Raw genomic sequence first — 115,343 nt, 5'->3', positions numbered from 1 at the left:
TTTCACCACATAAATTTTTAGGAGGACCAGGTACTTCGGGTGTTTTAATTTTCAACAAAAAATTATATAAAAATTTAGTGCCAGATAATCCAGGAGGAGGCACAGTAAGTTATACCAACCCTTGGGGAAATCACGATTATATTGATGATATAGAAACTCGAGAAGACGGAGGAACTCCAGGATTTTTACAAGCTATTAGAATTGCACTTTCCATTAAGTTAAAAGAAAAAATGGGCGTGCAAAATATATTAGATAGAGAGCATGAAATGAATTCTATAATTTTCAAAAGGCTTTCTGAAATTGAAAATTTGCATATTCTAGCTAAAAATCACAAAGACCGATTGGGGGTGTTTTCATTCTTTATTGATAATGTTCATTATAATTTAGTAGTAAAACTTTTGAATGATCGTTTCGGGATACAAACACGAGGCGGCTGTTCTTGTGCAGGTACTTATGGTCATTATCTCTTACATGTAGATCAATTAACATCCAAAGCCATCGAGAAAAAGATATTGGAGGGCTGTATGATAGAACGACCGGGTTGGGTTAGAATGTCCATGCATCCTACCATGACAAATGCTGAAATTGAATTTATTTGTGATGCCATTGAAAGTATCTCCCAAAATTATAATGAATGGAAAAAAGATTACATCTATGATGGCGTAAAAAATGAGTTTATCCATATCAGTAGTTTAAATAATGAACAAAATATAATTGGAGATTGGTTTAATTTATAAATGCTTTAAAGGCAATTTATGTATGGAATTAATTGAAGCAATTATAAAAACAGATAAATTTATAGAAATTGTGATGAAAATAGGATGGGACTTTATGTGTTGAATAAATTATAAAATTAACTTTGTTTTAAATTAAAATTACAAATAATGAATAGAAGAAATTTTTTTAGAAACGGATCTCTTTTTGCACTTGGAACCTCTTTGTTAGCTCCTTTTGACCTAAGCGCAACTAGCTTAGATATTGATACAATAAATAAAAATAAAAAAGCAAAAAACATAATTATACTAGTAAGTGATGGTATGAGTACTGGAACATTAAACATGGCAGATTTATACCTTTCAAGAAAAACAGGGAAAGGTAGTAACTGGCTTCAATTATATAAGGATAATAAAGTAAGTAGAGCCTTAATGGATATGGCTTCTGCAAGTTCTATTGTTACAGATTCTGCAGCTGCTAGCTCTTCTTGGGGAAGTGGTTTTAGAATAAATAACGGAGGTTTAAATATTGGAACTAAAGGCGAAGCATACATTCCAATTTGGCAAAAATTTAAAAATGCTGGTAAAATGGCAGGTTGTGTAACTACCGTGCCAATAACCCATGCTACACCTGCGGGCTTTTGTGTAAATAGCAAAAGTAGAAACGACCAAGAAGGAATCGCTGAAAAATATCTAACTCAAAAATTTGATATTATGATGGGTGGTGGAAATAATTATTTTTCTGCCGATTATAGAAAAGATAAGGTAGATATGTACCAAAAATTTGAAGCTGAAGGTTATCAAGTTGTGAAAACTAGAGACGAAATGTTAACAGCAACGAACACCAAACCAATTTTAGGTGTTTTTTATAATGATGGATTACCTTATACTGCCGATAGAAATAGCAGTAAAGAACTTACTCAAAAAATTCCAACCTTGGCTGAAATGACCCAAAAAGCCATTGACAGAATGAAAAATAATAAAAATGGTTTTGTGTTACAAGTAGAAGCAGGAAAAGTAGATTGGGCAGCACATGGTAATGATATTGCTGGTTTAATATACGATCAAACCGCGCATGACGAAGCAGTTAAAGTGGCCATAGATTTTGCTGAAAAAGACGAAAACACACTTGTAATAATCACTACAGATCACGGAAATGCCAACCCGGGCGTAATTTATGGTAAAGATGCTAACAACCAATTTGATAGTATTCAAAACTACAAACACACCAACGAATGGATTTTAAATGGTTTTGGAAAAGAAACATCAGTCTCCCAAATAGTACAAAGAATTGAATACGCCAACAATATGGCAATTACTACAGATGAAGCAAATATACTTTTAAGTTATTATACAAAACTAAATGTTGAAGATGGACTATATAATCCAAAACATTTACCTTTTAATGAATTAGCTCAAATTCAAAAACAACACAACTCAGTTGGCTGGATTAGTATGAACCACTCTGCAGATTATGTAGAATTAGCAATGTATGGACCCGGAAGTGATTTATTAAAACCTTTTATTAAAAATACCGATTTGCACTATTTAATGCTGGAAGCAGCTGAAGTTGAAAACAACTATTAACCTGAGTAGGTATACTATGTTGTACTGAATCAAAATATCTTGCTGCTAAGGGATAGTGCGGAATTTCGAATCGAATTCTTATCAGTTTTATTAATTTTTTTATAAGCCACAAACTCCCAAAATCACTTATATCCTCATGTACAATGCTATGTGTTGTATCCTCAATTTATTATTATTTAATTGTCAATTTTTACAATCACTAACCCACAATCAAAACACTTCTATTTCCAAAATAAATTAGTTTTTAATGTCTGTAAAAGTGTTTGATTGTGTGATGTGATAATTTTATTTTGGTTATTCGGGCAAACCATAAGTATCTACAATAAAGTCGATATCTTTATCGCCCCTACCACTTAAATTTAATAATATGGATTTTTGAGGCTGCTCTTTAGCTAGCTTTAATGCATAAGCAACTGCATGAGCGCTTTCCAGAGCAGGGATAATACCTTCTAAACGACTTAGTTCGTAAAAAGCATCAATTGCTTCCTTGTCGTTTATACTATCGTAATTAACCGATTTTTTATCTTTAAGCATACTATGCTCGGGTCCAACACCTGGATAATCAAGGCCACTAGCAACAGAATAAACGGGTGCAGGTTCTCCTTTTTCGTCTTTTAACATATAACATTTAAAACCATGAATTATACCTGGAGTTCCGAATTTCATGGTTGCTGCATGGTCGCCCAAATTTAAAGATCGGCCAGCAGGCTCAACTCCATAAAGCTGACATTCTTCATCATTAAGAAAAGCTGAAAATATTCCCATGGCATTGCTTCCTCCGCCTACACAAGCAACCACATTATCAGGTAATTCACCGGTCATTTCTAGAAACTGTTCACGCGCTTCAATTCCAACTACACGCTGAAAATCACGAACCATCATAGGAAATGGATGAGGGCCAACCACAGACCCAATGCAATAAATCGTGTTTTCAGGATCTTTAAGGTAGGATTCAAATGCCGAATCAACAGCCTCTTTCAAGGTTTTTAAGCCGTGTGAAACAGGAACAACTTCTGCTCCTAATATTTTCATACGTACCACATTTGGATGCTCTTTTTTAATATCGACCTCGCCCATATGTATTTCGCACTCTAAGCCAAAATAAGCAGCTGCGGTAGCCAACGCTACACCATGTTGGCCTGCACCAGTTTCTGCAATAAGCCTCTTTTTACCTAAGTGTTTAGCAAGCAGTGCCTCGCCCATACAGTGATTAAGTTTATGTGCACCTGTATGGTTTAGGTCTTCACGTTTTAAATAAATACGCCCACCGTATTTTTCCGATAAACGAGCACAATAATAAACAGGTGTTGGGCGACCCTGATAATGTTTACGAATACTACGCAGTTCTTGTATAAAATTGTGAGATTTACTTATGGTATGGTAAGCATCTGTTATTTTTTTCATTTCAACTTCTAATGTGGGCGGAATAAAAGCACCGCCATAAGTTTCGAAAAAACCCTCACTATTCGGGTATTCTTTAAAATAATTACTCATAAAATATTTTTTAAATTAATATATAAATACTGAAAAAATTAATGAATTTTTTGCTGTTTTTAAGGTTTTAGATGATGGATGTAAAACTTTTTTTCTTCCATGAATCTTCAATTAATAAATCAATAATGCCATTTCACTTATTCAAATTTTAAGTTGATTAATTTCGGGCTACTTAAGTCTTACTTATTGACAATGTTAGCAGCTTATTAATTACTATCAACTCTTATTAAGTCTAAATCATGGAAATCAAAACTAAAATCTATATTAGGAGATATTCCTTTCATTTTTATGCTTTGAGCTTTTCCATTTTCATCTAAAGAAAACATGGCAAAAGCATCAGCATTCATGTCTTGGTACTCCCATTTAACTGTAAATGTATTTCCTTTATAAAAATACATTGGTCCATTAAGTTTTGGTGATTTATGAGATTTTACCCATAATGTATTCCCTTTCATAAAAACCTCCACATTGCCAAACCAAGCATCTTTGTAAATACCTATATAGTCCTCGTATTTTAAATGAGAGTCATCAACACTTTCAACAACTTCCCACACTTTTTTAGTAATAGCATCTCCTTCTTCCTTTCTGTTTTTAAAATACGTAGCATATTTGTCTATCCATCCAAAATTATCTAAACTCAAATAACTATCAACAATGGTATTTGATACGGCTCCAAATATGCCTGCACCATCATCACTAGTATTTGTTAAAATGACTATACCTAAATTAATATCTGGAATCATAATTGTTTTTGATAACATGCCTGGAAGCCCGCCAGTGTGAGAAACACTCATATTTCCTTTGATATCAGACAAATCCCAACCCAAACCATAACCAGCAAAATGTGAGTTGTAACGCGGATTTCTATTTACTTCGGTTACGGTATGTATTTTCCACATTTCATGTTGTGATTCTTGAGTAAATAGTTGATTTTTTAGACTATCACCATACTTTCCATTATTTAAATGCATCAGCATCCATTTAGAAATATCATCAACATTTGAATAAATACCACCTGCTGCACCATTAATCATTTCTTGATAATCTGGTAACACTTTTAATGTGCCAGAATTTGAATCATGAGGCTTTGCCAAGTTACTTTTATCTTTTATCTTGTCTAATGCGGCGTATGAATTATCCATATTAAGAGGTTGGAAAATCCGTTTTGAAATAAAATCTTCCCATGACATGCCTGAAACTCGCTTAATAACTTCACCCGCTACTATATATAATAAATTATCGTAATCGAACTGAGTTCTAAAAGCAGATACAGGCTTAAAGTGCTGAAAACTAGGTAATAAATCGTCCATTGTAAAATCTGAACCATCCGGAAAAATCATGAGGTCACCAATCCCTAAACCTAAACCACTGCGATGGGTTAATAAATCTTGAATATTGAAGTTTTCAGTTACATACGGATTATACATTTTAAATTCAGGAATATAATCTTTAACCTTGTCATGCCATGATAATTTGCCTTCCTCAACTAAAATAGCCAACGCAGCTGTGGTGAAAGCTTTACTATTAGATGCAATTGCAAAATTGGTATGTTCATTTACGGAATTTTTGCTGACAGATGATTTAACACCATAGCCTTTTGAATGGATTATTTTTCCATCTTTTACTATAGCCATTGCTACTCCTGCTACATTAAATGTGTCCATAGCATATGCCATGATAGAATCAACTTGTTTAGTAGAATATTGACTATAACAAACATTAGTTATGGATAAAGTGAAAAGAAGACTTGTAAATAGTTTAAAAATTATTTGTCTCATAAATGGTTGGTTTTTATTGTCTTGTCCTGAAATATGGTAACAGATTAAAATTGTCCCGATATTTATCGGGATTACGCTGTTAATTTATATACCATATTTGGTGTTTTGAAGTCTAAAGATAAATGTAATCTTATTGTGTTGTATAAATTAATTGCATTTTTTGTTGGTCTTTTCGCATGGGCTGTATTTAAGCGACGGGTAATCTGTTGATAAGGTTATTAATTTTAGTTTAAAACCAATAAAAGTTATTCTTCATGAAAGTGTCGAGTTTAAAACCAACCAATTAAATAACCATTTTTTAAAGAATGAAATTGAGTTTATTTTTATCTGTAACCAAATATAAATATGTTAATTACAATTTTATTAAGTTTGTATTTCATCTACAGTTATAATTGAAATTTGAAAAATTAAAAATAGGAATGAAATTAAAATGGTATTGTTTAATTGTTTTCTGTCTTATAGAATTTTCAGTTACAGCCCAACTAAATAATTTAAAATTCGAAAATATTGATGCTGCCGACGGACTTTCAAGCAGTACCTGTATAGATATTTTTCAAGATGACGATGGTTATTTGTGGTTTGGAACCATAGATGGTTTAAACAAGTACAACGGTTACAATATTGAGGTTTTTAGACCAAATTCAAATATTGAAGGTTCTATTAGTAATGCACGAATCAATTCAATTGTTGATGATAAATATGGTAACCTTTGGATAGGAACAAATGGAGGATTGGATTTTCTCAATAAAAAAACCAATAAATTTTCTCGAGTTAACATTTTTAAAAAAGCCAATACAAGCTCCGAAGTTGTAGTTATAAATAAATTGCTATACAATAATGGCACAAATACCATTTGGGCAGGTACAAATAACGGTGTTGTAAAAATTATTTTAAACGATGAATTTATTGATTTAGAAAATTTAAAAACCTCTCATTATGTAAATAATAAGCTTAATGAAAAATCTTTAGATAACAATAATGTGAATGTTATTCTGAAGGATAAAAATAATGATATTTGGATAAGCACAAACGGGCCATATCTTAACAAATATAACCGCAGGAAAGATGATTTTGATAAAATTTTAATTGAAAACAAGAAAGATTATGAATTAAATCATCTATCTAAAAGAGTATATATAGATAGTAAAGAGAATTTTTGGATTGGAAACGATCTTTCAAATTTAGTGCTGTGGAATAGAAAAACTAACACGTTTAACCATGTTTCAGTAATAGATAAACAAGCACCTATTCAAGATATTTACGAAGATAAAGAAGGATTAATTTGGGTGTCTATAGATGGTTTTGGATTGTATTTATTTGATGAAAATTTCGAAAAATTAGTACAACATTTTGAAAATAATCCATCCGATCCTTTTTCCTTGCCTAATAATTTACCAACTAAAATATTTCAAGACACCGATGGTATTTTTTGGATTGGTAGTTACAATAAAGGCGTTAGCAAATTAAATACATCTAAAAACTCCTTTGGGCATTATTATTACCAGCCAAACAATCCAAACGGGTTAAATGGAGAAATAGTCCAATCTATTTTGGAAGATTCAAAGCAACGAATTTGGTTAGGGGTATATGATAATGGGTTAGATCTATTTGATGAAAACAAACAGTTGTTTAAACATTTTGTCCATAACCCCAAAGACAATAACTCTTTAAGTTCCAATAAAATATTATATATATTTAGGAGTAAAGATGGGTTTATATGGATTTGTACTTTTGATGGAGGCCTAAATAGGTTTAACCCAGAAACCAATCAATTTAATAGTTTTTTGCATAGTGAAAGAGATACAACCACCATTGCACAAAATTCAGTTTGGACGGGTGTTGAAGACTCTGGAAATAGAGTTTGGTTAGGTTTAAAAACTGAAGGATTAAGTCTTTACAATCCTAATACAGGTAAATTTCACAATTATAAAAATCAATTTAACAATAAAAATAATTTAGCCAGTAACTTTATTTTCTCATTGTTTGTAGATTCTAAAAACCGATTATTTATAGGTACTACACAGGGCTTAAACTTTGTAGATTTAAATAAATTAAAGGAATTTATACCAAAGGAGATTCATTTTCAAGAAATAGAAGAAAAAGGAATTAAAGGGTTGCGTATAAATTATATAACAGAAGATTATTTAGGCAATATTTGGTTAGGTGCAGATAGTGGTTTGCATAAACTAGATGCTCGTTTAAATTTAATAAAAAGCTATACTACAAAGGATGGGCTTCCTAATGATTTAGTGCTTGGTTTAAAAGAAGATGATGATAAAAATTTCTGGATAACAACAAAAAGTGGTATGTCTCTTTTAGATCCAGTCACACATCATTTTAAAAATTTCAACATTATAGACGGCTTACAGGGTGCGGAATACCAAAGTAAATCTATAGAAAAAACAAAAGATGGTCGTATTATCGCTGGAGGATTGAATGGCTTTAATATTTTTAACCCAAGAAATATTGTTTTAGATTCTATAATCCTTCTTACCCCAAAAATTTCAAGTTTTAGATTAAACAATAGGAAAATTGAATCGGGCGATTCTATAAATGGACGTGTTCTTCTCAATAAAGCTATTTCTGAAACCCAAAATGTAACGTTAAAGTATGATGAAAATAATATTTCATTTGAATTTGAAGCTATCTTTTTAAGCAATCCAAATCAAGTAAAATATAAATATAAAATGAGAGGTGTTGATGAGGATTTTGTGAGTGCGGGTTTTAACAGAAGCGTTAACTATTCAAATTTACAACCTGGTGATTATGTGTTTGAAGTAAAAGCATCTGTTGATGAAGAATGGAGTGAACAAAGCTCTAGTACAATAGGTATTACGATATTGCCCCCTTTTTGGAAAACATGGTGGGCTTACTTAGGTTATATAATAATTGGTAGTGTTTTAATTTGGGTTTTTATGAGCTTGTATACAGAGAAAATTCAAGAAGCTCAAAAACACAAGTTAGATTTAATGAAGCTCGAATTTTTTATAAACGTATCGCATGAATTTAGAACACCATTAACACTTATTTTAAATCCGCTCGATAAAATTCTTGGAAATTTTAAGGATTCTGAGGTGGTAAAATCATCAGCATTAACAGCCCAAAGGAGCGCAAGACGCTTGTTGCATTTAGTAAATCAACTGTTGGATTATCGAAAAATGGACGCAGGAATGGCGCCGTTGCAGTTGGAGAGAGGTGATATTGTAAATTTCAGCAAAGCCATTTTCTTATTATTTAAAGAACTGGCAGAAAAAAAGGAAATTGACTATAAGTTTATAGCAACAACCAATAAAATTGAATGTGTTTTTGATTATGATAAGGTTGAAAAAATAATTACAAACCTAATATCTAATGCTATAAAATTCACAAACAGTGGTGGTGAAATTACGTTCTCAATAAGTAAAGTTCAATCCCGTTTAGCAAACCAACCAAAAGTTTTGAATTTAAAAATGAATAAGTTTAGCGATTATGTAGAAATTGTTGTTAAGGATTCAGGACGGGGTATGAATAAAGAACAGTTGGAGAAAGTGTTTTCCCGCTTTTACAATCTAGATGCTTCAAAATCGGGTACAGGCGTAGGGCTTAACTTTACCAAAGGATTGGTTGAAATGCACCAAGGTGAAATTTTAGTAAATAGCAAGCATAAAAAAGGAACTGAATTTATAGTAAAAATACCCATAGATATTAAAGGAGCGATAGTAAAGGTTGAAAATGAGAAAAATGAGTTTTTAATAAACTCTATGAAAGCAGTGGAATATGATATGCTGGTTTCTAACGAAGAATTGTCAATTGAAAGTAAAGAAATCAACACTTCAGAGCCTAAGCAATATACAGTGCTCATTGTAGAAGACAATAGAGAACTTCGGGTGCATTTGAAAGACGATTTAGATGATACTTACAATATACTAGAGGCAGAAAATGGTGAAAAAGGGTTGAAAAAGGCCTTAAAACATTTTCCTGATATTATAATTAGCGATGTTATGATGCCAAAACTTGATGGTTATGAAATGTGTAAATTATTAAAAACAAAACTAGAAACCTGCCATATCCCTATTATACTATTAACCGCAAGAAGCAGAGAGGAAGATTTAATTTCCGGATATGAACACGGTGCCGATGCGTATTTACCTAAACCTTTTAAAATAGGATTGCTTAGATCTCGAATTAAAAATCTTCTAGATTCTAAAGAACGATTACGCGAAAAATTCTCGAAATTAGGAGCTATTCTTCCTTCTAGCGAATTTACTACAAACTCGATGGATGAGGCTTTTTTAGAAAAAGTAACAAAAATCATTTTTGATAATATAAGCGATGAAAATTTTCAATTAGGTGATCTATTGAAACAAGTAGGTGTTGGAAGGTCTCATTTTTACAGAAAAATAACAACTCTAACGGGTCAAAACCCAAGCAATTTTATAAGAACAATAAGGTTGAAATATGCATCTGAACTATTAGAGAAAAGCAGTCATTCCATTAAGGAAATAACATATATGACAGGGTTTAATTCTACAACCTATTTTGGGAAAACCTTTAAAGAACTATTTGGGTTAACACCAAGTGAGTATGTTGAAAAGCACAGGAAGTCATAGAGAACTTTATTTCTTTAGTGTTTAAATCCACTGTTATTTTAAATCCAAATTCATCCAGTTATTTTTTTATAAAAAACTAGAAACTTCATTTTTATTATAAAATGGACTATAAGTTTGATGTTTTGAATTATAGTTTCTGTTACTTTTTTGTAGATAGATGTAATTTTATTTTTCAAAACTAAAACTAAATAATTCAATAAAAATGGAAAAAAACATTACTAATTATTTCACAAAAAATATTCACAATAAAAGGAAAATATTTTTATTTGGTTTCTTTTTATTTACTATGATAGGCTCCATACAAGCCCAGTTTGTACATCCAGGAATTCATCATAAGAAGTCAGATTTAGAACGTGCCAAATATGCCATTAAAGCAGGCCTTGAGCCTTGGTCAAGTTCTTTTGCTAGATTACAAGCAGATCCGCCTTCTAGTTATGATTATGTTGTACAAGGAAATTCAAGCCTTACCGAAATAAGTAGAGAGCCAGCAATAAATAAGGGCGTTTACGAGTCGGATATGATTGCGGCCTATCAAAATGCTTTGATGTATTGGTATACAGACGACCAACGTCATGCTGATAAAGCCATTGAAATACTAAATACATGGAGTAATTTAACAAGAGTTGGTGGTACGCCTCTAAACGTAGGTCTGTATATAGCTCCTTTGGTTAACGCTGCCGAGTTAATTAAGCATAGTAATGCAGGATGGGATCAAGCAGATATGCAAAAATTCAGTGATATGTTGGTTTACCCTGGTTATTCCAATACCACCATTCCTCAAACAGATATTGATGCTGGTAACCACACTTTTTACTGGGGGGTTTATAATGGTGATCCTAGTCGAGCAGGAAACCAAGAGTTAGCGGCTTTTAAAGGCATGATAGCAATTGGAATTTTCTTAGATAATGAAATTATCTACGACCGAGCAGTACGTTATGTAAGTGGACAAACCCATAGAACGGATGATTTTCCTTATGAATCAGGACCTAAAACATCAACGACCATAATTTCAGAAAACGATTATAGAATTAACTATAATTGGACACAGCAATTTACGACGCCTGATTATGGTTATGATGGGGTAATTACCAACTACATATACGAAAATGGGCAGAGTCAAGAGAGTGCACGCGATCAAGTTCACGCCTTATATGGTGTTTCGCTAACTGCCCAAATTGCTGAAATAGCTTGGAATCAAGGGGATGATTTATACAGTCTTGCTGATAACCGTATTTTATTAGGGTTAGAATATGGTGCAAGATATAATTTGTCTTATTTACAAACTTACCCAGACCAATCAACGCCTTGGGAACCTGTTAATCCAGATGATTTTTACCAAAGGTATAGCAGAACTGCTCGTACGTTCAATAAACAAATTTGTCCATTTTATGATACCGATAATACTAGACTCAGTAGGGGAGAAAATATAGGTCGTCCATATTGGGAACAACCTTTGCAGCATTATAAATACCGTATGAATTTAGATGCCTCGGAATATGTTTGGACGCAAAGAACAAGAGATTATAATATTACCACTACAGGAGCGTATGAAGTTGAATCTGATAGTCCTACAGATTCTCCAGGCTGGGGAGCATTAAATTATGGAAGAGTTGAAGGTTGTCCTGGAGATCCCATAAATGGTTTTGATAGTAATAGCGTGCCAATCTATGAGATGAACGTCGTGCCTATGAAAATTGAAGTAGAAAACTTTGACTATTTTGTAACAGATGGACAAGACAAAACATATCATGATGTTTCTTCAAATAATCAAGGAGGCGTCTATAGAACAGATGAAAGTGTAGATGTAAAAGTGTGTTCAGAAGGTGGATATTGCATCACAAACATAGAAGATCAGGAATGGTTAAACTATACCGTAAATGTCCCTGCAAATGGAACCTATGATATTTCTATTAGATATGCATCAGCAAATGGGAATGGAAATATTAAATTTAACATGGGAGGTGTAGACGTTACCGCAGATGTAACTGTTCCTTTCGGTTCGCCAAATTCAACAGGATTAACCGATTGGAAAGATTTTACGGTTGCAACTAATGTAACTTTAACAAAAGGCGTACAAGCTTTAAAAGTGATGTTTAGTGGTGCTAGTAATTCATTTGAGCTTAACAATATTTCCTTAAATATTAACACCCTAGCTTGTGTAAGTCCTGTAACAACCATTACTAATTTTAGAGAAGCAGTTAATTATAAATATTATGAAGGTGTATGGACTGCGCTTCCAGATTTTGCTTTGGAAACACCTATAAAAACAGGAGAGATTTCAGCAATAAATTTAACAGAAGCTACAAGTTCCAATAATTATGGATTTGTGTTTGAAGGTTATATACATGCCCCAACAGCTGGTAATTACACATTTTACACCAATTCTGATGATGGTTCGAGGATAACAATAGATGGACTTACTATTCTTGATAACGATGGGTTAAAAACCAATGCACAAGAAGAAAGTGTAACTATCTGTTTAGATGAAGGATATTATGAATTAAAAGTGGAATACTTTACAGCATCTAGTGCTATTAGCCTATTGGAAGTCATGTATGAAGGCCCTGGTATTGCTAAAACCACATTGCCAATGTATTTACAAAAACCATTGGAGCCTGGTGAATTTGAATTTCTTTTTGAAACAGTTGGAGATACAGAGGGCTGGAGTAATGGTAGTGTGGCAGATGGAGTTTTTACCTTCACTTATGGAAGTTCCACAAAAAGGTTTGATCTTATTGACCCGCCTTCATCAGTGAGTCTTAATAAAGCAAATTTTCCATATTTAGCGATACAGTTTACTGCAACACCATCGGTAAGACGGTATATGTTCCTTGAGACCACAAGCTCTGGGGGTACTAAAGTTGGTGCTTGGTACAAAAACAAAGCGAATCCAGAACCAGATCCAGACTTGGATCCTGTCAATGTGTTTTATTATAATATGGCTGGTGCAAATTTTACGACAACTGAGTTAGAGGATGGACAAATAAATCGTTTGCTATTTAATTGTTCTGATGATACAGGAGCAACCACGGTAGGTGTGGCATGGATTAAAACATTTGCCTCCGTTCAAGCAATAAAAGACTATGCTGCTGCTCATCCTTTGAGTGTAGATGCTCTAAAACATGATGTAGTAACCATATATCCAAATCCAGTAAAAGGTAGCTTTACAATAACCAAAAGTTTAGGTGCAGATGTTGAAATTTATAACGTTGTGGGGAAATTATTAGCTAAAACCAAAATTGAAAATAATGAGCAACAAATAGATATTAGCAATTTTGTTAGTGGTATTTATTTTGTTCGCATAAAGAATAATGGTATTATAACAACTAAGAAAATAATTAAAGAATAAGTTTAGTGTTGGTTTTTATACTGCAAAATAAGATTTTATTTGAATGGTTTTAGATGATGTATCATATCCAGAACTACTCTAGAAATTTAAAAAAATTATAATTAAAACCCATCGTCTCAAAACGATGGGTTTTTATTTTTCATTCAAAATGTTAGTTGCAAAAAAAGAATAGAATTACAAATGAATACTTTTTGTCACACTCCATAAATCCTTGCTTTTTTATGGGTTTTGGGCTATAATATTGATGGATTGGATTATAAGTTGGAAGCTCTTAGTCTATTAATTTTTAACATTGTGTAATATAAAATAAGGCTAAATATTTAGTCATTATAAAGTTGAAAAACTTTACATAAAATTAATTATTAACCATTAAACTATTTTATTATGAAAAAAATTACACAAGTATCAATGTTATTTGTAGCATTGTTTTTTATGAATGTCAACTTAAATGCTCAATCTGCAGATTTTGAGTTTTTATTTGATACAGATGGAGACACAGAAGGTTTTATAGGGGGTACAGTTGCCCAAGGGGCATTAAAATTTGATTATGGAAGTAATGTTAAAAGGTTCGATTATGCTCCTACTACTGGCACTTCACCTCTTCGTCTTGATAAAACTAATTTTCCATATTTGGCGATGCAGCTATCAGCTGTACCAAATACAAGGCATTATGTGTTTATTGATGTTGATGGTATTGGCCAAGGTTGGTATCTAGACAAAGGAAACCCTATTACAGATCCAGATTTGATTGCACAAAATATAATTTTCTATGATATGGCTGGCGAAAACTTCGATTTAGATAATAACAATGCCACTCCTTTGGTCGGATTAGATGATTCTGGGGCAAAAGTAATAGATCGTTTATTGTTTAATTTTTATGATGATTCAGGAGTAACATCTGTATATGTAGGTTGGATTAAAACATTTGCTTCAGTTCAAGCTATAAAAGATTACGCTGCGGCTAATCCATTTACATTAGGTGTTAATGATGTTGCAAATAAATCATTAACCAAAGTCATCAGCGGAGAAAACAAAATTGATATCGTAAAATGTGAGTTAAACGCAAAAGTACAAGTGTTCGATCTTTTAGGTAAACAAGTACATAGTTCGGTTGCTAAATCTACCAATCTTTCAATTCCTTTTTTTAATAAAGGTATTTATGTGGTGAAAATATCAGGAGAAGCATCAGTACTTACCAAAAAAATCATACTTAATTAAAACAAGTCAACTAGACAAGATCTTAATAAATATGCTCATGGGTTTTATAATTCATGGGCATGTTTAAAATACTATAAATACATTATGAAATTTTTTAGGAAAACTATATATACATTATTTATTTCGCTGGTGTTCACTGGTTGTTTTTCAATAAAAAAAGACGAATCAACTATAAATGTGGATAAAGTGCTGGATTTAAGTGTAATTAAAACTAAGGAAACTTTAAAACAATTGAAAGATTTTGATAGTTTTCCAAGAAATATACCTACTGGAGAAAAAGAGTGGGAGTGTGTTGGCGTAACAGATTGGTGTAGTGGTTTTTGGCCTGGAGTTTTATGGTATGCGTATGAGTATTCAGGTGATGAAACCATAAAAAAAGCAGCAGAAAAATTCACTTTACCTATTAAACAAATAGGCTACACACCTGCATTAGATCATGATATAGGTTTTCAGGTTTATTGTAGCTATGGTAATGCGTATAGACTTACAGGGAATGAGGAATATAAACAGGTGCTGTTAGCAGCAGCAGATACTTTAGCAACGCTTTATAATCCAGTGGTTGGTTCAATTCACTCATGGCCAATGAAACCTCAATATCCACATAATACCATTATAGATAATATGATGAATTTAGAATTACTTTTTTGGGCAGCTAAAAATGGAGGAGAAAAGCGTTTATATGATATTGCAGAAAGTCATGCAGAGGTTACCATGAAAAACTTAGTACGACCCGATTACACCACCTTTCATTTAGGTTCTTTTGATACTAAAACAGGAGCGTTTATAAAAGGGGTAGCCCATCAAGGTTATGCCGATAATTCTATGTGGGCACGTGGACAAACCTGGGGCATTTATGGATTTTCTTTTGCTTATAGAGAAACCAAAAGAGAAGATTTTTTAAATACAGCCATCCATCTTGCCGATAAGTATTTAGAGCGCTTACCAGAAGATGGTATCCCTTACTGGGATTTTGACGACCCTCGAATACCAAACGCACCAAAAGATGCATCGGCAGCGGCAGTAGCTGCATGCGGTATGCTGGAATTAGCTGGTTTGGTAAAAGACGATGAGTTGAAAGATAAATACTATCGTGCTGCTAAACGATTTATAAATATGTTATCAACCGATGCTTATTTAAGCAATGAAAATAACCAAGCATTACTACTGCACTCAACAGGACACCACCCTAAAAATTCAGAAATCGATGTGCCAATTATTTATGCTGATTATTATTATCTGGAGGCTTTATTAAGGCTAAAAAAATGGAAAGCCTAATTTAAAATTCAAACGACTAAAACTAAACACTAAATATTAAAACTATATATTATGAGAACTAATAAATTATTTACTTGGCTAAGTGCCTTCGTGTTAATTGTTGTCGTCACTTTAGGGTGCGAAGATAAACTAGAAGATAGTACATATTTTACCTCAAATGATATGACGATTATCCAAACATTGGAATCAAATCCAGAAACGTTTTCGTCATATATTGAAATTCTTAAAAAAGCTGAGTTTTATAATGCTTTTAAAAGTTATGGAAAATACACTTGTTTTGTACCAACAAACGAAGCTGTAAAAGCTTATATAAAAGAAAAATTTAATGCTGAATCGGTAAATGAGATTACGAATCCAGAAGATATTGAATTTTTAAAAATACTAGTAAAATTTCATACGATACCTACCTCTAGAGGGACCAGTAGTTTTATAGAAGGAAGACTTCCAGATACAACTTACACGGGCGATTTTATTACCACATCATTTTTAAAAGGGGGTGGTATATCCAATTTGGAAATTAACCGACAAGTTGGATTGGAACAATATGATATAAGTGCTGCTAATGGGCTTATACATACCTTAAATGGTGTTTTAGATCCCTATGTAGATCCGGTGCCTGTTGCAATGGATAAAGCAGGGAAGCATACCATTTTTGTTGAGGCCCTCAAACAAACGGGCTACTATGAGAAGTTTTCAGCTATTTATAACGAGTTCGGTTCAAAAAACAACTTTACCATTCTAGCGGAATCGGATGAAGTTTACGCTCAAGAGGGTATAAATTCTTTTCAAGATTTGGTAAACAGGTTATCTCCCAATGATAGTAATTTTTCCAATCTACAAAATGATTTGAACAGGTACGTGGCCTATCATGCCACACTTAGTTTTTTATATTCTAGGAATTTTCCAGATGATGCGTTTGTAAAAACCATTTTGGAAAGAAATGCATGGAAATCGTTAAAAACAGATAAAGAACTTAAATTAAACGAAACAGAAACTGGGGTGAATGATACTTGGACTTCATTGATAATGGATAATAGTAATTTCCCTGCCAAGAATGGTGTTTACCATACAGTAAATAAGTTATTTACAATATTCACACCAAGACCCAAATACATCATCTTCGATCCTATTACCTCCCAACCCGAATATCAATCAGGATTGGTAAAAAGCGGTAAATACTACCCAAGTACAGCTTATACGGGTATAAGATGGTATCCTGAGGCGAATTTAAGGTTTTTAAAAAGTTCAAAAAACCCATCACACGACTACGTTACGTTTAGCATGGCTAGCCTTCAATATTATGAATTTGATACACCAGTTTTGCCTAAAGGTAAATATGAAGTAACGGTATGTGGCAACGGAGGCAATTCTGCTAGAGGTGTTTATCAAGTGTATTGGGATGGTGAACCTTTAGGAGCCGTTTGGGATGCGAGAAAAAAAGCAAATAGTGTTGGCTATCCTGACGAATCAATTATGGAGGCAAATGGTTGGAGACCCGGGTTGAAAGAGCTAGTGAATAAAGATGGTATTTCTGCATATGAGAGTCAAACTTTTATTAGGTGTATTTTAACTAAAGAGTTGCTTCTTTCTGAACAAAAAAGTCATGTACTTAGGGTAACAGCAATAAAGCAAGGAGCTATTGGTTTAGATTATTTTGAATTTACCCCTATTCAATAATATTAACTCTTAAAAAGTAATAGAAATATATGGCAAAGTAAGTTTCATTCGCTTAAAAGTAGCATCTCACCTTGTGAAGGAGAAAGGAAGGTGAGGTAATTACAAAAATAATTTAAGCATTTTTAGTACTTTATTTTATTCTCCATTGATAAAAAAATAAAAATTATTTTAACCCGAATTAAATTCAAAACTCTTAATTATTATGAAAAATAATAAACTTACTACTTGGATTGGAGGGCTTGCACTAATTATGCTTGGCATGATTGGATGCGATGACAAACTCGATGGAAGCACATTTTTTACTTCAGGCGATTTGACAATTATCCAAACACTAGAGTCAAAACCAGAAACATTTTCGCTATATGTTGAAATTCTTAAAAAAGCAGAATTTTATAATGCTTTTAAAAGTTATGGAAAATATACCTGTTTTGTACCAACAAATGAGGCTGTTAAAGCTTATATAAAAGAAAAGTTTAATGTTGAATCGGTAAGTGAAATTACCAATCAAGAAGATATTGAATTTTTAAAAATATTAGTAAAGTTTAACACAATTCCAACGACTAGAACCACAAGTAGTTTTGTAGAAGGAAGACTTCCTGATACAACTTACACGGGCGATTTCATTACCACCTCTTTTTTAAAAGGTGGTGGGATTTCTAATGTAGAAATTAACCGTACGGTAGGATTGGAGCAGTATGATATAAGTGCCAGTAACGGTATTATACATGCAACAAATGGAGTGTTAGATCCTTATATAGACCCAGTTCCGGTTGTAATGGATAAGGCAGGAAAACATACTATTTTTGTTGAGGCCCTCAAACAAACGGGTTATTATGAGAAGTTTTCGGCTATTTACAATGAGTTTGGTTCAAAAAATAACTTTACTATTTTAGCGGAATCGGATGAGGTTTATGCTCAAGAAGGTATCAATACTTTTCAAGATTTGGTAGAAAGTTTTTCTCCAGTTGATACAGATTTTACCAATACCCAAAATGGACTTAATAGATATGTGGCTTATCATGCAACACTTAGTTTTTTGTACTCTAGGAATTTTCCAGATGATGCATTTGTAAGTACAGTTTTAGAAAGGAATACGTGGAAATCGTTTAAAACAGATAAAGAACTCAAATTAAACGAAACGGAGACTGGTGAAATTGAAACTTGGACATCCTTGATAATTAACGAAAGTAATTACCCTTCCAAAAATGGAGTTTACCATACGGTAAACAAGTTATTTACAATATTTACGCCAAGACCAAAATATGTGATTTTCGATCCTATAACATCACAACCCGAATATCAATCTGGATTGGTTAAGGCTAATACATACTATCCAAGTACAGCTTATACGGGTATAAGATGGTACCCTGAGGCCAATTTAAGGTTTTTACGTAGTACAGCGAATCCATCTCATGACTATATAACATTTAGTATGGCAAGCCTTCAATGGTACGAATTTGATACACCTGTGTTGCCTAAAGGGAAATATGAAGTAACAGTATGTGGAAACGGAGGTAATTCTGCCAGAGGGGTTTATCAAATTTATTGGGACGGAGACCCCATAGGTTCTGTATGGGATGCGAGGAAAAAGGCCAACGATGTTGGTTATCCTGACGAAGCAGTTATGGAAGCAAATGGCTGGCGGCCTGGGTTGAAAGAACTTGTAAGTAGTGCAGGTGTTTCAGCCTATGATAGTCAAACTTTTATTAGGTGTATTATAACTAAAGAGTTGCTTCTTCCTGAACAAAAGAGTCACGTGCTTAGAGTTGCATCGATACAAGCTGGAGCCATTGGTTTAGACTATTTTGAATTTACTCCAATTGAATAATAATTTTAATTTTACAAAAACTTTAATGTTGAGAAAAAAGCTTACATGTTTAATTATAACTATGACTTTTTTTATGTCGTGTAAAGGAAGTAGTGAAATAATTGAAGTTAGTACATTACAAGAACTTTCAAAATATTTAAACCAAGATAATGTAACCGTTAAATTAGCACCTGGTGAATATCATATAACAAATACAGATTTGAGCCATAATGTTATTTTAAAAAAATACACTAATGGAAAACCAGAAACAGATTACCCAATTTCAGCTTTGTTGTATTTTTCAGGTAACAACAGTAAATATATTTTAAACAATGTCATTATACATTTAGATACCAAATTGCATAAGGCGTTTGGTAAAAATCATATTTTCGAAGTTTTTGTGAGTGGAAACAACAATACTATTGAAGGACTTGAGGTTAAGGATATGGGGCATGAACATCCAATTCGCGGAGCTATTATGATGCATGTTATGGGCGACGGTAACACTATTTCAAATGTAAAACTTCACATTCAAGGCTCGTATCCATACGGTTACGGGCACTTGCTTGGTAAAGGTGCCAACCCCATTGTTACGCCCCAAAAGCATTCCTCACTTTTAGTATCGGGAAAAGATACAAAATTGTTAGGTTGCACTGTTATTACTAGGGGTTTTGGTCATGGTATTGTTATGCAAGGTGCTGTTAATACCTTTATTAAAGATTGTTATGTTGAAGGAGAAATGCGCTCAACCGATGCGATGTTGGCAGAAACTTCAGGACCCGCTTTTGAAACAGGTTTTTCTAGTGACTACCCTCCAGGAAAAATACTTCCTAATGAGATTAAAGCACTTTCAGAAGATGGTGTTAGATCTTATCCATACGGATCGTTAGTAGGTAGAAAAACAGAAAATATCACGGTTATTAACACGACCATAAAAAATATGCGTTCTGGCATCGATTTAAATGCACATATAGGTAAAACAGAAATAGAAAACTGCACCGTTATAGGCTGTCAAGAAAAAGGCTATTCCGTAGCAAGTAATGCCGTTGTGAAAAATTCCAGAGGCGATGCACAATATGGCCCCTTGTTAAGTTTTCCTGGTAATAATGTGAAAAATTGTCAAGTAGAATTAGAACTGATGCCTAGTGTTGGTGATTATCCTGTGAAACGTTTGGCAGAAATAAATGGTTCAGGACATACCATAATCATTAAAAATTATGATAATAAAAAAAGAACAAAAGTAAGTCCAATAGTATTTGGAGAATCTTTTTGGTCCGATGTTCATAGGTATAGAAATCCTAATTCCGATCCAAAACAATTTTCAGGGGCAAATAATATTACTTTAAACAATCAAACGGGTATGCCTATAATTTTTAAGGAACTATCAGAAAATAACAAAGTGGTTTCCAATGGCGAATTATTAGAAGATTTAGGAAAAAACAATATGTTTGAAAAAAATAAAATAGATTAATGAAAAAATTTTACATCGTAATTATGGCTTTTTTTTGTGGCTTAGCAGTCTTTGCACAACAAACCAACGACATAGCATCTAGTCATTTTTCAACCATAAATTGGGTTATCCTCATAGTTTTTTTATTAGGAACTACAGTCATTGGCGAATTAGTTAAAAACAAAGATAAAGGCTTGGATGCTTTTTTTAAAGGCGGAAATAATTTGCCTTGGTGGGCAGTTTCTTTGTCTTTAATAGCCACAAAAACCAGTGTCGCTACGTTTATAGCAGTACCGGCATTTGTTTTTTCCATGAATGGAAACTTGACCTATTTACAAATGACCATAGGTTTTGCATTGGGTAATGTATTGTTTGTTTATGTGCTGCTGAAGGAGTATTACGAAGAAGGTATTTTTAGTCCCTATGATTTTATTCAAAATAGATTAGGTATAAAAACCAGCCAATTATCCCGAACCTTTTTCATGATTGGTGCCACCATGAGCCAAGGGGTGCGCTTATTGGGTACCGCTTTGGTGCTTAGTGTCATCACAGGGCAAAGTACTATGGTGTGCATTGGTATTATTGCATTGTTTGCCATTGTTTGGTCGTATATTGGTGGTATTACCACCGTAGTTTGGACCGATGCCATACAGTTCATCATTTTTATAGCAGGTGCTTTTTTCGCATTGTATTATGCTATTAGCGATATTCCGGGCGGTTTTGGACAAATGATGGCCATAGCCGATGATAAAGCAAAATTGGTTTTATTGGATTTATCTTTAGACCCCCATAAAACCTACACCTTATGGGTAGGTGTTTTAGGTTGTACTTTTTTCGAATTTGGCTCTAATGCCGTAGATCAAGTGGTGACACAGCGTGCCTTATGTTGTAAAAATTTAAAAGAGGCACGAAAAGCGGTTGCTTTTTCGGTGGTTGGTGTTGCCACCACTTGGATTATGGCCTTTGTAGGCATCGGTTTAGTGGCTTATTATGATATCAATCCGTTATCGGATTTAGTAAATAGTTCCATTGCTTCCGAGCCCGATAGAATTTTTCCTTACTATGTGGTAAACGAATTGCCAAATGGTATTTCAGGTTTAATTATAGCCGCTATGTTTGCAGCGGGCATCTCAACATTAGACTCCGCATTAACCGCACTTTCTCAAACCAGTGTTATGGGTGTAGGAACGCTTGTGTTTCCTAAATTAAAGACCATGGACGAAAACAAGGTGGTTACCATATCGAAAATCGCTATCGTGGTTTGGGGCGTTGTTTTGGCTTTATTGGCTTATGGATTTAGCTTTTTTCAAGATGGAGGTCTATTAGCATTAGGATTTAAGGTTCCTGGCTATGCTTACGGTGTCTTAATAGGAATCGCATTTTTAGCATTGATGCGTAAAGGAGAATTCACAGGTATATTAATGGGGGCATTTATAGCCATTTTGGTCATTGCATGGATGCATTATGATGGTATAAGTTTCTTTTGGTGGTTCCCAGTAGGTGCTTTAGTGGTTATCATAATTGCCTTGCTACATTCAAAAGTAAATAGTGAAAAGAACATAGTAAAGGTTTAAATAAAATAGAGAAAAATAAATACATGAACCTTCCATAACGAGACTGAGTTATCCATATGGAAATGACTAAAAGGAAGTGCCATGTGACCAATAAAAAAAATAAGAAAGATACATGAAAACATTCAAAACAACATTGATAGAAGGGTATGACGTTATAGTAGTTGGAGGTGGCGTTTCCGGTAGTCATGCAGCCATTGCAGCAGCAAAAACCGGAGCAAGAACATTACTAATTGAACAATTTGGTTTTTTAGGAGGCTCTTTAACCGCTATGGGAGTTGGACCTATGATGACTTTCCATAACAAAGCAGGAAGACAATTAGTGTTTGGATCACCAAATGAAATGGTCAGCAGGTTAGTGGCAAAGGGGGCAAGTCCTGGACATATTTTAGACGGTACAGGCTATTGTTCTACAGTAACACCTTTTGATGCTGAAATGTTGAAAGTAACGTTAGAAGATATGGTTATCGAAGCAGGAGCAGAGATTTTATATCATACCCGTTTAATTGATATTTCAAAAGAAGACAATAAGATCAAATCGATATTTGTCCATAATCGTGGAGGAATTCAAGAAATACCAGCAAAAGTATTTGTAGATGCTAGTGGTGATAGTGAAATAGTAAAACTCTCAGGTGTTCCCTTTACCGAAGGGCGTCCTGAAGATAACAAATCGCAACCCATGACCACCAATATTAAAGTGGGCAATGTCAATACTGAAAAGCTTCGCGAATACATGATTAACAACTGGGATCAGTTTGATGCCGAAGAAAGATCTGCTGATAAAGCTGAAATATTAAAAAAAACCAAACGTATTTCAACATGGGGCTTTTACGATTTATGGAACAAGGCCAAAGCTAATGGAGAAGTGACGGTGCCTAGAGATAATGTGTTGTTTTTTGAAACCAATACCGAAGGTGAATTTATTTTCAATACGTCCCGTGTACTTGGTTTCAATCCCATGAACCCATTCGATTTAAGTAAAGCCGAAACCATGGGTCGCAAACAATGTGTTGAAATTTTTAATTTCCTTAGAAAATATGCTCCAGGTTTTGAAAATGCCACTTTTGTAAGTACGGCACCGCATATTGGTATTCGAGAATCGAGACATCCACATGCCAAATACGTGTTAACTTCTGAGGATTTGGTAAACGAAGTTCGATTTAAAAATCCCATTGCAGTTGGAGGTTATCCATTGGATATCCATTCACCTGATGGTGGTACTACAGATACGGTGCATTTAAAAGACGATGGTGCTTATTATATTCCTACCGATTCACTTTTGGTGAATGAAGTGGCTAACTTGGTACTTTCAGGTCGGGCCATTGGTGCAGACCATTATGCCAGTGCAGGGTTGCGTGTAACGCCTATTGCCATGGCCATTGGTCAAGGAGCAGGAACGCTTGCGGCATTGTCGGTTATAAATAATGTGAATCCAAACGACCTTGAGTATGTTAAATTAGAAGAAAAGTTATTAGAGCATGGTGCATATTTAGGATCAAAATAAAAAAAGCGTTAAAAAGATGATATTTATAAAGCCTTAATTTCAGATGATGCAAAAACTAATTTTAATACTAGTTTTATTAATCTTTTCATGTAAACCACAGCTTAAAAATAATGAAAAGGAGGCACTGGATAATCAGCCCAAAACCAAACCTAATATTATACTGATATTCACAGATGATCAAGGTTATGGAGATCTTGGTTGTTATGGGTCACCAAATATAGAAACACCCAATATCGATCGTATGGCTGCCGAGGGCATGCGGTTAACAAGCTTTTATGCAGCTGCAGTTTGCGGTCCTTCTCGAGCACAACTGATGACAGGTAGTTACCATGCAAGAGTAAGTCATTCTTTTAACGAGTTGCCTGAATCTAATTTTGGACTTAATCCAAATGAAATTACACTTGCAGAAGTACTTAAGGGTGCGGGTTATCGTACGATGCATATTGGCAAATGGCATTTGGGAGATGCGCCTGAGTTCTTACCAACACAACAAGGATTCGACCGATTTTTCGGGTTTCCATATTCTCATGATATGTGGCCGTATCACTGTAATACCGCTTTAAAGAATCTAGAAGACACCGATTTGATGCAACAAATACTGGATCGTAAGGAGGAAGTGGGATATACCGTTGGAGGATCTTGGAGTTTTCCTCCGTTACCACTCATGAATAATGAAAAAGTAATAGAGTTAAACCCGAATCAAGAGCAAATGACAATACGATATACGGAGAAAGCACTCGAATTTATCGAAGACAATTCCAAAGAACCTTTCTTTCTTTATCTAGCTCATACGATGCCTCATACGCATCTATTTGTTAGTGAAAAATTCAAAGGAAAATCAGATAGAGGTTTGTATGGAGATGCCATTATGGAGGTAGATTGGAGTACTGGAGAAATATTAAAAAAATTAAAGGATTTGGGTATAGATCAGAATACACTTGTGATTTTCTCTTCAGACAATGGACCCACACCTAAATATGGTTCCGATGGTGGTTCCGCAGGGCCATTGAGAGGTGCCAAAGGCAGCATGTATGAGGGAGGTATGCGTGTCCCGGGTATTTTTAGATGGCCAGGAACGATTCCTTCAGGAATAAGAAGTAATGCTATGGCAAGCACTATCGACCTTTTGCCTACGTTTGCTTACTTAGCAGATACTCAAATCCCAAATGACCGTGTGATTGATGGAAAAAACTTAGTGCCTTTACTTAAGGAAGAAAATAAAAACAGTCCACATAAATTTCTTCATTATTTTGGAGGTAGCGGATCTCAAAAACCATCAAATTATCAGGCTATCCGAAATGACAAATGGAAATTGTTTGTGAAACGTAACATTTCAGGTGAATTTATTCCTGTAGAATTGTATAATCTTGGAACTGATCCTTCTGAAAAGTATGATAAGTTAAGCCAATACCCAGAAATAGCCAATGATATGCTTAAAGAGGCTGAACATTTTTACATGGAACTGGAAGAAAACAGAAGACCCATTGGGGAAAGTAAAAACAAATCAGTCAGTAAATAATATTGAATAGTAACCCTAAATGAAGAATATTAAAATTAGTAAGTTAAAGAGTTATACGATTTTGATTGTAATGATTCTATTGACTTCAGTTACGCAATTATATGCGGAAGAAAACTCTATATTACCGCAGACTTCTAAATCAAAATACCCAAGCACCACTATTTCAAATGAAGAAGTGAGTATAGACGTGTTTTTACCAGATGCAAAAAAAGGTTTTTACCGCTCTACCACTTACGATTGGTCGGGAATCATTGGGAAAGTTAAATACAAAAATCATGACTATTTCAATCCATGGAAAGATACTCATAACCCTATGGATCCTCTAGATGTGTTTGGTATTGCAGAATCTTCAAATGAAATAGCTTTAAGTAACCAAGTAGATACTTTTATTCGTCTGGGAGTAGGCATTATTCAAAAAATAAAGAATTCAAATTCTCATGTTTATAAGATTTTGGATCATGGAACATGGAAGGTAAGTCAAGGTAAAGATTGGATTACTTTTAAGCATACCATTAAAAGTGATTTTGGCTATGCATATGAATATGAAAAAACCATACAACTTAAGGGTAAAGGTTTTCATATTAAACATACATTGAAGAATATTGGTGAAAAAGAAATCAATTTTGATCAGTACCAACACCATTTTTTTATGATTGATAACCCGACTGATTTTTCTTCATTGCGAATTAAATACCCTTTTAAACTTTCCTCAACTAGCGATACTAAAGAAATGGTTGACGTTAATGGTAATAGCGTAAGGTTGTTGGAAGAATTGAAATCAGGAAATAGTATTTTTATTGATTTAGAAGGCTATAAAAATGCTGCTGATTACAATAAATTTAATATTGAGAATGAGAAAACTGGAGCTGGAATGATGATGGCGATTGATCAACCCATAGTAGGCGCTAAGCTTCAATTGAACAATAAAACATGGTGCCCTGAACATAAAATTCAATTATCAATTCCATCAAATGAAGAAAAAACATGGACCTCAAAATATTTTGTATACGAAAACAGTAAATTAAACAACGCTGTTGATCTTGCTTATTCGAAAGTGGAAATTGAACCAGAGGTTTATGCCATAATGAAAGAAAAATGGGGAGATAAATTTCAGCACGTCACCTATCCGCAGCAATTTTTAATCAATGTGGTTGAGGTAAACCCTGGAGAGTCCATTCAATCCGCAATGGATAAAGTTAGTGAATCTGGTGGAGGTGTTGTGTTGTTAAAAAAGGGAATACACTACTTAAACACCACACTGGTGCCAAAAAGCAAAGTGATGTTGGCAGGAGAAAGACGTTCGGAAACGATTGTAATGCAAGGACCCGAATTGACTAACTCAGGCATTAATCTAGAACCTACGCCACAAGTCACGGATTTTATTATGAGAGATTTCATTCTTCAAGGCACTAGAAGTGAAGAAAGAGTTAATGGTATTCGTACTTCTGGTAAAAATGGGATGCGACATAATAGATTTATGCTCCAAAATGTAACCGTTAGAGATTGGTCTGCACAGGGAGTTCACATGAAACGCACCGATAATATTGTGATGGATAATTGCGATTTTCAATACAATGGTTCCGGAGGGAGTTTGTTTCATAATGTATATTTCCTATACAATAAAAATATTTTACAATCAGATTGTAATATGTCCAATCCTATTTTAGGAAAAGGAAACAAATATACCTCTTGCGAATTTGTATTGGCTCAGCGATGTGAAATTCGCAATGCTAATGACAATGGTGTTCAAGCAGATCATGAAGAAGCAGAGTATATATTTTTTCACAAATACAATATTTCTGAATGTAAGAATGCAGCTTTGTGGTTTCCTTGTGAGAATTATTACGATAAGTGGAATTATACAGAAGATCCTAAATATGCACCTCAAAATATCATCATCAATAAATGTGAAATAGTGAACAATGGCTATGGTGCTTTGTGGCGAAAAGTTGGAGGCGTTTATATTATCGACAGTAAATTCAACAATAAGGAATTAGATTTGGTTTTGTACAAATGCGGTGTAACCAAAGAAAATAGTAAGTTTTTAAAAGGAAATATAGATTATGAAAGTATTGATGATTGGCCGCAAGATGTAAGTACACTTTGGTAATTTTAATAAATAAATAAGATGATAATTAAAAGATTTTTTTGTACGATAGTAGTTTCATTTATGATTTTTTCTTGTAAAAATCAAAAGGAGATTATTTTGAAATCGCCGGATGGTGTAAATATATTAACGCTTTTTCCTCAATCTAAAGAAACGGATAAAGGACAAATTACGTATGCTGTACAATATCAGGATAAGCAGGTGATTTTGCCTTCAGTGGTAGATCTTCAGTCAAAAGATATTGATTTTTCAACGCCTTTTTCAATTACCAAAGTTGAAGAGTCATCCGTTAAAAACGAGTGGACTACCCATCTAGGAGAGCGTAGCACAATTCCTGACAATTATAATGAAGTAAAAATTTATTTAGAAAGTTCAACAGCAAAACTCAATCTAATCTGTCGCGCTTATAATGAAGGGGTTGCTTTTTCTTATGAAGTTCCAAAACAAAGTGGTTTAGAAACGCTACAAATAGAAGATGAAGTAATTACATATAATTTTCAGGATGATTATAGTGTGTGGGCCACTCCAGAACGGGAACTTGGTGTTACAACTTCAAAAAGTATATATACAAAAACACCTATAAGCGAACTGAAACCTGGGTGCGAACGCCCACTTTTGATAGATTGTGGCGATTATAAAGTGGCTTTAGCAGAAGCGCGTTTGGTTGATTATTCTAGAATGAGTTTTGAATACAATCCAGAACATCAATTTAGTATACAGTCCAGATTAGAGGTGAAATTAGAAAGTTTAGAGCAAGATGTAATCAAAGGGAACATAGTTGGTAAGCTTTCTGATAAAAGTAAAGTAGAAATGACATTACCATTTCAATCGCCTTGGCGAGTCGTGATGATGGCAGAAAATGAAGGAACACTCTTAGAACATAATTATTTAATTGCTAACTTAAATCCTCCAAGTGAAATAGAAGACCAATCTTGGATTACACCCGGGAAAGCATTGCGTGAAGCAACGTTAACGACTGAAGGAGGCATGGCAGCGATTGATTTTTTGGCGAGTCATAACATGCAGTATGTTCATTTTGATGCGGGGTGGTATGGCAATGAGATGAGTGATAACTCCGATGCTACGACAGTTACCTTAGATCCTAAACGTTCTAAAGGACCATTTGATTTGGAAGCCGTTTGTAAATATGCAAAGGAAAAAGACATTAAGGTGATGTTGTATGTAAATCGTCGTGCCTTAGAAAAACAATTAGATGAATTGTTGCCCCTTTTTAAAGCCTGGGGCGTTTCAGGAATTAAATTTGGATTTGTTAGAATAGGAACACAAGATGCTACAGCATGGCTTCACGAAGCGATTGAAAAATGTGCTAAGTACCAAATGGTTGTAGATGTCCATGATCATTACCGACCTACAGGGTTTTCACGCACCTATCCTAATTTACTAACGCAAGAGGGTGTTATGGGAGACGAGCATTCCACAACCAATGAACAAACACTTACAACTATGTTTACGCGTATGCTAGCAGGAGCTGTTGATAATACGGTGTGCTACTATAATTCAAGAGTAGAAAAAATGGGCTCTCATGCTTCTCAAATGGCAAAAACAGTCTGTTTGTTTAGTCCAATTCAGTTTTTGTATTGGTATGATAGAGTTCCGTCTTCTCCAGTGAAAGATGATGCGCTTTGGGGAGATACCAGAACCATTGGTAACGAACCTGAATTGGAATTTTTTGATGCAGTACCCACAACTTGGGATGAAACAAAAGTTTTAAAAGCTGAGGTAGGTAAAATTGCTGTACTTGCTCGTAGAAAAGGTAACGACTGGTTTGTAGGAGGAATAAATGGCGAACAGCCCACATCGTTACCAATCGATTTTTCCTTTCTGGATTCCGGTAAAAATTATAAATTGAAGATTTATACAGATGATCCTGAAATAAAAACACGAACTCAGGTTAGAATTGACGAGATGAAGATTAATAACCAGTCTAATTACCAAGCTATCCTGAAGTCAAACAATGGCTTTGTGATGATGATTACACCTGAATAAAACACTATAAATTAATTATGAAAAATATAAACTTAGCAATTGTAATCTTGATTTTCAGCATAAATTCTTATGCAATAGATACCACTGTAAATGCTATTTTAAGCAGTAATCAGCAATCTAAAGCGGCTAAGGCAAATGAAACGGTTACATACTCTTTTGAAATTAAAAATGTTACAAATGAGGAGCAACATTTTAAGATTCATATTAAAAATCCTCGCACTTTAGCCTGTAAAGTGACTTTGTTGGATTCTGTGGTTTCCATAAAAGGAAATCAGATTTACAAAGGTAAATTTTTGATGCAGATAAGTGATAGAATTCCAGTCGGCGGGCAAGAATCTAGTTTTTTAATTGTAGAAAACAAAGCCAATAAACAAGTTGAAAATTTGGAATTTATTACAGTACGTTATAAACCGCACCCGTTTCTTTTTGTTACGGATACCATATTGGAAGAAGCCAAAGAAAAAGCTAAAAATGCTGCATGGGCAAAGCAAAATTTGGAAAGCCTTGTAGCATTTGCTAATACATACAAAGTGCCGGAAAGAAAGATTGTAGACCTTCCAAGAAACACCCTTAGATGGAAAAGTTTAGCTTATAATGCCGCAGATTCCGAAAAGGCTTTTAAAGTGCTTTTGGCCTATAAACTTACCGAAAATAAGGCGTATTTAGATAAGGTGGTTCAGCTCGTAAAAGAAGTTACAGATCCAGAAAAAGGATACCTTTCTATTGGAGCAGCCACTACAGGAGTTCAAGTTCACGAAGGGAATTTCTTTATGTATTTAGCAGCTGTTTGCGATATTTTATACGGTGAAGATATTTTGTCTGAAAAAGAGCGACTGAATATTGAAAATACCATGCATTATTATTTAGAACAAGATCGTTCGCACATGAGCCCCATAGGAATCATGAATCATCAGGCGGGTGCAAATATCGGCTCTGTTGTGACTTCGCTTTTTTTACAAGATATTTCAACCTTAAATCATTTTGTTGAAAGTGATGGTGGGTTATTCGATCAAATGGCCAAAGGAATTATGCCAGATGGTTGGTGGTTTGAAGGAACTCCAGGCTATTGTTATTTAGTAACTGAAAGGTTTAGTTTAGTAGCTCAGGCTTTTGAAAACTATGGATGGGATTTGTATGATAGACGACTGCCTGCGCGCTATAAAAGTAAAGATTTTGAGAATGCTAAAGAAGGGTTTACCGGAATGAAATTTGACATTTGGGGACCTACGGGTTCAACTACGCGCGGTTTAAAGGAAATGGTCTTGGCTTATATTCCTATGATGGACGAGCATGCCAATTTAATACCAAATAACGATGGGACTTTAGCTAAACCTGCCGATTTTTATGAATTGGCTTACCGGCATTACAAAAAAGATGAATTAGCCTGGGTGCTGAGTCATTCAGAACGTGATAGTTGGTTAGCCTTATTGTATGGTGTGGTTGAATTACCAACGGTTAAAGATCCACGCTCAGAATCTGAATATGTTTCTAATGTTGGCTTAGTGGCATTACGTTCTCAACTAAATAGCGAAAATCCCGAAGATCAAATTCAAGCGTATTTCAAATTTGGCACGCATGGTGGATGGCACGGACATTTGGATAGAACAGGTATGACGGCCTTGAACAGATATGGTCACAAGTATTTTGGAACAGAAATGGTTTGGTTTGGTTATGGGCATGCTGGCTACAAAGAATGTGTGCAAGCATCTGCAACGCATAATATGGTTGTGGTAGATGGTTTACAACAGGAGGCCGTACCTTCAGAACAAATTTTATTTCATAAAGGAGAGTTAATGCAGGCCTCGGTAGTGCAAACAAATGCTAGGTGGAGGATGATACCTATATTCAATCGAGATGTATTTCCTCCTTGGAATGATTTTGATTACGATGCTGATTTCGAACCTGTTTTACAAAGAAGATTATCAGTGGTAACAGGTGATTACGTTGTGATAGCCGATTACATGAAAGCACCCCAAACACATACCTACGATTGGATGTTACACCCTGTAGGGTTTAAGTCGATTGAAGGCGCAAAAATCAAAGGCGCTTTGATGCCAAAATTGAGCGAAGATTCAAATTCTCAATACAAGTACTTTACAAATGCCCAATGGTATCAATCTAAAAATGGAACAAAAGCGATGTTTCAAGAAGATGAGATGAAGTTAGATGTGCACACCGTTTGGCCAAAAAAGGCAGAAGTGCTTACCGCAACTTACCCAAATGGAGGTAATCAAAGAGATATCAGGAATAACCCGAATCGTGCCACTTACGGCGTGAGGTTAAAGGGAAAAGAAGCTCAGTTTTTAAATGTTTTAGAGCCTTATAAAGATAAATCTTCGATTATTAAAATAGAATCTAACAGCTTAAATGAACTTACTGTATTTTTAAACGACGGAAGGAAACAAATCATTTCCATTAAAAATATCAAACAAGACGATATACAAGTCACTATTAAAGAATATATCAATAATAAGTTAGTAAATTCAGAAGAGGCTACAATAAATTAATAAGTAGGAATGATAAGATTAAATAAAAAAACAATCAGTTTAATAGTGTTGGCCATGGCTGTGTTTTCAGCAAAAGCCAAAGAAATTTCACGTGATACTATTTTTATAAATTCAGTAGAAAAATTAGCCCAATATGCTGCAAAAAGTAATGTGTTGGTTAAAATGAAACCAGGAGAATACACTATTAAATCTATCAAAATTGGAAAGCTTAGTACATTTAAACGTGATGAAACCAGCAAAAAAACGGATGATTTCAGAATTGGTTCTTTAATTCATTTTTCAGGAAATAATAGTCAATATTTTTTATCGGGAGTGACTTTAAATATTGATTCCAAACTTCATAAAAACTATGCAAAAAGTGAATTTAGTGAGTTTCTGGTAAGTGGCAACAACAACTACATTGAAGGCTTAAAAGCGAAAGATGTAGGCAATGAGGTCCCTGCAAATCGTATACAAATGGTACGTGTTATGGGAGATGATAACACCATTAAAAATGCTGATTTATATGTGCATGGTTCAACCCCATATGGTTATGGCCATTTGTTAGGTAAAGGTGGCGGAGCGTTGGTGCCTTTACACAAACATTCCGTGTTATTGGTTGAAGGAACGAACACCAAACTCTTGGGGTGTAAGGTAGTTACCCATGCCTATGGTCATGGATTAGTTATGCAAGGCGCGGTTAATACACTTTTAGAAGATTGTTATGTTGAAGGAAAAATGAGAGCAACCAACGAGATGCTTGCCGAAACTTCAGGTTTGGCTTTTGATGTGGGTTTTAAAAGCGATTATCCACCGGGTAAAATTCAACCTAACGAAATAAAATCATTGTCCGAAGATGGTATTAGAACCTATCCTGCGGGAGGTTTAAACGGACGGAGAACCAAAGGCGTAACAGTTATTAATTGTACCGTGAAAAACATGCGCTCTGGTTTCGATTTAAGTGCCAATTTACCGCCAACTAAAGTAGTAGGTTCTACAGCTATTGGTTGTCAGGAAAAAGGGTTTTCCGTAGGAACAGATGCTATTATTGAGAATTCTAAAGGAGATGCTCTATATGGGCCACTGATTACTTTTGTTGGAAATGATGTAAAAAACTGTAACGTAGATTTAGAATTAGTGGATACAATTAGTGAATACAATGTACCACGTTTGGCTGAGATTAATGGTTCGGGGCATCATATTACCATCCGTAATTATAAAAATAAGAAACGCAGTATCGAATCTCCCATAGTTTTTGGTGAATCGTTTTGGGATGATGTACATCGCTATAGAAACCCTAATGCTCCTCATGGCACTTATGCGGGAGCAGAAAATATTAAACTTTTCAACTACACAAGAATGCCAGTTGAATTAAACGATTTGGCAATTAATTGTACCATAACCAATTCAGAAGTAAAGAATAAAGTGGTTAATGCTGGTATTGGTGGAAACAATACTTATGACTTATTAAAGCGAGTAGATAAAGATGTTTTAGAAAATAAACCAGATGTAGTGATTATGATGGTAGGAACCAACGATATGTTAAATACTACTAAGCTGATAGATTATAAAACTTACACAACTAATTTAGAAATATTAATTAAAAAAATTAAATCTAGTGGAAGTGAGTTGGTTTTGATGAGTCCCATTCCTGCAGATAGTGTTTACTTATTTACAAGACATAAAAAAATCTTGTTTTCAGAAACACCAAATAAAAAAATAGATGAGATTGGTAAAATTGTGAAAACTCTTGCTACAGAAAATAAAGTCCATTTTTACGATTTGAATGCCGAATTTAAAGCGCTAAACTTACCTATACACAATGAAGATATATTAATAAGAAATGAAAAGAATAGTGGTAAAAAAGACGGTGTACATCCAACAGCATTAGGATACCGTTTTATTGCTCAAAATGTGTATCACTTTTTAAAAGAACATGAACTATTAAAACCAAATCAAAACATTATTTGTTTTGGAGATTCTATCACCCGAGGTGGTGGAGAAGGTGCAAACTATCCAGCTTATCTTAATGAGCTAATTGAATGGTAAAGATGTCTTTTATAAATATTTTGTTGATGATAAAAGAAATTTCATAGCTATTAATCAATAAAATTTGTGTCATTATTTTATTTTAAAAAAGAAACAAAAATGCATTAAAGTATAGTATTACTTCCAATGCGTTTGTATTTTTATATGTCTGAAAAAATCTAAATATTGAATGACACTGATCAACAAGAGGAGGTAACTGCACTGGCACTATCGCTGGTCAATATAAAATGAGGCATAATATTAAAAATAGTTGGTAAAAATCTTAGAAAGGTACATAGACACAAGGCTAGGCGAAAGTTTTATGAAACATGTTTCATAAAGACGCATTCATAATATTCCAAAACCCTTATAAATATGAGGGTTTTATTGTAAATTAAGGTAATGAAAAACCCCGAAATCAGCTATACAGAGCCAAAAACGGGGTTTTCTTTTTACCTTGAATATGAATTTACAAAGAATTAGTGAGTTTCAGCATGGGGCGGATGATTAGAACCATTAAAAGCGGGTAATTTTGACCAGATCATTTGCGGCTTTAAACTAATACAATACAATGAGTTATTGATAATTTAACTATGCTCACTTTTTTCCGCTGAGGGTGGTATTGTCTTGCCGTTTTTTGCACTATTTTAAAAATTTCATTATTTAATTTGGAAGCCAAATAATATTGGTTTTTGAGATATGTTTATTAATCAAAACGATTCCGTAGCAAACATAGCACACCCACTTCTTCCTTTGAAAGGCTTTTAGTATTCTTTAAAAGTTTATTAACCTCTTTTTCAAAATATTGAATAGTACGTCCTTCAAGGTATTCATCAATAATGCGCGGATCTATATAGGAAGTTTTAGCAACAGCAGGTGTGTTTCCCAATTTTTCCGAAACTTTTACTATAGCCGCTTTAATGTTCTCGTCAAGTAATTTTTGGTCTTGCTTATTAACCATACCTAATTCATCTAAAGCAATCGCAGCAATCATGGTTCCTGCCCAGGTTCTAAAATCTTTAGCCGAAAATTCTTCTCCCATAACTTCACGAATATAAGCATTGAGGTCATCACTTTTAACATCGATAATGTTATCGTTATCGTCTAAATATTTGAATACTTCATAACCTGGCATAGCGTCAATATCTTGAACAATCTTTGCCAATTTTTTATTCACAATGTGTTTTTCTTGTTCTTGATTCGATTTGCCGTTATATTTAAATATGATTTCATTTCCATCAATGGTAAGGTGCTTGCGACGTATAGTTGTTAATCCATAAGTTGAATTTTCTTTTGAATAACTTTCACTTCCTGGCCTAAAAAATGCAGATTCTAGTAACCTGAGCATGGTAGCCATAACTTTGTTGCGATTTAATTTTCGCTTTCTTAAATGTTGCCCGGTTACACGTCGCATATGTTCTAATTGATCTGCAAAATCAATAATACGATCAAATTTTTTTGAATTTTGTTTTTCAATATAATTTGGATGGTAAATGTATTGTTTACGGTTTTTATCATCCCTACCAGTTACCAATAAATTAGCTTTCCGGTTTTCTTGAATTTCTACATCTGTCCAGGCTGGAGGAATAATAAGCGATTCTATCCATTTGCGAGTACCCAAATCTTTTACAGTCTTTCCCTCGTTATTTCTGTAGGTAAAACCTTTTCCGTGTTTCTTTCTGTAATACATAACTAAATTATTTACAATATAAATTCCCTACATATTCTTATAATTTTTAACATTTGCGAATCGTTTGTTAAGATTTAAAATTCATTCTTTTCGGTGTTTAAAGCAGATTACTTTCAACACGGTAATTAATCGTTTAAACTTTATTTAGATAATACTTTGAAAGTTTAATTTTCTATTACGATAATTATGCATAGTTAACTTTATTTATCTTTCTAAAGTTTCTCATTTGAAATTAAAAATAACTCGATAGATTTTGGCTTAGTTGTAAAACCTAATCAAATTAGTACGATACAATTTTTTAAAATCTGTATAAATTATCACTAAGTTGCTTTCAATATTTACCTTTAATCTATTTATTTTTAATGTTTTATGTGTATAACAGATTGCTTGTTGATTAGGAACGGAGAAACATAAAGAAATTGTTTGCACCGTTTACCTTCAACAAAAAAAGTAAATTATCCAAGAAAAAGTTTAACGTTTATAACAGGCGATATATAATTTCTAATTAATATAAAGCGTGATTTTAGTAAGCATTAAAAACGATAATAAAAAAATTAAAAACGATAATAAAATGTCTTAATTATCTTCATTTTTGCTATACCAACCAAACCATGTAATAATTTAAAACTACAGTTATGGATAATTTACAAGGTTTAACTCTAACTTCAGGTCTGCACTTTAATGACCATTTATATAAAGGATCTATTTCAAAATTTAAACTTAATGAAAGTATTAAAATTTATGAAATCGATCTAAAATCGTATACCGATAATACATTTTATTTTGATAAAGAAGATTGTTTAAATGTGGTAATAAATATAGAATCTAAAAATCCTCTTTCTATAAACGTAGATTCTCAGGTTTGCGATGTAAAACCTTTTGCTAGTGTGGTATTATGTTTGCAATCGCAATTAGCAGTCTCAGTTGTTTTTAAAAAAAATGTAGATTATAATTTTACAGTATTAGAAATTGACAGAACCAAATTAGAAATAAGGCAACCGAATGTTTTACATTTTTTAAATGGAATATTTGAAGCGAATTTTCAAGAAAAATATGCATTATGTAATGACGGTCAACCTAATTTAACAATTTGCGATTTTGTAAAGAAATTAAGAAATATTGATAAAAATGAATTTGAAAACCAACTGATAGCCGCTGGATATTGCAACATAATTATAGGTTTAAAGTTTAAGGAGATTTATCGTAAAAAACAAACTAGCCATGTATCTTTTTTAAGAATTCATGAAATAAAAAAACTGGAAGAACTAACCGAAACGATTAGAAATAACCCTGAACACCCCTATACTATTGAAGAAATTTGTAGGCAAACGGGCTTGTCCGTTTCTAAATTGCAGCTAGGTTTTAAGGAAATGCATAATCGCACGGTAGCCTTGTTTATTAGAGATATGCGCCTAGAAAAAGCGCTGGAAATGTTTAAAAATACCGATTTAAATATTTCTGAAATTGTATATTCAGTAGGGCTTAATAGTAGAAGTTATTTTTGCCGTATTTTTAAGAAAAAGTATAAGTGCGCCCCCAAGTATTACCAAAAACAACTTAGGCACACTTTTAAATCTGTTTCTTAATTAAACCTTTCTTTTTCTTTAAATTTTTCCTGAAATAGGAGGGAGTTACATGATATATCTCTTTAAATAATTGAGTGAAATAACTATGGCTTTTGAAGCCTACTTTATATTTTATTTCTTGAATATTGTAATCTGTATTAAGTAATAAATCTTTGGCAAGGTTTAAACGAATAAATTGTATGTAATTATTTGCTGTTTTTCCATAAAGAGTTTGAAACCCGTTTTGAAATTTTTCATTATTAAGCCCTACACGTTTTGCTATGGAACTTATTGAGCCCAAAGAATCGAGCTCGTTTTTAATAATTTCTACTGCTTCCATCATGGCAGATAATTCGGCCTTTCTTAGAACTTTTGAATTGTTTTGTTTTCCGTTATTGTCGTCATCGAACTGGATAAGTTGATGTACCAACATACGGTAGGATTGACTTTCTGATAAAATTTTTCCAATAAGATGGTCATAATTATGGCTTTTCATTTCGTCAAAAATTTCCGCAAGGGTCAAGCTATAAAGTCCGTTGTAATAAAATGGTTGTTTAGCATGCTCATCTTCAAAAATTCTTTGAAGATTTGGTTTAGCCTTTCCCAATTCACAAGGTAATTTTTGTTTGAATAATTTTCTATTTATTTCTAAACTATAAATTTCAGTAGGTATATTTTTCTTAAAATTTAAAACATGCCCATGATGATCTTGACTAGCAACTATAATGTTTTGATATTGTTCAAGTTCATGAATTTCAAAATCATTTTCAAAGTGATGATTAATGGTTCCATCCAAACAATATAAAAATTTCAAAGGATGTATTTCATTTACAGTAAAGTGAATTTCTACATCAAAATAAAAGGTACAATTATAAATTAATAAACCTAAACCACTGTCAAAATTTATTCCTTGAATGGTTCCTTCTCCATAAATATCGGGTATCGTGAGAGAGTATTCTTCGCAGTTAACAGTGTAATCAGTTTTAAAATTATGGGCAAAATCTTTTATAACATCTTTTAAGGGCAGTGAGTGCACTTGAAACTTTTTCATTGAAGTAGATATTTTATGCAATATAGCACAATATATGTTTACAAAATTCTTCTTGTACGTATTGAAATTTGTTAGTACTCATAATTTGTATAAAAAATCATGAAGTTCACTTACTATCCATTCAAAATCGATACTTAAAAATCCAAAACCGTTAATCAAAATTCAGAGTTTACAATTTCTTTGCGTTATAAACCCTCATAATGTGAAAGATCCTTTATTAATTAATTTTGAAATTGGAAAAAAAACTGTAGATAAACTTACTAAATATTTTAATGGATCATTAAAAACTTCTTCCAATGAATATCGCATCACTTTTAATAATAATATTGGTAATGGATCCATTACATTAATGTTATTAGGTCAAGGAATGTCTTTTATTTCTTTTGATGTTTACTTGTTAGAAGCTATTTGTTTTGAAACCATATTTAATAAGCCTGTGCCCATCGATTTTCTTTTTTTAACATCGGGTAAAATCAGCTTTAACAATAAAAAAGGGCATTTTGCAAATTTTGAAAGCTACCAAAACGTGATTATAAGATATAGGGCAGGGGATTATACATCGTATAAAATGGCATGTGGTATTCCTCTACAGTTAAATATTATTCAAATTTGCCCTATAAAATATTTTAAAAAATATAGTAAACATAAAGAATTACTTACATCAAATTTGAATGAGATTTTAGGAGGTAAGAGCAATAAAATGTTTTATCATTTTGGAAATTTTAATTTAAAAATAGCTGATTATATTAGACAACTTAATAATTGTAATTACTCTGGTATGATAAAACAAATTACCGCTGAAGGTATTATTAATATTATATTAGGTTTACAGCTATGGGAATATGAAAATTATAATGAGAAATTTAAATGTTCTACAAATTTGAATTGCGATGATATAGCTAAAATTGAGAAGGCCACAGACTATATTAAAGAGCATGTGCATGAAAATTTGACTGTTAATAAATTGGCATCTAAGGTGCATTTGTCCAGTCCAAAACTTCAAAAAGGTTTTAAACTTTTATATCGTAAAACTGTAAATAATTATATAAAAGAAATTAAACTTCAGACGGCTCATAATTACTTGGAAAATTCCAATCTTACAGTTTCGGAAGTGGTATATAAAGTAGGTTATAATAGCCGGAGTTACTTTACACAAATCTTTTTTCAGAGATTTGGAATTCTTCCTAGTCAATACATTAAAAAATTAAAATAAAAAGGAAGTTTTGGTTTATATACGAATATATAGGTTTAGCTTTAATTTAAAAATTGAATAGGATATCTTTATTAGGTCAATTAATTTTTCTTTTGAGTTAAGAAAAATGATATTCAACTTTTAATTTAGTGTATATCTATTAAAAATGAATTTGAACAAGTATTCTCTATAATAACCGTATTAGAAGATTACATGTTAAATGCTATTTAGTTTATTTTTTTTAGTAAGTTACTATTTGGGATATCAAAGGTTTTTTTGCAAAAACAAAAGTTAATTAATCCATTTATTTAACAACCTTTGATTTATTAAGAAGCCGTCTCACAATTTGAGGCGGTTTTTTTATATATCATAGGTAGTAGATTTATATAAAATGCGTCTATCTGCTAAAAATGTAAATTTATCATCTGCTCCATTTTCTTCGTCTAATGATTGTTGAAGTTTCGATGCGATTTTCTCAAGACCTAATTCTTTAGCGTATCTTACAGCTGTACCATAACCAGAAATTTCATAATGCTTAAATTTTTGAGCTTCTGCAATTAACCAAGCATCCACAACCCATTTTTCAGTTTTATTTTTCATAATACTTTCAGTTTCTCTAATTAAAACGTCCGTGGTTTATAGGTTTTTTCCTTAGGCTGTATGTCAAGTTCTTCACATATTTTTTCTAAACGGTCTTTATGTTTTTTAGTCTCGTTAAGATGGCTTTCGAAAGCAATTCTCAATCTAATATTGGCTGCGTGGTGTAACATTTTAGGTAAAGCTTCAACCAATTTGCATTCTGCGCTATATAAACCTTTTAATTGATGTTCAAATAAATCTTTTAATGTTTTCATTAGTTTTCTAAATTTTAAATTACACTTATATTTTTTGATTTTAAAATTATTCCCATGCTTATAATGGACTTTGCTCTAATAGAATTAATATTAACTTTAATAATATTTTATCATAGTTAATTAACTCATCTATAATGCTTAATAATTTTTTTTGAGTTATTTTTTATATGTTTTGAGTCTGTATTTTTCAGCATTTACTACTTAATTTGATTAAAATTTAATACCATTATGAAAAAACCAAAAAAATTTGAAAAACAGAATCAGTCACAACCAGGTAAAGAATTTAAAATGAAACCTGAGCCAGAAATAATTCGTAAGGACTATAAGGGCAGCGAAAAACTTAAAAGTAAAATAGCGCTAATTACTGGTGGCGATAGTGGCATAGGCAGAAGCATAGCAGTTCATTTTGCCCGTGAAGGATGTGATGTAGCTATAGTCTATTTTTCTGAAGATAAAGATGCAAACGCAACTAAGGAATTAGTAGAAAAAGAGGGAAGAAAGTGTTTAATTATGAAAAAAGATTTACAGAGTGCAACTAACTGTAAAAATGCCGTGGAAAACTGTGTTGAAAAATTCGGTCAATTAAACATCCTTGTAAACAATGCGGCTATGCAATTTCCTAAAAATTCTGTAATTGATATTGATAAGGATCAGCTTGAAAAAACATTTCAAACAAACATTTATCCCTATTTTTTTATGGTACAGGCAGCCTTGAATCATTTAAAAGAGGGAGATGTTATCATCAATACGGGTTCAGTAACGGCCTATAGAGGTAGTAACCATTTGGTAGATTATGCAAGTACTAAGGGTGCAATAACAAGTTTTACCAGATCACTTTCCGCGCAATTGGTAGAAAAAAAAATACGAGTTAATGGCGTTGCTCCAGGGCCCATATGGACGCCTTTAATACCCGCAACTTTTGATGATGTAACCGATTTTGGGCAGGATACCCCCATGGGAAGAGCAGGACAACCAAGTGAAGTGGGTCCAGCCTATGTTTTTTTGGCATCTCAAGATAGTAGTTACATCACAGGTCAGTTTATACATGTTAATGGTGGTGAAATGGTGGGTTCATAAAATTTATATTAGCAATGAAATGGTTTGAACATTTGTTATTTATAATAGTTTTTTTAGTGGTTACAAACTGCAATATGCCTAAAGATCCTAATAAATCATGGAATTCTATAAAACAACATGAAATGCAAGTGGGTGTAGTTCAGGCACCTGTAGATTCTGAGAGATTCAAATTAATTGAACAGGAAAAAATTATGATGGAAAAATTTGGAACTTTCTATAAAGTTAAATCCAAGTTTTTAGAGGGTACAGAAACACAACTGATTGACTCCCTTAACAATAATAAAATACATTTGATAATTGGTGGGTTTGAAAAAAATAACATATTAAAAAATGAAGTTGGCACAACAGCACCTTATGACGGTATTCACGTATTATTTATCCCTAAAGGAGAAAATTTGTTATTATTTAAATTAGAAGAATTTATATATAAAATCAAATAATGTATCTTACACATACTTTTGAATTACCCCCACATCTAAAAAAAGCTTTAAAGAAGGCAACTTTTTTAGAAAAGGTTACTGTTGTATATCTTATTTCGGTTATTGTGGTTATGTTTTTAGTTATGGGGTCGTCTCAAGCCATGAAAACCGCATGGTTAGAAGATTTGTTGAGCATAGTTCCTTCCATAGCGTTTCTTGTATCCACTCGAATATATAATAGACCTGCAAATAAAAAATTTCCTTATGGTTATCACCGTGTTTTTAGCATTGCTTTTTTAACGGGTTCTTTAGCTTTATTTGGAATGGGTATGTTTTTAATTGTTGATTCCAGTATAAGTTTGATATCTGGTGAACGCCCAACTATAGGAAGTACCATGATATTTGGAAAACAAATATGGTTAGGTTGGTTCATGATCATAGCTCTTTTGTATAGTGCCATACCCGCTATGATTTTGGGACACAAAAAGCAAAAACCCGCAAAAGATCTTCACAATAAAATATTGCATACAGATGCTACTACTCAAAAAGCTGATTATATGACTGCAGGTACAGCTATTTTAGGAATAATTGGAGTAGGGTATGGTTTATGGTGGTTCGATGCAATTATGGCAATATTAATATCCATATCCGTAATTAAAGATGGATATAATAATCTAACTAATGCGATTACAGATTTGATGGATAGAGTGCCTTATAAAATCGGTTCACAAATAGTTGACCCACTTCTTGAAGAAATTGAAAAAACTATTGCTTACTGGAGTTGGGTTGAAGGTTTTGAAATAAGATTTAGAGAGCATGGTCAAGTTTATTTTGGCGAAATTAAAGTACTAACAAGTGAGGATAATGTGGAAGAATTAATTACTGAAGGTATTAAAGAATTAAAACAACTTCATTGGAAAATACACGACATTACTATAATGCAGGTAAAATCCTTACATCCTTAGCAAAAGCTTATTCTCTAAATAATGATATTTATACATATAATGATTTACCATGTTAAAACAAATCAATTTATTTACCAGTATAAAATTCAATTCATTTTTTTTTTTGGGTTATTTTTTTCTTTTAAAGTACAAATTTAAATATGCGTTATCTGATATATTTAGCAAAAATAATGATATAATATATTTCTTACTTTTTTAGAATTAAAATTAATTATGACTATAATTAAAATTAAAAAACACACACGTTTTATATCACGGATTATAGTGTTAATAATGATTTTAGGTATTTTGTCATACTTTTTTTATGCATGTCATAAAAAATTCAGCAATTTTAATAATAATGGTGCTATACCACAACAGTATGACACCGTGAATTTGCAAAATAATGAAATTGTTTTACTTAAACCTGATAGCATTATAGATAGAATAGCCTTATTGGATGAATATACTAAAGATTCTATGCAAATTTTGCTAGACTCCACTTATGCAAAAAAAGCATACATAAACCTTGTGGGAGTTATTGTAAAAACAGCTGATGATTATAATATAAAAAAATCGAAATCATTGATGTTTTTAAGAAATTATACTGATAATTCCATTAACCCTTATAAAATAAGAACCCAGGATTTTAAACCTATTTGTGATAATACTGTGCAAGTTTTAGAAGTTATCCAGCAAAAGAAATTTCCCCTCCTAGATCGTAAAATGAATCAATTAAAATATATTTCTTCTCAAGTTAACAGTGCAACTAATTTTAACAAGCAGAAACATTTATTGTTGTTCTTGGAAAAAACGAAAGACATTCTTTATCTAATGTATAAATAAAAAAATCACGCTTCGTTTTTCGAAAGCTATTGCTTAACTATTGAAAATAATTTTAAATTTTAAGATTAATAATAACTAAATTAAAATTTATGTATCAAGAGTCTATGTCTTAAAAAACCAAAAAATTGCCTTAAAAAAGCATTATGAAAAATTTAACTAAGTATCTATATACTAGTATTTAACGTTGTATTTTGTTAGTATGTAACTATAATAATGATTAAACATGTAATGTAAGGATTTTTAGAATTTTTATTATTGTATGTTATAACATTAACCAATTAAGTAATAGCATTGCGAATAGGCATAGAAAAACATGTGCGGGTAAAAGTTGAATACAAAAACCCTTGAAGTCAAAATCATGCAATTTTGGAAAAATTTTAAAAATTAAATTCCATCCCACCACACCTATAATCCCAAACAATAAACCTACTATAATATTCCAAAAAACAGATTTTAATTGTTCAAAATTATGCCATAGTACAAAATAGAAAACAATAAATATTGCACCTATAAAATAATGAATGATCCAACCAGCGAAGAGGTCAATACCCGTTTCTTTCTCTTTAATATTGTTTGTACTAATTATTTTAGAAAGAATAATGGGCTCTCGGTATTCTTTATTAAATAAATGACTTGCTATAATACTAAAAAGCGTCATTATAGATACTGATATTATCCAAACTAAGATATATATTGATAAATCGAATAAACTCATAAAATAAACACTTATAATCACTATATATTATTTATGGTTGTGCTATTGTATAATGAATTGGTTTAAAAGTGCCTCCATTACTATCCTCGGCTGAACATGCCGTTAAACCAACAATTAAATCCATTTTAGCCTTAAACCGAATTAAATCACCAGGTTTTGTAGTAGGGGGTAAAACTTTAAGCCTGCCGTTTGTATCAAACTGTACGTTCATAAAAATATTGAATGCTGTAGGTATATCATCTTTATTAATATTATAATGCATTAGATTTTTAAATAAATTTTCCAAACAACTGGGATGATAGGATGGATTATTGTACATAATCTTGAAGGTCTCTGGACTGCAAGGTGCAAGAAGAAAATCATTTCTGCCATTTTCATCTTCTAGAATTTCCATCATTTTATTTGAGCGATTACTCCATAAAAAATTTCCAGTAGTTAATAAAATAGTTTCCTCAAAATCCATTGTTTTCCCCGATGAAATACGCTCCTTAATATCACCTCCATTAAATAGAACCATATCACTCACTTGTTTTCCTAAAGGATCAATAACTGTTAGTATATCTCCTTTGTTTAATTTAAATGCCGCACCAGACTGTGGTGGTATTATATTAGTTACATTCATCTTATATTTTTTTTTGATTGAATGGACATTTCCAATCCTTTTCAATTTGCCTACCACTATATTGTTTTGCCTCCGAGGCTGTACCAAAATCTTTTAATACCGAATTTATATGTCCTTGCAATTTTTTGTCTCGTTTCCTTATTTTTCTTTTAACAGATTGGTAAACACCCATTTCCCTTAGTTTCTCAAATTGACAGTGTAAGTTGAATACGACGGTACAATATGGAGCTCTTCGAGCTAGTCTGGAACTCCCGGGATACATTCCTAAAATATAAAATGCTTTTCCTTTAACACTAAAACTAAAGTCAAAATCATCTGGGTTTTTGCTTACCTTAGAATCCCAAGAGGTATCATCTTGATCGTGAAGTTTTTGAAGAAAAGCCCAAAGTGTATTTTCAAACTCGATTTCAGAAGAAAAATTATTTTTTTTAAAGCAAAACATTAAGGATTGGAACTCAATGGTATCGAAATTTTAAGATTTATTGAAGTTTTCAATGTCTGATAATATAGGTTTAATTATTTCATCGCAAGTTATATCATCATATATTTTTAGTTCATAGTTATTTAAACGAAAAATAGAATTGGCCATAACACAAGGGTGCTTTTTTTTCAGGATGAAATTTTTATATTTTTGAGAGATATTAGGTTTCATTTTAAAGACCTTTTTCTTTCTAAAATCATTATAATACGGTACATCTTTAGTTTTTGAATAAACTTATTCTAAAAGTTTTATTATCATGTTTAAAACATTAATATGTATGTATTACATGATTTTTATATTAATAAATTTGAATAACAATAAAAAATAAAGCTTCTGATAACACCGTGTTATCAGAAGCTTATACCAAGAAAGTATTATTTTTTCTTTGGATTTGTTGCCGTTTTTTTATTAGTTGGCGACTTTTTAAGATTGTTTTTTTTATCGTCCTTTTTTTGGTTTTCTTTTTTGTCTTGAGTGCTCATAATTTTATAATTTTAAATTTTTATTAAAATTAGGTTTTAGTAAATTATAAGAATTGCACAAAAAATAAAAATATTAACTCTAATGATTTTGGTCTGTTTGAAAAATGTTTAATGGTTTAAATATATGTTTTGGTAAAAGTTTTTTTGATGAATTTTTTGTTTTGAAAGCATAATCTTGAGCGTTCAGGAAATACTATTGATACCAAACTGTAGTAGGTTTTCCTATTTCAATAGATCCGAAACCAAAATTTTGGGTTTCAAAAGAATTGGTTTTAAAAATGTTATAACCTTGCCCAGGAATTCTAGGGTAATAGGACAATGAAACCTGAAAGGAATTAAACACTAAATAATCATTTCTAATAATGAATCCAACCCCAACTGAAGCGTATAATTTTTTATTAAATTCAAGGTCGGTTGTTCTGCCCATAAGCCCAGATGTAATATTTATGTATGGATTAAGCCGAAATCCAATAAGGTTCCAAGGTGAATAAAACTGTGTTTGTAATGAAAGTAATATTTTTTGCGAACCATTAATATCGGTGTTAAAGCCTGGGATGCTGGCCAGTTCATGACGTCTATATTCATTCCTATCGTAACCTATAGAGACTGCATTTTCGTTTAAATTGAGTCTGTCGCCAATAGCGTCCAATCTGTTAAATCCCAATAGTATTTGCGGTTTTATAAATTGACGCATCGTCCATGACCCACTGAGCGGTATTAAATTAGTGAAATAGTTTAGCTCAAGGGATAATGCCGTTTGTTCTAATTTCCTGTTATTAAAAAAAGTTCCAAGTTCTATAGTCCCATTAAAATATCCTCTTTTAGTATATTTTGCAATGGCCAGATTGCTTCCTAAATACAGTCTGCTATTTTGGTTTTTTTTTTGGATGCCCAAAGTAATGGACGAGGCAAAACCTATGGGGACATCTTCCACAATGCCATCCCTAAAAATATAAGCGTCTTCCTCAAATTCTCTTAATGCCACACCAATACGGCCCATATAGAATACCTCATCGGCATAGTAATCAATAGCATCATATGCTAGTTCGGGCTTTTCGGTGTAATTGGAGTTTATAAATCTTAAGGATGTAATAAGGTTCGTGGTACGCGATCCATATTTATTGTTTTTAAATATATCAAATGCACGTCCAATCCACATATCCTGTGTGCTATATTTAAAATTATTGTTTTTAAATTCAAAAGAGTCATTGGGTAGTGAATCTTGTCTAAACTGACGATCAATATAAATGCCGCCCGCCCATTTATTTAAGGTTGATAGGAAATTCTTTTCAATATTAATACTCTTTTTATAGTAACCTTCTAAAGTTTGTTGGTAGGTGAGGGAGGTATTTATATACGTATTCTTTATGGTAGGTACTATATAATCAAAACTATAGGCGGTTCTGCCATCGTTAAATCGTTTGCTAAGTCGGTTGTTAAATTCATGACCAAACCCTAAGAAGTTCCTTTCTTTTAGATGGAAGTTGAATTTGGAAGTTGAGATGGATCCTTGCGGTACCCAACTCCAAGAATCCAACACTCGTACCTTTATATCCACCGAATCATGTTCTCCCTGTATTTTTTTAACATCTATTTTTACACTTCGTATAAATTTTTGCGACCGCATCAATCGTTTTGATTCGGTGATTTGCAAGGTGTCCAATAGGGCATGTTTTTTAAATAATAGCAAATTACGTATAGCAAAGTTATTAGATTTTATATGAACCTTGTTTCCAACATTTCCTAACCAGCTTTTTGCCTGTTTCGTTGTGTCTTCTACCGAAAACCCAAAAGGATCTAATGTTTCAATACTAATATTTCTTATTGGTTTTCCTTGAAAAGCACTATAATCCATTTGCTTTTTAATACTTATACTTTTCTTGCTTTTTTTATGTGAAGATCTAAATATGAGGTCGTAAATAGTTTTTGTGAATTTACTTTTTTGGGAATAGGTTTCAATTTTTTTATAAACAGGAACAGAATCCTTTTCTTCAGGTTTTAATTGTGCCAAAACATAGGGGCCAGCAAATAGGAATAAAATAAATATATACTTATGGCTCATGTGCTTTAAAGTATTTTTGAAGTTTTAGTAATGAGGTTTTTTTAATATTTATAATGATTACAATACAAATTAACCAATCTATTTTTTAAAAATATTCCAAACATAAAGATTAAAGATATTGAACTTTAATTAAATTAAATTTTTAATTAACCCTATTGCTTTCTGTAATATTATAATTCTACAAATACTCAATTCAAATAACCCAATAAACATGTTTTAAATCTTTTTCACATTTATTAAATTTTAGGAACTAATAATAATTTTTTTTCAAAGTCTAACTAATAAGAAAAGTATAATAGTAGCATTTGAATTAAGAATTTTATTTTTAAGATTAATCATCGCTGTTTTTTCGAAATATCTTTAAACCATTAATTTAAAAAATCAAAAAATTATGAAAACATTAGAAGATTTATTCGAACATCAGTTAAAAGACTTATATAGTGCAGAAAGTCAATTAATTGAAGCACTACCTAAAGTGGCAAAAAAAGCAAATGACAGTAAATTAAAGAAAGCCTTTGAAGATCATTTAGAAGAAACTAAGGGCCATAAAAAAAGACTTGAAGAGATTTGTGATGCTTTAAGTATTTCTGCAGGTGGAGAAACTTGTAAGGCCATGAAAGGTTTAATTAAAGAAACTGAAAGTTTTATGGATGAAGCAGATGATAAAGAGGTGATGGATGCAGGCCTTATTGCAGAAGCCCAGCGTGTAGAACATTACGAGATTTCTGGTTATGGTACAGCTGTAAGATACGCCAAAGAATTAGGGCATAACGACATTGCTTCAAAATTGCAAAAAACTCTGGACGAAGAGTATAATGCAGATAATAAGTTAGACAAATTAGCAGAGAATAGGCTTAATAAAAAAGCTATTAGCTAATTGAATTAGTTGTTGCTGCCTATGAATGAATTTGTGTTCCCTCAGCCCAATTAACATTTGTAGGCAGTTTTTTAAAAGTTATTTATTAACCGCTTATTTTATAGCGGTTTAATTTTTCTGTTAGAGGAGAGTATTAGTGAAAATAAATTTAAATTATATTATAATATGGCGGTTCCTGTAATTCGTAAAAACCTATATTTTAAACCAGACTCTAGCCGAGTAGTAGCCCGTTTTTTTAATAACGGAGATCTTAGAACCATCAATTTGGTTAAGCGAATAATGCGCTTAAATGAAGTACAAGTTAAGCAAGAACTTGAAATAACATTAAAAGGATTTGTAGGAAGGCATAGAAATATTTCAGAAATTTTTTTGAAACACGCTAATAATTATACAAATCTAATTCAATCCATTAATGTAGATTTCCAAAAACTTTCTTTAGAACGCCGTCTTTTAATTGGTGCATATAGTACAATGGAGTATTCCATAGAATCTGCTGCATTATTTAACCCATCTATTGTTGAAGATTTTGATCAGTCATTTTTGGCAGAAGGAGAAAAAAGAGTCATTATATCTTTTAGAGCAACGGGAGAAGGGCATTTATCCTCCATTGTTTTTAGGAAGGGAATTTTAGATGCCTCCAATAACCTGCGTATGATTGAGACTCATAAACACATAGATCTTCCTGTTATTATTAAGAAAAAAACATATGATAAAAAAAGGTTTATGAAGAAAATGGAGGAAATGCATATTCCAAAAACATATTCCTCTCCCTTTATGGATTCACTACCTGATAAGTTTGAATATGATGCTTTAAAAAATGCTATTAGAGAAATGTTAAGGTTAGATGTTGATGAACAAAGAAAAAAAGCTCTTAAAGAAATGACATGGCTTATAGACTCGTATTATGATATTGAATTTAGTGAAGATTCTAAAATATCTGGACGTGCTATTTTACCAATATCACCTTCAGAAAGTCGAGGTATTGAAGATGCCAGATTTGTGCGATTTACAGATGATGACGGTTCTGAAAAAATTTATGCCACCTATACCGCTTACGATGGGTTTACAATAATTCCTAAACTACTTTATACATGTGATTTTCTTAATTTTAGAATAATGCCCATGCATGGTCATGGTGCCCAGAATAAAAATTTCGCACTGTTCCCTCGGAAAATAAAAGGAAAGTACGCTATGTTGGCAAGAATAGACGGAGTAAATAATTATTTATTTTACTCTGATAGAATTACATTGTGGAATGACCCAATAAAGATTCAAGAACCCAAATACCCATGGGAATTTACTCAAATAGGTAATTGTGGTTCTCCAATTTATACTGAACACGGTTGGTTGGTTATAACTCATGGCGTCGGACCAATGAGACGTTATTGTATTGGAGTTTCCTTATTGGATTTAGAAGACCCAACGAAAGAAATAGGTCGATTAAAAGAACCTCTTCTTTCTCCTTTAGAAGAAGAGAGGGAGGGTTATGTTCCCAATGTTGTATACTCCTGTGGTAGCTTAATTCATAATAATCATTTAATACTCCCTTATGCTGTATCAGATTATGCATCTTCCTATGTAACAGTAAATATGGATGATTTATTATCAGAACTAAGAAAAGAAGTTTAAAGTTTTTATAGTGAACTTTTAAAATAACAGGAATTAAAAAAAGTGTATTGAAATTTTACAATACACTTTTTTTAATCCTATATTTCTATGTAAATGTAGTTATATATTTTAAATGTTTTCAAAAGCAAATCGGGCTAATAAATAACTAACAGTAGATTCCGCACCTTGATTTAAATTTACATTTTTTTCTTCCAAACCATCATGACAACCACCCGTACAAGGATTGTATAAAATTTGCTTTAATTGGTTATTGCCTAAAAACCAACTGAATGCGGTTTCCATTTTGTCATCATAGCCCTCAAACGGAAATATGTTATTAAATTCTTTTAAGGCCAATATGGTGTAAGCAACATCGATGGGCTGTTCCCCGCCAACTTGTACGGTTTTTTCTTCAAACCCTTTAATTAACCAACTTTGATTTGAAATGACTCTAATGGAATCGTCAGTGAAAATTTTAGAAATTAAAAAGTCAAATGATTTTTTTGCTATTTTTTTAAATCTGAGATCACCTGTGGATTTCCATGCGTACAAAAGAGATTCTGGTAATACGCTATTAGCATAAGTAAGGTAAGGCTCGAACCAATTCCAATCTTTTTCCGAATGAAAATCATAAAGCTCTACGAGCTTATTTGCGGCATCATTTATAAACTCAGTTATTTTTTTGTCATCCATTTTTAAGTTAAAATAATACAAACCTTTTATGGCGAAAGCTAAGGCACGTGGCGATTTAAAATGCTGTATTTTTATATTAAATTGGTTTATGGTGCATTTGATATTTTGAAGTAAGGTAATGTCCAGATCAAGACCTTCTTCCATTAAATAATATGTGTAGCCCAGAGCCCAAATAGCTCTACCGTTAGAATCTTCTAGGTTTACTTCATTATTCTGGTTTGTGAATTTTTTGTCTTTATCAACATAATTTAAGAATAGGCAATTATCACGTTGGCATTTTAAAATAAAATTCACATATTTTCTTATAAGTTTTACATCTGTTGGATTTTGTGATAATTTATAGTACTCACAAGCAGCGATAAGTGCTCTGGCATTATCATCTAAAGTGTAACCAGATTCAATATTCGGTGTATTTATATTCGAAAATTGTATAATACCAACATCCGTCGTCATATTTAATAAATGATTGATATTTATTTCCGGTTTCTTATATTTCAGTTTTAATGGTTTTTTTAATTGTTTTGAAAAAACGAGCGCATGTAATATAGCGGCATTTTCCCATGAGGTAGCGGAAGATGCGTGCAATCCTTTCATTTTCATATGTTGTCTTAAACCGTCATTATTTAGTAAGCAATTTACTTTAATGGCTAACTGTTTAGAATCGCCAAAATCAAATAATAAACCATTCTCCTCACGTAACACTTCTTTAGCATGTGGAATAGGTGTGGAAACAATTGGGCAACCGCAACTTACAGCATAAGAAAATGTACCACTTACAGCTTGATTAGGATCATTAGAAGTAAATACATAACAGTCAGAAAGTTGTAAATATTCTAGCAATTCCGGAAGTGGAACAAACTTATTTACAAATTGTACATGATCCGTTAATTTTAACTCATCAACCATTTTTTGTAAAGAATGCATGTAAGTGTCACCTTGCTGATCAAAAAGATTGGGATGCGTTTTTCCAACTATTAAAAAATGAATTTCAGGATGTTCTTTTATAATATCAGGTAATGCATTCAGCGTGGTTTCAATATTTTTACCAGGACCTAAAAAGCCAAATGTTGAAATAACTTTTCTATTAGATAAATTATATTTTTCTTTTAAAAGAGATTTATCTTGATGTTTTACTAAATGTGTTCCGTGGGATATAATTTCTATTTTATTTGGATTGACGCCGTAGGTATGGATGAGTAAATCGGCTGAAGATTTTGTCATAACCGTAACAGCTTTAGCTATAGAAACTAAATTTTTTACATTTTTTTCTAAATCTTTATTGGGATTTGGTAGTACTGTGTGGAAGGCAATAATAATAGGTTTGTTTAATGATTTTAAAAAATTTAAAAATCCTCCTTCATTATTATGAAACAACCCAAATTCATGCTGAATCATAACCATTTCTATGTCCTTATTAGTATTTATTTTATTGGCAATAGTTGTAAAGGATTCTAAACTATCAGGATTTAATGTTAATTCAACATTTTCATTTTTATAGTCATGTATATCATTGGTTGTTTTTAAAGCACATATTTTTATAATAAAGCTATCTTCAAATTGATTTTCAAGAGCTTTTTTTAAATCGAAAGTATAAGTTGCAATGCCACATTCTTTAGGTGGATAGGTAGCTATTAATAATACTTTAGGTATGCTTTTAGACCTCTTGTTTAGGGTGTTTATTCCTTTTTTTAATTCTGGTTTTTCCTTTTTAAAAGTTCTAGTATTCACTTTCTTTTTAATATCTATATAGCTTCTCATGGGTTTAATTAATTTGTGGTTATTTACATCATCTCAGTGGTTTTTTATTTTAATTGATTTATTGTGCTATTGGTACATATATTCTCTAAACCAAATTTTACCGTCATCATAGCTAAATTATACGTTTAGAGAGTCCATTATTATCCTTAAAAATAAATTTGTTAACCCAATCAATTTAGAATCTCTTTTTTAATTTTTGGGTTTGAATATTAAGTTGTCATTTGAGTTTATAATAATAGATGAGGAACTAGAAATTATTCCATTCAATTTCAATTTTTAGTTTCTACAAATATTTATAACAATGATTCAAAATTGGTGGGTTAATACTTAAATCTATAGAATTAAAATAATCATAAATGTTATGACATTTTTTAGAGCAAATTTTTAAACTTTTTACGTCAATAAATTTCAGTATCAAACAATATATTGAAACCGTATTAAAAAAATAAAAATATAAAACATGAATAAATTAATTAAATTTTTAGCTTTGGTCGGACTTACTTCAGCAGTTTCCTATTTAGTCTTTGGTTTAAAAGGAAAATCGTCGGCCAATGATCATAATTCCCATAAGCAGTCACGCAATGGAAATCCTAAAACATCGCATTCCCAAAAGGGAACAAAAATTGAAAATGCCGATTATACAAATTCAAGAACCCAAAAAATGTACAAGGATTTGAGCATGACAGAAGAACAACAACGCCGTTATGAGCACGATTACCAAACCGTAATGGGAACATGGAAAAAAAATAATCCCAATTACGATATGTATGACCAAGAAAAAATAGAAGAGCACAATTCTTTGTTAAGTGCTGTACTTAACGAAGCACAATATTCGATGTATCGTGAATGGTTTAAAAACAATCCAGCTTAGATATTAGAATATTTTTCTGGTTAACTCTCACATAAATTTTAGAGGCAAAAAAATTTGTGGGATTTCAGTATTTATAATTTGACTTTCAAACCCTTTATGCATATCGTTGAAAATGTGAACTGATATATTTCAATATTCAACTTACTCCATTATTATTGTTTAGTCCTTACTTATTTTCAACTTAAAAATCTATTGATTGCCCTTTTTAGTTGTAACATAACCAAGCAGCTACTAAGAAATGGATTATTGAAATTGGCTTAATCGCAATTATTTATAACCCTCTCATTTTAAAATTGTTAATTTTTTTTTTGGGTTAATTTTCGAGTTTATAAGTCAAATATATAATATTACAAACTATTAATTTTAGGGTATTATTAAATTTAAAATCAAAAATTATGAATACTAAAGATCAAAACAGAGAAAATGATTCACAGAATCAAAATAAAGATTTTCAAAATCAAAAATTCGGAAATCAAACTGAAAATAATTGGAATCGTGTAAGAGACCAATACAGAGAAAAATATCCTAGCCTTTCAAATGAGGATACTCAATATCGAAATGGTAAATTTGATGACATGACCGATCGTATTGCAAATAAAACGAATCGCAGCCGTGATCAAGTTCAAGATGAAATCAAGAATTGGGATTATGATAAGTATGACGATGATAATCAAAACTACAGGAAACAACGCTATCAAAATAGCTAATCCTTTCCTTTTAAACCTCGCAATTAGCGAGGTTTTTTTTAATTATAAATTCTTGTTTGAGGCTCGCATTGATTAGCTGATAATTTTTTTCCTTCTAACAATCTGAGGAAGTAAAGTAAAAGTGAGCTACTTCTGTTAAAAACAGAACGTTCATTCAGTTAGGTAAGTATATTTTCGTATGTAATTGAATAATATTTGGATAATCTTCTGTAAGATTGGATTGAAAATAAAATGAACTAGAAAGATCATCAAATGCTATATGAATATTTCATGTTATTTTCTGAGATTATTTATAAATAGTCACGTTGAAAACCTAGGTTTCCAACGTGACTCAATAGAAATAAGCAATTTATACTTCTTAGTAAATAGGATATATCACATCTCCATAACTGGAAATGGTAGTATGGTGAGATTTGTTTTTTGGCTCAACAGAAATAATTATTTTACCTTTTTCAATATAATCTTTGTATTCTGTAGCAACGTCGTGGGATAGTCCCGCATTTGTCAATGCACCTATTATCGCTCCTCCAGTTGCTCCCGCTCCTGCACCTGCAAAACCAGCCGCTAAGGGTCCGGCGATGACCAGCCCAAGCCCGGGTATCAACAAACTTGTTCCTATGGCTGCAACCGCACCAGCAACCGCTCCAATCGCACCACCTATAAGACCTCCAGTGCCAGCACCCTTTAATGCAGCGTCACCTGTTTTTTCAATATGTGGGTTTGTGGCATAAAATTTATCCTTGGTTTCTTTTGACATAAGCACGGTAATGTTGTCGTTATTATATCCCAAATCGATCAAATCGTCGTAATATGCATTTGCTTGCTCCACGTTGTGGAAAACACGATCAATCCTATTTTCCGAAAATTTTGTAGTATTCATGTTCTTAAATTTTAGATTAGCATAGATAAAGTTATCATTAAAAAACAAAGAATATTTGCTTAAAAAGCTAATTTTTTAACGCTATTAATTTTTGAAATTTTTTTCTCGACCAGCAAATATCATTGTATTTAACCCGTTGGGTGTAATTAATGAAAATTAATTAGAATATTTTTTTTACTTCCAACTTTACAGCCAATTAGAATCTAAATGTCAGTCAGAGTTTGTCGAAGACCTCATAAAGTTTGCATTTCGACACGCTCAATGTGACAATTAAATATAAAATTGGCTTTAGAAATAATTATACCCAACGGGTTGTATTTAATACTTGGCAATATGCCATTATAAAATTTATAATGAAATATTAAATAATTCCGATTTCTTTAGAATGAGCAATAGCTTCGTTGCTTAATTTAAAATAACAGACCGCTACATTTAAACTTTTAATATTCTTTAAAGTTCCATCCAATGATAACTTGGGGTGCGAACGTGTTTGGCGTATATAGACAGCCTTAATGTTTTCGGGAAATATTTTACAGATACGCTCGTATATATAAGGGTCTTGCTGTGTATCATCACCAAGCAAAACGTATTGAAGGTGCGGGTAGAATGAAATGATTTCCTTTATTTTAGTAAACTTATGATCATGACTGCCTCTTCCTGTAAAAAGAAAATCAGAAATACCCGATTTTATTTTTTTTAACTTGATTACTGCTTTTGGGAGTTCGTGCAGGCGTGCAAAGGCATCAATAAATTCATATAAATTCCATTCACTGCTCGATACGTAAAAAAAAGAATTGGACGCTACCGCATTGGTCTGTCCGGCCATGCTCAATGCTTTATAGTGCTGCACAACATCTTCAAAAATCTTTCTACTGTTGAGGTTTCTCAACAAGAGAACGTATAGTTTCTTAAAAATACTGTCGCTATGCGAAATGAGAAACGTATCGTCAATATCTGATATAATACCCAATTTGCCCTCAAAAGGTTTTAGCAGTTCATCGTAATTAACAATCCCAAATTTGGAAACGGCGCATGTCACCGTATAGGGATGCCAGCCACTTTCCAAAGGCTCTGAAAACGGAATGGTAAATCTGAAAAAACCGTCTTCCAATGTTTTGGTGGTAATTGTAGTATTTTTAAAATGTAAGGTCACTTCAATATTTGGATATGTCTTAATTCGGAACATGTGGACAATGGCCACGGCATGCCTAATGCCTTTGCCATCTAAACGATATTTGTCTGGTGCCCAAGATTTAAAAACGTGTCCAGAAACAATAAGTTCTTTATTGTTGACGTAACCTCTATATAATTTTAAATCTAATTTTGCCAAATTGTAAGGAAATTTATCTTTATAGTTTCTAAAATACTTAAATTTATGGGATTTTAAAAATGTTATGGAATCGAAAAACAAACTTTTGTTGGTGGCGAACCCAATCTCTGGAAATTCAGGGAACGAAACCTTATTGAAACAACTTGAATTGGAAGTGGCGCATCGTAATCTGGTACTTTTAAAATATGAAACAACTGGAAATGAAAGTGATGATAAGAAAAATATTCTAAAATATGTGATAACGCACCACATCCGCCATATTTTGGTGATGGGCGGCGATGGCACCATAAAATTCGTTGCGGAAACCATCTATAATCAAGACATTTCCATTGGTATCCTTCCAGCAGGTTCAGCAAATGGGTTGGCATCCAACCTTAAACTGACGGATGACGTTGAAACCCAAATTCAAATTGCATTGGGTGCCCATTCTATAGCGATGGATTTGCTTTCCATAAACGGCCATATCTGTTTACATATTGCAGATGTTGGCATCAACGCGGAATTGATTGAAAATTTCGAGAACTCTCCTTTAAGAGGAAAACTGGGCTATGCACTTCAAACTATTCCAACCTTGATAACATCAGAATATCCTTATCATTTTAAAATTCAAACCAATAACGAAACCTTGGAAAAAGAAGGTATTTTAATAGCCATTGCCAATGCTAAACAATTTGGAACTGGGGCAATGATAAATCCGCATGGAAAACTCGACGACGGTGTATTTGAAGTGGTCATTTTCAAAAAACTGGATGTCGTTGATATTTTTAAAACCCTGAACCAGAATTCGGAAATGGATAGTGATTTTATGGAATTCCGTTCAACCACGAAGGCTGTCATAACTTCTAAAAAATCAATTTCACTTCAGATAGATGGGGAATTTATCGGGAAAACTACAAAAATTGAAGCCTCAATATTACAGCGGAAACTAAAAATCATGGTACCAAAAGATTTTTGATAATAGGTTTTAAAAAGGAATAAATTACTACAATTTAACGACAAATTGTTTGCATGTTATAATTAAAAATGCTATTAAAAATTTCGTTCCTTATGAACAATAGGTTTTAAATGTGACAAAAACTCAGGATAACCCATTGACTCCGCTTCTGATACGATCTCAGAGTGTACTTTTAAAGGATTTCCTTTAGTCTTTAGCATAAAAAAGCGGTGTGAAACCGCTTGATTACTGAATTTTATACCTTGTAGCGAGAGGGGGCACAATCCCCCGACCTCCGGGTTATTAATTGAGAGCGTTTTATCTCTATAAGATTTTATTATACAATAAATGTAGACGAAAGTACGCATTGGTCGTTTTAATTCTAGCTTTTAGCATTAAGTAATCAAATGAAATACTTCAGCTAATAATAATCCGCAAGCATAAGCACCGTAAGTGCCTACTGCGTATCCTAAAACAGCTAGTAGAACACCAACTGGGGCTAAAAATGGACTGAATGCTGCCGCCACAATTGGTGCTGAGGCTGCTCCACCTATATTAGCTTGACTACCAACAGCAACATAAAAGAAAGGAGCTTTAATGATTTTGGCTACGATAATCATTACAATAATATGTATAGTAATCCAAATGATACCAACGAAGAAAAGCAACGGATTGTCAAATATGGCTCCAAGATTCATATGAGTTCCTATAGTGGCGACAAGGATGTATAAAAATACGGTGCCTACTTTTGATGCGCCATAACTTTCTATTTTTCGAACTTTAGTAAATGATAAAGCGACGCCAAGCGTTGTAGTTATAATTACCAACCAAAAAAATTCATTTGTGAACGAATATTTTTCTAATTCAGGATAATTGTTTTTAAAAAAAGGAGCTAGAATGTCAGCTAAAAAGTGGCCAATACCAGTAATACCAAAGGCAACCATCAATATTATCATAAGATTGTTGGTGTCAAGTGGTTTTCTTTTTCCTGCCTGTTCTTCTTCTAGCTGGTTCTCTAGTGCTGTAATTTGACTATTATCAGCTTTTAACCATTTATCTATTTTGTCTTTTTTTTGTGCTCCATAAAGTAAAAATCCCATCCATAAATTAGCAACGAGCACGTCGACGGCAATCATTTGTGCAAACATACTTTTGCTGGCGCCAAAAACTTCCAACATGGCCGTTTGGTTTGCTCCGCCGCCAATCCAACTACCGGCTATTGTAGATAAACCTTTCCAAACCTCTTCCCCGTTAGAAAATGCGACCTCAGGAAAAAAACTGCCCACCATATATAGAGCTAATGGACCACCAACTATAATTCCTAGTGTTCCAGCTAAAAACATGATTATGGCTTTTTTGCCCAATTTTTTTAGTGCAACAAAATTAATACACAACGTAAGGAGTACTAAACTTGCAGGTAATAAATAACGAGAGGCAATGGCATATAATTTAGAAGTTTCACCAGATATAATATTGAACGTATTGAAAATAGCCGGAATAAAATAACATAATAATACCGAAGGTATGATACTGTAAAATTTCTTAAAGAAAGGTTTCTCACTTGATGAAGTGAAGAAAATTAAACCTAGAATTATCATTAGTATTCCTAATACAACAGCATCGTTGGTTATTAAGGCGGCTGGTTTTTGAATCATAATTAGTTTTAAAATTTAGAATTAATGGAAAGGTAAAAAAGTGCGTGTAATTATCAAGGGAATAAAGGAATATTATTGAAGTACAATTGTAATCATATTTTATCTTTCTTTTCTAAAAAGTTTACTTTGTTACTCGTTTCATTAAAAGTCTGCATTAACTTATATATGGTGGGTTTTTGCGTCTGAAAACGGGTCAAAATATCATTAGAAATATTAGCCCTTCTAAAAGGGACTATTTTTACATACTTTTGAATTTCTCCGACATTTTTTTCATATTTATAGTTGTACGGGAATCGTCCTTCAGCGTCAATTTTATTATTGGTATTGTGTTTATTAGCTACATTAATATAAAACTCACTTTTCTTTATATTTCCATCTGGATTAAATAGTGATTTTTGATTTAGATACTCATACAATTCTTTGGCTGTGTTTAATGGATAGGGGGGGGCAATGTGAGCCACCTTCAGCGGAAAAAAGTGATTATAGCAATAATTATTGTAGCTTAGGCTGAAAATGAGTTTTTAAGTGGCTCAAAAATTTCTGTTTTAAGTGGTTCGCTTAAATCGTTTTTTTTGCAAACTTTGGTAGCTAATGGAGAAATCTTATCACCAGAAGAGAAAAAATGACAAAATATTTTTTTACTATAAATATTAACTAAAAATTAGTTGTTAATTTGGAGGAATGAAAGGCATAAAATCATCATTCCTCTTTTTTTGTTTATTAGTGAGTACCACTATTTTTGGATTGTATACTGTGAACGCTCAAAAAACGATAGACAGTTTAAGTTATTATCACAAATTAAGTGAAGATACATCTCAAAATTATGAACAAAACTTTATAAATGCCAGTAAGTTACTTGATCTTGCAATCAAAAAAAATAACACTTATTATATATTAAACGGGTTAGACAGAAAAAGCTATCTGTTCTCAGCAATGGGAGATTATAATAGTGCTATATCTACTGCAAAAATCCTTTTAAAGAAAAGCGAAAAAACCAAAGACACTTCTAAACTTGTAACGGCCTATAGAAAATTAGCAGACTACAGCAGATTAAGTGATAGCTTATTGAATGCCTACACATACTACCAAGAACATAAATCACTAAATGTTGCATTGAAGGATTCCTTAGGAATTTTAAGGGATTTAAGGTTTATGTCCAGTATTCAATATAATCTAGGTCTGGTACATGAAAGTGAGGGAACAGCCGTAGAGGCTATTACAATTGTAGATGCATTAAAACAAAATGAAGAAACGCTGCAATCAAAAATTGGGTTATACAATCATTTAGGTATTGTATATAACGAATTGGGTAATTATAACGCTGCCATAGATTTGTATGATAAATTATTGAAATTAACTACAAATTCGAGTTACCTTAACATCATCCATAATAACAAAGCAAATACTTTTAAAGAGCAAAAAAACTTCAAGCCCGCATTAAAGGAGTTCCAAATAGTTTATGATAACAGTCTAAAAATTCAGGATACTTTACAAATGGCAAGATCATTAAGTAACCTAGGTTTTGTAAAAGGAAAATTAAATAATGCTGAAGCTTTAACAGATATGCGCAATGCATTGTCATTTAGAAAGCAAAAGAATGATATACACGGGTTATTTTCAAGTTACATGGCAATGTCGGAATACTACAAAGACAGAAATGACATGAAAAAGGTAAAATATTATGCGCAACAAGCATATAATATAAGTCAACAAACCAAAAATCCGTTGGAACGTTTAGAGGCTCTTTCTTTTTTAGTTGAAACAGAAGGCAGTAGAAAAATAATTGAGTATAAATTGCTATCCGATAGCATTTCAAATGCTAAACAAATCAATGAAAATAAGTATGCTTTTGTGAAGTATAATTATTTTCAGAAAGAAAAAGAAGCACGGGATATTGAGCTAAAATTTAAAGAAAGTGAGTTAAAAGCAGAAAAAGAAAAGTTGAATAAAACCATTTACAAATCAATAGTTGTAATAGGTGTTTTGTTCACAGTTTTCCTGTATTTTATTATTAAATCAATACATAAAAAAGATAAGATTCAAGAAGTTTATAATACAGAAACTCGAATATCAAAAAAAGTACATGATGAAGTGGCTAATGATATTTATCATATTATGACCAAACTTCAAAGTAAAGATAATTCTAAAGACAAAATTTTAGACGATTTAGAGCATGTTTATCTTAAAACCAGAGATATTTCAAAAGAAAATAACATTATTGATGTTCATGAAAATTACAGCGAACTTTTAAAAGATTTACTTTTTAGCTACAAGAACGACTCTATAAACGTCATCACAAAAAATAAGTCAAATGTCAATTGGGATAATTTATCAGACTTAAAAAAGATAACACTTTTTAGAGTTTTACAAGAATTGATGACGAACATGCGAAAGCATAGCAAAGCATCGTTAGTCGCTTTAAATTTTAATCAGTCTGGAAATAAAATAACCATAGATTATAAAGATAATGGCGTTGGTTGCGACCTTGTAAAGCACAATGGTTTGCATAATACGGAAAACCGTATGGCAACAATAAATGGAAGGATTACTTTTGAATCAAAACCTGAGAATGGTTTTAAAGTTCAAATAATAATTTAAAACATGTTTACTAAAGTTTTAATTTCCGAAGACATGCAAGACATCAATAAAGGGGTTTATACATCCCTTTGTGAATTAGGTGTTAAAGAAATTCAGCAAGTACAATATTGCGACGATGCTTATTTAAGGATTAAAAAAGCTATTTTAGATGATGCTCCGTTTCAGTTGTTGATTTCAGATTTATCTTTTAAATCCGATTATAGGGAACAACGATTTCCATCAGGAGAATCTTTAATAAAAACCTTAAAAGAAGAATACCCAAGCCTAAAAATAATTGTTTATTCGGTTGAAGATCGCCTTCAAAAAGTAAGAACGTTAATTTCCGATTATCAAATTGATGCCTATGTATGCAAGAGCAGAAATGGGTTAATAGAATTAGGAAAAGCCATTAAAAGTGTGCTAAGTGATGCTACTTATTTATCGCCAGAAGTATCACAAGCGTTTAATACAAATCAAGATTTAGAAATAGACGACTACGATATTCAACTATTAGAACACCTTTCTAACGGATTGTCGCAGGAGGAAATAAGTGCCTACTTCAAAACCAAAAACATGTCTCCTAGTAGTTTAAGTTCTATCGAAAAACGATTGAATAAATTGCGGATTGTATTTAAAGCCAATAACGCCATCCACTTGGTGGCAACAGCAAAAGATTTAGGGCTTATTTAATATTTTCAGCAATTACGGATTTCCGTAAAAGAACATGCTTGATAAGCAATATGTTTGTAACGCTATTAATACCTAATGCTATTATCGGCACAGAGGGATAAGTGAAAAGCACGTTTGGTTGAACGTGCTTTTTTTATGTCTAACTACGGAATACCTTAGTGAAAAGTTTTGTTATCACTGGATGGGACGGATAATGAGAACTATTAAAATTGGATAATTTGAACCAAATTATTTGCGGCTTTTAAACTAATACACTACTATGAATTATTGACAATTTAACAATGCTCACTTTTATCCGCTGTAGGTGGTATACTATGCTCTTTTTTTTGCACTTAGCACATTTTCCTGCTTTCCGCAAAAAACTCCATTTCGAAAAAAGAGCTTTATTAACAAAGATTTTGGACACAATCTCCACTTTTGATTTTTCATTCTGGTTACCCTTTCCGCCCCGAAACTTCGGGGCTGGAAAGGAACTCTCCATTCCCAGTAAAAAGCGTGAATCAAGTCCGCAAAAAAACAGAAATTAATTTTCATTCTGTTCCTCTTCCTATTTTTTTTATTGACTTATTAATATAAATTCCGTAATTTAATACCTTAAAACATTGGTGTATGGAACAATTTGAAGGTAAAAACATATTAAACTTTGTAAAAGAACTACCAAATGATGATGTTTGTAAAGCCTATTTGACCAAATACAAATGGCAAGATGGGTTTACATGTTCAAAATGTCAAAGTCATAAAGGCTGCATGAAAAAAGATCATAAATACCATTGTTATAACTGTCATCATGTTGAAAGTGCTACTGCAAACACTTTATTCCATAAGGTTAAATTTGGGCTTCAAAAAGCATTTTGTATTGTTTTTGAAATGACCACAAGTAGCAAAAGTCTATCGAGCGTTCAGTTGTCAGAGCGTTATGGGGTAAGCCAAACATCCACCTGGTTTTTTATGCAAAAAGTACGCAAAGCCATGGAAAGCAGTAAAAAATATCCTTTAGAAGATTTAGTGCATGTAGATGAATTTACCGTAGGCGGAAAAGAAGAAGGGAAACAAGGAAGAAGTTATGATTCTAAAAAGAAAAAAGCGATAATAGCCGTAGAACTCACAAACAAACATCAGGTAAAACGCGTGTACATAAAGTCCATTGATGATTATTCCTGTAAATCCTTAACACCTATTTTTGAGGAACATATTGCTACTTCAGCTAAAGTATTTACAGATAAATGGCGTGGCTATGAACCATTAAAAGACACCTATGATATCACACAAATTAAAAGTGATAATGGTAAAAACTTTAAGAAGCTTCACATTATCGTCCACCAAGTAAGGTCTTGGATAAGAACCATCCCAACTCACGTGAGTAAAGATCATATCCAAAAATATTTTGATGAGTTTTCATATCGAATCAATAGATCCCAATCAAAGAAAACGATTTGGCACAGTACAATTATGAAAATGGTAAATCATAAACCCATTACTAATAAACAAATAGTATGTAAACTAAATTAATAAGTCAATTAATTTATTTCTAGATTAACCTTTCAAACCAAGTAAGCCACTATAATCCTCAGGCAATTCTGCGTCAATATCCCTTAGATAGGTTTTAAGAGCTTTCAAAGTTGAATGTCCCGTAATGAGCATCAGTTTATCACATGTTTCTGAATATGAAAACTCTTCTCGAAATTTTCGAAAAAGCAGGGTAATAAATGTGTGCCTGAAGGAATAAACGGTGTATTCACTTCCCAATTGAAGGGTCTCACCTTGTTCTATAAGATATTTGTTGTATTTCTCTTTTAAATTTTTAAACCGTTTTGTGAAATAATCCCTGCGAAAGTTTTCTTTAATAGGCCAGGGACCAATACCATTCGGTGTAAACAGAAAATGATCTTGAACCGAAAAATCAAATTCCGCAATTTCATTAAAGATTATATCAGGTATAATTTTAGTTTTGGCAGGTTTGTTCTTTGCTTTAAAATATAATAGCTTTTGGTCTAAATTGACATCCCTTAATTTTAAGCGACAAACCTCAATGGGTAGCAAAACATTATAGGAGACAAATTTTATGAACAACAATAACAATGGATCGTTCTCCTTCATGTAGGCGAACAGGCCTTCCAATACATCCAATGCGTAGGTTTGGTGCCTTACAGAATTTGTTTCTAACACTTTTATATTGGCTATAAAGTTCCTTGGAATCATATCATTGTCCTCCAGTACGCCGAAAAGAGCGATCAGAACTGCTCGGGTGTTATTACGGTTACGTGCACTTGTTGCTTTAAGGATTCCATTAAGGTAACTATTGACAATCTGTTTGGTTATTTCCAACACATTTCTTTCTAGCAGTCCTTTGTTCTTGAGATAAGCCTTGAACTGGTTCAACCTGCTGCGATAATCTGATATTGACGTATCGCTCAAATTCTCTGCTTTTAATGAATATACATAGTCTAATGCAGCTTCTGCAGTATAATCCGTGGATTCATATTTGAACTCATTTTTGTAAGGGGAAAAACCTTTTTTCAGCATTTCATGGAGGACATCCTTTATGATTCCTAAATGGAATAGCCGTTTCTCCCTAGTTTTATAATTACGGTTAACCTTTAAGGTAATGGGTGTTTGTCGCACTAATAGGGGGTGCCCATGTTTACCTTTCGAGGTAGGATGTGCATAAGAATAATAAATATACCACCGTTTGGAAATGTCAAAATGCTTTCCTCCATGGTATATCTTTGGTTCTGTAAATTTTTTCTCCACGCCGTGTTCCACACAAAAAGTTGTGGAGTAGTTAAAAAAAGAAGAACTTTGCATTTTTAAATTATTGATATTTTGACTACACCCATAGATATTTCTAAATTATTATTACCAGAAGTCCTTGTTGATTATTTTAAACTAACTAAACATGAGATTAAGCACGGAGCACTTCATTTCTATTTCACAGAATTAAATAATATTCCAGAAGAATTTAAAGCGCTTAAATTAAGTTCTAAGGGCTTCTTTGCTGAAGCTACTGTTCAAGATTTCCCTATACGTGGCAAGAATGTTTTTCTACATATTATAAGGAGACGTTGGTTTAATGAAGCTTCCAAGGAAATAGTAACCAGAGATTGGCAATTAGTAGCAAAAGGCACTAGAATTACAAGTGAATTTGCTACTTTTTTAAAAGATATCAGTTACTAATAATGCTTCCAGCACAAGTGTTGTCGCTAACTTTTATGGGGTAAATCCCAGGAATTTACAAAGACAGTATAAAGATTATTTGAGTGATTTTAATAACTGGGACCAAAAGTCACATGCTAAAGACTGGTTATTATTTCCAGAGAATATTGGAGCATATATTTCAATTGACGAAACCGCCTTTTCCAATGGTGATTTATATACCATACTAACCAATAAAAAGGCTAAAGGCAAAAAAGGAGCTTTAGTGCTAATGGTTAAAGGAACTAAAGCAGAAACTGTTACTAAAATACTACACAAAATTCCATTAAAACAAAGAAAAAAGGTTAAAGAAGTAACCTTAGACATGGCAGGTAACATGGGATTAATTGTTAAAAAATCATTCCCAAGCGCAACATTGGTTATAGACCGTTTCCACGTTCAAAAATTATCATTAGATGCATTGCAAGAAATAAGAATTAAACATCGTTGGGACGCTATAGATGCCGAAAATGATGCCATGGAAAACGCGAAAAAGGACTCGTTAAATTATAAACCTGAACTTCTGCCAAATGGTGATACCCTAAGGCAACTATTAGCAAGAAGCCGATTTTTACTCTATAAATCAGCAAATAAATGGACTCAACATCAATCGGATAGAGCTAAAATACTTTTTGAAAGATACCCAGATATAGAAAAAGCATACAAATTATGTCAAAACTTATCTTGGATATATAACCAAACAAAAGATAAAACCAAAGCACTAATAAGACTCGCTAAATGGGATGAAAAAGTAAGACAAGCTGGGTTTAAAAGTTTCAATACTATTGCAAGAACTATCTCTTTGCACTATTAAAATATACTCAACTATTTTGACAATAGAAGCACAAACGCATCGGCTGAATCTTTTAATGCCAAAATAAAAGCCTTTAGAGCCCAGCTCAGAGGCGTAAGAAATATTGAATTCTTCCTTTTTAGACTTACAAATATTTATGCCTAATTATAAAATCCCACAACTTTTGGTCTTGATCCCTTGATCCCTTGATCCTTCGTATGCGGTACTGTATGCGGTATGCAATATATCAAAAAAATAACCCATTGACAAAGGTTTTAAGTACCTGTTTGTCAATGGGTTTGCCTTGTAGCGAGAGGGGGGCACGATCCCCCGACCTCCGGGTTATGAATTGAGAGCGTTGTATCTCGTTTTAATACAAATACCTTTAAAATCAATAATTTAAAGCGCTTTCAATATTCTATGATGTTAAATGATGGCGTTTGATATCATATAATGTTTTAGCTATGTTTTAGCAGAGCTTTAATTTCAAGAATTGTACATTGATTTAAAATCGACCAGTTATGTCTTCCGTATCTCCTTTTTTGGTCAAAAGACCGAATTCAAAAAATCTGCATCCTATATCGATAAGGATCATTAAAGATAGAAAACCTTCATATCTTTATTTGGGGCAGGCAATTAAATTGAATCAATGGGATTCTAAAAATGGTCGTGTAAAAAATTCCCATCCAGATTATTTAGAAATCAATCAACTTATTATTAGTAAATTATCCAAAGCGAATAAAAGTTTGTTAAACGCTGAAATAAAAGAAGAACACCTTTCTTCAAAAAAGATAAAGAAACAAATGGTTTCAAATAATGAAAGTGATTTTTTTAAAGTTGCGAAAGCTTATTTGAAAAATATTGAAAACAGGAAGAAATTTCACCAATTGGATATTGAAACTAGGCGAGTGGAAGTTTTTAAAGAATTTCTTAAAAAGGATAAACTGTTTTTTACTGAAATAAATATTGAATTAATTATGGAATTTGAGAACTTTTTGCTCAGTAAGCGTAATCTTTCTAGACGCACAGTTATAAATTACATGATTACCATTAGAACCGTTTTTAACTTGGCAATAACAAATTGTTCAGCGGATGTCAAGTTATATCCTTTTGGAAAAGGTAAATACCCGATAAAGTTTCCTGAAACCCAAAAGATTGGTTTAAATATGGCAGAAATAACCGCTTTAGAAAATGTTGAAGATCTAACAAAAGCCCAAGAATACGCCTTGTCTGCATGGTTATTAAGTTTTTATTTTGCAGGAATTCGAGTAAGTGATGTGCTCCAATTAAAATGGAAAGATTTTATAGATGACCGTTTATATTATAGAATGGACAAAAACAGTAAACTAGTATCTTTAAAAGTACCTGATAAAGTTTTTAAAATTTTAAATAAATTGGAAAGAAATGATGATTCAGTATTTTTATTTAAGGAGTTGGAAGGGGTGGATATTAATGATAATAGATTTTTACGAACCAGAATAAAAACTGCAACAAGGAATTTTAATAGAAGGTTGGAGCTAATTGCGGAAAAGGCCGGCATAGACAAGAAAATGAGTATGCATATTGCACGTCATAGTTTCGGGAATATTTCTGGCGACAAAATTCCTATTCAAATGTTACAGAGGTTATACAGACATTCTTCGGTTACAACCACCATAATGTATCAATCCAATTTTCTTCAAAAGGATACCGATGAAGCACTTGATAAGGTTATTAATTTTTAGCTTAAAATCATAGAAAAGTTGTTTTTTTATGAAGGTATCAGGTACAAATGCCGACCTTCTTTTCAATTTAAACTACACATAACAATTGTACATCTTTCACCCAAATTTATATGATAGCAAAGGCGTAACAGGATGGGACGGATGATGAGAACATTAAAACCGGATAATTTGAACCAGATCATTTACGGCTTTAAACAAATAAAATACAATGAGATATTGATAATTTAACTTTGTTCACTTTTTTCTGCCGAGGGTGGTATTGTCTTGCCGTTTTTTGCATCCTTGATGCTAACGGCTGAATATTGTTTCATTATTTCTTTAATTTTAAGCAAATATGTCGGGTTAATATGCAGTACAAGTGCATATTAAAAAATAGATGAAAAAACTGATGTTTATTTGGTTCTTATCAAGAAAAGTTCATTACTTTTATTTTCCCTTAAAGAATTAAAAATAGCTCAATATTTAATCGTTTTTTATTAATGTCAACGAATAGGCACGCTCAAATCCGTTATACAATTCTAGACAGATGCTTTAGTAATTTTAGCAGAGAATTTGTATATGAAGATTTACTTGAAGAGGTTAATAATAAATTATATGATTTAGGGACAGAAGGTATACAATTGCGGCAATTACAATATGATATTGCGCATATGAAATCTAATGAAGGATACAACATCGAACTTGATGAGAACCTTAAACTCTTAAAGAAGCGCATTTTTAGATATAAAGACCGAAATTTTTCTTTAGCAAATCATCCCTTAAACCAAAACGATTCCGAACAATTAGAGACTACATTGGCTATTCTATCCAGATACAAATATAGAGAAGAATTTAACTGGTTGGAAGAGTTAATCCCTAGAATGGAATTAGCATTTAATTTGGTTAAAAGTGGAGATAATGGAGCGATAAGTTATCAGGAAAATCAAGATTTAAAAGGACGTGAATTTATTGGAATACTTTTTAATCAGATTATAAAAAGACATGTTATTGAGATTGAATATCAGCCCTACAATAAAGACGCCGAAGTGTTGCATGTACACCCGTATCATTTAAAACAACATAATAATAGATGGTTTTTGTTTTGTTATAATGAAAAGTATAAAGATTTATCTAATTATCCTTTAGATCGAATTAATAGTTTACGGGAAACCTCAAATAGTTTTCAAGAATCATCCATAAATTGGATTGATTATTTCGATGATATAATTGGCGTAACAAAGCCCGTTGGAGGTATGTTGGAAATAGTGAAACTTAAATTTTTGGAGAAACGAATTAATTACGTGTTAACCAAGCCATTACACGGTACGCAGAAGTTAGATAAGTCAGATAAATCAGGATTAACAGTACAAATAGAAGTGATGCCCAATCCAGAGTTATACCAACTAATATTGTCCTTTGGTGAAGATGTTGAAGTGGTTTCGCCAGTTGAAGTTAGAAGTGAATTAAAAGAAAAAATACGTTTAATGAATGAAATTTATTAGTATGCAGATGCATTGCATGCTTTAGTTTGATGTTTGTATCGAACTTTAAAATTAAATAATGATGAATACGCAAATCACCTGTCCAAAATGTAATGAATTAATTGATGTTAACGATATTTTGACACATCAATTGGAAGATGCTATTCGTAAAGAATTTCTAGCCAAAGAAGTTGCTTCTAAAAAAGCTTTGAAAGCAAAGGAGGTTCAATTTGTTCAAGAAAAAGAGGCTTTTGAAGCGAAAAAGAAACAGGATGTTGCTCATTTTCAGGAGGTGCTAAATAAAAAGTTGAAGGAAAGTCTTATTGCTGAAGAAGCAAAAATGAAATTAAAGCTGCAAGAAGAAAATTCAGAACAGTTTGATATACTTAATAAAGAGTTGAATGAGAAATCTGAAAAACTTAAAGAACTTAACAAGAGTAAGGCTGAAATTGAAAAATTGAAGCGAGAAAAAGATGAGTTAAAAGATAGTTTGTCTGCTCAGTTACAAGCAGAGCTTAATCTTACCTTATCTCAAGAGAAGGAAAAAATTAAGAAAGCATCAGATGAGGCTAATGAATTAAAAATAAAAGAGTTTGAGAAAAAGTTAGCCGATCAGAAAAAACTCATGGAAGAGATGCAACGTAAACATGAGCAGGGGTCTATGCAATTGCAAGGGGAGGTGCAAGAGTTAGCTATGGAGGAATGGCTGGCACAAAACTTTCCTTTAGATGTAATAGATGAAGTTAAAAAAGGAGCCAATGGAGCTGACTGTCTTCAAATAGTTAACACCAGAGAACAACAAAACTGTGGTAAAATCTATTATGAAAGTAAGCGTACTAAAGCTTTCCAGTCAGCATGGATTGAAAAGTTTAAAAATGATATTAGAGAAAAGAAAGCCCATATTGGAGTTTTGGTTACAGAGGTCATGCCTTCGGATATGGAGCGCATGGGAATGAGAGATGGCATCTGGATTTGCACTTATGAAGAATTTAAGGGTTTAAGTGCTGTTTTGCGTCAATCGGTGATTCAAATAAGCAATGCCATCGTATCCCAAGAGAATCGAGGGGACAAAATGGCCATGTTGTATGATTTTCTAACTAGCAATGAGTTTAAGCTTCAAATTGAAGGCATTGTAGAAGGATTTACGCAAATGCAAAACGATCTCAATTCTGAAAAAAATTCAATGAAACGTATATGGACTCAAAGAGAAAAACAAATTGAAAAGGTAATTAATAATACAGTCGGTATGTATGGCTCTATAAAAGGCATAGCTGGAAACGCGGTTCAATCCATCAAAGCTTTGGAGTTGGAAACTGAAGACCAAATATTAATTCAGTAAATAAACAAGATTTGACTAACGAATTAAAAAAATATAGTACGGGATTTACAAGTGGTGCACTTCTGTATAAAGAAGCGCCATTTGTAATCAATGCTATTGATGATATTAAAGAGTTTTTGTTAGGAAATGAAGAACTTAAACAAGAGTTTTTACCTCATAATGCAGAAGCTTCAAGAAAGCGTATTAAGCAAGAGTTAGAAAAAAGACTTCGAGCTTTAAATGATAGTAGTTTCATTGAATTATTTGCAATTTCTGATGAGTCCAATAAAAAACTAATTCTGTTTTATGCAGCTTGTAAGTTATATGATTTATTAGCGGATTTTATGTTAGAAGTTGTTTTATATAAATGGAATAATATTGATCTTGATTTGGATTCTGATGACTTCCAGAATTTTATTTATAAAAAAATGGGTAAGCATAATGAACTAATGGATATTACGGAAAACACTAGAAATAAATTGAGTCAAGTTGCTATAAAAATGTTAAAACAATTGGGTTTGATTCAAAAAGGGCAATTAAAAAAAATGGATTTTGATGAATCCATATTAAAAGCCATAATAAAAAATGGAGACACTTGGTTTTTAAAAGCCATATTTCTTAAAGATCACGAATTAAAACAACTTTGATAAGAAATGAATAGCGCAGATAAAATTTATGACTTAATGAGTGACAAGGGCTTTCAGGAGCCTAGGACTGGGAATTTATTTTTTCCGGCTTACATCTATACCTATAAGCCTGAACTAGAATATGAGATTAGAGATCAAATAGTTCAATTAACAAACAAGCTTAAGAGGCCTAATCATTATTTAGATTGTTTGGTTATAAATATTTATGAAGAACTGATAAATTATTTAAAGGCTGATTCTTTTTCTGGATCAACCATATTCGATTCAATATTAGAAAAAGAGAAAGAAGATTACGAAGATGCTCTTAATTGGGTTTTAGATGAGGTTGATAATGGTTTTTACGAGTATTTCGAGGAAAAAATAAAAGATCACTTCAAAGAAAAAAATGAGAAGCGTGTGTTTTTGATTATTTATGGATTTGGTACTGCTTTTCCATATTTGAGAGCTTCAGATTTTTTAAAGAAAACAGAAAAATTAATTAAGGAATTTAAGGTGATTGTGTTTTATCCAGGAACCTATGAAAATTCCAATTATAGCATGTTCAATGAATTAAACGACGATAATTTGTACAGAGCTAATCATTTAAACAACCAATTAGGAGAATAATATAAAATAGCATCACTATGAGTATTGAAAAGTTATACGATAAAGATATTACCAGAAGAATTAATCCTGCGGTTGTGGTTAGTGAAATGGAGGAGTATTACATTGATCAGGAGATTAATGAATACGAGTTTACACCAGGTATTACTAAAAATGTATATAAGTTTTTAAATGCCGTTGCAACTAAAAAAGAAGGTAAAACAGGTGTTTGGATTAGTGGTTATTATGGAAGTGGTAAATCTCATTTTATCAAATACTTATTCTATTGCTTAAATCACAAATTTAATGATCAAGCAATACAACGATTTGAAGATTCTATAAAGCGATTGGATCCATTAGATGAACCAAGCCCATCTCAAATAACGAGTTTAAAAACATCTTTAAAGAAATTACAGATTGATGAAATCATGTTTAATATCGATGCGGTAGCGGATAATAAAGATGAAAAGGAAAGAATAACTCGAGTGCTATATAAAAAATTGAATGAGCATAGAGGTTATAACAATACCAACATTGCTTTAGCATTATATCTTGAAAAACCATTAGATGAAAAAGGTCAATTTCAGGCGTTTAAGGATAAAATTAAATCGTCGTTTAATGAAAATTGGGACGGCAATCAAATACGTTTTACAAGAATGTATTTAGACAAAGTTATTGAAATTGCTAAAGAGTTTGATACAGACATTGATAAAGAGTCAATTAAAGCTAGTATTCAAGATAAAAACCAAGATTATACTATTGAGGCTTTTATAAAAGAAATTAAAGAGTTCCTTGCAACAAAGGATGATAATTATAGATTATTATTTCTATTAGATGAGGTGTCTCAATATATAGGCTCAAATACAGCGCTATTACTCAATTTACAAACAATCGTAGAGGAAATTGGATCTCAAATTGGCACACAAGTTTGGATGGTATGTACAGCCCAACAAGATTTATCTAACTTAATCAACAATACCGATAATAAGGGTGAAGATTTCGGGAAAATATTAGGGCGTTTTGAAACCATGATTTCATTAGAAAGTCAGGATGCAGCTTATATTACAAAAAGAAGAATCTTGTCAAAAAAGTCAGAGGGTATAGGTCAGTTAAACGATTACTACAAAGATTTTAAAGGTGCTATTGAAAACCAATTTGTGTTTGATCATGACCTGTATGAGAATTATTCCAATAAAGAAGATTTCTTTCTAACCTATCCGTTTGTGCCCTATCAATTCCGTTTGGTGTCAGATGTATTTGAATCCTTTAGTAATGTCGGTTATGTGGGTGAAGGCGTGAAAAATACCGAACGTGCCATTTTAGGAATCACTCATTTTACGGCTAACTTATGTAAAGATGAAAACATTGGATATTTTGTGCCATTTGATCTATTTTTTAATGAGCAATTAGAAAAGAACCTTACGCATCACGCCAGAGGGATATTAGATAAAGCGTACAACATTGATGATGTTAAAAATGATCCGTTTGCACGTCGTGTAGTCAATGTGTTATTTATGGTTTCTAATTTAGGGGATATTCAAAGCGTAAATTTCCCTTCAACCATTGAAAACATTTCGTTGTTGATTATGGATGCGGTGGATACACCAAAATTAGAAATGCAGAAAAAAGTAGAAGCTGTATTAAACGTTTTGGTCTCTAAAAATATAATTCAAATTTCAGAAGGAAAGTATCGTTTCTTAAAAGAGGACGAAATTGAAGTTGCTCAACTTATAAAAAATTCACCTATAACCAATGAAGATCGTTTAACGTATCTCTATGATGATGTGATTCAAAAAGTGGTGAAACCAAACCCAAGTGTGCCTTTGGGTAATAGGAATTTTAAGATAGCTCTTAACATAGATGATAAAGAAGTTAGCTCTAGAGGCGATTTTAACCTAAGGTTTTCAATTTATGATGGCACTGATTTGGATCAATTAGCACACGCTACTGCTTCTCAAGATATGATTATTGGTATACATGATTGGTTTAAGAATGATAAGGATTTGGCTGCAAAAGTATCCGATTATGTGAGAACCCAAAAATACATTAGTCGAAATTTTTCGGCTGCTACAGGGTCAAGAGCAGAAACCTTAGTCAATTTTAGAGAAACGAATAAACTATTGTTAGGCGAAATAAAATTGCGCTTCGAAAAAAAGTTTATGGATACCGCTTTTATCTCAAGTAATCAAGTTATTCAAGCCAATGAAATAACGGGTAGTACGCCTGCTCTTAGATTTGAGGAAATGGTCAAGTACCATATGCAGGCAGTTTATAGAAAAAATTCATTAGCAAATGCTTATGCCTCTTCAAATAGTGAATTACTCGCACATGCAAAAATAAGACAAACAAAAACCTCTACAGAATTAACTCCGGCAGAGGATGAAGTAAACAATAAATTAAGCCTAAGTGGTGAAGGTCCTGTAGTTGGAGATATTGTTAAGCAATTTGAAAAAGCACCTTATGGCTGGAAAGATATATCAACTTTAGATGTATTGTTGCAACTTGCTAAAAAGGGTTATAGACGTTTCGAATGGCGTAACGAGGAAATTACGCTTGAACTCTATGCAGATAAAGTACTAAACTCCCGAGAAAGAGATGCAGTAACGATTCATAAGGAAAAGGAGCACTCGAAAGATGAGGTTATTAAGTTTATCAAAACTGTAAACGATGAGATTTTTGCCGAAACCATGGTGCCTTCAAGTACCACAGATTTTAAGGAAGCCGTTTCTTCATTTAAAAGTAAGTTAGAGCCTCAGCTTACCACTCTAAATCGTATGAAAGAGGAATATGAAGTCTATCCTTTTGCTATACATCTTAAAAAATATCATAAATCTTTAGGTGAGTTGTATAATGAGAGAAATCTAGAAAAAGTAGTTGAACAGGTTATAGCTCAAAAAGAAAACCTTAAAGAATCCAGAGACACATTCAAATATATTGAGGAATTTATTGATTATAATTTTAAGTCGTATGAAAAACTGGTTGGTTTTATTGCAGATAACAAAAACAACTTATCAGCTTTAGATGAAACTGCTCAAGTGGTGGCAGATCAATTAAAAGACTTCGTTAAAAACGATCAAGAGCCGTGGGATAAGTTACCCCAAATGAAAAAAGGCTATAAAGAATTATACGATGCTATCAATGAAAAAATTAAATTTCTAAAAACTGATGTTATCCAAACTTATGAAGCTATTTTTAGTGAAATCCTTTTAAAGAAAAATGAGTTAGGTATAACAGAAGCCAATTTAACAGCAGATGCCGACCATGTATTAAATAAAATACATAAGGAACATGAAATATCGCAACTAGAAATTTACCAATTAAAAGCCTCCGATTTCAGATCTGAAAATTTTAAAAAACTTATAGACTTTAAAGCCAAAGCAGAAGCCAAAAAATCCGGTAAAGAATACACCACTAGTATCGATGTGTCATTGGCTGCAGAAATGCCACCAACAACCATTGAGACACCAGAACAGTTGGACGAATACATTACCAAATTAAGAGAACGCTTAATGGTAAAATTAGCTAAAAACAAAAAAATATATTTAAGCTAACATGAACACAAACAACATAAAATCTTTTGCCAAAGAAGCGCGCTTATTATTGCTTGATGGTATTTTACAACGCTTAAAATATTGGGGTTTTCAAAAAGATGGTACAAATACAGAAAGCTTACAAACTACCCAAGGAGGTTATATTTTTAGAGCCAATCCATATACAGATATTTCTGTGCCACCTAAATGGAATAAATTAAAGGCAAAACTTAAAAATAAACAAGACGTTAAGGATGTAGTAGAAGAAGCAGCTTATACATGGTTTAACCGTTTAATGGCTATAAAAATCTTGGAAGCCAATGGCTACATTCCAAAACAATTAGGGTATACAGAAGGCTCTCGTACACCACTAATTGTGCAAAATGCTAAACGCGGCGAGCATAACATTACCAAGCCTGCTGAAAAAGAACTTTTAATTGAATTTCTAAAGGAGGATAAAGACGAAGAGGCATTTGCATTACTTATCACCAACTTATGTCATACCAATACACTTTTGCATGATATTTTTGGACGAATAGATGATTATACCGAAATCCTATTCCCGCAAAATGTATTAAAAATTGATGGACTTTTAGACCTAATTAATAGCGATGCTATTATTGACGAAGATTTTAAAGAAGTAGAACTCATTGGTTGGTTGTATCAATTTTATATTTCCGATAAAAAAGATGAAGTTTTTAAAGGGTTTAAAAAGAATATAAAAGCAAGAGCAGAAGACATTCCTGCAGCTACCCAAATTTTTACACCCAAATGGATTGTAAAATATATGGTAGAAAACACGGTGGGGAAAATCTACCTAGATTTCGAACCAGATTCCGACTTGCGAGATCAAATGAAATATTTGGTACAAAACGAATCTGACAACGTCATTGCGAGTGAAGCGAAGCAATCTCTCATCAAAGACCTCACACAACTCACCCTAATAGACCCAGCATCCGGTTCCGGACATATCCTAGTTACAGGCTTCGAGCTACTATTTAAAATGTACAGAGAAGCAGGCTACAATGCAGAAAAGTCTGTGCAAAACATATTGCAGCATAACTTATATGGCCTAGATATAGATGATCGTGCCATGCAATTGGCTCGTTTTGCAGTCTTACTAAAAGCGGCACAATACGATGCATCAATTTTAGAAGACTCTATTATGCCGCATATTTACAGTTTCCCAGAAGATACTTTGGGCAACTTGTTTACGCAAACCTATTATAGCAAGAGCCAAAGCAATTGGCACGATTTGTTAGGTATGAAATTGGCAGAACCTATTAGCATAGAATGGGAAGAAACTAAAAAGGGCAAAAGCAAAACTAAAAAAGTAACCTTTAAAAAAGGGGAGGTATTAAACGAAGCCATAATTGATTTATTAGAATTACATTGTGATGAAGCAATCTCGACTGATTATTCCCAAGAGCTAGAATTATTTTGGGGCGACTTTGAAAAACCACACAATTATAGCGAGTTCTTTTATGCCATTAACCTATTACGCCAAGGTAAAAATTTAGGCTCTGCTATTAAACTAAACATCAGTACAGAAGTTTATACACATATTAAAGAACAGTACCATAACTGGTTATTAAAAGAAAGCGTTGCAGAACTTACTATTGAAGAAACCAGTATCTTTAACATATTAAAACCCTTTTTAGACGTGTTTTTGGTATTGGCAAACCAGTATAAGGCTGTAGTAGCAAACCCACCATACATGGGGCAAAAGAGTATGAATACAGAGTTGAAGAACTATGTAAACAAACACTATCCTGAAACTAAGAGTGATTTAATGACTATTTTTATGGAGGTCATTCCAAATTTAACTGCAGATGATTCAAGATTTGCACTTATAAATTTACCTTCTTGGTTGTTTTTGTCCTCTTTTGAAATAATAAGAACACGCTATATCTCACAATATACTTTTGATAGTCTTTTACATATGGGAAGAGGTATATTTGGAATCGATTTTGGCTCGGTAGCATTTGCCATGAAAAAGACTGCGAGTAATAATGCAGTTGGTAGCTACTTTAGGCTACACGAACGCAATTTTCAACATATTTTATATGAAGATATAGAGAAACTCTTTTTATACAGCAATGGACAAGCAGATTATAAATACAATTTCAATCAATATAGAGGTGATGATGGAATTACCATAATACCTGAAGAAGGCACTGAAACTGGGCAAAAACTGGTATACCCAAACATCCCACAAACCAAATTCGCTAAAATCCCCGGAAGTCCAATTTCATACTGGGTGAGTGAGAATATTAGAAATATAATCAGTGATAATAGTCTCAAAGATAGTTTTGAAATTGGTAGTGGTTTATCAACTTCAGATAATACAAGATTTTTAAGATTTCATTGGGAAGTATCATTAGATTCTATTGCTAAAAAAAAGCCATTCGATAAATCTAAAAAATGGTACTTGTTTCAAAAAGGAGGAGATTATAGGAAATGGTATGGAAATCTTGAATATGTGGTGAATTGGAAAAATGATGGTGAAGAAATCAAGCATTGGGTTACAAATAATCCGAAAGATCCCAAAACAACTCATTGGTCTAGGAGAGTTTTTAATACTCATTTGTACTTCAAATCTGGAATTTCATGGTCTGTAATTTCTGCTGGTAAGATATCGTTTAGATTCATTGAAGATATTTCTATGATTTCAAATGCCGCAGGTGGTGTGTTTGGTTTCGAAAATGAAAAAGAATTGAATCATTTACTTTATTCTTTGAACTCTAAATTAAGTGTACATATTTTTTCTATCTTAAATCCTACGGTTAATTATAGTGCTGGTATTATTCAGAAGGCACCATATTTAAATAAGTCAATTTATAAAGATTTTAGTTTTATAGAAATTTCAAAAAAAGATTGGGATTCCCGAGAAACTTCTTGGGATTTTAAACAATCGCCTTTAGTAAATGGGGGCAACACTTTAAAACAAGCCTACCAGAACTGGCAAGATCGTGTTACTCAAGACTTTTTTCAATTGCACGCCAATGAGGAAGAACTCAACCGTATTTTTATAGACATTTATGGTTTGCTTGATGAGCTTACACCTGAAGTCTCTTTAAAAGATATTACCATTTTACAAGAAGAATTGAGTGGTAAAGACCTTGAGGCTTTAGAGCCTACCTTTAGAAAAAAAGGTGCAGCCGCTATTAGTTTGCCTATTAATAAAACAGAGGTGTTAAGCCAATTTATAAGTTATGCTATAGGTGTCTTTTTAGGGCGTTACCGTTTAGACAAACCGGGGCTTAACATTGCGCACCCAAACCCAACAGAACAAGAGTTAGCATCGTACGCCATCATTGCGAAGAATGAAGCAATCTCAAGAACCTTAACCATAGATGATGATGGCATTGTCCCATTGATGGGAGAGGATTGTGCCTTCCCAGATGATGTGTTAGTGCGTACCGAAGATTTATTATTAACTATTTGGGGCGAAAATGCTTTAACTGAGAATATCAACTTTTTACGTGAGGCTCTAGGTATGGACTTACACAAATGGCTCACAGAAAAATTTTGGGGTTATCATACCAGCATGTATAAAAAGAAACCTATTTATTGGTTGTTTAGCAGCAATGTAAAAAAGCCACAAAACGCCGCTTTTAAAGTATTAGTGTATATGCATCGCATGGATAAATATACAGTACAGCAAATACAACGCAACTATTTGTACCCACACCAAGAATTCATTAAAAGCGAGATAGATAAACTCGCTCAAGAAGAAGATAGCCTAAACAGAGAACAACAAAAACGTTTAGAATTGTTACGCGACTGGGAGTTAGAATGTCGCGATTATAACGAGGTACTAAAAACACTAGCCAACCAACAAATAGAAATTGATCTAGATGATGGTGTAGATGTTAATTATGCAAAATTTGAAGGGGCAGTGGCCAAGATTTAATTAAAATAAAAAATGAGTTACCATAGTAAAACTATAAAACAAGCGGTTGAAGACATTGAGTTTGAAAAAGCCTTTTTACCAGCTATACAGCGCAAATTTGTTTGGCCAAAGCATAAAATAGAATATTTGTTCGATTCTTTAATGCGCAATTTCCCGATTGGTTCTTTCCTGTTTTGGGAATTAAAATCAGAAAAAGCATATGAGTATGTGTTCTATAATTTTTTAAAAAAATACGATGAGCGCAAACCTAATAACGAACGTAAATCTGGTAATTTTTTACATCCTGAAATCATTGGCGTTTTAGATGGACAACAACGCTTAAGTTCTATGTATTTAGGCTTACAAGGCACACACAGAGAACGTTTAAAATATCACAGAAGCCTACAAGATTATGCCTACCCAGAAACTGCCTTGTATTTAAATTTGTTAACGCTTCCCTATTACATCACTGAAGAGAACGATATAGATATTAAACAAGAAATAGACTTTGAGTTTAAGTTTTTAACACAAGAAGAAGCAAAACAAATAAGTAGTAAAAATGAAGAAGGAGTTTGGAAAAAAAGTTTTTGGTTTAAAGTAGGTAATGTACTGCGTTGGAGCGATGATCCAGAAATAGATGAAATCTACGAAGCGTTAAAAGGAGAATGTTCAGATGAAAGTCAAACCAATGCGTTTAATACCAAAAAGAGATTTATTAAAAAAGGGCTGCGCGATTTACACAAGCGTGTTTGTGAAGAACAATTAATAAACTACTTTAAAGTAACTAAAGATGATTTGGATGATATATTGAAAATCTTTATTCGTGTGAATAGTGGTGGTACCATACTTTCTAAAACAGATTTGCTGTTTTCAACCATTGTTGCCACTTGGGAAGATGGACGTGATGAGATTGAAGCATTTTTAAAAGACCTCAATTCAAAAGGCGATGGCTTTTGGTTTAATAACGATTTTTTAATGCGTAGCTGTTTGGTCTTATCAGACCTTCCAGTATTGTTTAAAGTCAATTCCTTTAAATCTAAAAATGTTCAATTAGTAAAGGATAATTGGGATAAAATAAAATCGGCGCTTATCAAAACAGTAGACCTTTTGGAGTCTTTTGGTTTTAATGGCTCAGTATTAACATCCCAAAATGCTGTCATAGTTATTGCTTATCATTTTATGAAAGGTGGTGATAGTAGTGAAACTTCCAAACAAGCTATTAAAAAGTATTTATTATATGCCTTGCTAAAAAATGTATATGGTGGTCAAGGAGACCAGGTGATTTCAAGTTTCCGCAATGCTTTAAGAAAAGAATTAGTAAATGAGGAGACTAAAGAAAAGACATATCAATTAAAACAAAATACATTTCCGATTAATGAGTTTTTAACTTTAAAATTACCGGCAAACAAAACGCTTAAAATTTCAGAAGAAGATATTGAAGATTATATGGGTTATAAAAAAGGAGCAAACTCCTTTTTAGTATTGTCTTTATTGTATCCGAATTTAAGATTTAACCAAGTACATTTTCATCAAGATCATATTCATCCAGATTCCAGATTTAGAAATGCAAAATTGAGAGATTATGGCATTGTTGAAGAGAAATGGGAAGATTGGCAACATATAAAGGATACCATTCCTAATCTTCAATTAATGGAAGGCAGGGAAAATTCAGCTAAAAACGCTACTCATTTTAAAGATTGGTTTGAAGGAGATGACTCTAATGGCAGAAAGAATGTTGCGGATTCTATAAAATTTTCTAAAGATAATTTCATTCCTAATACAGAATTTGATTTTATTAATTTCGAGTTGTTTTATGAGAAAAGAAAAGAATTAATGAAATCGGAATTATTGAAGGTGTTAAATTTAGAAATAGAACAAGTACAGCAATAGAATGATTGTAGAAAAAATACAGAACATATTAAAACAGCAAAAACGCAACATCATTTTTTATTTTGATGAAGATGGTTCGTTTAAAGAAGAGTTAAAAGCTATTGAAGATGCTGGAATTAAAGTGGTTGAAGTTTCAAATAATTATTTTGAGTTAAAATATAAATTAGAATTTGAGTGGACAAAAGAGTTTGTGTTTTTATACCATCCGTTTGCAAAGCCTTCGCCTTCAAAAATTAAAAAGTATCCATTCTTGGGTTTACTAAAAGCCAATACAGAATTACGTTTAGATGATGCTTCAGAGTTCTTATCAGATTACAGATTAAATGAGATTCATTTACCACTTGTTAAACAGTATATCAAACAATTAAAATTAAAGAGGACTCAAAAACAATTAGCTAAAATTCTTGATCCAGATCATTTCTCTACGGATAATCTAAAACTAGGATTAATAGCGATTACTTTAAATTATCATTCTGTAACAGACAAGAATAGTTGTATGTCAAGACTATTGGAAATCGCTACAGATGAGAAAAAGTTAGATAAGACCATTAAAAACCTAAGAGAATTAGAGTTGGATGAGATGGTGTTGCTGTGGTTTAATAATTTGCTAGATACTGAGTATCGTCAGCTTAATTATGAAGCACTAATAGAAATTGTAAATAAGTTAAAATATAATGTTTTAGTTGCATTTATAAGTAAACCTGTACCATCCGATAGCTATTCAAAACTAAAATTAGAGCGTACTGCAGACATCAATAAATTACAATCTTTTTTTCAGGATTGGCAAGCTAGTCCTAATAGTAAAGGAGCTATAAATGAAGTTTTTAATACGTTGGCAAGAGATATTAATACATCAAACTTATTAGATTGGTATGGTGTAGAACAGGAATATGGTTATTATTCAGAGGAGATGTTAGATGCCATCCTTAATGGATTATACGATACTGTATTGACGCAGTATTTAGAAACTAAAGACAAAAGCATTAAGTGGAAACGATCTGATATTTTAGAAGATCGATTAAAATTACAATTCGTATTTATATACCACGTCGCATCCATATTAGAAGTTCTCAATGCATTTAAATCGTTTAAGTTTAATACACCAGAGGACTATATAGATGCCTATAAAAATGAATTATATAAAGTCGATTTGCATTATAGAAAAGCAACTTTAGCTTTCGATAGTGTGAGAGATAAACTCTTTGAATTTGAGGATAAGGCTATTCCGGTATTTAATGATATTAATGGAAAGTATGATCGGTTCTTAATTGAATTAAATACAGAGTGGCAGAAAATATTACAAGAGACAAACTTTAATTTTCACGATATTAAAGTTCCTAAACAATTTGATTTTCATAAAAACTACTTGCAAGATTTTAGTGCTAAAGTTGTGGTTATAATTTCGGATGCATTTAGATATGAATTGGGTTACGAATTGTATGATGAGCTAATGGCAGATAGTAAGAATTTGGTGGAAATTGAACCTTATTTAGCTTCCTTACCATCCTATACCAATTTAGGAATGTCTAATTTATTGCCAAATAAAGGCATAAGTGTTGAAAAAGGAGATAAAGATTTGGTGTTCAAAATTGATGGTAAATCCACAATAAGCACAAACAGAGCTAAAATATTACAAAACAGTGAACCTAAAAGTGCTTGTTTAGACTATTCACAAGCTATGAAACTTAGTCGAGATGAAGGACGGGACTTTTTTAAAGATAATAGAGTACTTTATATATATCATGATTGGATGGATTCCATTGGTGATACTAGAAGAACGGAGCACGAAACTTTTAATGTTTCTGCTAAAGCCATAGAAGACATTAAGAATCTAATCATGAAAATTTATGGTTGGAATGTCTATCATGTTTTAGTAACGTCGGACCATGGATTTCTATATAATAATACAACACTTACTGAATCAAGTAGAGAACAATTACCAAAACCTATAGGTTACAGTAGAGATCATTCACGCTTTGTTGTTGCAGATGATTTTGAAGGGGAATTGGATGGCTATGGTCTAGAAATGAAAAACACAACAAATATAGATACAGATTTAAAAATAGCGATTCCAAGAGCAATTAACAGATATAGAAAACAAGGCAATATAGGAGTACAATTTGTTCATGGTGGTGCAAGTTTACAAGAGTTATTGGTTCCTGTGGTTAAGTTTTATAAGGATACTAAAAAAGAGAAAAGTGATTTAGTAACCTTTAACCGAATAGATCAAAACGATAGAATAGCATCAGGAAGTATTAAGATTACCTTATTACAAGATCAACCAGTAGACAATGAATTGAAAAGTGCAGATGTGCTATTTGCATTATATTCCGAAAAAGGAGATTTATATTCAAAAGAAGTAGAAGTGCATTTCAATTCTACATCTGGCAACCCCAAAGAACGCATTTTCGAAATCATATTGTCATTGAATACATTAGGATCTAATGCAAGCTTTTGTTACCTCAAAGGCTTCCATAAAGATGACAAATCAAGATTAAATCCATTAGGCACAAATGATTTAATTAAAGTGAATACATTAATGGAAAAAGATGAATTTTAATTATGGAATTAAAAGAGAAAATATTAAAGCACTTTGAAGGGAAGGTTGTTAGAAAAGATTTAACAGCATTGGTAAAGGGTAACAATCCTGTTCCTGCTTATGTATTAGAATATTTATTAGGTCAACATTGTGCTATTGATGATGATGAAATCATAAATACAGGTGTAGAGACGGTTAGAAATGTGATACAGAATAATTATGTACATAGGTCGGATGCGGAACTCGTAAAGGCAAGAATACGAAATACCGGAAGCTATAAAATTATAGATAAGATAAATGTGACCTTAAACGATGCGCAAGCAAATATGTATGAGGCGGATTTTGCTAGTCTAGGTATACGCAAAGTCCCTATTGCAGATCAGATGGTATTGGATAATCCTAAATTATTAAGTGGTGGTGGAGTCTGGTGTATTCTAACTGTTGGCTATTCTCATGCTGATGATATAAATATGAGATGGATGATAATAGATTTAAAACCTATTCAAGTAGCTAATATAAACTTATCAGAATATGTAGGTTTAAGAAAAGAATTTACAACTGATGAATGGCTGGATTTATTAATGCATAGTATTGGATTGAATCCAGAATACTTTAATAAACGCGATAAGTTTATTCAGTTATCACGCTTAATTCCTCACGTTGAGAATAACTATAACTTTATAGAACTTGGACCAAAAGGTACAGGGAAGTCACATATATTTTCTGAATTGTCACCACATGGTGTCTTAGTTTCAGGTGGTGATGTTTCAAAGGCTAGACTTTTTGTTAATAATACAGGAAAAGGAGCTATTGGTTTAGTGGGTTATTGGGACGTAGTTGCCTTGGATGAATTTGAACAAGAAAAAGGAGGGAAGCGAACCGACGGAGATTTGGTAAAAATCATGCAAAACTATATGGCTAACCAAAGTTTTAACCGTGGTAAAGAAACCTATCAAGCAACGGCTTCCATGGCTTTTATTGGGAACACAAAGCACAATGTGCCTTATATGTTGAAAAACTCTCATTTGTTTGAATCCATTCCAGAAGGCTATTTAAAAGGTGCTTTTTTAGATAGAATGCATATGTATATTCCTGGTTGGGAGGTTCGCATTTTAAAAACATCTGTTTTCTCGTCGGAATATGGTTTTATCGTGGATTATTTAGCAGAATTGCTTCGTGAAATGCGAAAGTCTGATTTCTCAGCAATATTAGATGATAAAGTGTCTTTAGATGGATCATTAACAACGAGAGATAAAACGGCCATTAGAAAAACATTTTCTGGTTTGGTGAAAATTATTTATCCTAACCAAATACTAACAGACGAAGAAATTTTTGAATTATTGGACTTTAGTATCGAAGGTAGGAAACGCGTAAAAGATCAATTATACATCATTGATGAAACCTTCAGGTCGGAACCTGTAGAGTTTAAATATACCATACATTCTTCTGGAAAAGAGGTGTTTCCTGAAACTTTAGAAAATTTAAATTATAAGGCCGCAATTGAGGTGCAAGAAGACTCAAAAATTGAGGATGGGCATTCAGAAGTTGTAAAACCAATTATACAGTTAAAACCGCATCAGGTTATTTTAAAAGACAATCAAACAGGTATATCCTATAAAAAACTATTTGCTGAGTATCTAAAAACAGCGGAGAATATTACAATACAAGACCCATATATCCGGATGCCATATCAGTTCAATAACTTATTGGAGTTTTGTGTCATGCTAGGTAATAATAAAGGTCCTGAGCAAGAAATTAATCTTGAAGTTATATCGTGGAATAATGAAGAATACATCAATGAATCAATAGGCTATTTTGAAGAGTTGATTTCAAGTGTCTTAGAATTAGGAATCAATTTGACTTATAGGTTAGAACAACATCATGACCGTTTTATTGCAGCAGATAATGGTTGGAAAATTACTCTTGGCAGAGGCTTAGACATTTTTGAAAAGATAGAGGGGCGTTTTAATGTTGCTGAATTGGATCAAACCAGAAGAAAGTGTAAGTCTTGTGAGGTGACGTATTTGAAATTGTAAATCTTTTATGCATTTGTACTGCATACATACTTGCTAATTTTATAACATAATCTAAATATTACGTATTTAGGTGTCTTTTTTTTATCAATTTATGGAAGGCGAAATAATTAAAATAAGTTCAAATTTGGGTTTTATCGAATATGATCTCGATAAAAGAGTCTCTTATATATTTAAAGAATTTAAAGATTTTAACATTGGAGATTTTGTCTACTTTGAACTTGTGAAAAAGCCTATTGTAGGAACAGAACAAACTTTTGATAGAGCGGTTAATTTAAAGTCTATCAATAAACCTCAATATAATTTTATCAGGTTAAATAAAGTTTTAAGGGAATTAAATATTTCTTTGCATCAAGCAATAAAATATTTCGATGAAATTAATGTAGAAATTGAAACTAGTCCGAATGCAAAAATTTCAATAGAGAATTATAAGGAATTAGTGAATTATGCTAATAGTTTAAAACATAATAGCGATAATATTGATGAGGTAGAAACAGCTGCAGTGATCGAAAGAGGTACCGTAATCGAAACCGATATTATTGAAATAATATATCCTTCATTGATTATTGTTGATTTCTTTAATAAACAAAAAGCAATTCTTCCTCTTCAAAATTTATCTTGGAATATTTTCAATTCTCAAAAAATATTTTCTGATCTAAAAGTAGGGTATAGAATAAAAGTTGTAGTGGTCGAGAATGAATTAAATAAGAATGTTATTGTAAGTAGAAAACATTTTTATGAACGGCCAAGCGAAAAAAGAATATGGAGTAATCTCAAGATTAACCAAAAACTAAATGGTGTCATTGAGGAAATATTAATTAACAAGCTAATTGTAAAATATAAAGAAGAACTTTTTGGTATTATTAATATAACTTCTGATCAAAGGTCGGTTTTTAAAATTGGTGATTCCTTAAATCTTATTTTAAATGGTAGGGATGAAGTCAATCAGTTTTTAAGATTAGGAATTCATGAAGAAGTTGAATTAGATGATGAAATTGCAACTGATAATGAGGATTTTCAAACTCAAGATTTGGATTTAAAATCGGTAGCTACGTTCAAAAGATCAATTTATTATTCCGTTGCAAACAAAGAAGACCGTGAAAATGTTTTAAAGTGGTTTGAAGAAGACAACAAATTGTTTTCAAGTGCTTTAAGTCTTAAGAAAACATTAATTGTGAGTTTTGATTTTAATACAAAAGCATGGGAGAATGATTTTAAAAATGCCTTACTACCTTTTATGGGTGAAAATTCGACTGAAAAAGAAGCCTTAAAGTTTTTAGAAGAGCAAAAGTATTGGGTTAGATTAAATACTTGGTATGATAAAAGTGAAGAAAGTATTAAGAATAATTGGATTTTGTTTAATGAAAAGGTTTATCTGTCAGGTTTAGTGACCACAGATTATGATGAAATTAGTTTTTTAGTGACTAATTTGTCTTTAGAGAGAACAAAGAAAAAGGACTCATTAAATAAGGAGAGGAATTTAAATAAAGGAACTTTTTTACTAAATAGTAAAGTTAGAGTATTATCGCCTTTAGATCCAAAACCATTGGAGTCCAGTCAAATAGATAATTTTTTAAAAATTCAAAATAAAGTATTGGCATTTGAAGCTCTGAATAGATTAAAAAAGGAGTCGGGAGCTATTTTAAGAGAAGAAGGACTTTCCATTTCTATTTTCGATAAATTTTTAGAATATCAGTTGGATATTGAAAGAAAGGGTAATGAAACGGCTAGGGTTTTTGTAGGTAGTTATAAGGTAATACCTAATACAATTACTGAAACTGCTATTGAGATACATTTTGATTTAGATGATTTATTTGTAGAAAATGGTGATGAAAATCAGATGGTAGCTATTAGAACGGAAGAAATGTCTCATAGAGAAAACAGAGATAAAGAATTAGTTATTTTCTGTGATGCCATAGTTGAAGCATCTAATGACAAAACCAAATTACACTTAAAATACCTCAATAAACCTCTAGATATTTTGGATAAAGGATTTTACATAGAGCCAAAGGTTTCCCTTCGTCAATATCAAGTTCAAAGAGAAGTTATTCGAGATTTTTTTGATAAGAAATTAAATTTAGACCATATTGAATCATTGCTAGTAAGACCTGATAAAATAAAACCGCCTGAAGAAATTAATTTATCTTATATAAATAAACTTCTGGAGGAAACAGAAAAGAAACAGCCAAATAATAATCAAGTTAAGGCGGTTAAAAAAGCAGTTGGGAATAACAATGTTTTTTTGATACAAGGCCCCCCAGGAACCGGTAAAACTACGGTTATAGCAGAGGTAGTTGAGCAATTAATATCTAAAGGAGAAAAAATTCTTGTTGCTAGTCAAACCCATATTGCAGTTGATAATGTACTTGAGAAAGTGTCAAGAAATAAAGCCATAACCTGTATAAGACTTGGAAATGCTCAAAGGATAAAGGAAGATTTAAGACAATATCAAATCGATAATTTGATCGAAGTTTATTCGGAAGATTTTGAAAAATTAATTATAACAAACATTAATCAAATAGATTACCTATTAACACAAGGTGGAGATGTTGAGTTTATTGCGGTAAGACCTGCTCTTAAGAAAATTATATCAGAAAATAGTGCTAATTATAGAGAAAATTTCAAAGAGGTATTACTCAATAAGAATTATGAATTTTTAGAAATGCTGTCTAAAACATCATTCACATTCTTAAGTGGGTTGAAAAGCTTATTAATTGAATGGAGAAAAAACTTATCTCATGAAAAAGAGATATTAATCAAACCACTTTTATATAAATCCATTGATGTGGCTTTTGCAACTTGTATTGGTGTTAGAACGGATAGAGAATTAAATGAATATAATTTAAAATTTGATACTGTTATCATTGATGAAGCAGGCAAGGCTAATATTTCGGAAACTCTAGCTGCAATCTCAATGGCAAAAAAAGTAATTCTTGTGGGTGACCAAATGCAATTGCCACCGTATATCGATGGAAGCTTACTTGATGAAAAAGAGGCTACAAGTTTTCCTTTATCCAAATATGGCAAGAATTTTTTGAAAGAAGATATTCAACATGCCTTAAAAACTTCATTTTTTGAATTTCTTGTGACGAGAATTAAAAACAAACTTTTTCCCGTAGAAAATAAGGAATTACTAAATTACCAGCATAGAATGCACCCTCACATTGGAGAATTTATTTCAGATTCTTTTTATGAAGGTAAAGTTAAAATGGGAGAGCATACTTTTGGAAATACTTTAAAGCTACCAAGTCCTTTTGAAAAAGAAGTGATTTTCATAAATACATCAAGTGCACAAAACTCTTATGAAAGTTTTGATGGTTTTTCTGCTCAAAACGACTCCGAAGCGTATTGTATTAGTAATTTAGTTATACCTAAACTTCTTGAATCAGGGCTTACATCAAATGATTTTGCTGTTGTGGCACCATATAAATCACAAGTAAAGCATATTAAAAAATTCCTGAAAGAACATGATAATAACTCACATTTAATAGAAGTTTCTACATTAGACTCTTTTCAAGGAATGGAGTTTGATGTAATCGTTTTCAGCTTTACCAGAGCTGCATCACCAGATCAACGAAACAAAAAAGTTGGTTTTCTAGATGATGCAAGAAGATTAAATGTTGCTTTTTCACGAGCTAAAAAGAAATTAATTCTAGTTGGTAATTCAGAGACACTAACAGACCCAAGAAGCCACTATGATACTTTGTTTGACTATACAGGATTATTTTCAAGATTAGTGGATTTAAGTAAAATTGATAAAATCGGAAATTTTGTTGAATTAACCGATTACACTGATTTAAAATCACCGTTTGAAATTTTTATGGAAAAAAATAAGAAAGGGAGTATCATTGAAGGAAGAATTAAGAGGTTAGAGAGTTATGGTGCGTTTGTTTCATTAGGTAATCTTGATGGTCTTGTTTATATATCAGATTTAAGTTGGTCTAAAGTAAATCAACCTAGTGATGTGGTTGAAATAAATGAGGATGTTAAAGTTAAGATTTTAAATTACGACTTAAAAAAGAAGCAGGTATCGCTCGGATTGAAGCAAACTCAACCAAACCCATGGGACAACATAAGTTTTAAAAGAGGAGAAAAGTTTATTGGTAAAGTTGAGAATATAGTTGATTATGGTTTGTTTGTGGAAATTGTAGAAGGAATAACAGGGCTTTTACATTACTCAAACTTACCATTTAGTGCGAGAAGAAATTTTAAAGAAGAATATAAAAAAGGAATGGTGCTTTATGTTTCAATCGATGAAGTTAATAAATCAAAGAAACAAGTATCACTTAAATTAATAAGAGGTTAATGGCATTATTTAATTTAGACATAGAAAGGTATTATCAAGTTAAAAAAGAAGAGGGCATTGAATTAAAATCAATTGCTTACCTGCAATATCCTATTTATTGTATTCATGCAACCATTTTAGATAGTACACCAGACCCATTAGAAAAATTAGATAGAGCAATTATTAAATGTATTCTTTTAAACAATAGCATGTCTGCTTTTGATATTGCAAATTTTTTAAGTGTTCAAAAAAGAGGTATTGAATTGAGAATTCAGCAAATGAAATCAGAAGATTTGATTGAAGGAGAAAATAAATTTACTGTTACCGAGAGAGGAAAAGATATTTTGATTAATGCTACAGAGAAGAGATTTCAAAAGCGACAGCATAATTTTTATTTGGATGGTATAGACTTTAAGCCTTTAAGCAATGAACTATATTCTACTAAGTATCTAAAATCTTTTTTTAATGAAAACGAATTTACATATTACACGAATTCAAAAGGTGATACAATTTCGTACAAGCCATTCAAACCCAATATTGTTCATGAACCATTGAATAAAGAAAAAGTCCTTGAAAACATATTTAATATTCATCAAAATGATAGGGAGTTTTGGGCAATACCATTAGGTCTAGAGGTAATTGAAACGATTGATTTTACCAAAATGTCAATGCCTATTTTAGTGGGTTTAATGATTAAGGATAATAAGCCATATAGAGAGATTATTGATGGCTTTTCTAATGTAGGCGATTTTGAAAAAATAAGGTCTTTTGCATCAAAAATCAAAAATCAAATTCAAAAACTTGAATTAAGAATTGATACATGGAAGGATAAAAGTGAGAACGATAAATTCGCATTTGTATCCAATTGGGTAGAAATTGATAAGGAGAATGTTGAAGATAAACTTCAATTTATAACTAGTGAGGATTTAAAATTGGCTTTAAGTAAGCTTTATAATGTGAAGTTTTCATCTGAAGAAGAGATTATCAATACCAAGTTTGAAATTGGAATAAATATTACTGAAGAATTACTACTGAACCAAAAATCAAATAGAAGTCAGTTATTAAGGAATTTAGAGAGAGGTAGAGAGTATCAAAGAATATCAGTTAATAATGGTATTTGGATAGTCTTTATTTCATTTAAAACAGATTCAACATTCGTATATAATTTATTAGAAATAAATAATTTTTTGAAAGATGCTATAGATAAAAAGCTGGAAATAAGTCACATTACTGAAAGATTGTTTAGTTATAAAAACTACAGACAAGCTTTAGTTTTACTCGAAGAGTTTGAGTTACTCGAAAAGATTGATATCAACAAACATATGCATATAGAAGAATAAATCAATGAATAATATAATAAACGATAAGGGTAAATTTAAAGGTGGGTATTTCGTTCTGAATGAAGATAGAAATAACAATCCATGGTTAGAGCGAGATGATTTTTTTGTCACATTACCTAGTCAAAATTCAATAAAAACAGAAATCATCGAGTTAATAAGAAACTCAAAGGCATCTATAAAATTATGTTCATTTATTATTACAGACCATGAAATTTACGAAGAAATTGAGAGGGTTTTAAAGAATTCGAATGTTGCTGTTTTTATTTTAACCCAATTAGATGATTCAAAATTTTCGACTTCACTATTGTCTGAAGAGGAAATGATTGAAAACTTCAATCAAGTTCATTTAGATATAGTTAAAAAACTTTATTCAAATGGTGCACACGTTAGAGCAACGAGAACAGCACATGCAAAGTTTATCATTTCAGATAAAGAAAAAGGATTATTAACAAGTGCCAACATAACTACGCCATCTTTAACCAGTAATCCTGAAACTGGAATTTTTATAAGTGATACAAAAGCCTTAAATCATTTGGATAGACTTTTTGATGAAATTTTTCAAAATGGCACAGAATATACAAGGTTCATAACAGCAAATTTAAATAAACAGTTTGTTGTTTCAAGACGACAAAATATTTCTGAAAACACAAAAGTTTTAGAGATTAAATCAAAATTAAAATTCACTTTTGAGGATTATAATCAATCCTTATATGATGAAATAGTTAAAACTATTGAAAATTCTTCTGGAGATGTGTTTTTATCTACTTATAATATTGTAGGCCTAAATAGTTTACCAGAATTTATTGGCGCTCTCAGGTCTGTTTTAAAAAAAGGGTTTAGCGTTTATATTTTTTCAAGAGGAATGAATTATAGAGCAGATCATTTAGAAGGATGCACCCAGTTAGCAAATTTGGGTTGTATAATTTATGGAGATGTTTTTAATCATTCTAAAGGGATTATTACTCCAGAGCAAAGTATGATTTTTACCGCAAATATTGATGGCAATCATGGATTGAAAAATGGATTTGAAGTTGGTGTTATTTTGGAAGATAATCAAAATATAAATTTGAAAGCTTTTATTGAATGGCAAATTAGAACAGCTCCTTATGTTTTCACAATATCGCCACATAAAAGTAATTATTTTGATTATTACACTTATCACTGTAAATTAAAAGAAATTAACCCTAAACCGCTACCAGATGATATAACAATTAAGTTGAATAAGTCTAACAGTGACCTTGTAAAACTGATTGATGAAATTCCCTGTTATTATAAAGTAAAAAATAATAAAATATCGCAATTACAAATAGGTAAATATTCTTATGAAGCTTCTTTTGACAATAATATATTAAATATTGGAAATCAGATAAAGATAAGGGATTACAATTTAGAGTCGTATCTCCTAAAATACAAAAATGCTAAAATAACACTTGAATAATTAAATGGAATCTAATTTAAAATATACAGACGAATGGTTGGCTTTAGCTAAACATGGAAACTTTCAATTGGCTGAAAAGCTTTATTTCGATAAATTATTTCCTGAAATTATTGAAAGTTTTCAAAGTAAATATAAAAAACTCTTTAATGAAGATGAGGTACTAATATCAATGCTCGGATTCTCACCAGAACCTATTATTTTAACAGCAAATACTATAAAGCCAATTAAGCATTATGTGATTACAACTGAACATAAGGAAGAGGTTATTAATCGGGTTGAAGAGTTTGTACAGAACGAATTTAATTTGATTACTATTTCAGATACAAGTTTTAACACTATTTATAAGTCTTTAAAAGAGATATTATATGAAATTGATTCACAAAAAATTACAATCGATATAACCGGAGGTAAAAAATCTATGGTCGCAGCAGCTTCTATTTTTGGTAAAGATTATAGATGTAAAATTACTTATGTAGATTTCGAAGGTTATATAAAGGAATTAAGGAAACCACTACCGGGTACTGAAGTTCTAAATATTGTTTACGATCCAGACACTAACCAACCAGAAATATTTCTAAAATAATGACACATCAAATAACAATTCTAGGCGGTCAGATTTCACCAGTATTTTGGGGTTTATTTGAAAAACAACCTGAGATAGCTCATCTAATTTACACTAAGGATTCGAGACATCATATTCCTATACTAGAGAGTCTTTTTCCAAAAATAGTATTTCATTCAAAACAGGTTAAGCCATATGATTTTGAAGAAATTAAGACTTCAATTGAAGAGATTTTAATCGAACATGAAGGAAATACTTTTGAACTAAATCTTACAGGTGGCACGAAGGTAATGGCTTTGGCATGTCAACATGTATTCAAAGATTTTTCACTTAGCTCTTTCTACATTGATCAGGGTCATAAAATATATGATTTTAGAACACAATCGTATTCCGCGATTAATTCTAAAATTAAATTAAAGATTTTTATTACTTTATCAGGGCACAATAATTATTCTTCAAATAATATCACTGATTTTAATACAGATGAATTTAATTTTTCAAAAGAAATTTCAAGAATCTCAAGCACTGAACTATATAAAGAATCAGCGAAGGATGTTAGGTTCAAAATTAAAGATTTAGGAAAATGTAATAATTTCAGTTTTTCAAAAGGAAAAAATCTGCTTAATTGGAATAAGCCATTGATTACTTTAAAAGATAATCAAAATCAAATTAAATTTAGAAATAGTAAAGCATTCGAAATAGCTTTTTGTGGTATATGGTGGGAATTGGTTGTTGCAGACGCAATTAAAAATTGGAAAAAGATTTACGAACTTCAACTAAATGTTCAATTATTCTCAAAACTGGATAATTCTAATAAGAAAAATGAAATTGATATTGTTGTAAATACAGGTAAGAATTTAATTTTTATAGAGTGTAAATCTGGAAATGTGATTCAAAGTGATATTAATAAAATTCGAGCTGTTAACCGTCTTTACGGTGGGGTAACAAGTAAGTCTATTTTAGTATGTAAATATAAACCTAGAACTGATATTATTGAAAAATGTAATGATTTAGGTATTTATATCTTTTTTGATAAAAATTTAAAAAATTTACCCAACAAATTGGATCATGTTCTATCAGAAATGGAGATATAAATTAAGATGAATTTATCTTGGTATTGTCTTGTTAGATATTTTAATTAAATATTAGTCTATTACTAAGTAAACTTTTCATTGAGTAATTTTTTATATGCACATCTAATGCATAGATGTTTTTAATATTTGAATAGAAATAAAAAATCATGAACATATTCGATCATTTTAAGCAAATAAACCTTACTTCAGATCAAAGTAATGCACTTGATGAATGGGACGGATGATAAGAACCATTAAAAGCGGATAATTTGAACCAGCTCATTTACGGCTTTAAACTAATACAATACAATGAGTTATTGATAATTTAACTATGCTCACTTTTTTCCGCCGAGGGTGGTATTGTCTTGTCGTTTTTTGCAATTAAGAGGGGATATATAACAAAATTTGTAATAAGTTTAACTTGCAAAATATTTCATAGAAAAGAGACGGCCTTTAGATTAGTATTTTAGATTATATTCATAATGTTAATGTAGTTGAAAAGAGGGGGTCTGGTGAGACTCATAACTTATAAAATTTGTGATAATTTTGAAAAAGAACAAAAAGCCATTGCCAATAAAAGGATAAACCGACTAAAAGAGCGCATTGTTAAACTCAAAAATTTGGTTAAGTCATAAATCGGAGCCACTAATTGTCAATTGATGATTAGTGGCTTTTTTTATTTTGTTCCTTTCAAATCCATTGCAGCACATTCCCCTGCATGCCGCGAAAAACTTCATTTCGGGAAAAGCGCTTCATTAACAAAGGTCTTGGACATAATCCACACTTTTGACTTTCCATTCCGTTAACCCTTTCCGCTTCTCTGGCAAGGGATCCTTCATTTCCAGTAAAAAGTGTAAATCAAGTCCGCTTAATAGGATGAAAATATATTTGCATTTTGTTCCACTTCCTTTGATTCTGTATTTCACAAAGAATTCAGACTCACTTACCAAGCCAACACCGCTTTACCTTTTTTTGACAGCAAAATAACAACATTCCGCTTTGAACGACAGCATAACCAGGCTCATGCTTCGCACTTTTTATATGTCTTCACAAAGCTGAATATTGAACAGCACCAAGCAACAAAAAGAAGGTAACAGTGACGGCTCTGTGGGAAGTAAATCTAAAATGAATCTAATGAAATCTTACAAAATCAATAAAAAGGAAGCGCAGCAAAAGTTAAAAAAACAAAAAAAGGAAAACGCTCTGGATATAATAAGTAAATCAATAACAAAACCTTTCTGAAGGGTTCAGATAGGTCAATATTAATCTTTAAATTTTATAATTATGAGTACTCTAAAAAACAAAGTACAGTTAATTGGCAACGTAGGAAACGAGCCAGAAATTACGAACCTAGAAAGCGGAAAGAAAGTTGCTAAATTTTCAATCGCAACGAATGAGTTTTATAAAAACTCAAATGGGGAGAAAGAACAGAACACCCAATGGCACAATGTGGTGGCATGGGGCAAGATTGCCGAAATCGTTGAAAAATACGTAGGCAAAGGAAAAGAAGTTGCCTTAGAGGGTAAATTGACATCACGCTCTTATGAAACCAAAGAGGGAGAAAAAAGATATGTTACCGAAGTGGTAGCCAATGAAATCCTGCTTTTAGGCATTAAAGGTGATGATAACGCCAGTGAATAACTAAAATTAAAAGAGAGCGTCCCTCTGGAAAAGTGCGCCCTCTTTTTCATTATTAACTTCTAAAAAGAAAATCAAAATGAAAACACAAGTTAACAAAATAAAAGCGGATCTGCAACATTTTATAGGTTCAGAAACCTTTTATAAAATTCCTTTAATAGGAACTAGATTTACAGATGGTATTAAATATTTGGCAGATACTGCTGAGTGTTTTTGGTTAGTAACCGATGCTTCAGTTATAGCAAAAAGTTTAATGAGCAAAAGCTATTTTGTGACAGTCGATTTTAAACGGCTTTCTGAAAAAGAAAGAGCCGAAAAGCAATGTGAAGCTATCATTAATTATAGCGATGGAAATGACAACATTTTTGAAACACATAGATATAATGTAACCGATTTTCCATTGGATGAATTGCGATTATTTTTTGTGGATAATACGTTGATGCTTCCTAGTGAATATTGATTTTCTATCATGGTATATCTCAATTATTCGAACCTTGATAACGAAACCCAAGAACGTTTGGTTTCGGTTTCCAAAAAAGATGTTGAACAGAAATTTGGAAATGATTTGAAACGATACGCCAAAGAACATCATTTAAAATATGAAACGCTTTTGGAAGAAGAAGCCCTAAGAAATTTGTATTCTTATGACTATGTTTTTAATATTTAAAAGCTAATTATTAATCCAGGATCTTTAAGTTTTTAAAGGTCCTTTTTTTGTTCTGTTATTTTGAATTTTGCAACAAAAAGGGTAGTTTTCTAAGGATACTTTTAAACTTCAAATTAAACACTCTTAAAAAACTAAATTTCAATTCGTATTACTGGAAAAGCCATTACATTTTTGGATGTCATGGTATTTTTTTTGTCCCGATAAATCGGGACGAAAAGGAATAGCAAGAGGGTAACACGCTAGCGCGATGTTATATTGTTCAGTTTTTTCAAAACACCAGTGAAATCAGTGCTTCACAGCGTTTGAGTGTTATGGACTTTGTGTTTTTAGCATTATTTTTTCAGAAAAAACCCTCGCAGCCCAATAAAAACAATAAATTTTTTCAGAAAAAATGGATAAAGGATATGAAAAAGAACGCTTTGAGAAGCTTGGAATAAAAGTTTCCGTGGCAATAAGATTTCGAAAATTTTGCAAAAAAATGTCAAAGTCGCAATCCATGACCTTGCTTTTGATGCTGGACTTTTTTGAGGAAAATGGTATTTCCCCAAATGAAACTATGGGTCCAAATATGCAAACCCTGGAGAGCGAAATTAAGAAACGAATCAATGCCGTAATTGCCATTATAAAAGACATCGAAAAGAACCATGACAAACCCACGACTGCCATGTTGCAATCCTTGTTTATGGAGTTTGAACCCAAAGAAAAGAAAGTTCAGTTTGTGGAAAAATTAGACACGAATAATCAATTGTAAAATTATGTACATTTCAATTACAGCTCAAAAATTAGGTGGAGATTATTCACAAAGTTCAACCGATTTTGTGGAGTATCTAGAGAAAGAAAATCAAAGTTTAGAGCAAGAGAGTCAGGAGCATTTTTTTAACCAATATGGTGATGAAATTGAAGCTAAAGACGTTGTTAAAGAAATCGATGATAATACTGCAAAACTAAAAAAGAAAGAACCAAAATTTTATTCAATTACCGTAAGCCCAAGTCAATTTGAGCTACGGAAATTACAAAACAATTCTGAAGATTTAAAAAAATACACTAGAGCAATCATGAACGATTATGCAACATCATTTAATAGAGACATTAATGGCAAACCGATAACTGTTGATGATATAAAATACTTTGCTAAAATTGAGCACCAAAGAACATTTAAGGGTACAGATAAGCAAGTAAGAGAAAACCAACCATTTGCCACTAAAATACTTCAGCTTAAACAAGATATCCGAAAAATTGAGAATGGACAATTGGAAGGGGATATTAAGAAATTGAAATTTCAAATATCCAAACTTGAAGCTGAGGCACCACACCAACAAAACGGAAAGCGTATTGTTCAAGGCATGAAAAAAGAAGGCAACCAAAGTCATATTCATATCATAGTAAGTAGAAAGGATACTTTTAATTCTGTGAGCTTATCACCAGGATCCAAACACAAAGCTTCAGAGGTTGTAATGCATGGAAAATTAGTAAAACGAGGATTTGACAGGGATTCATTTTTTACAAAAGCTGAAAGTACCTTTGACAAAACTTTTGGTTACAAACGTAATTATGCAGAATCCTATAAGTCGAAGAAAGATTTTATTAAAAATCCAAAATTGTACTTCACAACATTGTTGGGATTACCAGCTAGTGAAAAAGCGATAGCTTTTAAAATGCTCGCAAAATCTGGAGTTCCTATAGCCAGTATTCCAACTAATCAAGTGCAGTTAGCACTTAAAACGATAAGGTATCTAAAACGTGGTGTAGAAGTAGCAATTAAATCTGGTTCGATAGGTATATAAGATGGAAATACAAGGTATTACATTTACAATTGGATTATTATTTGGAATGAGCTTGGTGTTTTTAAGTCTATTCAAAATGGCAAGATATGCCTTTTTTATAAATCTAATTTTAACTCTGATTTGTTTAGTTTTGCTTTTTAAACGGAATGCCTTTTTAATCCAATGGTTTACACAACTATTATATATTGGCTGTCCGCTATTGCTTATCAATACAGTTCTATATGTCTTTCTTCATAAGGAGAATGCAACTTTCGATTCCAATAATAAACACCAAGTCCATTTTAAGGTCAAGGGAGGAAATTTTAAAATAGATAACATTAAACGAGGTGCTTCAATAATTGGTTCAGCAGGAAGCGGAAAAACCGAAAGTGTGGTTTATAATTTTCTTCAGCATTTCAGTAAGCATAAATTTTCTGGAGTTATTCACGATTATAAAAATTTCGAAATTACTGAAATGGCATACCCATTATTCGAAAAAAATGAGATTGATTTTAAAGTCATTTCATTCGATACTATTTATGACCGAGTAAACCCCATAGCACCAAGATATATGACCAATGAAGAAAGTGTAAACGAGGTTGCAAGAGTGCTTATAGAGAATTTATTAGAGCAAAGAGAATCCGGAAGTATAGGAACAACAAAATTCTTCAATGACGCAGCAGAAGGTCTTATTGGCGGTTTAATTTGGAAACTTCGAACATCCTATCCACATTTATGCACCTTACCACATTTAATAGCTCTTTATCAAACTTTAGACACAACTAGTTTGATTACTTTTTTGAGTTCCAACACGACATCACGCGCAATGGCAGATGCTTTTATTAGTGGCAAGGATTCCGATAGACAAACCGCGGGAGTAAAAAGCACCTTGGCCAATGCGCTAAAAAAAATAAGTACACAACGTATTTTTATGGTTTTGTCGGCAGATGATGTTACACTCGACATTAATAATCAAGAAAAACCTTTAGTTATTTCAGTAGTAAACAATCCGAAATATGAAACTGCTTATTCGCCCATTATTGCAACAATCATACATACCGTAACAAAACAAATGAGTGTTCGAAATTCAAATCACTCATTTCTACTGATGGAAGAAGCGCCCACGATTAGGTTATTGAATATGCACCGTATTCCAGCTACTTTAAGAAGTTATAATATTGCCACCATTTATGTGATGCAAGATAAAATTCAAAATGATATGATGTATGGAGATAAGGCGAGTAAAGCGATTTTAAGCAATCTGTCTTATCAATTTTTTGGAAAGGTAAACGATCCAGATACAGCGAAATATTATGAACGTTTTTTTGAAATTGTAAAGAAAGAAACCACAAGTATTAATCGAGGTCATAACCTCAATTTTGACACACGAATTACAACTGGCGAACGTGAAGTCGCTAAGATAAGAGCTGATGTGTTTTTCAGATTAAAAGAAGGCGAATTTATTACTTTTGCTGATGGTGAGGATAAAAAAGTGCAATTCAAACTATCTAAAATTGATAGACGGTTGCCTATGGAAGCCCATAATTATTCTGAAGAAGATTTAAAAGCTAATTTTGATAGTATTTATCAGGATATAAGATCCATATTTAAAAGTTAGTTAAATTTAACATTCAAAATAATAGGTTTATTTTTTTGAGTAACTACATTATCCTTTTAAGAAATTAAGTACTTTTCTATTGGTCAGGAGTAGTTGTTTGTTCAAATATTTTAATAGAACCATTCTCAACATCGATGAGATATAAATTAGCGTTGCAGTTTTTCTAAGGCTTTTAACGCCACTCCTAAATCATTAAACATATTAACAATACTGCTTATTTTTAGATCCTGCTCTTCATATTCTTGGGTATGGATACTGCAAGTAAACTCCCAAAGTTCCAACACTTCATTTATGGGTATTTCATAGGGTTTATAAGAGGTGTTGTCAGACACCAATAGCAATGCATTTTTCTCTTTGATATGGTTGTACACCCTTTTGTATACCATACCATCATTAAGGGTTATAAGAACGTAAGTCTTGCCACTAATAATATCATGTCTGTCTTCCACAAAATGCCCCACCACATAGGAACCACTTTTCATAGGTAACATAGAATCTCCTTTTATGGGGAATGCTCTGTGTTTTCCCGTTGGTAAAAAAGGCAATTTTATTTTTTCTAACTGCTCAATATATTCGGGATCGTCGTAACCCAACAAATAACCGGCAGAAGTCTTGATGGGTACCACTTCTATTAAATTATTGTTATCATGATCCACGGCTATGGGAAACAAGATTCTTTGATTGCCAACTTCCATAAAAGAGGTGTCTGTGGCCTTGGTTAAATCGTTCCGCAATAAAATATCAATGGGGAGTCTGAAATAATCAGATATAAGAATAAGGAGTTCTATGGAGGGGGTAGAGCGTCCTTCTTCATAAGAACTTATGCGTGAACGGAGTACTTGCAAATCATCAGCAAGGGTTTCTTGGGTAACACCTTTAAGATGTCTTAAATGTTTTAAATTTTTTGCGATCATTTTCATAATGCTACAAAATTAAGCAATAATTGCTTGATATTTTAGCTAATTTTGCTTTATGAATAAAAATATATTACATCTGGACCTGGACACCTTCTTTGTGTCTTGTGAACGACTGATTGATAGTCGATTACAAAAACGACCTTTGCTTGTCGGAGGCACAGGAGATCGGGGTGTTGTGGCAGCTTGTAGTTATGAAACCAGACGTTTCGGTGTGCATTCTGGTATGCCGATGCGTTTGGCAAAACGCTTATGTCCAGAAGCGGTGATCATCCGTGGAAATTCATCTATTTATACCAAATATTCACATCAGGTAACCGAAATCATTAAGGAAAAAGTACCCATTTTTGAAAAGGCAAGTGTGGATGAATTTTATGCAGACTTAACAGGCATGGATAAATTTTTTGGTAGTTATAAATATGCTTCCGAATTGCGAACAACAATTATCAAGGAAACAGGCTTGCCCATTTCGTTTGGTCTATCGGGTAATAAAATAGTGTCCAAAGTGGCTACAGGTGAGGCTAAACCGAATAACCAATTGCGGATTGATCCAGGCTTTGAAAAGTCATTTTTAGCTCCTTTATCCATAAGAAAAATCCCATCAGTAGGAGATAAAACCTATCAAATTTTAAGGAATCTAGGCATTGATAAAGTGAGTGTCGTACAGCAAATGCCTATTGAGATGATGACCAGTGTTTTGGGCGTCAACGGTACCACCATTTGGAAACGAGCCAACGGGTTGGACAATCCGCCACTCATTCCGTTCCATGAGCGGAAATCCATTTCTACCGAACGTACCTTTACCAAGGATACCATCGATATGGTAAAATTGCGTACCACCATTTTTGCCATGGCGGAAAACCTAGCGTTTCAATTACGTAGGGGAGATAAATTGGCGTCCTGTATCAGTGTGAAGATCCGTTATTCAGATTTTAATACGTATTCCAAGCAACTTAAAATTCCCTACACCAGTGCCGATCATGTAATCATACCTAAAGTGTTGGAGCTATTTGATAAACTTTACGAACGTCGATTGTTGATCCGTTTGGTGGGGGTCAAGTTTACCGATTTGGTGTCCGGAAACTATCAAATCAATTTATTTGATGACACCGAAGAGATGTTAAGCCTGTACCATGCCATGGATACTATCCGCAGCCGTTACGGGGAGTTAAGCATTCAAAAAGCATCTTCAATGGGAGCAAAAACTATTGGACGTTTTCAAAACCCCTTTAATGGTGAACCGCCTATTTTATTGGCACATAGAAAACAATAATGTATCTCAACTGCCATACATATTATTCATTGCGTTTCGGAACTTTTTCCGAAGTGGAACTCTTGGAACTTGCAAAAGAAAACAGCCTGACCACGTTGGCGTTGACCGATATAAACAACACCTCCGCTTGTTTGAACTTTGTGCGTAAAGCAAAAGAGTTTGATATAAAACCCGTTATAGGCATAGATTTTAGAAATGGAGCCGTACAGCAATTTGTGGGTTTGGCAAAAAACAATAATGGGTTTTATGAGCTGAATGCTTTTTTATCGGAGCATCTACACGAAAAGAAAAGTATTCCTAATGACGCACCAACATTTAATGACGTTGTAATTGTATACCCGTTTGAAAAGGTACTGCAAAACGAAAAGAAACAATTTAAGGATCATGAGTTTATTGGTGTTTCGGTAGAAGAATTAAAGAAATTACCGTTTTCTATTTATAAATCCTATACCGACAAGTTGGTTGTTCAACAACAGGTAACCCTTAGGAACAAAAGGGACTTTAATGCACACCGATTGCTAAGGGCCATTGATAACAATACCTTATTGAGCAAGCTGCAAAAAACGGAAGAGTGCAGGATAACAGATGTCATGTTATCCCTTGAAGCATTGAAAAAAGCATATGCACAATTTCCACACATATTGACTAATACTGAAAACCTGTTAAATGCCTGTACCATTAATTTTAGTTTTGGTAAAGAAAGGGTCTCACAAAACCAACAGCTGTATTTAGAATCACCGCAAGCAGATTACGACATGTTGGTGAAGCTGTGTGATGACAATTTACATAAAAGGTATGCTAAACCCGATGCCAAGGTCAAGGGGCGCTTACAGACCGAGTTGACAACCATCAAGGCGATGGATTTTGTGTCCTATTTTTTAATCAATTATGATATTATTTCCTATTCAAAGCGCATGGGGTACATCCATGTGGGGCGGGGAAGTGGTGCCAATAGTATTGTGGCCTATATTATTGGTATAACGGATGTTGATCCCATTGAATTAGATCTTTATTTTGAACGTTTTATTAATCCCTTTCGAGCCTCCCCACCAGATTTTGATATTGATTTTTCGTGGAAGGACCGGGAAGATATTACCCAATACATTTTTAAGCGGTTTAAACATGTGGCGCTGCTAGCAACTTATAACACTTTTAAATACCGAGGCGTGGTTAGGGAATTGGGCAAAGTATTTGGATTGCCCAAAGAAGAAATAGATAAATTAAGCGATGGTAAATATGCCGCTAAGAGTCTCGATGAGATGGGGAAGTTGGTACTGAAATACGGGCAACTTATTAGAGGGTTTCCAAACCATTTAAGTGTTCATTCCTGTGGGGTACTTATTTTGGAAAAACCCATCCATTATTATTCCGCCACCGATATGCCACCAAAAGGCTTTCCTACCATTCAGTTTGATATGATTATTGCTGAAGATGTGGGTGTTTTTAAATTCGATATTCTGGGACAACGGGGATTAGCAAAAATAAAGGAAGCCATTGAAATTATTCAGTATAACAGACCTGAACTACCACCTATAGATATTACCCAAGTGGAGACCTTTAAAAACGATCCCAACATCAATGAACTTTTAAAGGGCGGCAAAGCAATTGGTGCCTATTATGTAGAATCACCTGCCATGCGTGGGTTGATGCAAAAACTGCAAACACAGGATTATTTGGGATTGGTAGCTGCTAGTTCAATCATTCGACCCGGGGTGTCGGGTTCTGGAATGAAAAAGGAATTTATCATCAGGCAACGGTATCCTGAAAAACGTAAAGATGCGAACCCGATGTTACTGAAAATAATGCCCGAAACTTATGGTATTATGGTATATCAAGAAGATGTGCTGAAGGTCGCCAATCAATTTGCAGGATTGACTTTAGGGGAAGCCGATGTATTACGCAGGGGCATGAGCGGTAAGTTTAGATCACGAGCAGAGTTTTTAGAAGTAGAGGCAAAGTTCCTTAAAAATTGTAAAGATAAAGGCTACCCCGACGATTTGACCATGGTGGTATGGGAACAAATAAAGAGTTTTGCAGGTTATGCATTTGCTAAAGGGCATTCGGCATCGTACGCTGTTGAAAGTTACCAAAGTTTATATCTTAAGTGTTATTTTCCTTTAGAGTTTATGGTGGCTGTTTTGAATAATGGAGGCGGATTTTATAGTGCAGAACATTATATTCATGAAGCTAAAATGTGTGGCGGTATCGTGTATCCCCCCTGTATTAATAATAGTGAGCACCCCAATAGTATTAAAGGAAAAACCATTTACTTGGGCTTTGGTTATTTAAAAAGTTTGGAATCTTTAACCATTGGTCGGTTTTTAACGGAACGGAATTTCAATGGTCCGTTTCAATCTTTAGATGATTTTATCGATCGTGTCACCATCAGTATTGAGCAATTAACCATATTAATCCGAATAGATGCTTTTAGATTTACCCAGCGTTCAAAAACTGAATTGTTATGGGAAGCTATTTTTAAACTGCATGTACATAAGCAGGGCAGTACCCAAGCCCGTTTATTTAAGCCAAACCATAAACAGTTTGATCTGCCATCAATTACGATTACCTATGTTGAAGAGGCTTATGATCAAATTGAATTGCTTGGGTTCCCGTTATGTAGCTATTTTGATTTAGTGGATGACGTCTTTCATGATAATATCAAGGCAAGTGATATGCATAAACACACCAATCAAAACGCATTACTTTATGGCGTATTGGTAAATACCCGATTCCATAAAACATCCCAAGGAAAATTAATCAGGTTTTGCACCTTTATAGATAGAGATGGTCATTATTTTGATACGGTACATTTTACAAAGGTGGTTGATACATACCCCATTAACGGCATGGGGGTGTATGGGTGTTATGGAAAAGTAACTGAAGAATTTGATTTTTGCAGTTTGGATATTATTTGGTCAAAAAAAATGTCTTTAAAACCAGATCCAAGAAGTTAGATGAATAAAGTAAGAAATCTATTTTCTATTTATAGCCTATTCTGAATAAAAACCAAAAACATATTCATCATTGAAAAGTATAGTGTCAACTAAAATAAATCCATTTTCAGTCCAATCGGCATATGCCTTTCTGGTGTTAGTATTAAATACTTGTCCTATACAAACCAAGTAAATTCTAGAATTTTTTGGTGTGTTATCTTCTAAATCAATAAATTTCATAATCGCTTGATTGAAATTCTTTAAGTAAGATAATAATTATTTATTAAATTTACACTATGTGTTTTCATACCAGTACAACCCATAAAACTAAAAAGCTTGAAGCTTATTTTAAGGTAAAGTTAAATACGGAAAGTATTCGACCGATTTTTGATATACCCAACTATCATTTAAACGGATTCAGTCATCCTAATATGTTGATCATCCCGCAGGAAAAAAGCCAAGTATTGGCTCCCGGGGTTTGGGGCATTGTCCCATCGAACAAAAAAGCAGATGAAATAAAGGATTATTATAAGGAAGCTGTTAAATATGGAGGAGGCCTCAATGCGAGGTCGGAAAAACTATTCCAACATTATATGTACCGTGAATCGGTTATGACGAAGCGCTGCATCATACCTGTCAATGGGTTTTACGAACCTCATGAACATAAAAAAAAGAAATATCCTTTTTATATCCAAGGGAAAGACAAAGAACCCTTGGCGCTTGCTGGTATTTATTCGGTTATTGATACCTACATTACTTTTTCGATACTAACAAAAGCGGCGTCTCCTTTATTTGAAAAAATCCATAACACCAAAAAGCGCCAACCTGTTATTATTGATGCGGAACATATTCAAAATTGGTTATCTAAAGATTTATCACAAGAAGAAATCATAACAATTCTAGATGAGTTTTATCCTGAGGATAAGTTAGATGCTTATACCGTAAGTAAGGATTTGTTCAGTCCTAAAGTGGATAGTAATACGGAAGCTATTATTGAAAAGGTCGAATATGCTGAATTAAATGAAGTTTTTTAGTAAAATATTAGAATTAATGTATAGCTCAGTTTTATATTGGCAACAATATTTATTCCAATTATTTATTTCAGTTATATTTAACTCGGCAGGCCTTTATGAAAACACAATGAGCCAAAGTTAAATACCTAGTAGAAAATCAGACAGTCAAATTTTATAGTGGCGCTTTTTCCTTAGGATCTCTAATGGTAACTATCCATGCACCATCCAGTTTTACCAATTTAAAAATTCCCGGTGTTTTATCATAAGAGGTCGCGTATTTTACCCAAGCGACATCCCCTTCAATTACTTCATCGATAAGTTTAAAATTAGATTCTGAGCCTTTTGGTTTGGCAAACATTTTCTGAAGGTTGGAAAATGTAGCAAAACCTTCTGGTGTGGTATGTTTTTTAAGCATGTCTTCATCACCCTGATAAAAGCTTTGAGCAACGATTTCTGCTATGGAAGCAGGTGATGAATCTTGTGTTCCTGCACAGGAAATGAATAAAAGTACGAGTGAATAAATGACAATTTTTTTCATAATACTATTAATTTGGGTTATTGATATATTTATGTGATATTTTCAGTTCAATATTTCTTTCGCCATCTTTCTCGTTCAGTTCTAAAATCACCCTTCTGTCATTGGATAATGAAAATTTCGGCATGACATAAATAAATCTTACCGTTTCATTTACTGCAATTTTAGAAGGCAGATGATGTTTAAAAATAGGCTCTTGGTACAAACGTTGCAAGGATTTCTTTTTTCCTTTTTGTCGAGTTTCGATTGAAAGGTTCAAAAAATTTAAATCGTAATCCAAGGTGGAATTATTCCTAATTTGAATAACGAAGTAGAGCTCTTCTTTATCAAAAACAATATTTTCAACCCTTAAAATAACACCTTCTTTATGCCTAGTATGCCTTCCCAGATATTGTCTTCTATCAAGAAGATAAGAGCAAAATTTTTGATAATAATACGTGTCGTTATCAATACTTTTTTCAGAAGTTTCAGTCTGAATGGAATCTACTACTTTTGGTTTTTCATTCCCAATACTATTAGATAACGGGACAAAGTAATTGAGTTTTGAAAGCTGCGCTTTATACCTTACAATATACGAAAAAATTGAACCATTTATATTGATTACCAGCAGATTACTTTCTTTTCCTGGTTGCGCTTGCAGTAAACCGAAGTATTGTTCTTTTTCACGATTGTATGTAAAAACAAAATTTTCTGAACCTGTTATGCCTTGTCGTATAGGTTCTGGAAAAAATAGTGCAACATTTTTGCTGTCATTGGCATAAATAGTGTCGAGGACTTCTATTGTTTGTGCTTGTGCTAAAACTGAAATCAAAACAATGGCTATAATTAGTATTGGTCTCATAATTTGGGTTTTAAAATAAGTTTATAATTGTTCAGTACAGTAACCTTTACGTTCCGATTACTACGTTTAAGTACTTTTGTAATGCCCCCAACTTGCGGAACAGAAGGGATATTTATATCACCTATCACATCGTCCAAAACTTCGCTTGTAGCTTCCGCTCTAAAGTTGTTTTCAACATAAATACCTTCACTACCATCCTGTAAATCGAAAGCTTTAAGCTTTGTGGGATGATGCTTTATGTTTTCTATAGCAATTAAAGCACGATTAGGCTGAAAACTAATAAAACCAAAAACTGGCGTGTTCTTTTTCATTAGTTTACCATTTATAGTTGCAGCTTTTGTAAGTCGCATTCTCAATCTGGTATTTGCTTTTACAATTTGGTCGCCATCAACAACAACATAAATGGTGGCATCTGTATTACCGATAATTGAAAACTCATAGGGTTTGGGTGCAGCTGCAAAAAACAGTTGATGTTCCAAGCCTAATTCTTTGGCTTCAATTTTAAGTTCTCTGATAATTTCTGTAGAATCAATTTCTACAGTTTGCTTCTTCTCAATTTTCTTTTGACCAAAGCTTTGATATTTCTTTTCGGTATATTGAATTTTATTAGTGTCGTAAATACTATCTACAATACGTTGTTTTTCACGTTCTGGTAAATCTGGATTGTAGTAACCCATAGAATCAATTAATTTTTCATCATAAATGCTAGGTGCATTGTTTTCACGAACTTCTTTCAAATCATTGATAGCATCCAGTTTGGAATCATACTCTTTTTGGTTTTCTTCCAAATCTGGTATCAAGGTCTGTTCAAGGTTTTCATTCTCATTTTCATCGTCACCCATTACTATCATGGAATAGGAAATAAGGAATATGAAAACAATAACCAATACTGCTATAAATACTATTTTATTCTTTTCTACTTTCATCATTTAGTTTTTTTAAAGTGTTTTCGAAATAATTTGTAATTAAAAGTCCATGTGGATTGTTTGGAAAGTTTCGGTAAACCATAATTAGGTTTCCTGTGGATAACAATTCATAAGTATCTATTATAGAACCTCGATTGATTTCAAAAATGGTTGTTGTAGTAAATCCATAAGAACCATTATTCTCAGTTATTTGTGAATCAATGCTAAGCACTTTTTGAACTAAGGAATATTGCAATAACCGATTATAAACACCATCTGCTTTTTTCTGGCGATATAGATTATCCACTGAACTATTACCCAACCAAAGTGCCTTTTCTAAATTCTTTTCATAATTACTCGCATCGATATTATAGAAGTAATTGTGAAATAATTCTAAATGTGCCAAAGCTTCAACCATGAAATTTTCTTTTTGACTAACAAGCTTCAGCGGGATGATGCTACCGTCTGTATTAATGGCAAATGCACTATTCATCGCATTTTTATTGGTGGTAAATACCATCCAAACTGAAAAGGTGCTGGTTGCCAATGCACAAATGACTACTGCTAAAACGATGAGTCTATTAATTTTAAGAACGTTATAAATGTTTTTGTAAGGTGTTTTCATAATAGGTTGAATTAGCTGGTAAACAGTCTGAGTGTAAAAGATGTGGCGCGTTTATATAATTTGAATTTCAGGAATACGATGAAGCCTACCGAACCTAATTGCACAACAGGCGCAAAGAAGCCTTGGCCAAAATCGGTACCAAACAAATTGGTCCAGAAATTGGTATTTATTTCAGTATATATGGCGTTGACAAATACATTAACTAGAAAAAATGCTGGCACTAGCATATATACAGCTGCATAAAGTTTAAAAAAAGTGTAGGCAAGGGAACGGAATTTTTCAAAAACAGCCAGACTTATAACCAATGGGAAAAACGCTTGCATAATACCTAATAGAAAGAAGCGTTCTGCTAAAAATAGGGGGTAGATAAACAGGTCAAGAATCCACAAGATGGTACTGAGTATAAACGCTAGTATCTTGAATCCATATAGCGGTGTTATTAATGCTTCATAAAGTAATGTCATTGCCATACTTGCTGCATCCAGTAGACCTACTTCTTCCTCAAGCGGTAAATCTTGTAATTGTAACGGCAATAGTGCAGGTGCGGTACCACGATATTTTCCTTCAATAGCAACTAATATACCATCAAAAAATCCTAAAATATGTGTTGAAAATATAACCAAGAGTATCACCGCAAAATTTTTTGCGAGTTCGCCAGGACTCAATCCCCAAGAATAACCATCTTTATCCGCAATACCTTCATTATACTTTTTTAGGATATTAATCAGGAAAAACAATACGGCAAGCGTTTTCATTCCTGCAATAGTATATTGCGAAAAGCTGCTGTTTTGAATAGATTGAAATATCGTATCGATATATTCTAGCCCAATCCCTAAAAGGATAACTGCGGTCATTTCTAATAGTTTGTTTCGCGATTATTGACTTTATCTTGCATTTTTCTGAAGGAAATAATATCCTTGTAACGTTTCGTTTTGGTTTTGATGTTTGAAACCATTTCTTTCGATTCTAATTCTTTTTCTTTTAGGACTTCTGCACGTTCGGCATCTGTCATTTTAAGATTATCGCTAGATAATATTTCACTCATAAATTCAACGGTGTCCAATGAGTTTTGCACTATGGCATCGAATGATTCTGCAATTCGTGTAACTTCCTCTGGTTTTATATAAGGCGAGTTCAAAATATCCTGCAAATCGTTCTGCATTACATTGATAAGATGTTGGTTGTTTTGTGCAATTTTATCAACTGCTCTAAGTTGTTGTACTACACTAGATACTTTTTCTATGGCTTCTTTTGCGTCTTTCAGGAATTGTACAGACTTAATCATTTGAGCTGTTTGTTTACCTGATTCTACAAGTTGTTTTACTAAACTGATAAAATTGGTGTTGTCATAAGTTGGCATGCCTTGGGCGGTAGCACCACCAGGCAATAAAAGGGCAATTGTAAAAATTAGCCCAAATAAAATTGTTTTGATTTTCGATTTCATAATACTATGTTTTAGATGTGAATTCTTTTATAGCCAATTCCATATTTTGGCTTTTTTCATAAATGGCCATTATGGTCTCGTTTTCTTGTCCATCGGTTAAATAGGCTGCATAGACTTCTTTCGGGACTTCAAGACGGAAAATGTTACTTTCTCTACCAATCTTGATGAACATTTCCGTGTACTTTCGTGGTCCAGATAAGTTGTTCTTTATAGATTTTAATTGGTTTAGGTCGTGGCTAGATAGGTTGAGTCTCTTAACTAATTCGTCATAACCTTTTTCATTATTTAGGCTATAGATAACTTGTGTGTTTTCTAAAATGCTTGCTGATGTCGAATTGTTGGGAAGCTGATTAATAGATTGCAGAATAATACCAATGGCACCGTTTTGTTTCCTAATAGCTTGGTAATAAAACTCCACACTTTCCAGTACGTTTTCAAACTTCAGTTGTTTTGCAAACTCATCAAAAAGTATGATACCTTTTTCAGCTCTGTTTTTCCAAATGGTTCTTTGGATAGCAGACTTAATCAGCTTCAACATTACGGACAGAATTTCCTTGTTGTCCTTCACTTCATCCAATTCAAAAACAATCAAACGTTTGTCTTCAATTTTATAGGTTTGATCTTCACTGACTTCAAATAGAAAACTATATAGACCATCTCCAACATACTCAGACATGACATGCAAGAAGCTTGTAACATTAAAGTAGTCGGGATGGATTTTTAGGTTTTTCAGAAGGTCTTTCTGTTTACTTTCTATAAAGCTGTAGAAACCTTCTAATGAATGATTATCGGAAGTGCTATCAAAATAATGGCGCAGTATTTTCTTAATTGAAACTGATTGTGCTTTGGTCACTTTCATATCTGAAGCAAATAATTCAAATAAGAAAACAGACAAATCTTCAAGACGTTCTGGGGTCAAGTCATTAACATCGCTAATGTAAAATGGATTGATGCCTAAATTCTTTCCACTTTCGTAACGCAGCACGGTATATTTTTCAGGATAAAGTTTGGCAAATTTGGTATAAGAACCTCCCAAATCAATGATGACCAAACGAACGCCACTTTCAAAATATTGACGCAATATGTTATTCGCTAAAAACGATTTGCCTTCTCCGGTGGGTGCAAAAATGGCAAAGTTACGTGCTTTAATTCGTTTCTTTTTTTCATCCCAAACATCTTTTAATACCGGAATATTATGCTCTCTATCATTAAAGATGATGCCTGTAGTATCCGATTTGTAATTGGTGTTGTTGATAAACAGACAAAGCGCATGTTTTAAATCGGTTACATACAAATCATTATTCGAGAAATTAGAAGAAAAACAGCAGTAACTGTTCAGTATATAATTTTTGCGTTCTTCGCCTCTTGGATAGTAAGGAATGATATCCAATTCTTTAAATTCGGTTTTGATTTTTGAGGTGATTTTATCAAGCTCTTTGGCTTCCTTCGCCCAATAGACAATATTGAGATGACCCCGTATAATGCGTGAATTATCATCAGCATTAATTTGATCAAGAATATGTTGAATTTTACCCAAAACCACTTTGTTCTGTGAACCAAAATTGGAACTTTTATTGAGCTCCTCAATTTTCTTATCTAGCAGCTTACGCCACTTTTGTTTATCATCCAAATAAAGAATCTGATTGACAATATGGTTTTCATTAAGCGTAAGTCCTAAACCATCAATAAAACCTTGATTAAATACAAAATCGTCCGAAGTGAATTTCTCATTGGTTTTACTACTTTGTACATTTTCACCAAAGCACAGTTCGCTGTTAATAGCTAGTGCATCAAAATGGTTTTCGCCAATTTTAACGCTTTTCTTATCCAGTAAAATATCAGTATCAAATCCTTCGTTGAAACCATTAAAATAACCATTTGTGAGTTGCTGAATTTCTTCCGATTTAAGCGGGAAAAACGCCATTTTTCGACTATTATTTATAAAGGAAACAGAGTCGCTTACCGAGTTGACGAAGCTTTTAATGTTGTCATCTAGTTCTTGTATAATTCCTTTTGATATTTTTTTGAAAGGATTGACATACTTCGGATTGTTGAGTGCTTTGTTTTTGGTTAATATGAAGAACAAATAGCATTTGTGTTCAATATGTTCACGACCTTTAAAATGTTGATGGGTGGCTTTTTCTAAAAAGGTAGTATTCGGAAGTTTTTCTGAAGTATAAGATTTTTTAAGATAAATGTCCTGTTTGTGTACAACAGTTCCAATTGGCAACGATTTCAGAGCTTGAAACCAGGCAGCATGCATATCCTCAAAATCTTTTTCGGATAGTGAATAGATTTCTGGCAGATTCCCTTCATAACACAATGCCACATTACCATTATTGGCAAATACGATATGGTCCTGAATATCTACAATGGGTTGATATGCTGAAATGTTAATCTTATTCATAATTAAAGCCTGAATTTCTTTTGTTACTTATAATTCTTGGAAAGGCATTTACCATTTGAAAAAGCTGCGGATTGTTGGTTATCCGCGTCAAGACAACATATAAAGTGGCATTGAAAATCAGTATACCAATGATCACCCCAAAGCTGAAAGAGAAAATGATGACCAATAATGATGCAAGAATAGAAACCATCATTAAGGCAAACAGGGAAATGGGCAATCCAAAAATGACTGCCCGTTTTCTTATGTTTTTATAGACTTCATATTTCTTCATTACACCACTATTGTAATTAAGTATGTGAAGATGCCTACCACAGCACCTGCTATGAGTACAAAAACTAAAACACGAGTAATACCTTTTTTAAGGTCTGCATTCTCACCAAAAAAATGACCAGCATTAAATAGAAATCCGACAAGAAAGATGACACCTAGAATGATTGGGAAGATCGTTCTAATGGTGTCTGAAACATCATTTACGGAGTCTTCAATACCTCCAATTTGTGCGAAGCTTGATGCAGATAGTAATAACAGAAAAGTTAATAATAGAATTGATTTTTTCATAATAGTTTGTTTTTTAGATTTTACGAAATCTATTATGAATTGAAGCTTATGGAAGAAAAAAACTAAATTTTAACGCAACTTCATGTTAAACTTTGGAAGATTCTTAATGTTGTGAAGGATTTGTTGAATTTTGTTCAAACAACAATCGAGATGAACATTTTAAATCCTTTTTATAAAATACTACTTACCATGAATTTATGTCTCATGGTTTTATCTCTTAATTCACAAAATATTGAAGATAAAAAAGTGGTGGTTATTGATCCTGGGCATGGTGGAAAGGATTCTGGAGCTATTGGACTGAATGGAATAATGGAGAAGGATATTGTGTTAAGTATAGCAAGGAAGATGGATCGATTAAATAAAAATACCAAAAGTAATTTTGAAATCTATTTAACACGCTATAAAGACACTTTAATTTCATTATCGGATAGAACACGATTAGCAAATATGCTAAAAGCAGATTTGTTTATTTCCTTGCACTGTAATCAGTCTGAAAACCAAAATGCTAGGGGTGTGGAGGTTTATGTTAGTGCAAATGGTGGTAGTTTTTTAAGGGAGTCTGTTCTGTTAGCTTATAAATTAGAAAAACAAATGAAAACGAAGCTTGGACTTGAAAGTAGAGGGGTGAAGTTTGGGGATTTTCAGGTTTTAAGGGAAACCCATCATAATTGTCCCACAGTTCTTGTAGAATTAGGGTTTTTATCTCAAAAAGAAGAAGCAAATTACTTAAATAAAGAAGCTTCAAAATATTTCATAGCCATGGTTATACTTCAATCAATTAATAAATTTTCAAGATTATGAACGAATTTTTTATCGAGTTAATAAAATGTGTCAAAGATATTTTGATATCAATATATCATCAAGTACTTAAGAAAAAAGAGAGATAGTCTTTCAAATTTCTAAATTCCCCCAAACCAAAGGATGCTCACTAGCAGCAACATTTTTATTAGTTACAGATTTATAAATAGACCATTGAGGTCGCTTTTCTGGCCACATCGCCTTACGGTTTAAGCCGCTATCTTTCATGATTTCAAATAGGGCAGGAGATACTAGCATATAATCTTTTTGCTTGATGTTAACGCCTTTTCTATAGGCTCCTAATCGGTGGTAAGTGGCATCATTTCCAGCATCACAATCTACCTCAAAAGACAAGTGTTTAGTAATGTCTT

General features: G+C 32.5%; 85 protein-coding genes and 1 pseudogene (2 of these 86 running past the window's edge). 58 read left to right on the top strand and 28 right to left on the bottom strand.

Features of this window, described 5'->3' with window-relative positions; translation table 11 throughout:
- A protein-coding gene (locus tag EV196_RS05755) for an aminotransferase class V-fold PLP-dependent enzyme (RefSeq protein ID WP_243652183.1) crosses the window boundary here: on the top strand, nucleotides 1-737 show its 3' end. The gene continues 772 nt to the left of window position 1, outside the view; only the last 737 of its 1,509 coding nucleotides appear in the window; its start codon lies off the left edge, out of view; the stop codon is at nucleotides 735-737.
- Between the two features lie 147 nt (nucleotides 738-884).
- Complete coding sequence (locus EV196_RS05750; protein ID WP_132215989.1) at nucleotides 885-2,300, top strand: alkaline phosphatase; 1,416 nt, start codon at nucleotides 885-887, stop codon at nucleotides 2,298-2,300.
- A 294-nt stretch (nucleotides 2,301-2,594) separates the two neighbouring features.
- On the opposite strand, the gene trpB is transcribed toward EV196_RS05750, so the two are convergent.
- Nucleotides 2,595-3,794 (bottom strand): tryptophan synthase subunit beta, encoded by a 1,200-nt coding sequence (trpB, locus tag EV196_RS05745; protein WP_132215986.1) that lies wholly within the window; start codon nucleotides 3,792-3,794, stop codon nucleotides 2,595-2,597.
- 206 nt (nucleotides 3,795-4,000) lie between these two features.
- The gene (locus tag EV196_RS05740) at nucleotides 4,001-5,572 is read right to left on the bottom strand and encodes a serine hydrolase (RefSeq protein ID WP_165876109.1); all 1,572 of its coding nucleotides are present in this window, start codon (nucleotides 5,570-5,572) and stop codon (nucleotides 4,001-4,003) included.
- A 419-nt stretch (nucleotides 5,573-5,991) separates the two neighbouring features.
- Here EV196_RS05740 and EV196_RS05735 point away from each other — a divergent pair, with 419 nt between their 5' ends.
- The 14 genes from EV196_RS05735 (at nucleotide 5,992) to EV196_RS05670 (ending at nucleotide 34,180) form a co-directional block, all read left to right on the top strand.
- Nucleotides 5,992-10,161: a hybrid sensor histidine kinase/response regulator transcription factor gene (locus EV196_RS05735; protein ID WP_132215983.1), complete on the top strand. Its 4,170-nt coding sequence runs from the start codon at nucleotides 5,992-5,994 to the stop codon at nucleotides 10,159-10,161.
- A 202-nt stretch (nucleotides 10,162-10,363) separates the two neighbouring features.
- Nucleotides 10,364-13,510 (top strand): carbohydrate-binding protein, encoded by a 3,147-nt coding sequence (locus EV196_RS05730; protein WP_132215980.1) that lies wholly within the window; start codon nucleotides 10,364-10,366, stop codon nucleotides 13,508-13,510.
- Nucleotides 13,511-13,894: 384 nt separating this feature from the next.
- Nucleotides 13,895-14,728: a T9SS type A sorting domain-containing protein gene (locus EV196_RS05725; RefSeq protein WP_132215977.1), complete on the top strand. Its 834-nt coding sequence runs from the start codon at nucleotides 13,895-13,897 to the stop codon at nucleotides 14,726-14,728.
- An 84-nt stretch (nucleotides 14,729-14,812) separates the two neighbouring features.
- Nucleotides 14,813-16,003, top strand: a complete 1,191-nt coding sequence (locus EV196_RS05720) for a glycoside hydrolase family 88 protein (protein ID WP_132215963.1) — start codon at nucleotides 14,813-14,815, stop codon at nucleotides 16,001-16,003.
- 51 nt (nucleotides 16,004-16,054) lie between these two features.
- Entirely contained in the window at nucleotides 16,055-17,680 is a 1,626-nt protein-coding gene (locus tag EV196_RS05715) for a fasciclin domain-containing protein (RefSeq protein WP_132215960.1), read from the top strand.
- Nucleotides 17,681-17,882: 202 nt separating this feature from the next.
- On the top strand, nucleotides 17,883-19,508 hold the full coding sequence (locus EV196_RS05710) for a fasciclin domain-containing protein (RefSeq protein WP_132215957.1): 1,626 nt from the start codon (nucleotides 17,883-17,885) through the stop codon (nucleotides 19,506-19,508).
- A gap of 73 nt (nucleotides 19,509-19,581) precedes the next feature.
- Nucleotides 19,582-20,958 carry a hypothetical protein gene (locus EV196_RS05705; protein ID WP_132215954.1) on the top strand — a complete coding sequence of 459 codons (1,377 nt, stop codon included), beginning with the start codon at nucleotides 19,582-19,584 and terminating at the stop codon, nucleotides 20,956-20,958.
- Nucleotides 20,958-22,511, top strand: coding sequence for a sodium:solute symporter family transporter (locus tag EV196_RS05700; protein ID WP_132215951.1), 1,554 nt, complete (start codon nucleotides 20,958-20,960; stop codon nucleotides 22,509-22,511). The genes EV196_RS05705 and EV196_RS05700 overlap by 1 nt, the downstream gene beginning before the upstream one ends.
- Before the next feature lie 112 nt (nucleotides 22,512-22,623).
- The gene (locus EV196_RS05695; RefSeq protein ID WP_207902815.1) at nucleotides 22,624-24,012 is read left to right on the top strand and encodes an FAD-dependent oxidoreductase; all 1,389 of its coding nucleotides are present in this window, start codon (nucleotides 22,624-22,626) and stop codon (nucleotides 24,010-24,012) included.
- A gap of 43 nt (nucleotides 24,013-24,055) precedes the next feature.
- Nucleotides 24,056-25,531, top strand: coding sequence for a sulfatase family protein (locus tag EV196_RS05690; RefSeq protein WP_207902814.1), 1,476 nt, complete (start codon nucleotides 24,056-24,058; stop codon nucleotides 25,529-25,531).
- A gap of 19 nt (nucleotides 25,532-25,550) precedes the next feature.
- On the top strand, nucleotides 25,551-27,641 hold the full coding sequence (locus EV196_RS05685; protein ID WP_132215948.1) for a right-handed parallel beta-helix repeat-containing protein: 2,091 nt from the start codon (nucleotides 25,551-25,553) through the stop codon (nucleotides 27,639-27,641).
- A 96-nt stretch (nucleotides 27,642-27,737) separates the two neighbouring features.
- The gene (locus EV196_RS05680) at nucleotides 27,738-29,645 is read left to right on the top strand and encodes a glycoside hydrolase family 97 protein (RefSeq protein ID WP_165876108.1); all 1,908 of its coding nucleotides are present in this window, start codon (nucleotides 27,738-27,740) and stop codon (nucleotides 29,643-29,645) included.
- Between the two features lie 17 nt (nucleotides 29,646-29,662).
- Nucleotides 29,663-32,152: a heparinase II/III family protein gene (locus EV196_RS05675; protein WP_132215942.1), complete on the top strand. Its 2,490-nt coding sequence runs from the start codon at nucleotides 29,663-29,665 to the stop codon at nucleotides 32,150-32,152.
- 9 nt (nucleotides 32,153-32,161) lie between these two features.
- Entirely contained in the window at nucleotides 32,162-34,180 is a 2,019-nt protein-coding gene (locus tag EV196_RS05670) for an SGNH/GDSL hydrolase family protein (RefSeq protein ID WP_132215939.1), read from the top strand.
- 685 nt (nucleotides 34,181-34,865) lie between these two features.
- Here EV196_RS05670 and EV196_RS05665 read toward each other — a convergent pair.
- Nucleotides 34,866-35,849 (bottom strand): DNA topoisomerase IB, encoded by a 984-nt coding sequence (locus EV196_RS05665; RefSeq protein ID WP_132215936.1) that lies wholly within the window; start codon nucleotides 35,847-35,849, stop codon nucleotides 34,866-34,868.
- Between the two features lie 635 nt (nucleotides 35,850-36,484).
- Here EV196_RS05665 and EV196_RS05660 point away from each other — a divergent pair.
- Nucleotides 36,485-37,435: a helix-turn-helix domain-containing protein gene (locus tag EV196_RS05660; RefSeq protein WP_132215933.1), complete on the top strand. Its 951-nt coding sequence runs from the start codon at nucleotides 36,485-36,487 to the stop codon at nucleotides 37,433-37,435.
- Here EV196_RS05660 and EV196_RS05655 read toward each other — a convergent pair.
- Nucleotides 37,419-38,465, bottom strand: coding sequence for an AraC family transcriptional regulator (locus EV196_RS05655; RefSeq protein ID WP_132215930.1), 1,047 nt, complete (start codon nucleotides 38,463-38,465; stop codon nucleotides 37,419-37,421). The two genes, EV196_RS05660 and EV196_RS05655, sit on opposite strands and share 17 nt — an antisense overlap.
- Before the next feature lie 202 nt (nucleotides 38,466-38,667).
- Here EV196_RS05655 and EV196_RS05650 point away from each other — a divergent pair, with 202 nt between their 5' ends.
- A complete protein-coding gene (locus EV196_RS05650) occupies nucleotides 38,668-39,678 on the top strand; it encodes a helix-turn-helix domain-containing protein (RefSeq protein WP_132215927.1) in 1,011 nt (336 codons plus the stop codon).
- A 339-nt stretch (nucleotides 39,679-40,017) separates the two neighbouring features.
- Here the strand turns inward: EV196_RS05650 and EV196_RS20210 are convergent, their stop codons facing one another.
- Nucleotides 40,018-40,257, bottom strand: a complete 240-nt coding sequence (locus EV196_RS20210; RefSeq protein ID WP_262711327.1) for a YciE/YciF ferroxidase family protein — start codon at nucleotides 40,255-40,257, stop codon at nucleotides 40,018-40,020.
- Nucleotides 40,258-40,277: 20 nt separating this feature from the next.
- Complete coding sequence (locus EV196_RS20205; RefSeq protein ID WP_262711326.1) at nucleotides 40,278-40,511, bottom strand: YciE/YciF ferroxidase family protein; 234 nt, start codon at nucleotides 40,509-40,511, stop codon at nucleotides 40,278-40,280.
- A gap of 228 nt (nucleotides 40,512-40,739) precedes the next feature.
- Between EV196_RS20205 and EV196_RS05640 the strand changes: the two genes are divergently transcribed.
- The 4 genes from EV196_RS05640 (at nucleotide 40,740) to EV196_RS05625 (ending at nucleotide 43,797) form a co-directional block, all read left to right on the top strand.
- Nucleotides 40,740-41,588, top strand: a complete 849-nt coding sequence (locus EV196_RS05640; RefSeq protein WP_132215923.1) for an SDR family oxidoreductase — start codon at nucleotides 40,740-40,742, stop codon at nucleotides 41,586-41,588.
- 14 nt (nucleotides 41,589-41,602) lie between these two features.
- Nucleotides 41,603-42,028, top strand: coding sequence for a transglycosylase SLT domain-containing protein (locus tag EV196_RS05635; protein WP_132215920.1), 426 nt, complete (start codon nucleotides 41,603-41,605; stop codon nucleotides 42,026-42,028).
- Complete coding sequence (locus EV196_RS05630) at nucleotides 42,028-42,972, top strand: cation diffusion facilitator family transporter (RefSeq protein ID WP_132215917.1); 945 nt, start codon at nucleotides 42,028-42,030, stop codon at nucleotides 42,970-42,972. Before EV196_RS05635 ends, EV196_RS05630 begins: the two co-directional genes overlap by 1 nt.
- A 213-nt stretch (nucleotides 42,973-43,185) precedes the next feature.
- Nucleotides 43,186-43,797, top strand: a complete 612-nt coding sequence (locus tag EV196_RS05625; protein WP_132215914.1) for a hypothetical protein — start codon at nucleotides 43,186-43,188, stop codon at nucleotides 43,795-43,797.
- A gap of 262 nt (nucleotides 43,798-44,059) precedes the next feature.
- Here EV196_RS05625 and EV196_RS05620 read toward each other — a convergent pair whose 3' ends face one another.
- The 4 genes from EV196_RS05620 to EV196_RS05600 all read right to left on the bottom strand — a co-directional run bounded on the left by EV196_RS05620 (nucleotide 44,060) and on the right by EV196_RS05600 (nucleotide 48,159).
- Nucleotides 44,060-44,512: a hypothetical protein gene (locus EV196_RS05620; protein ID WP_132215911.1), complete on the bottom strand. Its 453-nt coding sequence runs from the start codon at nucleotides 44,510-44,512 to the stop codon at nucleotides 44,060-44,062.
- Between the two features lie 31 nt (nucleotides 44,513-44,543).
- On the bottom strand, nucleotides 44,544-45,134 hold the full coding sequence (locus EV196_RS05615) for a DUF1989 domain-containing protein (protein WP_132215908.1): 591 nt from the start codon (nucleotides 45,132-45,134) through the stop codon (nucleotides 44,544-44,546).
- A gap of 1 nt (nucleotide 45,135) precedes the next feature.
- A complete protein-coding gene (gntA, locus tag EV196_RS05610; RefSeq protein WP_317128012.1) occupies nucleotides 45,136-45,594 on the bottom strand; it encodes a guanitoxin biosynthesis heme-dependent pre-guanitoxin N-hydroxylase GntA in 459 nt (152 codons plus the stop codon).
- A gap of 696 nt (nucleotides 45,595-46,290) precedes the next feature.
- Nucleotides 46,291-48,159: a hypothetical protein gene (locus EV196_RS05600; RefSeq protein WP_132215899.1), complete on the bottom strand. Its 1,869-nt coding sequence runs from the start codon at nucleotides 48,157-48,159 to the stop codon at nucleotides 46,291-46,293.
- A 391-nt stretch (nucleotides 48,160-48,550) separates the two neighbouring features.
- Between EV196_RS05600 and EV196_RS05595 the strand changes: the two genes are divergently transcribed.
- Entirely contained in the window at nucleotides 48,551-49,036 is a 486-nt protein-coding gene (locus tag EV196_RS05595) for a YciE/YciF ferroxidase family protein (protein ID WP_132215896.1), read from the top strand.
- A 165-nt stretch (nucleotides 49,037-49,201) separates the two neighbouring features.
- Complete coding sequence (locus EV196_RS05590) at nucleotides 49,202-50,665, top strand: glycoside hydrolase family 130 protein (RefSeq protein WP_132215893.1); 1,464 nt, start codon at nucleotides 49,202-49,204, stop codon at nucleotides 50,663-50,665.
- 108 nt (nucleotides 50,666-50,773) lie between these two features.
- Here EV196_RS05590 and EV196_RS05585 read toward each other — a convergent pair whose 3' ends face one another.
- A complete protein-coding gene (locus EV196_RS05585; RefSeq protein WP_207902813.1) occupies nucleotides 50,774-53,095 on the bottom strand; it encodes a glycosyltransferase in 2,322 nt (773 codons plus the stop codon).
- 460 nt (nucleotides 53,096-53,555) lie between these two features.
- Between EV196_RS05585 and EV196_RS05580 the strand changes: the two genes are divergently transcribed.
- Together EV196_RS05580 and EV196_RS05575 are read left to right on the top strand one after the other, a co-directional pair.
- The gene (locus tag EV196_RS05580; RefSeq protein ID WP_132215890.1) at nucleotides 53,556-53,966 is read left to right on the top strand and encodes a hypothetical protein; all 411 of its coding nucleotides are present in this window, start codon (nucleotides 53,556-53,558) and stop codon (nucleotides 53,964-53,966) included.
- Between the two features lie 395 nt (nucleotides 53,967-54,361).
- Nucleotides 54,362-54,673 (top strand): hypothetical protein, encoded by a 312-nt coding sequence (locus EV196_RS05575; RefSeq protein WP_132215888.1) that lies wholly within the window; start codon nucleotides 54,362-54,364, stop codon nucleotides 54,671-54,673.
- 358 nt (nucleotides 54,674-55,031) lie between these two features.
- Here the strand turns inward: EV196_RS05575 and EV196_RS05570 are convergent, their stop codons facing one another.
- Both EV196_RS05570 and EV196_RS05565 read right to left on the bottom strand, forming a co-directional pair.
- Nucleotides 55,032-55,502: a hypothetical protein gene (locus EV196_RS05570; protein WP_132215885.1), complete on the bottom strand. Its 471-nt coding sequence runs from the start codon at nucleotides 55,500-55,502 to the stop codon at nucleotides 55,032-55,034.
- 412 nt (nucleotides 55,503-55,914) lie between these two features.
- Entirely contained in the window at nucleotides 55,915-56,883 is a 969-nt protein-coding gene (locus EV196_RS05565) for an App1 family protein (RefSeq protein ID WP_132215882.1), read from the bottom strand.
- A 64-nt stretch (nucleotides 56,884-56,947) separates the two neighbouring features.
- On the opposite strand from EV196_RS05565, the gene EV196_RS05560 reads away from it, so the two are divergent.
- The gene (locus EV196_RS05560) at nucleotides 56,948-57,838 is read left to right on the top strand and encodes a diacylglycerol/lipid kinase family protein (RefSeq protein WP_132215879.1); all 891 of its coding nucleotides are present in this window, start codon (nucleotides 56,948-56,950) and stop codon (nucleotides 57,836-57,838) included.
- 374 nt (nucleotides 57,839-58,212) lie between these two features.
- Here EV196_RS05560 and EV196_RS05555 read toward each other — a convergent pair whose 3' ends face one another.
- Nucleotides 58,213-59,472, bottom strand: coding sequence for a DUF819 family protein (locus EV196_RS05555; RefSeq protein WP_207902812.1), 1,260 nt, complete (start codon nucleotides 59,470-59,472; stop codon nucleotides 58,213-58,215).
- A 92-nt stretch (nucleotides 59,473-59,564) separates the two neighbouring features.
- The gene (locus EV196_RS05550; protein WP_132215876.1) at nucleotides 59,565-59,933 is read right to left on the bottom strand and encodes a hypothetical protein; all 369 of its coding nucleotides are present in this window, start codon (nucleotides 59,931-59,933) and stop codon (nucleotides 59,565-59,567) included.
- Between the two features lie 220 nt (nucleotides 59,934-60,153).
- Here EV196_RS05550 and EV196_RS05545 point away from each other — a divergent pair, with 220 nt between their 5' ends.
- The 3 genes from EV196_RS05545 to EV196_RS05535 all read left to right on the top strand — a co-directional run bounded on the left by EV196_RS05545 (nucleotide 60,154) and on the right by EV196_RS05535 (nucleotide 64,248).
- Nucleotides 60,154-62,070 (top strand): ATP-binding protein, encoded by a 1,917-nt coding sequence (locus tag EV196_RS05545; RefSeq protein WP_132215873.1) that lies wholly within the window; start codon nucleotides 60,154-60,156, stop codon nucleotides 62,068-62,070.
- A gap of 3 nt (nucleotides 62,071-62,073) precedes the next feature.
- Complete coding sequence (locus tag EV196_RS05540) at nucleotides 62,074-62,739, top strand: response regulator transcription factor (RefSeq protein WP_132215870.1); 666 nt, start codon at nucleotides 62,074-62,076, stop codon at nucleotides 62,737-62,739.
- Nucleotides 62,740-63,348: 609 nt separating this feature from the next.
- A complete protein-coding gene (locus EV196_RS05535; protein WP_132215867.1) occupies nucleotides 63,349-64,248 on the top strand; it encodes an IS1595 family transposase in 900 nt (299 codons plus the stop codon).
- A gap of 24 nt (nucleotides 64,249-64,272) precedes the next feature.
- On the opposite strand, the gene EV196_RS05530 is transcribed toward EV196_RS05535, so the two are convergent.
- Nucleotides 64,273-65,544 (bottom strand): tyrosine-type recombinase/integrase, encoded by a 1,272-nt coding sequence (locus EV196_RS05530; RefSeq protein ID WP_132215865.1) that lies wholly within the window; start codon nucleotides 65,542-65,544, stop codon nucleotides 64,273-64,275.
- A gap of 18 nt (nucleotides 65,545-65,562) precedes the next feature.
- Between EV196_RS05530 and EV196_RS05525 the strand changes: the two genes are divergently transcribed.
- The 23 genes and pseudogenes from EV196_RS05525 (at nucleotide 65,563) to EV196_RS05410 (ending at nucleotide 100,726) form a co-directional block, all read left to right on the top strand.
- A complete protein-coding gene (locus EV196_RS05525) occupies nucleotides 65,563-65,913 on the top strand; it encodes an ISAon1 family transposase N-terminal region protein (protein ID WP_132215862.1) in 351 nt (116 codons plus the stop codon).
- A pseudogene (locus EV196_RS05520) lies at nucleotides 65,900-66,889 on the top strand (ISAon1 family transposase). The gene EV196_RS05525 and the pseudogene EV196_RS05520 overlap by 14 nt, the downstream one beginning before the upstream one ends.
- 356 nt (nucleotides 66,890-67,245) lie before the next feature.
- Complete coding sequence (locus EV196_RS05515) at nucleotides 67,246-68,448, top strand: site-specific integrase (RefSeq protein WP_132215859.1); 1,203 nt, start codon at nucleotides 67,246-67,248, stop codon at nucleotides 68,446-68,448.
- Between the two features lie 479 nt (nucleotides 68,449-68,927).
- Complete coding sequence (locus EV196_RS05510) at nucleotides 68,928-69,929, top strand: helix-turn-helix transcriptional regulator (RefSeq protein WP_132215856.1); 1,002 nt, start codon at nucleotides 68,928-68,930, stop codon at nucleotides 69,927-69,929.
- A gap of 58 nt (nucleotides 69,930-69,987) precedes the next feature.
- On the top strand, nucleotides 69,988-71,247 hold the full coding sequence (locus tag EV196_RS05505) for a DUF2130 domain-containing protein (RefSeq protein WP_317128009.1): 1,260 nt from the start codon (nucleotides 69,988-69,990) through the stop codon (nucleotides 71,245-71,247).
- Between the two features lie 11 nt (nucleotides 71,248-71,258).
- Nucleotides 71,259-71,873 (top strand): BrxA family protein, encoded by a 615-nt coding sequence (locus tag EV196_RS05500; RefSeq protein WP_165876107.1) that lies wholly within the window; start codon nucleotides 71,259-71,261, stop codon nucleotides 71,871-71,873.
- A gap of 6 nt (nucleotides 71,874-71,879) precedes the next feature.
- A complete protein-coding gene (locus EV196_RS05495) occupies nucleotides 71,880-72,479 on the top strand; it encodes a BREX protein BrxB domain-containing protein (protein WP_132215850.1) in 600 nt (199 codons plus the stop codon).
- A 17-nt stretch (nucleotides 72,480-72,496) separates the two neighbouring features.
- A complete protein-coding gene (brxC, locus tag EV196_RS05490; protein WP_132215847.1) occupies nucleotides 72,497-76,006 on the top strand; it encodes a BREX system P-loop protein BrxC in 3,510 nt (1,169 codons plus the stop codon).
- A 1-nt stretch (nucleotide 76,007) separates the two neighbouring features.
- Nucleotides 76,008-79,901, top strand: a complete 3,894-nt coding sequence (gene pglX, locus EV196_RS05485) for a BREX-1 system adenine-specific DNA-methyltransferase PglX (protein WP_132215844.1) — start codon at nucleotides 76,008-76,010, stop codon at nucleotides 79,899-79,901.
- A gap of 12 nt (nucleotides 79,902-79,913) precedes the next feature.
- A complete protein-coding gene (locus tag EV196_RS05480) occupies nucleotides 79,914-81,770 on the top strand; it encodes a DUF262 domain-containing protein (protein WP_132215842.1) in 1,857 nt (618 codons plus the stop codon).
- Nucleotide 81,771: 1 nt separating this feature from the next.
- Entirely contained in the window at nucleotides 81,772-84,330 is a 2,559-nt protein-coding gene (gene pglZ, locus EV196_RS05475; protein ID WP_132215839.1) for a BREX-1 system phosphatase PglZ type A, read from the top strand.
- Between the two features lie 2 nt (nucleotides 84,331-84,332).
- Entirely contained in the window at nucleotides 84,333-86,345 is a 2,013-nt protein-coding gene (gene brxL / locus EV196_RS05470) for a BREX system Lon protease-like protein BrxL (protein ID WP_132215836.1), read from the top strand.
- Nucleotides 86,346-86,436: 91 nt separating this feature from the next.
- A complete protein-coding gene (locus tag EV196_RS05465) occupies nucleotides 86,437-90,648 on the top strand; it encodes an AAA domain-containing protein (protein ID WP_132215833.1) in 4,212 nt (1,403 codons plus the stop codon).
- Nucleotides 90,648-91,967 carry a hypothetical protein gene (locus EV196_RS05460; protein ID WP_132215830.1) on the top strand — a complete coding sequence of 440 codons (1,320 nt, stop codon included), beginning with the start codon at nucleotides 90,648-90,650 and terminating at the stop codon, nucleotides 91,965-91,967. Before EV196_RS05465 ends, EV196_RS05460 begins: the two co-directional genes overlap by 1 nt.
- Nucleotides 91,968-91,971: 4 nt before the next feature.
- On the top strand, nucleotides 91,972-93,405 hold the full coding sequence (locus tag EV196_RS05455; protein WP_132215827.1) for a phospholipase D-like domain-containing protein: 1,434 nt from the start codon (nucleotides 91,972-91,974) through the stop codon (nucleotides 93,403-93,405).
- A gap of 4 nt (nucleotides 93,406-93,409) precedes the next feature.
- Nucleotides 93,410-93,988 (top strand): hypothetical protein, encoded by a 579-nt coding sequence (locus tag EV196_RS05450; protein ID WP_132215824.1) that lies wholly within the window; start codon nucleotides 93,410-93,412, stop codon nucleotides 93,986-93,988.
- The gene (locus EV196_RS05445; RefSeq protein WP_132215821.1) at nucleotides 93,988-95,061 is read left to right on the top strand and encodes a Card1-like endonuclease domain-containing protein; all 1,074 of its coding nucleotides are present in this window, start codon (nucleotides 93,988-93,990) and stop codon (nucleotides 95,059-95,061) included. The genes EV196_RS05450 and EV196_RS05445 overlap by 1 nt, the downstream gene beginning before the upstream one ends.
- 1,263 nt (nucleotides 95,062-96,324) lie before the next feature.
- A complete protein-coding gene (locus tag EV196_RS05435) occupies nucleotides 96,325-96,681 on the top strand; it encodes a single-stranded DNA-binding protein (protein ID WP_132215815.1) in 357 nt (118 codons plus the stop codon).
- Nucleotides 96,682-96,757: 76 nt separating this feature from the next.
- Nucleotides 96,758-97,138, top strand: a complete 381-nt coding sequence (locus tag EV196_RS05430; protein ID WP_132215812.1) for a DUF6876 family protein — start codon at nucleotides 96,758-96,760, stop codon at nucleotides 97,136-97,138.
- A gap of 9 nt (nucleotides 97,139-97,147) precedes the next feature.
- The gene (locus EV196_RS05425) at nucleotides 97,148-97,345 is read left to right on the top strand and encodes a hypothetical protein (RefSeq protein WP_132215809.1); all 198 of its coding nucleotides are present in this window, start codon (nucleotides 97,148-97,150) and stop codon (nucleotides 97,343-97,345) included.
- A gap of 391 nt (nucleotides 97,346-97,736) precedes the next feature.
- Nucleotides 97,737-98,096 carry a BfmA/BtgA family mobilization protein gene (locus tag EV196_RS05420; protein ID WP_132215806.1) on the top strand — a complete coding sequence of 120 codons (360 nt, stop codon included), beginning with the start codon at nucleotides 97,737-97,739 and terminating at the stop codon, nucleotides 98,094-98,096.
- A gap of 4 nt (nucleotides 98,097-98,100) precedes the next feature.
- Complete coding sequence (mobB, locus tag EV196_RS05415) at nucleotides 98,101-99,129, top strand: MobB family relaxase (protein ID WP_132215803.1); 1,029 nt, start codon at nucleotides 98,101-98,103, stop codon at nucleotides 99,127-99,129.
- Nucleotide 99,130: 1 nt separating this feature from the next.
- Nucleotides 99,131-100,726, top strand: a complete 1,596-nt coding sequence (locus EV196_RS05410) for a type IV secretory system conjugative DNA transfer family protein (RefSeq protein ID WP_132215800.1) — start codon at nucleotides 99,131-99,133, stop codon at nucleotides 100,724-100,726.
- Nucleotides 100,727-100,872: 146 nt separating this feature from the next.
- Here the strand turns inward: EV196_RS05410 and EV196_RS05405 are convergent, their stop codons facing one another.
- Complete coding sequence (locus EV196_RS05405; RefSeq protein WP_132215796.1) at nucleotides 100,873-101,646, bottom strand: XRE family transcriptional regulator; 774 nt, start codon at nucleotides 101,644-101,646, stop codon at nucleotides 100,873-100,875.
- A gap of 52 nt (nucleotides 101,647-101,698) precedes the next feature.
- Between EV196_RS05405 and EV196_RS05400 the strand changes: the two genes are divergently transcribed.
- Nucleotides 101,699-102,913 (top strand): DNA polymerase Y family protein, encoded by a 1,215-nt coding sequence (locus EV196_RS05400; RefSeq protein ID WP_132215793.1) that lies wholly within the window; start codon nucleotides 101,699-101,701, stop codon nucleotides 102,911-102,913.
- Complete coding sequence (locus EV196_RS05395; protein WP_132215790.1) at nucleotides 102,913-105,867, top strand: DNA polymerase III subunit alpha; 2,955 nt, start codon at nucleotides 102,913-102,915, stop codon at nucleotides 105,865-105,867. The genes EV196_RS05400 and EV196_RS05395 overlap by 1 nt, the downstream gene beginning before the upstream one ends.
- A 36-nt stretch (nucleotides 105,868-105,903) precedes the next feature.
- On the opposite strand, the gene EV196_RS05390 is transcribed toward EV196_RS05395, so the two are convergent.
- A complete protein-coding gene (locus EV196_RS05390) occupies nucleotides 105,904-106,086 on the bottom strand; it encodes a hypothetical protein (RefSeq protein WP_132215787.1) in 183 nt (60 codons plus the stop codon).
- A 56-nt stretch (nucleotides 106,087-106,142) separates the two neighbouring features.
- Here EV196_RS05390 and EV196_RS05385 point away from each other — a divergent pair, with 56 nt between their 5' ends.
- A complete protein-coding gene (locus tag EV196_RS05385; RefSeq protein ID WP_132215784.1) occupies nucleotides 106,143-106,880 on the top strand; it encodes an SOS response-associated peptidase in 738 nt (245 codons plus the stop codon).
- Between the two features lie 151 nt (nucleotides 106,881-107,031).
- On the opposite strand, the gene EV196_RS05380 is transcribed toward EV196_RS05385, so the two are convergent.
- From EV196_RS05380 to EV196_RS20110, 8 genes are read right to left on the bottom strand one after another with little or no spacing between them, the layout of a single operon-like run.
- Entirely contained in the window at nucleotides 107,032-107,397 is a 366-nt protein-coding gene (locus EV196_RS05380) for a hypothetical protein (RefSeq protein ID WP_132215781.1), read from the bottom strand.
- Between the two features lie 7 nt (nucleotides 107,398-107,404).
- On the bottom strand, nucleotides 107,405-108,235 hold the full coding sequence (locus tag EV196_RS05375) for a DUF4138 domain-containing protein (protein WP_132215778.1): 831 nt from the start codon (nucleotides 108,233-108,235) through the stop codon (nucleotides 107,405-107,407).
- Complete coding sequence (gene traM / locus EV196_RS05370) at nucleotides 108,232-109,161, bottom strand: conjugative transposon protein TraM (protein ID WP_132216515.1); 930 nt, start codon at nucleotides 109,159-109,161, stop codon at nucleotides 108,232-108,234. The genes EV196_RS05375 and traM overlap by 4 nt, the downstream gene beginning before the upstream one ends.
- Nucleotides 109,142-109,765, bottom strand: coding sequence for a conjugal transfer protein TraK (locus EV196_RS05365; RefSeq protein WP_132215775.1), 624 nt, complete (start codon nucleotides 109,763-109,765; stop codon nucleotides 109,142-109,144). The genes traM and EV196_RS05365 overlap by 20 nt, the downstream gene beginning before the upstream one ends.
- An 11-nt stretch (nucleotides 109,766-109,776) precedes the next feature.
- Complete coding sequence (locus tag EV196_RS05360) at nucleotides 109,777-110,619, bottom strand: hypothetical protein (protein ID WP_132215773.1); 843 nt, start codon at nucleotides 110,617-110,619, stop codon at nucleotides 109,777-109,779.
- A 2-nt stretch (nucleotides 110,620-110,621) separates the two neighbouring features.
- Nucleotides 110,622-111,209, bottom strand: a complete 588-nt coding sequence (locus EV196_RS05355) for a conjugal transfer protein (RefSeq protein WP_132215770.1) — start codon at nucleotides 111,207-111,209, stop codon at nucleotides 110,622-110,624.
- Nucleotides 111,210-111,213: 4 nt separating this feature from the next.
- Nucleotides 111,214-113,616, bottom strand: a complete 2,403-nt coding sequence (locus EV196_RS05350) for a TraG family conjugative transposon ATPase (RefSeq protein WP_132215767.1) — start codon at nucleotides 113,614-113,616, stop codon at nucleotides 111,214-111,216.
- Entirely contained in the window at nucleotides 113,609-113,797 is a 189-nt protein-coding gene (locus EV196_RS20110) for a hypothetical protein (RefSeq protein WP_243652194.1), read from the bottom strand. The genes EV196_RS05350 and EV196_RS20110 overlap by 8 nt, the downstream gene beginning before the upstream one ends.
- On the opposite strand from EV196_RS20110, the gene EV196_RS20200 reads away from it, so the two are divergent.
- Complete coding sequence (locus EV196_RS20200) at nucleotides 113,745-113,870, top strand: hypothetical protein (protein WP_262711330.1); 126 nt, start codon at nucleotides 113,745-113,747, stop codon at nucleotides 113,868-113,870. The two genes, EV196_RS20110 and EV196_RS20200, sit on opposite strands and share 53 nt — an antisense overlap.
- Before the next feature lie 16 nt (nucleotides 113,871-113,886).
- On the opposite strand, the gene EV196_RS05340 is transcribed toward EV196_RS20200, so the two are convergent.
- A complete protein-coding gene (locus EV196_RS05340) occupies nucleotides 113,887-114,174 on the bottom strand; it encodes a hypothetical protein (RefSeq protein ID WP_132215762.1) in 288 nt (95 codons plus the stop codon).
- A gap of 150 nt (nucleotides 114,175-114,324) precedes the next feature.
- Here EV196_RS05340 and EV196_RS05335 point away from each other — a divergent pair, with 150 nt between their 5' ends.
- A complete protein-coding gene (locus EV196_RS05335; RefSeq protein ID WP_243652182.1) occupies nucleotides 114,325-114,975 on the top strand; it encodes an N-acetylmuramoyl-L-alanine amidase family protein in 651 nt (216 codons plus the stop codon).
- 90 nt (nucleotides 114,976-115,065) lie between these two features.
- Here EV196_RS05335 and EV196_RS05330 read toward each other — a convergent pair whose 3' ends face one another.
- Nucleotides 115,066-115,343, bottom strand: the 3' end of a protein-coding gene (locus tag EV196_RS05330) for an exonuclease/endonuclease/phosphatase family protein (protein ID WP_132215759.1). 817 nt of this gene lie beyond the right edge of the window; the window shows 278 of its 1,095 coding nt (coding positions 818-1,095); its start codon lies off the right edge, out of view — the gene reads right to left on this strand; it ends in the stop codon at nucleotides 115,066-115,068.

This window comes from Mariniflexile fucanivorans, from assembly GCF_004341235.1.
Lineage (GTDB): Bacteria > Bacteroidota > Bacteroidia > Flavobacteriales > Flavobacteriaceae > Mariniflexile > Mariniflexile fucanivorans.
The sequence above is the reverse complement of the archived record's forward strand: the minus strand, read 5'-3'. Positions and strand labels throughout refer to the sequence as shown.

Coding starts and splice junctions, on each gene's coding strand:
- EV196_RS05460 (WP_132215830.1), top strand. CDS start 90,648: ATGGCATTATTTAATTTAGACATAGAAAGGTATTATCAAGTTAAAAAA.
- EV196_RS05360 (WP_132215773.1), bottom strand. CDS start 110,619: ATGACCGCAGTTATCCTTTTAGGGATTGGGCTAGAATATATCGATACG.
- traM (WP_132216515.1), bottom strand. CDS start 109,161: ATGAAAGTAGAAAAGAATAAAATAGTATTTATAGCAGTATTGGTTATT.
- EV196_RS05510 (WP_132215856.1), top strand. CDS start 68,928: ATGTCAACGAATAGGCACGCTCAAATCCGTTATACAATTCTAGACAGA.
- EV196_RS05480 (WP_132215842.1), top strand. CDS start 79,914: ATGAGTTACCATAGTAAAACTATAAAACAAGCGGTTGAAGACATTGAG.
- EV196_RS05455 (WP_132215827.1), top strand. CDS start 91,972: ATGAATAATATAATAAACGATAAGGGTAAATTTAAAGGTGGGTATTTC.
- EV196_RS05560 (WP_132215879.1), top strand. CDS start 56,948: ATGGAATCGAAAAACAAACTTTTGTTGGTGGCGAACCCAATCTCTGGA.
- EV196_RS05465 (WP_132215833.1), top strand. CDS start 86,437: ATGGAAGGCGAAATAATTAAAATAAGTTCAAATTTGGGTTTTATCGAA.
- EV196_RS05335 (WP_243652182.1), top strand. CDS start 114,325: ATGAACATTTTAAATCCTTTTTATAAAATACTACTTACCATGAATTTA.
- EV196_RS05515 (WP_132215859.1), top strand. CDS start 67,246: ATGTCTTCCGTATCTCCTTTTTTGGTCAAAAGACCGAATTCAAAAAAT.
- EV196_RS05750 (WP_132215989.1), top strand. CDS start 885: ATGAATAGAAGAAATTTTTTTAGAAACGGATCTCTTTTTGCACTTGGA.
- EV196_RS05430 (WP_132215812.1), top strand. CDS start 96,758: ATGAAAACACAAGTTAACAAAATAAAAGCGGATCTGCAACATTTTATA.
- EV196_RS05675 (WP_132215942.1), top strand. CDS start 29,663: ATGAAAAATATAAACTTAGCAATTGTAATCTTGATTTTCAGCATAAAT.
- EV196_RS05665 (WP_132215936.1), bottom strand. CDS start 35,849: ATGTATTACAGAAAGAAACACGGAAAAGGTTTTACCTACAGAAATAAC.
- EV196_RS05450 (WP_132215824.1), top strand. CDS start 93,410: ATGGAATCTAATTTAAAATATACAGACGAATGGTTGGCTTTAGCTAAA.
- EV196_RS05400 (WP_132215793.1), top strand. CDS start 101,699: ATGAATAAAAATATATTACATCTGGACCTGGACACCTTCTTTGTGTCT.
- brxC (WP_132215847.1), top strand. CDS start 72,497: ATGAGTATTGAAAAGTTATACGATAAAGATATTACCAGAAGAATTAAT.
- EV196_RS05695 (WP_207902815.1), top strand. CDS start 22,624: ATGAAAACATTCAAAACAACATTGATAGAAGGGTATGACGTTATAGTA.
- EV196_RS05545 (WP_132215873.1), top strand. CDS start 60,154: ATGAAAGGCATAAAATCATCATTCCTCTTTTTTTGTTTATTAGTGAGT.
- EV196_RS05670 (WP_132215939.1), top strand. CDS start 32,162: ATGATAAGATTAAATAAAAAAACAATCAGTTTAATAGTGTTGGCCATG.
- EV196_RS05740 (WP_165876109.1), bottom strand. CDS start 5,572: ATGAGACAAATAATTTTTAAACTATTTACAAGTCTTCTTTTCACTTTA.
- EV196_RS05710 (WP_132215957.1), top strand. CDS start 17,883: ATGAAAAATAATAAACTTACTACTTGGATTGGAGGGCTTGCACTAATT.
- EV196_RS05375 (WP_132215778.1), bottom strand. CDS start 108,235: ATGAGACCAATACTAATTATAGCCATTGTTTTGATTTCAGTTTTAGCA.
- EV196_RS05685 (WP_132215948.1), top strand. CDS start 25,551: ATGAAGAATATTAAAATTAGTAAGTTAAAGAGTTATACGATTTTGATT.
- EV196_RS05530 (WP_132215865.1), bottom strand. CDS start 65,544: ATGCAAAGTTCTTCTTTTTTTAACTACTCCACAACTTTTTGTGTGGAA.
- EV196_RS05410 (WP_132215800.1), top strand. CDS start 99,131: ATGGAAATACAAGGTATTACATTTACAATTGGATTATTATTTGGAATG.
- pglZ (WP_132215839.1), top strand. CDS start 81,772: ATGATTGTAGAAAAAATACAGAACATATTAAAACAGCAAAAACGCAAC.
- EV196_RS05535 (WP_132215867.1), top strand. CDS start 63,349: ATGGAACAATTTGAAGGTAAAAACATATTAAACTTTGTAAAAGAACTA.
- EV196_RS05590 (WP_132215893.1), top strand. CDS start 49,202: ATGGCGGTTCCTGTAATTCGTAAAAACCTATATTTTAAACCAGACTCT.
- EV196_RS05700 (WP_132215951.1), top strand. CDS start 20,958: ATGAAAAAATTTTACATCGTAATTATGGCTTTTTTTTGTGGCTTAGCA.
- EV196_RS05705 (WP_132215954.1), top strand. CDS start 19,582: ATGTCGTGTAAAGGAAGTAGTGAAATAATTGAAGTTAGTACATTACAA.
- EV196_RS05380 (WP_132215781.1), bottom strand. CDS start 107,397: ATGAAAAAAATTGTCATTTATTCACTCGTACTTTTATTCATTTCCTGT.
- EV196_RS05385 (WP_132215784.1), top strand. CDS start 106,143: ATGTGTTTTCATACCAGTACAACCCATAAAACTAAAAAGCTTGAAGCT.
- EV196_RS05725 (WP_132215977.1), top strand. CDS start 13,895: ATGAAAAAAATTACACAAGTATCAATGTTATTTGTAGCATTGTTTTTT.
- pglX (WP_132215844.1), top strand. CDS start 76,008: ATGAACACAAACAACATAAAATCTTTTGCCAAAGAAGCGCGCTTATTA.
- brxL (WP_132215836.1), top strand. CDS start 84,333: ATGGAATTAAAAGAGAAAATATTAAAGCACTTTGAAGGGAAGGTTGTT.
- EV196_RS05690 (WP_207902814.1), top strand. CDS start 24,056: ATGATGCAAAAACTAATTTTAATACTAGTTTTATTAATCTTTTCATGT.
- EV196_RS05640 (WP_132215923.1), top strand. CDS start 40,740: ATGAAAAAACCAAAAAAATTTGAAAAACAGAATCAGTCACAACCAGGT.
- EV196_RS05355 (WP_132215770.1), bottom strand. CDS start 111,209: ATGAAATCGAAAATCAAAACAATTTTATTTGGGCTAATTTTTACAATT.
- EV196_RS05405 (WP_132215796.1), bottom strand. CDS start 101,646: ATGAAAATGATCGCAAAAAATTTAAAACATTTAAGACATCTTAAAGGT.
- EV196_RS05620 (WP_132215911.1), bottom strand. CDS start 44,512: ATGAGTTTATTCGATTTATCAATATATATCTTAGTTTGGATAATATCA.
- EV196_RS05505 (WP_317128009.1), top strand. CDS start 69,988: ATGATGAATACGCAAATCACCTGTCCAAAATGTAATGAATTAATTGAT.
- EV196_RS05595 (WP_132215896.1), top strand. CDS start 48,551: ATGAAAACATTAGAAGATTTATTCGAACATCAGTTAAAAGACTTATAT.
- EV196_RS05395 (WP_132215790.1), top strand. CDS start 102,913: ATGTATCTCAACTGCCATACATATTATTCATTGCGTTTCGGAACTTTT.
- EV196_RS05340 (WP_132215762.1), bottom strand. CDS start 114,174: ATGAAAAAATCAATTCTATTATTAACTTTTCTGTTATTACTATCTGCA.
- EV196_RS05635 (WP_132215920.1), top strand. CDS start 41,603: ATGAAATGGTTTGAACATTTGTTATTTATAATAGTTTTTTTAGTGGTT.
- EV196_RS20200 (WP_262711330.1), top strand. CDS start 113,745: ATGATCACCCCAAAGCTGAAAGAGAAAATGATGACCAATAATGATGCA.
- EV196_RS05655 (WP_132215930.1), bottom strand. CDS start 38,465: ATGAAAAAGTTTCAAGTGCACTCACTGCCCTTAAAAGATGTTATAAAA.
- EV196_RS20210 (WP_262711327.1), bottom strand. CDS start 40,257: ATGAAAAATAAAACTGAAAAATGGGTTGTGGATGCTTGGTTAATTGCA.
- EV196_RS05715 (WP_132215960.1), top strand. CDS start 16,055: ATGAGAACTAATAAATTATTTACTTGGCTAAGTGCCTTCGTGTTAATT.
- EV196_RS05435 (WP_132215815.1), top strand. CDS start 96,325: ATGAGTACTCTAAAAAACAAAGTACAGTTAATTGGCAACGTAGGAAAC.
- EV196_RS05615 (WP_132215908.1), bottom strand. CDS start 45,134: ATGAATGTAACTAATATAATACCACCACAGTCTGGTGCGGCATTTAAA.
- EV196_RS05445 (WP_132215821.1), top strand. CDS start 93,988: ATGACACATCAAATAACAATTCTAGGCGGTCAGATTTCACCAGTATTT.
- EV196_RS05575 (WP_132215888.1), top strand. CDS start 54,362: ATGAATACTAAAGATCAAAACAGAGAAAATGATTCACAGAATCAAAAT.
- EV196_RS05495 (WP_132215850.1), top strand. CDS start 71,880: ATGAATAGCGCAGATAAAATTTATGACTTAATGAGTGACAAGGGCTTT.
- EV196_RS05425 (WP_132215809.1), top strand. CDS start 97,148: ATGGTATATCTCAATTATTCGAACCTTGATAACGAAACCCAAGAACGT.
- EV196_RS05390 (WP_132215787.1), bottom strand. CDS start 106,086: ATGAAATTTATTGATTTAGAAGATAACACACCAAAAAATTCTAGAATT.
- EV196_RS05730 (WP_132215980.1), top strand. CDS start 10,364: ATGGAAAAAAACATTACTAATTATTTCACAAAAAATATTCACAATAAA.
- EV196_RS05735 (WP_132215983.1), top strand. CDS start 5,992: ATGAAATTAAAATGGTATTGTTTAATTGTTTTCTGTCTTATAGAATTT.
- EV196_RS05580 (WP_132215890.1), top strand. CDS start 53,556: ATGAATAAATTAATTAAATTTTTAGCTTTGGTCGGACTTACTTCAGCA.
- EV196_RS20205 (WP_262711326.1), bottom strand. CDS start 40,511: ATGAAAACATTAAAAGATTTATTTGAACATCAATTAAAAGGTTTATAT.
- EV196_RS05625 (WP_132215914.1), top strand. CDS start 43,186: ATGACTATAATTAAAATTAAAAAACACACACGTTTTATATCACGGATT.
- EV196_RS05630 (WP_132215917.1), top strand. CDS start 42,028: ATGTATCTTACACATACTTTTGAATTACCCCCACATCTAAAAAAAGCT.
- EV196_RS05555 (WP_207902812.1), bottom strand. CDS start 59,472: ATGATTCAAAAACCAGCCGCCTTAATAACCAACGATGCTGTTGTATTA.
- EV196_RS05585 (WP_207902813.1), bottom strand. CDS start 53,095: ATGAGAAGCTATATAGATATTAAAAAGAAAGTGAATACTAGAACTTTT.
- EV196_RS05720 (WP_132215963.1), top strand. CDS start 14,813: ATGAAATTTTTTAGGAAAACTATATATACATTATTTATTTCGCTGGTG.
- EV196_RS05350 (WP_132215767.1), bottom strand. CDS start 113,616: ATGAATAAGATTAACATTTCAGCATATCAACCCATTGTAGATATTCAG.
- mobB (WP_132215803.1), top strand. CDS start 98,101: ATGTACATTTCAATTACAGCTCAAAAATTAGGTGGAGATTATTCACAA.
- EV196_RS05600 (WP_132215899.1), bottom strand. CDS start 48,159: ATGAGCCATAAGTATATATTTATTTTATTCCTATTTGCTGGCCCCTAT.
- EV196_RS05365 (WP_132215775.1), bottom strand. CDS start 109,765: ATGAAAACACCTTACAAAAACATTTATAACGTTCTTAAAATTAATAGA.
- trpB (WP_132215986.1), bottom strand. CDS start 3,794: ATGAGTAATTATTTTAAAGAATACCCGAATAGTGAGGGTTTTTTCGAA.
- EV196_RS05420 (WP_132215806.1), top strand. CDS start 97,737: ATGGATAAAGGATATGAAAAAGAACGCTTTGAGAAGCTTGGAATAAAA.
- EV196_RS05540 (WP_132215870.1), top strand. CDS start 62,074: ATGTTTACTAAAGTTTTAATTTCCGAAGACATGCAAGACATCAATAAA.
- EV196_RS05660 (WP_132215933.1), top strand. CDS start 36,485: ATGGATAATTTACAAGGTTTAACTCTAACTTCAGGTCTGCACTTTAAT.